This window comes from Rudanella paleaurantiibacter (assembly GCF_009184635.1).
Taxonomy (GTDB): domain Bacteria; phylum Bacteroidota; class Bacteroidia; order Cytophagales; family Spirosomataceae; genus Rudanella; species Rudanella paleaurantiibacter.
This window is the reverse complement of the sequence record NZ_WELI01000003.1, coordinates 173,015-288,357: the sequence shown is the minus strand read 5'-3', so window position 1 is coordinate 288,357 and position 115,343 is coordinate 173,015. Positions and strand designations below refer to the sequence as shown.

Annotated in this window: 102 protein-coding genes and 2 tRNA genes (2 of these 104 running past the window's edge); 39 read left to right on the top strand and 65 right to left on the bottom strand. The window is 53.5% G+C overall.

What is annotated here, in order from left to right; genetic code table 11:
• Positions 1 to 1,538 carry the 3' end of a right-handed parallel beta-helix repeat-containing protein gene (locus F5984_RS09915; RefSeq protein WP_185155474.1) on the top strand. 1,555 nt of this gene lie to the left of the window's left edge, so 1,538 of the gene's 3,093 nt are visible here — the last part of the coding sequence; the start codon falls outside the window, past its left edge; it ends in the stop codon at positions 1,536 to 1,538.
• 95 nt (positions 1,539 to 1,633) lie between these two features.
• Here F5984_RS09915 and F5984_RS09910 read toward each other — a convergent pair whose 3' ends face one another.
• From F5984_RS09910 to F5984_RS09870, 9 genes are all read right to left on the bottom strand, one after another.
• The gene (locus tag F5984_RS09910) at positions 1,634 to 3,340 is read right to left on the bottom strand and encodes an IlvD/Edd family dehydratase (protein ID WP_019990469.1); all 1,707 of its coding nucleotides are present in this window, start codon (positions 3,338 to 3,340) and stop codon (positions 1,634 to 1,636) included.
• Between the two features lie 55 nt (positions 3,341 to 3,395).
• Entirely contained in the window at positions 3,396 to 4,001 is a 606-nt protein-coding gene (locus F5984_RS09905; RefSeq protein WP_152124101.1) for an RNA polymerase sigma factor, read from the bottom strand.
• 195 nt (positions 4,002 to 4,196) lie between these two features.
• Positions 4,197 to 5,279 (bottom strand): DNA polymerase IV, encoded by a 1,083-nt coding sequence (gene dinB / locus F5984_RS09900; RefSeq protein WP_152124100.1) that lies wholly within the window; start codon positions 5,277 to 5,279, stop codon positions 4,197 to 4,199.
• A 129-nt stretch (positions 5,280 to 5,408) separates the two neighbouring features.
• Entirely contained in the window at positions 5,409 to 7,994 is a 2,586-nt protein-coding gene (locus F5984_RS09895; RefSeq protein WP_152124099.1) for a penicillin-binding protein 1A, read from the bottom strand.
• Between the two features lie 196 nt (positions 7,995 to 8,190).
• Complete coding sequence (gene msrB / locus F5984_RS09890; RefSeq protein WP_152124098.1) at positions 8,191 to 8,718, bottom strand: peptide-methionine (R)-S-oxide reductase MsrB; 528 nt, start codon at positions 8,716 to 8,718, stop codon at positions 8,191 to 8,193.
• 32 nt (positions 8,719 to 8,750) lie between these two features.
• The gene (locus F5984_RS09885; RefSeq protein ID WP_185155473.1) at positions 8,751 to 9,557 is read right to left on the bottom strand and encodes an anti-sigma factor; all 807 of its coding nucleotides are present in this window, start codon (positions 9,555 to 9,557) and stop codon (positions 8,751 to 8,753) included.
• 144 nt (positions 9,558 to 9,701) lie between these two features.
• The gene (locus tag F5984_RS09880) at positions 9,702 to 10,268 is read right to left on the bottom strand and encodes an RNA polymerase sigma factor (protein ID WP_152124097.1); all 567 of its coding nucleotides are present in this window, start codon (positions 10,266 to 10,268) and stop codon (positions 9,702 to 9,704) included.
• 197 nt (positions 10,269 to 10,465) lie between these two features.
• Complete coding sequence (locus tag F5984_RS09875) at positions 10,466 to 11,569, bottom strand: fasciclin domain-containing protein (RefSeq protein WP_152124096.1); 1,104 nt, start codon at positions 11,567 to 11,569, stop codon at positions 10,466 to 10,468.
• A gap of 81 nt (positions 11,570 to 11,650) precedes the next feature.
• Entirely contained in the window at positions 11,651 to 13,033 is a 1,383-nt protein-coding gene (locus tag F5984_RS09870) for an alkaline phosphatase D family protein (RefSeq protein ID WP_246168894.1), read from the bottom strand.
• Positions 13,034 to 13,085: 52 nt separating this feature from the next.
• Between F5984_RS09870 and lysA the strand changes: the two genes are divergently transcribed.
• Both lysA and F5984_RS09860 read left to right on the top strand, forming a co-directional pair.
• Positions 13,086 to 14,336 (top strand): diaminopimelate decarboxylase, encoded by a 1,251-nt coding sequence (gene lysA, locus F5984_RS09865; RefSeq protein ID WP_152124095.1) that lies wholly within the window; start codon positions 13,086 to 13,088, stop codon positions 14,334 to 14,336.
• Between the two features lie 109 nt (positions 14,337 to 14,445).
• On the top strand, positions 14,446 to 15,168 hold the full coding sequence (locus F5984_RS09860) for a YebC/PmpR family DNA-binding transcriptional regulator (RefSeq protein ID WP_152124094.1): 723 nt from the start codon (positions 14,446 to 14,448) through the stop codon (positions 15,166 to 15,168).
• Between the two features lie 171 nt (positions 15,169 to 15,339).
• Here the strand turns inward: F5984_RS09860 and F5984_RS09855 are convergent, their stop codons facing one another.
• From F5984_RS09855 to kduI, 4 genes are read right to left on the bottom strand one after another with little or no spacing between them, the layout of a single operon-like run.
• A complete protein-coding gene (locus F5984_RS09855) occupies positions 15,340 to 16,779 on the bottom strand; it encodes a RagB/SusD family nutrient uptake outer membrane protein (RefSeq protein ID WP_152124093.1) in 1,440 nt (479 codons plus the stop codon).
• Between the two features lie 19 nt (positions 16,780 to 16,798).
• Complete coding sequence (locus F5984_RS09850) at positions 16,799 to 19,954, bottom strand: SusC/RagA family TonB-linked outer membrane protein (RefSeq protein ID WP_152124092.1); 3,156 nt, start codon at positions 19,952 to 19,954, stop codon at positions 16,799 to 16,801.
• Between the two features lie 45 nt (positions 19,955 to 19,999).
• Positions 20,000 to 21,193, bottom strand: coding sequence for a glycoside hydrolase family 88 protein (locus F5984_RS09845; RefSeq protein ID WP_152124091.1), 1,194 nt, complete (start codon positions 21,191 to 21,193; stop codon positions 20,000 to 20,002).
• On the bottom strand, positions 21,190 to 22,041 hold the full coding sequence (kduI, locus tag F5984_RS09840) for a 5-dehydro-4-deoxy-D-glucuronate isomerase (RefSeq protein WP_152124090.1): 852 nt from the start codon (positions 22,039 to 22,041) through the stop codon (positions 21,190 to 21,192). The genes F5984_RS09845 and kduI overlap by 4 nt, the downstream gene beginning before the upstream one ends.
• 421 nt (positions 22,042 to 22,462) lie before the next feature.
• Between kduI and F5984_RS09835 the strand changes: the two genes are divergently transcribed.
• The 4 genes from F5984_RS09835 (at position 22,463) to F5984_RS09820 (ending at position 27,243) form a co-directional block, all read left to right on the top strand.
• Positions 22,463 to 23,500 (top strand): LacI family DNA-binding transcriptional regulator, encoded by a 1,038-nt coding sequence (locus F5984_RS09835; protein WP_152124089.1) that lies wholly within the window; start codon positions 22,463 to 22,465, stop codon positions 23,498 to 23,500.
• A gap of 664 nt (positions 23,501 to 24,164) precedes the next feature.
• Complete coding sequence (locus tag F5984_RS09830; RefSeq protein WP_152124088.1) at positions 24,165 to 24,635, top strand: Lrp/AsnC ligand binding domain-containing protein; 471 nt, start codon at positions 24,165 to 24,167, stop codon at positions 24,633 to 24,635.
• Positions 24,636 to 24,773: 138 nt separating this feature from the next.
• A complete protein-coding gene (gene sufB, locus F5984_RS09825) occupies positions 24,774 to 26,249 on the top strand; it encodes a Fe-S cluster assembly protein SufB (RefSeq protein WP_019990486.1) in 1,476 nt (491 codons plus the stop codon).
• A gap of 154 nt (positions 26,250 to 26,403) precedes the next feature.
• Complete coding sequence (locus F5984_RS09820; protein ID WP_152124087.1) at positions 26,404 to 27,243, top strand: SMP-30/gluconolactonase/LRE family protein; 840 nt, start codon at positions 26,404 to 26,406, stop codon at positions 27,241 to 27,243.
• A gap of 246 nt (positions 27,244 to 27,489) precedes the next feature.
• On the opposite strand, the gene F5984_RS09815 is transcribed toward F5984_RS09820, so the two are convergent.
• From F5984_RS09815 to F5984_RS09805, 3 genes are all read right to left on the bottom strand, one after another.
• Positions 27,490 to 29,220: a tetratricopeptide repeat protein gene (locus tag F5984_RS09815; RefSeq protein ID WP_152124086.1), complete on the bottom strand. Its 1,731-nt coding sequence runs from the start codon at positions 29,218 to 29,220 to the stop codon at positions 27,490 to 27,492.
• 98 nt (positions 29,221 to 29,318) lie between these two features.
• On the bottom strand, positions 29,319 to 29,513 hold the full coding sequence (locus F5984_RS09810) for a hypothetical protein (RefSeq protein ID WP_152124085.1): 195 nt from the start codon (positions 29,511 to 29,513) through the stop codon (positions 29,319 to 29,321).
• Positions 29,514 to 29,644: 131 nt separating this feature from the next.
• Positions 29,645 to 30,322 carry a response regulator gene (locus F5984_RS09805; RefSeq protein WP_152124084.1) on the bottom strand — a complete coding sequence of 226 codons (678 nt, stop codon included), beginning with the start codon at positions 30,320 to 30,322 and terminating at the stop codon, positions 29,645 to 29,647.
• 252 nt (positions 30,323 to 30,574) lie between these two features.
• On the opposite strand from F5984_RS09805, the gene ileS reads away from it, so the two are divergent.
• Positions 30,575 to 34,036, top strand: a complete 3,462-nt coding sequence (gene ileS, locus F5984_RS09800; RefSeq protein WP_152124083.1) for an isoleucine--tRNA ligase — start codon at positions 30,575 to 30,577, stop codon at positions 34,034 to 34,036.
• An 84-nt stretch (positions 34,037 to 34,120) separates the two neighbouring features.
• On the opposite strand, the gene F5984_RS09795 is transcribed toward ileS, so the two are convergent.
• Complete coding sequence (locus F5984_RS09795; protein WP_152124082.1) at positions 34,121 to 35,035, bottom strand: metallophosphoesterase family protein; 915 nt, start codon at positions 35,033 to 35,035, stop codon at positions 34,121 to 34,123.
• A 347-nt stretch (positions 35,036 to 35,382) separates the two neighbouring features.
• The gene (locus F5984_RS09790) at positions 35,383 to 36,645 is read right to left on the bottom strand and encodes an asparagine synthetase B (protein WP_152124081.1); all 1,263 of its coding nucleotides are present in this window, start codon (positions 36,643 to 36,645) and stop codon (positions 35,383 to 35,385) included.
• A 159-nt stretch (positions 36,646 to 36,804) separates the two neighbouring features.
• Between F5984_RS09790 and F5984_RS09785 the strand changes: the two genes are divergently transcribed.
• The 3 genes from F5984_RS09785 to F5984_RS09775 all read left to right on the top strand — a co-directional run bounded on the left by F5984_RS09785 (position 36,805) and on the right by F5984_RS09775 (position 39,776).
• Complete coding sequence (locus F5984_RS09785; protein ID WP_152124080.1) at positions 36,805 to 38,043, top strand: ABC transporter permease; 1,239 nt, start codon at positions 36,805 to 36,807, stop codon at positions 38,041 to 38,043.
• Between the two features lie 166 nt (positions 38,044 to 38,209).
• Positions 38,210 to 38,293, top strand: a tRNA-Leu gene (locus F5984_RS09780).
• Positions 38,294 to 38,567: 274 nt separating this feature from the next.
• Entirely contained in the window at positions 38,568 to 39,776 is a 1,209-nt protein-coding gene (locus F5984_RS09775) for an AlbA family DNA-binding domain-containing protein (protein WP_152124079.1), read from the top strand.
• 123 nt (positions 39,777 to 39,899) lie between these two features.
• Here F5984_RS09775 and F5984_RS09770 read toward each other — a convergent pair whose 3' ends face one another.
• From F5984_RS09770 to F5984_RS09760, 3 genes are all read right to left on the bottom strand, one after another.
• Positions 39,900 to 40,478, bottom strand: coding sequence for a hypothetical protein (locus F5984_RS09770; protein ID WP_152124078.1), 579 nt, complete (start codon positions 40,476 to 40,478; stop codon positions 39,900 to 39,902).
• A gap of 22 nt (positions 40,479 to 40,500) precedes the next feature.
• Positions 40,501 to 40,827: a hypothetical protein gene (locus F5984_RS09765; RefSeq protein WP_152124077.1), complete on the bottom strand. Its 327-nt coding sequence runs from the start codon at positions 40,825 to 40,827 to the stop codon at positions 40,501 to 40,503.
• Positions 40,828 to 40,890: 63 nt separating this feature from the next.
• Entirely contained in the window at positions 40,891 to 41,091 is a 201-nt protein-coding gene (locus F5984_RS09760; protein WP_152124076.1) for a hypothetical protein, read from the bottom strand.
• A gap of 102 nt (positions 41,092 to 41,193) precedes the next feature.
• Here F5984_RS09760 and F5984_RS09755 point away from each other — a divergent pair, with 102 nt between their 5' ends.
• Positions 41,194 to 41,490, top strand: a complete 297-nt coding sequence (locus F5984_RS09755; RefSeq protein WP_152124075.1) for a hypothetical protein — start codon at positions 41,194 to 41,196, stop codon at positions 41,488 to 41,490.
• Positions 41,491 to 41,524: 34 nt separating this feature from the next.
• Here the strand turns inward: F5984_RS09755 and F5984_RS09750 are convergent, their stop codons facing one another.
• The 10 genes from F5984_RS09750 to F5984_RS09705 form a co-directional block, all read right to left on the bottom strand.
• A complete protein-coding gene (locus F5984_RS09750) occupies positions 41,525 to 43,552 on the bottom strand; it encodes a hypothetical protein (RefSeq protein ID WP_152124074.1) in 2,028 nt (675 codons plus the stop codon).
• Between the two features lie 20 nt (positions 43,553 to 43,572).
• Complete coding sequence (locus F5984_RS09745; RefSeq protein WP_152124073.1) at positions 43,573 to 46,641, bottom strand: hypothetical protein; 3,069 nt, start codon at positions 46,639 to 46,641, stop codon at positions 43,573 to 43,575.
• Between the two features lie 23 nt (positions 46,642 to 46,664).
• Positions 46,665 to 46,952 carry a hypothetical protein gene (locus tag F5984_RS09740; protein WP_185155472.1) on the bottom strand — a complete coding sequence of 96 codons (288 nt, stop codon included), beginning with the start codon at positions 46,950 to 46,952 and terminating at the stop codon, positions 46,665 to 46,667.
• A 3-nt stretch (positions 46,953 to 46,955) separates the two neighbouring features.
• Entirely contained in the window at positions 46,956 to 47,459 is a 504-nt protein-coding gene (locus F5984_RS09735; RefSeq protein WP_152124072.1) for a helix-turn-helix domain-containing protein, read from the bottom strand.
• Between the two features lie 208 nt (positions 47,460 to 47,667).
• A complete protein-coding gene (locus F5984_RS09730) occupies positions 47,668 to 49,041 on the bottom strand; it encodes a DUF6371 domain-containing protein (protein ID WP_185155471.1) in 1,374 nt (457 codons plus the stop codon).
• 116 nt (positions 49,042 to 49,157) lie between these two features.
• Positions 49,158 to 50,636, bottom strand: a complete 1,479-nt coding sequence (locus F5984_RS09725) for a DNA primase family protein (protein ID WP_152124071.1) — start codon at positions 50,634 to 50,636, stop codon at positions 49,158 to 49,160.
• Positions 50,637 to 50,669: 33 nt separating this feature from the next.
• On the bottom strand, positions 50,670 to 50,906 hold the full coding sequence (locus F5984_RS09720) for a hypothetical protein (protein WP_152124070.1): 237 nt from the start codon (positions 50,904 to 50,906) through the stop codon (positions 50,670 to 50,672).
• Positions 50,903 to 51,193, bottom strand: a complete 291-nt coding sequence (locus F5984_RS09715) for a helix-turn-helix domain-containing protein (protein WP_152124069.1) — start codon at positions 51,191 to 51,193, stop codon at positions 50,903 to 50,905. The genes F5984_RS09720 and F5984_RS09715 overlap by 4 nt, the downstream gene beginning before the upstream one ends.
• 73 nt (positions 51,194 to 51,266) lie before the next feature.
• Positions 51,267 to 52,100, bottom strand: a complete 834-nt coding sequence (locus F5984_RS09710) for a hypothetical protein (RefSeq protein WP_152124068.1) — start codon at positions 52,098 to 52,100, stop codon at positions 51,267 to 51,269.
• A gap of 15 nt (positions 52,101 to 52,115) precedes the next feature.
• Complete coding sequence (locus F5984_RS09705) at positions 52,116 to 53,426, bottom strand: site-specific integrase (protein WP_152124067.1); 1,311 nt, start codon at positions 53,424 to 53,426, stop codon at positions 52,116 to 52,118.
• Between the two features lie 419 nt (positions 53,427 to 53,845).
• On the opposite strand from F5984_RS09705, the gene F5984_RS09700 reads away from it, so the two are divergent.
• Complete coding sequence (locus tag F5984_RS09700) at positions 53,846 to 54,610, top strand: SDR family NAD(P)-dependent oxidoreductase (RefSeq protein ID WP_152124066.1); 765 nt, start codon at positions 53,846 to 53,848, stop codon at positions 54,608 to 54,610.
• A 140-nt stretch (positions 54,611 to 54,750) separates the two neighbouring features.
• Here F5984_RS09700 and F5984_RS09695 read toward each other — a convergent pair whose 3' ends face one another.
• On the bottom strand, positions 54,751 to 55,764 hold the full coding sequence (locus F5984_RS09695; RefSeq protein ID WP_152124065.1) for a nucleoside hydrolase: 1,014 nt from the start codon (positions 55,762 to 55,764) through the stop codon (positions 54,751 to 54,753).
• 211 nt (positions 55,765 to 55,975) lie between these two features.
• Between F5984_RS09695 and F5984_RS09690 the strand changes: the two genes are divergently transcribed.
• The gene (locus F5984_RS09690; RefSeq protein ID WP_152124064.1) at positions 55,976 to 59,812 is read left to right on the top strand and encodes a PVC-type heme-binding CxxCH protein; all 3,837 of its coding nucleotides are present in this window, start codon (positions 55,976 to 55,978) and stop codon (positions 59,810 to 59,812) included.
• Positions 59,813 to 59,946: 134 nt separating this feature from the next.
• On the opposite strand, the gene F5984_RS09685 is transcribed toward F5984_RS09690, so the two are convergent.
• Positions 59,947 to 60,900: a polysaccharide deacetylase family protein gene (locus F5984_RS09685; RefSeq protein WP_246168893.1), complete on the bottom strand. Its 954-nt coding sequence runs from the start codon at positions 60,898 to 60,900 to the stop codon at positions 59,947 to 59,949.
• A gap of 218 nt (positions 60,901 to 61,118) precedes the next feature.
• Here F5984_RS09685 and F5984_RS09680 point away from each other — a divergent pair, with 218 nt between their 5' ends.
• Together F5984_RS09680 and F5984_RS09675 are read left to right on the top strand one after the other, a co-directional pair.
• Complete coding sequence (locus tag F5984_RS09680; protein WP_152124063.1) at positions 61,119 to 62,171, top strand: PepSY-associated TM helix domain-containing protein; 1,053 nt, start codon at positions 61,119 to 61,121, stop codon at positions 62,169 to 62,171.
• A gap of 104 nt (positions 62,172 to 62,275) precedes the next feature.
• Complete coding sequence (locus tag F5984_RS09675; protein WP_152124062.1) at positions 62,276 to 62,509, top strand: DUF1090 family protein; 234 nt, start codon at positions 62,276 to 62,278, stop codon at positions 62,507 to 62,509.
• Between the two features lie 270 nt (positions 62,510 to 62,779).
• On the opposite strand, the gene mog is transcribed toward F5984_RS09675, so the two are convergent.
• The 3 genes from mog to F5984_RS09660 all read right to left on the bottom strand — a co-directional run bounded on the left by mog (position 62,780) and on the right by F5984_RS09660 (position 64,664).
• Complete coding sequence (gene mog, locus F5984_RS09670) at positions 62,780 to 63,313, bottom strand: molybdopterin adenylyltransferase (RefSeq protein ID WP_152124061.1); 534 nt, start codon at positions 63,311 to 63,313, stop codon at positions 62,780 to 62,782.
• Positions 63,314 to 63,322: 9 nt separating this feature from the next.
• A complete protein-coding gene (locus F5984_RS09665) occupies positions 63,323 to 64,090 on the bottom strand; it encodes a phosphatidylinositol-specific phospholipase C/glycerophosphodiester phosphodiesterase family protein (RefSeq protein ID WP_152124060.1) in 768 nt (255 codons plus the stop codon).
• 157 nt (positions 64,091 to 64,247) lie between these two features.
• Complete coding sequence (locus tag F5984_RS09660; protein WP_185155470.1) at positions 64,248 to 64,664, bottom strand: acyl-CoA thioesterase; 417 nt, start codon at positions 64,662 to 64,664, stop codon at positions 64,248 to 64,250.
• A gap of 57 nt (positions 64,665 to 64,721) precedes the next feature.
• On the opposite strand from F5984_RS09660, the gene F5984_RS09655 reads away from it, so the two are divergent.
• The 6 genes from F5984_RS09655 to F5984_RS09630 all read left to right on the top strand — a co-directional run bounded on the left by F5984_RS09655 (position 64,722) and on the right by F5984_RS09630 (position 71,261).
• Positions 64,722 to 66,680 (top strand): alpha-amylase family protein, encoded by a 1,959-nt coding sequence (locus F5984_RS09655; protein ID WP_152124058.1) that lies wholly within the window; start codon positions 64,722 to 64,724, stop codon positions 66,678 to 66,680.
• 129 nt (positions 66,681 to 66,809) lie between these two features.
• Entirely contained in the window at positions 66,810 to 67,313 is a 504-nt protein-coding gene (locus tag F5984_RS09650; protein ID WP_152124057.1) for an LURP-one-related/scramblase family protein, read from the top strand.
• A gap of 39 nt (positions 67,314 to 67,352) precedes the next feature.
• Positions 67,353 to 68,258: a class A beta-lactamase, subclass A2 gene (gene bla, locus F5984_RS09645; protein ID WP_152124056.1), complete on the top strand. Its 906-nt coding sequence runs from the start codon at positions 67,353 to 67,355 to the stop codon at positions 68,256 to 68,258.
• A 326-nt stretch (positions 68,259 to 68,584) separates the two neighbouring features.
• On the top strand, positions 68,585 to 68,803 hold the full coding sequence (locus F5984_RS09640) for a hypothetical protein (protein ID WP_152124055.1): 219 nt from the start codon (positions 68,585 to 68,587) through the stop codon (positions 68,801 to 68,803).
• A gap of 318 nt (positions 68,804 to 69,121) precedes the next feature.
• Entirely contained in the window at positions 69,122 to 70,156 is a 1,035-nt protein-coding gene (locus tag F5984_RS09635; protein ID WP_152124469.1) for an SPASM domain-containing protein, read from the top strand.
• Positions 70,157 to 70,301: 145 nt separating this feature from the next.
• Positions 70,302 to 71,261, top strand: a complete 960-nt coding sequence (locus tag F5984_RS09630) for an alpha-E domain-containing protein (RefSeq protein ID WP_152124054.1) — start codon at positions 70,302 to 70,304, stop codon at positions 71,259 to 71,261.
• A gap of 254 nt (positions 71,262 to 71,515) precedes the next feature.
• Here F5984_RS09630 and F5984_RS09625 read toward each other — a convergent pair whose 3' ends face one another.
• On the bottom strand, positions 71,516 to 72,289 hold the full coding sequence (locus F5984_RS09625; RefSeq protein ID WP_152124053.1) for a hypothetical protein: 774 nt from the start codon (positions 72,287 to 72,289) through the stop codon (positions 71,516 to 71,518).
• Positions 72,290 to 72,539: 250 nt separating this feature from the next.
• Between F5984_RS09625 and F5984_RS09620 the strand changes: the two genes are divergently transcribed.
• The 3 genes from F5984_RS09620 to F5984_RS09610 all read left to right on the top strand — a co-directional run bounded on the left by F5984_RS09620 (position 72,540) and on the right by F5984_RS09610 (position 74,714).
• Positions 72,540 to 73,574 (top strand): SDR family NAD(P)-dependent oxidoreductase, encoded by a 1,035-nt coding sequence (locus F5984_RS09620; protein ID WP_152124052.1) that lies wholly within the window; start codon positions 72,540 to 72,542, stop codon positions 73,572 to 73,574.
• Between the two features lie 368 nt (positions 73,575 to 73,942).
• On the top strand, positions 73,943 to 74,449 hold the full coding sequence (locus F5984_RS09615) for a DinB family protein (RefSeq protein ID WP_152124051.1): 507 nt from the start codon (positions 73,943 to 73,945) through the stop codon (positions 74,447 to 74,449).
• A 19-nt stretch (positions 74,450 to 74,468) separates the two neighbouring features.
• Positions 74,469 to 74,714 carry a hypothetical protein gene (locus F5984_RS09610; RefSeq protein WP_152124050.1) on the top strand — a complete coding sequence of 82 codons (246 nt, stop codon included), beginning with the start codon at positions 74,469 to 74,471 and terminating at the stop codon, positions 74,712 to 74,714.
• Here F5984_RS09610 and F5984_RS09605 read toward each other — a convergent pair whose 3' ends face one another.
• Positions 74,715 to 75,455, bottom strand: a complete 741-nt coding sequence (locus tag F5984_RS09605) for an EcsC family protein (protein ID WP_152124049.1) — start codon at positions 75,453 to 75,455, stop codon at positions 74,715 to 74,717.
• 297 nt (positions 75,456 to 75,752) lie between these two features.
• Here F5984_RS09605 and F5984_RS09600 point away from each other — a divergent pair, with 297 nt between their 5' ends.
• Positions 75,753 to 76,361: a cysteine hydrolase family protein gene (locus tag F5984_RS09600; protein WP_152124048.1), complete on the top strand. Its 609-nt coding sequence runs from the start codon at positions 75,753 to 75,755 to the stop codon at positions 76,359 to 76,361.
• Between the two features lie 84 nt (positions 76,362 to 76,445).
• Positions 76,446 to 77,840, top strand: a complete 1,395-nt coding sequence (locus tag F5984_RS09595; RefSeq protein WP_152124047.1) for a GH1 family beta-glucosidase — start codon at positions 76,446 to 76,448, stop codon at positions 77,838 to 77,840.
• Between the two features lie 43 nt (positions 77,841 to 77,883).
• Here F5984_RS09595 and F5984_RS09590 read toward each other — a convergent pair whose 3' ends face one another.
• The 3 genes from F5984_RS09590 to F5984_RS09580 form a co-directional block, all read right to left on the bottom strand.
• Entirely contained in the window at positions 77,884 to 78,624 is a 741-nt protein-coding gene (locus F5984_RS09590) for a GLPGLI family protein (RefSeq protein WP_152124046.1), read from the bottom strand.
• 96 nt (positions 78,625 to 78,720) lie between these two features.
• A complete protein-coding gene (locus F5984_RS09585; protein WP_152124045.1) occupies positions 78,721 to 81,570 on the bottom strand; it encodes an outer membrane beta-barrel protein in 2,850 nt (949 codons plus the stop codon).
• Between the two features lie 261 nt (positions 81,571 to 81,831).
• Complete coding sequence (locus tag F5984_RS09580) at positions 81,832 to 83,073, bottom strand: sensor histidine kinase (RefSeq protein ID WP_152124044.1); 1,242 nt, start codon at positions 83,071 to 83,073, stop codon at positions 81,832 to 81,834.
• 276 nt (positions 83,074 to 83,349) lie between these two features.
• Between F5984_RS09580 and F5984_RS09575 the strand changes: the two genes are divergently transcribed.
• Positions 83,350 to 83,784, top strand: a complete 435-nt coding sequence (locus tag F5984_RS09575) for a response regulator (protein WP_152124043.1) — start codon at positions 83,350 to 83,352, stop codon at positions 83,782 to 83,784.
• A 2-nt stretch (positions 83,785 to 83,786) separates the two neighbouring features.
• On the opposite strand, the gene F5984_RS09570 is transcribed toward F5984_RS09575, so the two are convergent.
• Both F5984_RS09570 and F5984_RS09565 read right to left on the bottom strand, forming a co-directional pair.
• Entirely contained in the window at positions 83,787 to 84,683 is an 897-nt protein-coding gene (locus tag F5984_RS09570) for a PhzF family phenazine biosynthesis protein (protein WP_152124042.1), read from the bottom strand.
• 112 nt (positions 84,684 to 84,795) lie between these two features.
• Positions 84,796 to 85,203, bottom strand: coding sequence for a hypothetical protein (locus F5984_RS09565; protein WP_152124041.1), 408 nt, complete (start codon positions 85,201 to 85,203; stop codon positions 84,796 to 84,798).
• Positions 85,204 to 85,380: 177 nt separating this feature from the next.
• Between F5984_RS09565 and uvsE the strand changes: the two genes are divergently transcribed.
• Positions 85,381 to 86,328, top strand: a complete 948-nt coding sequence (gene uvsE / locus F5984_RS09560) for a UV DNA damage repair endonuclease UvsE (protein ID WP_152124040.1) — start codon at positions 85,381 to 85,383, stop codon at positions 86,326 to 86,328.
• A gap of 60 nt (positions 86,329 to 86,388) precedes the next feature.
• On the opposite strand, the gene F5984_RS09555 is transcribed toward uvsE, so the two are convergent.
• Positions 86,389 to 87,093 (bottom strand): TetR/AcrR family transcriptional regulator, encoded by a 705-nt coding sequence (locus F5984_RS09555; RefSeq protein WP_152124039.1) that lies wholly within the window; start codon positions 87,091 to 87,093, stop codon positions 86,389 to 86,391.
• Positions 87,094 to 87,264: 171 nt separating this feature from the next.
• Here F5984_RS09555 and F5984_RS09550 point away from each other — a divergent pair, with 171 nt between their 5' ends.
• From F5984_RS09550 to F5984_RS09535, 4 genes are all read left to right on the top strand, one after another.
• Entirely contained in the window at positions 87,265 to 88,281 is a 1,017-nt protein-coding gene (locus tag F5984_RS09550) for an ABC transporter transmembrane domain-containing protein (protein WP_317163097.1), read from the top strand.
• On the top strand, positions 88,274 to 89,626 hold the full coding sequence (locus tag F5984_RS09545; RefSeq protein ID WP_152124038.1) for an HlyD family secretion protein: 1,353 nt from the start codon (positions 88,274 to 88,276) through the stop codon (positions 89,624 to 89,626). Before F5984_RS09550 ends, F5984_RS09545 begins: the two co-directional genes overlap by 8 nt.
• A gap of 11 nt (positions 89,627 to 89,637) precedes the next feature.
• On the top strand, positions 89,638 to 91,092 hold the full coding sequence (locus tag F5984_RS09540) for a TolC family protein (protein WP_246168892.1): 1,455 nt from the start codon (positions 89,638 to 89,640) through the stop codon (positions 91,090 to 91,092).
• A 94-nt stretch (positions 91,093 to 91,186) separates the two neighbouring features.
• Positions 91,187 to 91,915: a hypothetical protein gene (locus F5984_RS09535; RefSeq protein ID WP_152124036.1), complete on the top strand. Its 729-nt coding sequence runs from the start codon at positions 91,187 to 91,189 to the stop codon at positions 91,913 to 91,915.
• A 10-nt stretch (positions 91,916 to 91,925) separates the two neighbouring features.
• Here the strand turns inward: F5984_RS09535 and F5984_RS09530 are convergent, their stop codons facing one another.
• The 4 genes from F5984_RS09530 to F5984_RS09515 all read right to left on the bottom strand — a co-directional run bounded on the left by F5984_RS09530 (position 91,926) and on the right by F5984_RS09515 (position 97,460).
• Positions 91,926 to 92,921, bottom strand: a complete 996-nt coding sequence (locus tag F5984_RS09530) for a glycosyltransferase family 9 protein (protein ID WP_152124035.1) — start codon at positions 92,919 to 92,921, stop codon at positions 91,926 to 91,928.
• Positions 92,922 to 92,939: 18 nt separating this feature from the next.
• On the bottom strand, positions 92,940 to 94,004 hold the full coding sequence (locus F5984_RS09525; protein ID WP_152124034.1) for a DUF4249 domain-containing protein: 1,065 nt from the start codon (positions 94,002 to 94,004) through the stop codon (positions 92,940 to 92,942).
• Positions 94,005 to 94,037: 33 nt separating this feature from the next.
• Positions 94,038 to 96,461: a TonB-dependent receptor gene (locus F5984_RS09520; protein WP_152124033.1), complete on the bottom strand. Its 2,424-nt coding sequence runs from the start codon at positions 96,459 to 96,461 to the stop codon at positions 94,038 to 94,040.
• A 108-nt stretch (positions 96,462 to 96,569) separates the two neighbouring features.
• Positions 96,570 to 97,460 (bottom strand): diacylglycerol/lipid kinase family protein, encoded by an 891-nt coding sequence (locus F5984_RS09515; RefSeq protein ID WP_152124032.1) that lies wholly within the window; start codon positions 97,458 to 97,460, stop codon positions 96,570 to 96,572.
• Positions 97,461 to 97,475: 15 nt separating this feature from the next.
• On the opposite strand from F5984_RS09515, the gene F5984_RS09510 reads away from it, so the two are divergent.
• Positions 97,476 to 98,540 (top strand): App1 family protein, encoded by a 1,065-nt coding sequence (locus F5984_RS09510; RefSeq protein WP_246168891.1) that lies wholly within the window; start codon positions 97,476 to 97,478, stop codon positions 98,538 to 98,540.
• A 41-nt stretch (positions 98,541 to 98,581) separates the two neighbouring features.
• On the opposite strand, the gene F5984_RS09505 is transcribed toward F5984_RS09510, so the two are convergent.
• Together F5984_RS09505 and F5984_RS09500 are read right to left on the bottom strand one after the other, a co-directional pair.
• Positions 98,582 to 100,285: a helix-hairpin-helix domain-containing protein gene (locus tag F5984_RS09505; RefSeq protein WP_152124031.1), complete on the bottom strand. Its 1,704-nt coding sequence runs from the start codon at positions 100,283 to 100,285 to the stop codon at positions 98,582 to 98,584.
• Positions 100,286 to 100,348: 63 nt separating this feature from the next.
• Positions 100,349 to 100,585 carry a DUF2905 domain-containing protein gene (locus F5984_RS09500; protein WP_152124030.1) on the bottom strand — a complete coding sequence of 79 codons (237 nt, stop codon included), beginning with the start codon at positions 100,583 to 100,585 and terminating at the stop codon, positions 100,349 to 100,351.
• Between the two features lie 163 nt (positions 100,586 to 100,748).
• Between F5984_RS09500 and F5984_RS09495 the strand changes: the two genes are divergently transcribed.
• Positions 100,749 to 101,048 (top strand): 2TM domain-containing protein, encoded by a 300-nt coding sequence (locus F5984_RS09495; protein WP_152124029.1) that lies wholly within the window; start codon positions 100,749 to 100,751, stop codon positions 101,046 to 101,048.
• Positions 101,049 to 101,205: 157 nt separating this feature from the next.
• On the opposite strand, the gene F5984_RS09490 is transcribed toward F5984_RS09495, so the two are convergent.
• From F5984_RS09490 to F5984_RS09480, 4 genes are all read right to left on the bottom strand, one after another.
• On the bottom strand, positions 101,206 to 101,994 hold the full coding sequence (locus F5984_RS09490) for a class I SAM-dependent methyltransferase (RefSeq protein WP_152124028.1): 789 nt from the start codon (positions 101,992 to 101,994) through the stop codon (positions 101,206 to 101,208).
• 128 nt (positions 101,995 to 102,122) lie between these two features.
• Positions 102,123 to 102,917, bottom strand: a complete 795-nt coding sequence (locus F5984_RS09485) for a thymidylate synthase (RefSeq protein ID WP_152124027.1) — start codon at positions 102,915 to 102,917, stop codon at positions 102,123 to 102,125.
• Positions 102,918 to 103,038: 121 nt separating this feature from the next.
• Positions 103,039 to 103,209, bottom strand: coding sequence for a hypothetical protein (locus tag F5984_RS26525; RefSeq protein ID WP_185155469.1), 171 nt, complete (start codon positions 103,207 to 103,209; stop codon positions 103,039 to 103,041).
• Between the two features lie 87 nt (positions 103,210 to 103,296).
• Entirely contained in the window at positions 103,297 to 103,755 is a 459-nt protein-coding gene (locus F5984_RS09480) for an OsmC family protein (RefSeq protein WP_185155468.1), read from the bottom strand.
• A gap of 56 nt (positions 103,756 to 103,811) precedes the next feature.
• Here F5984_RS09480 and F5984_RS09475 point away from each other — a divergent pair, with 56 nt between their 5' ends.
• Positions 103,812 to 104,156 carry a hypothetical protein gene (locus tag F5984_RS09475; RefSeq protein ID WP_152124026.1) on the top strand — a complete coding sequence of 115 codons (345 nt, stop codon included), beginning with the start codon at positions 103,812 to 103,814 and terminating at the stop codon, positions 104,154 to 104,156.
• Between the two features lie 2 nt (positions 104,157 to 104,158).
• Here F5984_RS09475 and F5984_RS09470 read toward each other — a convergent pair whose 3' ends face one another.
• The 9 genes from F5984_RS09470 to F5984_RS09430 form a co-directional block, all read right to left on the bottom strand.
• Positions 104,159 to 104,755, bottom strand: a complete 597-nt coding sequence (locus F5984_RS09470) for a precorrin-2 dehydrogenase/sirohydrochlorin ferrochelatase family protein (protein ID WP_152124025.1) — start codon at positions 104,753 to 104,755, stop codon at positions 104,159 to 104,161.
• Positions 104,756 to 104,930: 175 nt separating this feature from the next.
• Positions 104,931 to 105,860 carry a porin family protein gene (locus tag F5984_RS09465; protein WP_152124024.1) on the bottom strand — a complete coding sequence of 310 codons (930 nt, stop codon included), beginning with the start codon at positions 105,858 to 105,860 and terminating at the stop codon, positions 104,931 to 104,933.
• Positions 105,861 to 106,005: 145 nt separating this feature from the next.
• Positions 106,006 to 106,905 carry a PorT family protein gene (locus F5984_RS09460; RefSeq protein ID WP_246168890.1) on the bottom strand — a complete coding sequence of 300 codons (900 nt, stop codon included), beginning with the start codon at positions 106,903 to 106,905 and terminating at the stop codon, positions 106,006 to 106,008.
• Positions 106,906 to 106,993: 88 nt separating this feature from the next.
• Positions 106,994 to 108,649, bottom strand: a complete 1,656-nt coding sequence (gene pgi, locus F5984_RS09455) for a glucose-6-phosphate isomerase (protein WP_152124023.1) — start codon at positions 108,647 to 108,649, stop codon at positions 106,994 to 106,996.
• A gap of 101 nt (positions 108,650 to 108,750) precedes the next feature.
• Positions 108,751 to 109,527, bottom strand: coding sequence for a glycoside hydrolase family 25 protein (locus F5984_RS09450; RefSeq protein ID WP_185155467.1), 777 nt, complete (start codon positions 109,525 to 109,527; stop codon positions 108,751 to 108,753).
• A gap of 112 nt (positions 109,528 to 109,639) precedes the next feature.
• Positions 109,640 to 109,879, bottom strand: coding sequence for a hypothetical protein (locus tag F5984_RS09445; RefSeq protein ID WP_019990552.1), 240 nt, complete (start codon positions 109,877 to 109,879; stop codon positions 109,640 to 109,642).
• 193 nt (positions 109,880 to 110,072) lie between these two features.
• On the bottom strand, positions 110,073 to 110,708 hold the full coding sequence (locus tag F5984_RS09440) for a peroxiredoxin (RefSeq protein WP_152124022.1): 636 nt from the start codon (positions 110,706 to 110,708) through the stop codon (positions 110,073 to 110,075).
• Between the two features lie 174 nt (positions 110,709 to 110,882).
• Positions 110,883 to 111,539, bottom strand: coding sequence for a response regulator transcription factor (locus F5984_RS09435; RefSeq protein ID WP_152124463.1), 657 nt, complete (start codon positions 111,537 to 111,539; stop codon positions 110,883 to 110,885).
• The gene (locus F5984_RS09430; protein WP_152124021.1) at positions 111,529 to 112,971 is read right to left on the bottom strand and encodes an ATP-binding protein; all 1,443 of its coding nucleotides are present in this window, start codon (positions 112,969 to 112,971) and stop codon (positions 111,529 to 111,531) included. The genes F5984_RS09435 and F5984_RS09430 overlap by 11 nt, the downstream gene beginning before the upstream one ends.
• A gap of 180 nt (positions 112,972 to 113,151) precedes the next feature.
• On the opposite strand from F5984_RS09430, the gene F5984_RS09425 reads away from it, so the two are divergent.
• The 3 genes from F5984_RS09425 (at position 113,152) to F5984_RS09415 (ending at position 114,098) form a co-directional block, all read left to right on the top strand.
• Positions 113,152 to 113,601, top strand: a complete 450-nt coding sequence (locus tag F5984_RS09425) for a hypothetical protein (RefSeq protein ID WP_019990557.1) — start codon at positions 113,152 to 113,154, stop codon at positions 113,599 to 113,601.
• 89 nt (positions 113,602 to 113,690) lie between these two features.
• A tRNA-Ala gene (locus tag F5984_RS09420) sits at positions 113,691 to 113,767 on the top strand.
• Between the two features lie 76 nt (positions 113,768 to 113,843).
• Positions 113,844 to 114,098, top strand: coding sequence for a GIY-YIG nuclease family protein (locus tag F5984_RS09415; RefSeq protein ID WP_152124020.1), 255 nt, complete (start codon positions 113,844 to 113,846; stop codon positions 114,096 to 114,098).
• A 130-nt stretch (positions 114,099 to 114,228) separates the two neighbouring features.
• Here F5984_RS09415 and F5984_RS09410 read toward each other — a convergent pair whose 3' ends face one another.
• Both F5984_RS09410 and F5984_RS09405 read right to left on the bottom strand, forming a co-directional pair.
• A complete protein-coding gene (locus F5984_RS09410; RefSeq protein WP_185155466.1) occupies positions 114,229 to 114,858 on the bottom strand; it encodes a hypothetical protein in 630 nt (209 codons plus the stop codon).
• 217 nt (positions 114,859 to 115,075) lie between these two features.
• A protein-coding gene (locus tag F5984_RS09405; protein WP_246168889.1) for a C40 family peptidase crosses the window boundary here: on the bottom strand, positions 115,076 to 115,343 show its 3' end. Its footprint extends 314 nt past the window's final position; 268 of the gene's 582 nt are visible here — the last part of the coding sequence; its start codon lies beyond the right edge, outside the window; the stop codon is at positions 115,076 to 115,078.

The window sequence follows — 115,343 nt, the reverse complement described above, 5'->3', positions numbered from 1 at the left end:
CCGTGTTGGCACAGCCTATCCGGTACGTGCGAGCGGTAGCAGTTGGTCGGGGCGACGGCAGTAGTTGGGCCAATGCCTCGGCCGATTTGCAGCAAATGATCGATGCCGTCGGGACGCAGCAGGTCTGGGTAGCTGCTGGTACGTATAAGCCAACTAGCACAACGGCCCGAACGGTTAGTTTTAGCATGAAAAACGGGGTGGCCATTTACGGCGGTTTTTCGGCTTCGGGTGATCCCCTTTTCGCCAGTCGTAACCCCGGCAGCTTTACAACTACCCTGAGCGGGGATATTGGTCAGGAGGGTAGTAACACCGATAATAGCTTCCACGTTATCAATAATCCTGCGAGCTTGAGTCTGAATAATACAGCGGTATTGGATGGGTTTGTAGTTACGGGTGGTAATGCAAATGGAAGTGGAGAGTTTACGTATGGCGGTGGTATGTATAATGTGAATGTGGCACCTACTATCACAAACTGTGTGTTTCAAAGTAACTCGGCGTCTATCGGGGGTGGTATTTATAATTTAAATAGTAACATAAACTATGCAAACTGCTCCTTCATAAGAAACTCAGGGCGCGGAGCAGGGATGTACAATACCAATTGCCGATTGACCCTATCCAATTGTGTTTTCTCAGGTAATCTCGCTATTAACTTTATATCCAGTTTAGGAGGAGGGATGTTTAGCCAGAATACTAACCTCGCTCTAATTAATTGTAAATTCCTCGAAAACAGAGCTAACGCTGGTGGTAGCGGAGTTGCGCATATTGGTGAAAATAGTCTGACAATAAATCAATGTGTGTTTAAGGATAACGGATCTGCTACTGTTTCATTTGGTGGTGGACTATACCTAGACAAAAGTCCCTCTACAATAATTAATAGTACATTTCAGTCTAATACAGCTATTTACGGTGGAGGTATATATACGGCTTCTACAAGTGTATCTGTATCGAACTGCACTTTTTATGGAAACGTGAGTAGTTATGCTGGGTGGGCAGTATATCGTTTCAGTGGTCTATCCTATCTCATCAATTGTGTCCTTTTTGCAAATGGCGGAGATAGGGCATTGGGAAGTGAAGATGGTAGTTCAATGACCGCACGTTACTGCCTCTTCGAAACAGGTGTTACTAATTTTACAGGTACTAATAATTTGACTACCAGCTCATCGCCCTTCGTGTCAACAACTGATCTTAGGCTTGATGGAGTATCAGCGGCTATCAATGCGGGTGACCCGGCAACAACTTCTGCTACCGTTGGCACTACCGATCTGGCCGGTAACCCCCGGTTTGCGAACGGCCGTATTGATATGGGTGCTTATGAATTTCAGGAGCCAATACCGTTGTATACGGTCAAGAGCGGGGCGTGGGACGACGCGAGCGTGTGGTCGCTGAACCGGGTGCCTACAAGTACAGACGTGGTAGAGATCCGGCATCTGGTAGAGCTGTCGGCCAGCTATCAGGGGCGTGCCTTACGGGTGCGCTATGGTCTGAGTGGGCAGGTGAAATTTAACCCCGCTAGCAAGCTCTTGCTGGGGCAACTCTAGACAGTGATCAACGAACAATGAACAGTGAACAATGAACAGCTGACAAATATCTATTTACTGTTGGCTGTTCACTGTTCGTTGATCACTGTTCGTTATTAATGACTATCGCGTTTGACCACACTGCCCGATGAGCCGCGCAGAAAGTCGAGGTCGGCACCCTCGTGGGCTTGCGTTACGTGCCGGATGTACAGGTTGACATAACCCCGGTTGTATCCCAGATCAATCGGTTTGAAACGAGCCAGCCGACCAGCCAGCTCTTCGTCCGATACGTGCAGGTGCAACCGGCGGTTTTCAACGTCCAGCGTGATGAGGTCGCCATCCTGTACAAAGGCGAGGTTTCCGCCCACGGCGGCTTCGGGCGACACGTGCAGTACCACCGTGCCGAAGCCAGTACCACTCATGCGGCCGTCTGAAATACGCACCATGTCGTGAACACCCTGCGCCAGAATTTTGGCGGGCAGCTGCATATTCCCAACTTCGGGCATACCCGGATACCCGCGTGGCCCTACGTTTTTGAGTACCAGTACGCACGAGGGGTCGACATCAAGGTCGGGGTCGTCGATGCGGGCCTTGTAATCGTCGATGTTTTCAAACACCACCGCCCGGCCTGTGTGCTGCATGAGTTCGGGGCTTGCTGCCGATGGTTTCAGGACGGCCCCGTTGGGGCAGAGGTTCCCCCGAAGCACCGCCACACCCGACTCCGGTTTAAACGGTTCATCGATACTGGCAATCACCGAACGGTCGTGGCACTGTGCCTCGGCGCAGTTTTCGCCAAGCGAATACCCGTTGATGGTCATGGCGTCGTTGTTGAGAACTGATCGTAACTCCCGGATAATGGCAGGTAGGCCTCCGGCGTAAAACAGGTCTTCTACAAAGTGTTCACCCGACGGCTGTAGGTTAGCCAATAGCGGTATTTTAGCCGACAGAGTATCGAAATCATCCAGCGACAAGTCCACCCCGATACGGCCGGCAATAGCCATCAGGTGAATAATAAAGTTGGTAGAACCACCGAGCGCGGCATTGACCATAATGGCATTTTCGAACGCCTGCCGCGTCAGAATATCCGATGGCTTAATGTTTTGTTTCGCCAGCTCAACGGCCCGCATCCCGGTCAGGTGCGCCAGCACTTTCCGGCGCGAGTCGGAAGCCGGAATCGTTGCATTATCGGGAAGTGCTAAGCCCAGCGACTCAACCATGGCTGCCATCGTGCTGGCAGTGCCCATAACGGCGCAGTGACCCTGACTGCGGGCCATACAGGCTTCCGCTTCCACAAACTCCTTCTGCGACATTTTGCCCGTTTTGAAATCTTCCGCAAAACGCCACAGGTCTGACGTGCCGATTTTGCGGCCCTGATACCGGCCGGCCAGCATGGGACCACCCGACAGCACAATCGTGGGTAGGTCGACGCTACAGGCACCCATCACAAGCGAGGGCGTTGTTTTGTCGCAACCGCAGAGCAGAATTACCCCGTCGATCGAGTTTCCCCGAATGCTCTCCTCCACATCCATACTGGCCAGGTTGCGGAAAAGCATCGCTGTGGGTTTGATCTGACACTCGCCGAGCGACATAACCGGGAATTCGAGTGGAAAGCCGCCTGCTTCCCACACGCCCCGCTTCACGGCTTCGGCCAGTTCGCGGAAGTGCGCATTACAAGGGGTAAATTCCGAAAATGTATTGCAGATACCAATGACGGGCTTGCCTTCGAAGAGGTGATGCGGGAAGCCCTGATTTTTCATCCAGGCACGGTAGATGAAGCCGTCTTTACCGGTGCGGCCAAACCAATCATGGGAGCGGAGGGGCATACGTTAAACCGAGTTCCATTAGGGGAACTCTCTGCCTGCATAAAGGGCATTTGGGTCAAGGCATACCCATGTTTACGCGTTCGTAAAGTGCTTTAAGGCGGGTGCGGGCACGGTTGAGCCGCATCTTGGCGGCACTCACCGTGATACCGAGATGTTTAGCCAGATCTTCCGTTTTAATGTCGTCTTCGTATTTCAGGTGAAGTATTTGCCGGTCGTCGGGTTTAAGGTAACGAAGGTAAAACCAGAGGTCTTCACTTGTATCGGCTGGCGCTATCCAGTGGCCCGGTTCGGTTTCCAGAAAAGCCTCATTTAAACTAGAGTGACCCGGTTGCCGCTGCTGACGGCGTAGGATATCGGTGCAATGATTGCGCGTTACGGCATTAATCCAGGTCGAGAAACTGCTCTGATGTTCAAACGAGCTAAGGTTTTGGAACACTTTTATCAGAACCTCCTGCGTGCAGTCGGCTGCGGAGTCCGGGTCCTTCAGCCAGTATAAGCACGTGTTGTAAACTGGCCTGTACTGCCGGGTGTATAGCGTATTCAGGTATCGGGTATCGGCCGTAGCCAGGGCCAGTCGGATTAAATCACCGTCAGGGAGTTGTTTGTAGGAGCGCTCTGCTGAACGTATTCGAATACTGGATGAGGGGGTTGTTGGGGTCATGCTTCTCAGCAGATTGGCGTATAGAGTAATTCGATAGATACAATGGATGCAAAAGTAAGTGAGGAATTATAACAATAAATGAAAATTATTTAATATTATAGTTTGGATTGCCTGCTTGGTGAAAAATAGGTGTGCAGGAAGGAGCTAAGGCAAGCTAACCGGCCAAATCGGTTCTGCGTATTTGGAGTAATACCCTCAAAATAGGGTGAGCTGTCGGTTTGGGGTACTGGTTTCGTCGGAAAGGGTGGATAAGGATACACCCAATAGCCGAACGCCCTGTGTGACGGGCAGAATAGATTGGAGTAGTTCCTGGCAAATCCGTTCGAGCGTGGTGCGGTCGGGTAGAACAGTGGATATCGTTCGGCTGCGGGTAATCTGCTGGAAATCGGCGTATTTCACCTTTAGCGTAACCGTGCGAGCGCCAATTTGCCGATGTTGGCAGTACGCCCACACATCGTCGATCAACGGTTGAAGCCCCTCGACGAGAGCCTGCTCGGTTGAGAGGTCGGTTTCAAACGTGTTTTCGGAGCCAACCGATTTTCGAACCCGGTCGGGGTTGACGGCCCGCTCGTCGATACCGCGTGCGATATGGTAATAATGGTGGCCTGCCTTGCCGAAGTGCCGGGTCAGAAACTCCTCCGATTGTTGCCGCAGATCGAGACCGGTAAAAATGCCGAGTGCGTTCATCTTACCGGCTGTTACACGCCCAATCCCGTGAAACGTTCCCACAGGTAAGGATTCAACAAAGCGGGGGCCATCGGCGGGCTTAATCACAAACAATCCATCGGGCTTGCGGTGGTCAGATGCGAGCTTCGCCAGAAATTTGTTGTACGAAACCCCGGCGGAAGCCGTTAGTTGGGTGGTTTCCCGAATTTTAGCTTTGATCTGCCGGGCAATCTCCGTGGCTGACGCCAGCCCGGCCCGGTTTTCAGTTACGTCGAGATAGGCCTCATCGAGCGAAAGCGGCTCAATCAGGTGGGTGTATTCAGCAAAAACCGCCCGGATTTGGGCCGAAACGGCCTTGTAAACCTCAAAACGTGGTTTTACAAAAATGAGGTCGGGGCATTTGCGGATGGCCGTAACCGATGCCATCGCCGACCGCACGCCGAAGGTACGCGCTTCATAACTGGCAGCGGCTACCACTCCGCGTGCCCGCGAACCGCCCACCGCAACAGGTTTGCCCCGGAGTTCGGGGTTGTCGCGTTGCTCCACCGACGCGTAAAAGGCGTCCATATCGATATGGATAATCTTGCGAATCGGTGACGAAGGGGCAGGCATTACACAAATTTACCATATCGACGCCGTATCTGTCGGGTCTCCCCCGATGCTTTTTAGGGCAAAGCAGGTAAAGAAAAAGGGATTTGGCTCGTGGCCAAATCCCTTTTTGATGGATGCGTTTGTTTACGGCTAGCGCCCTCCCGTACTCCCTGTGGTATCGGGTGGTGCGACGGGTTCGGGGGTAGGTGCCGGAGTGGGTGTAAATGTCGAATCGAGCAGGCTTGGGTCTACGTCTGTCGAATCCGCATCTGTCGACTCACTCTCGTCGTAGTCATAGCTACAGTTGAGGTACTCTTTGGTAATTGGTACCGACGGCTTCGGGAAAGGGCCCTGTAGGTCTTTAAACGCTTTGTCGGCGTATACCTTTTCCAGGAACCGCCCGACAATCGGCAACGCTGTTTTAGCACCCTCACCCAGATCCGTGGATCGGAAGTGAATACTCCGGTCGTCGCCCCCAACCCAGGCCCCAATAACGAGTTTGTCGGAAACGCCCACAAACCAGCCGTCGGAGTTATTGGAGGTGGTTCCGGTTTTGCCACCCATCTGATGGTTGTTCTTAAAGATATTGAATGACCAGAGGTTTTGCGATGTGCCACCCGGCTCCTGCAAGCCACCCTGTAGCATAAACATCATCAGAAACGCCGACTCTTCGCTGATAACCCGCTCCTGATTGGCCGTAAATTTGGCAATCGGATTCCCGTTGCGGTCTTCGATACTATCAACAATGAGCGGGTCTACGTGCTGCCCGCCGTTGGGGAAGGTACAATAGGCGTTAACCAATTCATACAACGACACATCCGACGAACCCAGTCCGATAGATGGCACTGCGGCCAACCGACTTTTAATCCCCAGTTTGTGCGCGTAAGCGGCCACTTTTTCGGGACCAATGTCATCGGTAAGTTGGGCCGTAATCGAGTTGATCGACCGGGCCATAGCCCGGCGCAGGGTCATGTTGGAATACGAAAACGAGCCGGTCGAGTTTTTGGGCTCCCATACCTTGTCTTCGCCGTTTTCGCGATACTCTTTTTGGAATGGCTTGTCGCGGATACGGTCGCAGGGGCTCAGGTTTGAATTGGCATCGTCGATAGCCGCGCAGTACACAAACGGTTTGAAGGTTGAACCCGGCTGACGGCGGCCCTGCTTCACATGGTCGTACTTGAAATAGTCGTAATCGAGGCCACCAACCCACGCCCGAATGTGCCCGTTGTGAGGGTCCATAGCCACCATGCCTGCCTGCAAAAAGCGTTTATAGTAGGCAATGGAATCATAGGGGGTCATTTCTGTCTCGCGCTCGCCTTTCTCTCCCCAGTCGAAGACCTTCATCTTGAATTTCTTCTCCTTCATGTAGTAGTTGATGGAGTCGGGCTGATCGCGAAAACGGCGAGCCAATGAGCGATACCGATCTGTTCGTTTGGCCACCGAATCAATGAAGCCCGGAATCTCGTTGCCTTCTTCGTCAATCCACGGGTTGCGGCCACGCCAATGGTTGTCAAATGTGCGCTGGAGCGTCTTCATTTTCTCGGCGGTTGCCTCCTCGGCATAGGTTTGCATCCGCGAGTCGATAGTCGTTACAATCCGAAGCCCATCCGTGTAGAGGTCATAACCGTTCTCATCGCCCCATTTCTTCACAAAGTCCATAACGGCGTTTTTGAGATAACTCGCCGGGCCGGCATAGGGGTTTTCGGGGGTGTAGTCGGTGCGGAGCGGCAACTGCATAATTGAGTCGGCCTCAGCTTTGGTCAGGTACTTATACTTTGCCATCTGACCCAGAACCACATTCCGGCGCTCGCGCGAGCGGTCGGGGTTCCGCAACGGGTTATACGAAGTCGTTGCTTTCTGAAGCCCAACCAATACGGCTCCTTCCTGCACATTAAGGCTGTCGGGCGCTTTGTTGAAGAAAATCCGGGCGGCTGTTTTCAGGCCGAAGGCGTTGCTGCCAAAATCAACCGTATTGAAATAATAGGTAATGATTTCGTCTTTCGAAAAGTTACGCTCCAGCTTAATGGCCATGAGCCACTCTTTCGATTTATAAATGATTTTCCGGATAAACGGGATTTTGTTCAGCAGCCCGCTATTGTTTTTCCGGCGGGTCTTAAACAGGTTTTTAGCCAACTGCTGCGTAATAGTCGACCCACCGCCGTCGCGTCCAAAACTGGCCGCGGCCCGCCCCAATGCCCGAACATCAATACCCATGTGATCGTAAAAACGAGCATCTTCGGTAGCAACCAGGGCGTTGATAAGGGGTTTCGGAATATTCTCGTACTTGATTGGCGTACGATTTTCGGTGTAGAACTTGCCGATTAGCTTCCGGTCGAGGGTATAAATCTCCGACGATTGGTTCAGTTTCGGATTCTTTAGCTCTTCAATGCTAGGCATCTCCCCTGTGAGCCATAAGAAATTGGTTTCCAGAACGAAAATATACAGGGCGGTTGCCAGCAGACCGTACGTAAACACGTGCCACGCCCGCCGGAGGTAGGGGTAATAAGCGGCTTCGCGATCAATGTACCGCCCAACGACTTCCCGCCGACGCTCGCGTAAGGCCTCCCGACGTTCTTTTAGCCGATTATATCGCTCGTAAACTTGCTCTGTTCGTTCCTCGCCCAACGTAGCCGAGGCTCCCCGGCGCACAAGACGGGCCAACTTGCGCTTGGTCCGGCGATAAAATAGGCCGATAGCCTCCCAGACGGCGCGAAGCTGATCCAGTAATTCCCTCATTTCGATGAAATATAAATGCTACGATCACCCGGCCGACTGGCCCGACGGTGGATGCAAATATAACGTAAAATGGCCCTTCAGCTATGTAAAAAGCCGGGCATTCGCCCGGCTTCATCTGAAACATTTGTCGTGAGAGAGTGGTACCGACTAGCTAATTGGTCAATTGTACGCTCTGCCAGAGGGTACTTTGGGCAGGCTATTGTTTTTTGACAAACTGCATGGCGGTTCCGTTCATGCAGTAGCGCAGACCGGTAGGTTTGGGGCCGTCGTCGAAAACATGACCCAGGTGACCGTCGCACACACTGCACATGATCTCGATGCGGGTCATACCAAAGGCATAATCTTTGGCTTCTTTCACCGCGTTTTTGGCAATGGGCTGGAAAAAACTGGGCCAACCCGTACCCGAGTCAAACTTGGCATCGGCTGAGAACAGAGGGTTCTTGCAGGCGGCACATACAAACGTACCTTTCTCGTGAATATCATTCAACGAGCTGCTCCCTGCCCGCTCAGTGCCTTTCTCCCGAAGCACGTAGAATTGGTCGGGCTTCAGAATTTTTTTCCACTCGGCATCGGTCTTTACCACCCGCCGGCCGCCTGGTGGGTCTGCCTTGGGTGCCTGTTTGCTCAGGTCGGTAGCCTGAGCCGTGTTCGAGCGGCACGAAAGGTGAGCCAATGAGCTCACTACCAGCGCGCCATATGTCAGAAAGAGGGCTATGCGATTCATACTATATATACGAAAAAGGCCCTTGATTAGTTTTAGCCAACCTGCCCAACTGCTACCAGTGCTGTGAGGGTAGGTGTGGGGCTTCCACCCCGGCGTTCGATGGTTACCGCAAAGGCATCAGCTGCCCCAATAGAGCGGTTGGTGCGTTGAAGCTGCCCGTTGGTCGGTAGGTTTTCAAAGACACCGGCATCTACAGGTTTTCCATCCACCAGCGACCAAAGCTGATACTGCTGATTTTCGGCCAGCTTGGGTAGCGAGCTAACTTCTACGGCTACCTGTTTGAGCTGAGCGTTCCAATACACTGCCAACCGACCGTTGGGGGCTTTATCGTTGCCCAGAACCTGAATAACACGGGTACCGGGTTGCTTAAGCAGAGCAATAGCTGCATCGGCGCTCTGCTGTCGATCGCGCAACTGCCGAATTTCATCCTGTAGGCTGTTGTTGGTTGACCGCAGACTGGTCTGAACCTGCTGACTTTCACGGAGCTGGTTTACCAGAAACAGCGCAAACGAGAGCAGAATAAGCCCGACCGATGCGGCCGCCACCCAGGTAAACTGGAAGGTAGGCCTTGATACAGGCATAGGTTTCACAATGGGTTCCTGGACCGGAGCGGGCTCAAACGAGAGCTTGCTCATAATGGCTTCTTTCAGATCGGCGGGAGGGTCGACGCTATGAACCAGGGCATAGCGTTCCATAGCTTCGGTCAGCTGATCCAGCTCTTGCCGAATTTCAGGATAAATCGACGCCAGACATTCTACCTCCCGGCGCTCCTGATCCGAAGCCGCGCCCAAAGCGTATAATTCCAGGGTTCCTGATGCTATATATTCGGAGACATCCATATCACAAAAAGTCAGCAATGGGTGGGCGGGTATTAGGTTTGGGCCCGCTTGCCCCAAGGCATCATATTAATCTTTTAGATTTGGTACGTTCATTACGGTTTGCTGGGTGCACGGTCGTGTCCCCGTGAGACAGGGACGCTGTGCTCATCGGGAAAAAAACTGTTTCAGCTCCTGAAGTGCCGACCGGACCCGGGTTTTCACCGTACCCAGAGGCAAATTCAGGACTTCGGCGGCTTCTTCATGCGTGTAGCCATTGAAGTACACCAGATCGATCAGCATCTTTCGTTCGGGCCTTAATTTGTCGACCACTTCGCGCATTCCGATGTGATCAATATTTTCAGGTTCCGTCTGGTGCTGCCGGTCAACTATATATACGTTCTCCGCGTCAGTATGGATTGCATTGGCTGGATTAGGCCGGCTACTGGCTTTGGCAGAACGTAAATTATCGATGGCAGTATTGCGGGCTACATTGAGCAGCCACGTGAAGAGCCTACCTTTAGACGCATCATACGAATCCAGGTTATTCCAGATTTTAATAAAAGCGTCCTGCAACAGGTCACGAGCCTGTTCATCGTCGTGTACAATCTTGCGAATTACCCCGAAAAGCGCGGGGGAATATTGATCGTACAGCCAGTGGAAGGCCTGCTCGTCTCGTCGATTCAGTTTTTCGATCAGGACGGCCTCGGAGACAAAGGGCGATGTACGTTTCAACGACTTAGTGGTATAGAAGGAAGTACGCAACGGTTTTGACAACTGGAAGTAAAGAAAATTCATGCATAGTTGTGCAGGGGGAATACATGTTATTAATCTTTATTTAATCAAGTTGTTCGGCCAAATATAAAAGTTTGTCCACAAACACACCATCAACGAATCGATAATGATGTAACTGTGGACAAACTCTCTAAAAATCAGCGAAACATTACTGAACTTTCTTTGGGCATCAGTACGGTGTCGATACCGTGAACCACGCCGTTGGTCTGCACCTGATTGGGCGTATCGATCCGGCTCGTGTGCCCCTGTTCGTCGGTCAAAACCACCTTGCCATCGCTCCCCAGTTTAGCCGTCAGGGTTGCTCCGCTCAGGGTTTTGAGTTGTGCACTGCCGTTGCCCGCTCCGATTTGCCGGGTCAGGGCCGCCACATCGAGTACACCCGGCACTACGTGGTAGGAGAGAAGGGTACTCAGGGCATCCCGGTTTTGCCCTTCGAGCAATACGTTCTGAATTTTTGCGGGTAATTTTTTGAAGGCAGCGTTAGACGGAGCAAACACCGTATAAGACTGCCCCTCCCGGAGATTCTTGTCGATCTGAGCCGACTGGAACGCGTTCTGGAGCGTAGTGTAGTCGGGCTGGGCGGCTATAAAATCGCCCACGCTGGTTCGGCCCACGCTCGCCGTTGTGTTTACGATTGGCGCATTTTCGGCTTTCGATACGGCCGTGCCTGTACCCGTAGCGGCTGGCCGGTTCAGGTTGGGGTCGCCTGCTGTGGCTTTCTCCGTTGTGGTGCTGCGGCCCGCCCCGGCGCTCCCCGCCGAGACTGTGCCCGGCCGTACATCGCCGGCGGCTCCGGTAGCACTCGGGTTAGAGCCCACTCCCGTAGGAGCCGTGGTAACCTGGTTACTGTTGTAATTGGTGGTGTTGCTGTTGTTGTTCACCGTACCATTGCTCGTCGAACTCTCGCGGTAGGTCGCGTCTTGCCGCCCCGAGTTGCCGGTGGCTCCCTCGGGTGTTGTGCTACCCTGCCGATTCTGTCGGGAGTTGACATCTGAACGGTTGTTTCGGCGCATGTTTCTCCGGCGTTCCCGCCGGTTTTTCCGGTCGGCATCGTCCTGACCGGCGGTGTTGTCATTCAGCATCTGCTCGCGTGAGGGCCGAAGGGTATCGGGCTGGAACGTAGGCGTACTGACCGTATTGGGAACGGCCGTGGGGTTGGTGGTCACGCGTTGCGCGCTGGCGGTTGTGGTAAGCCAAACCAGACTGACGGTGGCCAAACCGAGGGTTTTTGGGAGATTCATTGTCTTAACATTGAGTAGAATAACAAAAAAAGTGGCAACCAATTGGCTGCCACTAGGTAAACCCTGTAGGGTTACAATGGTTTACTTTAGCTCCGAGGCCTTGAGGGTCCGGCTCCACTTTTCGGTGCCTTTGGTATCAAACACCTGAATGGTCAGCGACCGATCGCGGAGGGGGCCGCTAACGCTCAAAACGCCAAAATTACGCTCCGAGAGGTAGGTGCCTGCCTGAGCCGTTGGGAGCTTCAGTTCGTCGTCGGTGGCTTTGGCGGGGCCCGAGGTCAGGGGCGAAATGGTGAGGTCGTACAGTGGGTAGGTGCCGGGCCGGTCGAGCTTGTGCAGGATGGTATGGTGCCGGTCGCCGGTCAGAAACAAAACCCCCGGCACCTTGGCCTTGGCAATGGCCTTGAACAGCCGGTCGCGCTCGTGACCGTAGTTGCTGTAATTCTCGGCCACTTTGGCGGGATTAACCACCTGATTCCCAATCACCACAAATTTAAACGTAGCCTGACTGCTGCTGAGGGCGTCGATCAGCCAATCGAACTGCTGCTTGCCAAGGTAATCTTTGGCAGGACCGTCGGGCATCTCGTTGGGAGCCCGGAAGGTGCGGTCGTCCATCAGAAAAAACTGGCAGTCGTTCCACATAAAAGTACCCGTACACCCTTCGTTGAACACAAAGTTGGGGTTGGCCCAGAACAGTTTGAAGGCCTCGAGCGTGACGGGCTTGAGCCAGTAGCTGCGGTCGGCATCGTTGGGGCCGTAGTCGTGGTCATCCCAGGTAGCGTAGTGATGGGTGCCGGCCAGCAGGGGCTGGAGTTCGGGTACCGAGCGAGTATGGGTGTACCGGCGCAGCACGCCCGTACGGCTGTTCCAGTCGACTTCGCGGAGGTACGTATTATCACCAGTCCAGAGCATGAAGTCGGGTTTTTGTCCGGCAATAGCCCCAAAAATTTCGTAGTTGGCTCCGTACGGCCGTCCTGGCCGGTCAACGTCCGGTTCGTTGACGTAGGTGCAGCTTCCGACGCCGAACCGGAAAGCCGGTGGGTCCGTTCTGAATTGCCACAGGGGTTGGCTTTGGAACGTTGTCGGGTAGGGCAGGCTCACCTTCTGGCCCTCGATCAACAGTTCGTACGTGTACTTTTTTCCGGGTTCCACCCTGTCGGCGAGCAGGTGGGCTGTAAAAGCCGTTTCTTTTCCGGTTTTCACCTCGTCGGTGAGCTGACTGCTGCCGGGGTTGCCCGCTTCGGTGTACCGAATCTGCACGCGGGCGGGGCTTTTGGTTTGCACCCACAGTTTCACCTCGCGCATGTCCGATGCCCCCACCATAGGGCCTGCCTGTAACAGGGTAGCGGGGTTGGTACGGGCGGCTGGTGCGGGCGGGGTGGTGCGTCGGGTCTGGGCCGGGTTCTGAGCCAGCAGCGGGAGGGTCATCAACCCACTAAAAGCCAGTAATAATGCGTGTTTCATGGAGAAGGTCTAAACTACTTAAGTCGTATATTTGCGGGAATTTTAGGCCAGTATGTACTTAGAAAACCGCTCGTATCAGATTCAGGGTGTCCGCGTGCTCGACATAGCCGACCAGTTTGGCTTGCCGACATACGTGTATGATGCCGACAAAATTATTCAAAAAATCGACTTGCTTCGGTCGTCATTCACTGGCGTGGATCTTAAGATAAAATACGCCCTGAAAGCCCTGTCGAATCTGTCGATTCTGAAGCTGATGCGGAGTCAGGGTGTGGAGGTCGACGTGGTGTCGGTCAACGAAGCCCGGCTGGCGATGCGGGCGGGTTACGAGCCGTCGCAGATTATGTACACGCCGAGTGGCAACCGGTTCGCTGAGATTCAGGAGGCCATTGCGCTGGGCCTGACGATCAACGCCGATAGCCTGCCGCTGATTGAGCAAATTGGCCAAACCTACGGGTCGACGGTGCCGATTTGTATCCGAATCAATCCGAGCATTATCGACGGGGGGAACCTCAAAATCCAGACCGGCCATGCTGATTCTAAGTTCGGAATTCCGAATCAGTACCGGCCGCAGATTAAGGCACTGGTTGAGCAGTACGGTATTCCGGTAATCGGTCTGCATATCCATACGGGCTCCGATTTTAAGGACGGCAACACCTTCCTGAAAATTGCCGATGTCCTGTTCGACCTTGCTTCCGACTTTCCTGACCTGCGGTTTATGGACTTTGGCAGTGGCTTTAAGGTGGCCTATCGCGAGGGCGACCATGCCACCGATCTGGCCGAGCTAGGGCAGAAAGTATCAGCGGCTTTCAAGGAATTTTGTGCCCGGTACGGTCGCAATATCGAGCTGTGGTTTGAGCCCGGTAAGCTGCTCGTGAGTGAGTCAGGGCATTTGCTGGCCAACGTAAACGTGGTGAAAGAAAACCCGACCCGGACGTTTGTGCAGGTCGATACGGGCCTGAATCACCTCATCCGGCCTATGATGTACGATGCCTGGCACGACATCATCAACGTGTCAAATCCCGAAGGCCCCGAAACCCTGTACACAGTGGTTGGCTATATCTGCGAGACTGACACGTTTGCCACTGACCGACTGCTGCCCCAGGTGCGTACCAACGATGTCCTGTCGTTTGAAAATGCCGGGGCGTATGGCTTCATGATGGCCTCTACGTACAACATGCGCGGACGCCCGGCCGAGGTGATGGTGTACGACGGCCAGGCCTACCTGATTCGGGAGCGCGAAACGTTTGAAGACCTCCTGCGCGGGCAGATCGAGATTGAATTTACTGAATTGACAACTATATAACTCTAAATAGTTTACCGTTCACAGTTGTCGGTTTTCAGTTGCGCGAAGCGGCCCTGGTGCGCACGCCAAACTGAAAACTGACAACCGAAAACTGTAAACTTCACAAATAATGGGACGCGCGTTTGAATACCGGAAAGCCCGGAAAATGAAACGGTGGGGGCAAATGGCTAAGACCTTCACCCGCATTGGTAAAGACATCGTGATGGCGGTGAAAAGCGGTGGCCCCGACCCCGACACCAACGGCCGACTACGGGCAATCATTCAGAATGCCAAGGCCGCCAACATGCCCAAAGAAAATGTGGAGCGGGCCATCAAAAAGGCTTCTTCGAAAGAACAGGAGGATTACAAAGAAATCACCTACGAAGGATACGCCCCCCACGGCATTGCCATTGTGATCGAGACGGCGACCGATAACCATAACCGGACAGTAGCCAACATTCGGAGCTATTTCAGCAAGTGCGGAGGTAGCCTCGGTACCAGCGGGATGACCGATTTCATGTTCGACCGGAAAAGCGTGTTTCGGATTACCGCCGACGATAGCGTGGACACTGAAGAACTCGAATTGGAGTTAATCGACGTGGGTGGCGACGAAATTGAATTCGACGAAGAAAATGGCCAACTCGTGATCTACGGTGAGTTTACGGCGTTTGGCAGCATCCAGAAATTCCTCGAAGGTAAAGGCTACGAAATCAAAGGGGCCGAGTTTCAGCGCATCCCGAACGATGTGAAAGAGCTGACCGAAGAACAGGTGGCCGATGTGGAAAAACTGCTCGAAAAAATCGAAGAGGATGACGACGTGCAGAACGTGTACCACAACATGAAGGAAGAATAGCTCCTGAAGGGTTTATAGTTTTTGGCTATAGAAGGCTTACTATCTGCTCACTGTTTTTTGTACAGATAACACCAGAAACTAAAAACCATAAACTACATACAACAACGCCCCCGCCGAGAAATCGGCGGGGGCGTTCTGCTTTTGGTCAATCCCGGACTGGCGAGTCCCGGTTTAGTAGTTCGGGTTTTGCGTCAGGTTTGGGTTCAGGTCGATTTCGCGCTGCGGAATCGGGAACAGGTTATGCTTTTCCTGAACGTTCTCTTTCCCCTTTGCCTTCAACACACTCACCAGGCGGCCCGTGCGTACCAGATCGAACCAGCGTTGTCCTTCGGCGTTGAACTCCCACCGACGTTCGTCGTAGATACGCTGCCGGAAACCTTCTTTACCCAGCGCAGCCGTGAAGTCGACCGGCGAGGTAGCGTTGAGTCCGAATCCAAAGGCCCGCCGACGAATCGGATTGGCTGCGTTTAGAGCTAATGCCGTGGGGCCGTTCAGCTCGTTTTCGGCTTCGGCAAACATCAGCAAGACATCGGCGTACCGGATAATCGGGAAGTTGTTGTTGGCGTCGCCAAATGCCCGCGCCGAGGGGTCCTGGTACTTATTGAAGTGCTGGAACGTGTTGACCGTGCGGCCCCCGCCATCCACATACGAGTTGATAAACAGTTCGCGCCGTTTGTCCGTCGGGTCGAAGCTGTTGTAGAACTCCGTCGTCGGGAAAAATGACCCGAAGCCCCGGCCCGTAACGGGTGAGTTTTCGGGCGCGAAGTACGTAACCATACCGCTACCCTGTCCGGTGCCCTGTCCTACAAACTGAATCTCGAAGACCGACTCCCGGCCATTCTTGTTCGAAATGGCAAAGGCATCGGCGTACCGGTCGAACAGGCCATAGCCGTACTTGGCTGCGTTGTCGATTACCTCTTTCGATTTGGCCCGGGCGTTGGTAAAGTCTTTCCGTTGCAGGTACACCTTAGCCAGCATCCCCTTGGCCGAGCCAGCCGTTGCGCGACCGAGGTCGGCCCCGGTAAACCGGTCGGGGAGCGCCGTTTCAGCGTCGGTCAGATCTTTGATGATCTGCGCGTACACCTCATCGGCAGTGGCCCGTTTCACATCACGGCCATCGGCCAATGATTTGGTTTCGGTCAGCATCAGCGGCACGCCACCCCACCAGCGAACGAGGTAGAAGTAGTAGAACGCCCGCATGAATTTGGCCTCGCCAATAAGCCGTTTTTTCAGGTTTTCGTCCATCTGAATCCCCGGAATCCGCTCAATGGCCGTGTTGGCGCGGTTCACACCCTGATACAGAATTTGCCACGACTGAGACACGACGCCGTTGGTCGGGATGGTCTGGAAGCTCCAGATCTGAATCCGGTCGGCGTTGTTGAGCAGCAGGTTCATATCGTCCGACGGGATGTCGCCCATGATAATGAAGTTGCGGCTCTGATCGCCAATTTGGTTAGCTACGTCGTACACGGCATTGACGGCCGCTACGGCATCACCGGCGCTGGTGTAAAAGTTAACGGGCGCCAGGGCCGAGGGGGGCGTTTCTTCCAGTGAGCAGGCCGACAAGCCCAGCACCAGCAGAGACGAGTATAAAATATGGTTGATTTTCATGGTTTTCGCAGATGAAAGGTTAGAAGCCAAGTACTAAGCCGCCGAGGAAAATCCGGCTGCCGGGGTAGCTACCGTAGTCGGTGCCCTGGCTCAGGGTGTTCTGCCCAAACCGGTTCACCTCCGGATCGAAGCCCGTGTAGTTGGTAAACGTCAGCAGGTTCTGCGCGCTCACGTACACTTTTACGTTGTTCATTTTCACCTTCCGGCTGATGGTCTGGGGCAGGGTGTACGAGAAGTTCACGTTCTTCACCCGCAGGTACGAACCGTCTTCAATCTGCCGGTCCGAAATCACGTAGGCGTTACCCACCGCATTGGCGCGTGGCATGGTGGTGCTGGGGTTGGTGGGCGTCCAGCGGTCGAGTACCCGGCGCGACTGGTTGCTCACACCCGTCAACGACTCCAGCTCAAACCGGTTGATGTTGAAGATGCTGTTGCCGTAGGTGCCCTGCATGAAAATGCTCAGCTCAAATCCTTTGTACGAGAACGTGTTGGTCAGACCGCCGAAAAACTTCGGTTGCGCATACCCCAAAATCACGCGGTCGCTCTGGTTGATAACGCCGTTGCCATCCTGATCCACATAGCGAATGTCGCCGGGGCGGGCCGTTTTCTGCGCTGATGCATCCACCTCGGCCTGGTTCTGAAAAATACCGTTTGAACGCAGACCGAAGAACAAGCCTACTTGCTCACCTACCCGAACCAGACCCGAGTTGGGCAGCTGAAGGTGTCCGCTCGACTCACCCGCCGGAAACTCGCGTTGGCTACCCAGGTCAAGTACTTTGTTGCGGTTGCCGGCAATGTTAAACGAGGTAGTCCAACGGAAAGCGCCCGTTGTGTTGACCGAGTTGATACCCAGTTCGACACCCCGGTTCCGAATACTGCCGAGGTTTTGCAGAGCCGATGCGTAGCCCGACACAAACGGCAGGGGCACTGACAGCAGCAGGTCGGTAGTTTTCTTGTCGTACACGTCGGCGGTCAGGGTCAGACGGTTGTTCCAGAGACCCAAATCCACCCCGATGTTGGCTTGTGCCGTGGTTTCCCAGCGCAGGTCGGGGTTGGCTACCCGCGTAGGCCCAATACCGATGGCTACCGCGTTGTTGAAGTTGGCGTTCTGGGTACCGAGCGTTGCCAGCGACTGGTACTGACCAATTTCCTGGTTACCGCTCAACCCGTAGCTCACACGCAGTTTCAGGTCGTTCAGTACGGGGTTGCCTTTCAGGAAGTCCTCTTCCGACAAACGCCAGGCTACTGAACCGGATGGGAATACGGCCCACTTGTTGCCCGCCCCGAACCGCGACGAACCGTCGGCCCGTACGGTAGCCGTTACCAGATACTTACCGGCATAGTCGTAGTTGACCCGGCCAATGTACGAGTTCAACTGCCAGAGGGCCGCCGACGAGGCCGGAATGAGCGGGGTAGAAGCTCCACCGAGGTTATAGAACGTGAGGTTATCGTTAGCGAAACCCTGCGACACCGCCCGTACGCTCTCGAACCGGTTGCCCTGCATGGTGTAACCCGCCAGCAACGTCACGTTATGAATCGAGTTGAACGTTTTGCTGTAGGTCAACGTGTTTTCGTTCAGCCAGTTACTGGTCTGGTTGTTCTGAATGGCCCCTTGTCCGCCCAACTGCGCCCCCGCTGCCGTAAGCCGCGAGATGTAGAAGCTGTTTTTGCTGTAGTTGATGTCGGTACCGAAGCTCGTACGGAACGTCAGACCCGGAATAATCCGGTAATCAACAAACACGTTACCCAGCAAACGGGTACCTACTGTCTGGTTTGAGGTGCCGAGGGCCTGCGCCACCGGGGAGCCAATCTGAATCCGGCCCGGCGTGTTGAACACCACGAGCGTACCGTCGGGGTTATATACGGGTTGCGTGGGCGAGAAGTTCAGCGCTGAGTACACCACCGATGCACTGTTGCCACCATCGGCGTCGGTAGGTACGGCAAACGTCCGGGTCCGTACCAGATTGAGGTTGGTACCGAGGCTGAATTTGTCGTTCAGCTTGTGGTCAAAGTTGAACCGCAGCGAGCCCCGGTCGAACTTCGAGTTGATGATAACACCCTGCTGGTTAAAGTAGTTACCCGATACAGCGTAGCGGGTTTTGTCGTTACCGCCCGAAGCCGTCAGCTGATAATTCTGCATGGGCGCGGCCTGGAAAATCTCGTTTTGCCAGTTGGTACCTTCGCCAAAGCCGGCAATCTGCTCGTTGGTAAATACAGGTTGCCGACCGGCATTGGTCTGCGCTTCGTTGACCAATTGAGCATACTCGGTTGCGTTGAGCATCGGAATCTGCCGACGCACGTTTTGCACGCCGTAGTACGAGTCGAACTCAATGCGGTTCTGGCCGGCTTTGCCGCGTTTGGTGGTGATGAGTACCACCCCGTTGGCACCCCGTGAGCCGTAAATGGCTGTGGCCGAGGCATCTTTCAGAATCTCCATCGACTCAATGTCGTTGGGGTTCAGGTTGGGGCCGTTTTCGTTGTACACCGGAAACCCGTCGATAACGTACAGCGGCTCGTTGCCCGCGTTGATGGAGTTACCACCCCGTACGCGAATGCTCACACCGCCCCCCGGCGCGTTCGACGCCTGGGTTACGAATACACCCGGTGCACGGCCCTGCAAGGCCTGACCAACGCCCGTTACCGGTACTGCCCGAATCTCTTTGGCCGTCACCGAAGCCACCGAGCCCGTAATGTCGCTCTTGCGCTGGGTACCGTAACCCACCACGACTACTTCGCTCAGGTTCTGCTCGTCGGACACCAGCTGCACGTCAAACGATTGGCGGTTGCCGACTGTAATCTCCTGGCGGGCATAGCCAACAAAGCTGAATACCAGTACGGCGTCGGGGCCGGGTACCGAAATCTGAAATTTACCGGTATTATCGGTAGTGGTACCACGGTTTGTACCGCGCAGGGTCACGCTGACCCCCGGCAGGCCTTCGCCTTTCTCGTCGGTTACGCGGCCCGAAACGCCCTGATCGGCCACGGCGACCAGAACAGGCCGTTCGGGGCGGGCCAGAGTAAGGCCGGGGATCATCAGGGCAACCAGCAGGGCAGAGCCGCACACCAGCCGCTTTACGCCCGGACTGGCGAGTCCCGGACTGGCGAGTCCCGGACTGGATAGCCCGGTTGGCGGGGTCTCCAGTGTCGGAAGGGTAGAATGTTTTGGGGTTCTCATAGAAGTTAGTAGCAAAATAGGTTGTGTGAATTCAAAGGGGTTGAGTTACGATTTCTGGCCGCCTTTTTTACGGAGGGTATCGTACCGAAGCAGTGCTTCCAGGTAGTAATAATCGGCGTACACCAGTGGGGTATTGATTTCGCTGTTGCCGGGTTTGTGGCCCACGCTGTGTTTCAGAATAAAGTGGTTGTTTTCACCCAGAGCCGCCCGGTAAGCAGGTGTTGAAAGGCTTTGCAGCATTTGCTCGGCGTTTTTAAAGTAGGTTTTGGCCGATGGGCCGCCGTATGTGCTCAGCTCAAGCAGGGCCGCTGCCGTGATGGCGCCAGCCGAGGCATCGCGCTCTTCGCCCGGCCGGTCAAAGTCCCAATACGGAATCTTATCAGCGGGCATATTCTTGTGGTTGAGCATGAAGTCGGCAATGCGCCGGGCGTGGTCGAGGTACTTCTTGTCTTTGGTTTCGCGGTACATCACCGTGTAGCCGTACAGACCCCATGCCTGCCCCCGCGACCAGGCCGATTCGTCTTCGGCACCCTGATGGGTTTTCTTGGCTTCTACTTTGCCGCCATCGCCGTACAGAATCACGTGGTAGCTGCTGGCATCAGGGCGGTAGTGATTCTTGAGCGTATTGTCGGCATGAGTGACCGAGAGGTTGTACAGGTCTTTGTTTCCTGACTCACGGGCCGCCCAGAACAAAAACTCCAGGTTCATCATGTTGTCGATAATAACCGGATACTCGTACCGCTTCCCGGCGCGGTCTTTGAAACCTTCCCACGACTTAATAACGCCGTAGTCGGGCCGGAACCGGGTTGCCAGCGACTTGGCTCCGGTGAGCATAATTGGCTTATACGCCGGGTTTTTGGTGAGCCGATACCCGTTGCCGAACGGGCAGTAGAGCATAAAGCCGAGGTCGTGCGTGCGGGTGTTGTACTGCTCCTTAGCAACGGCCATTGTCCATTTGTGGGCAGCCTCTTTCCACTTGGGGTCGCCGGTTTGCTCAAACAGGTACCAGAGCGAGCCGCCAAAGAAACCGCTGCACCACCAGTCAGACTTCATATCGCGGGGCGTACCGTCGGGGTTAGTCGATTGGGGGAACCGCGTAGTGTCGGGGTGGCTACGGAGCATTCCTTCGTATTGTTTGGCGGCAAAGGCAAACGCGCCTTTCACATCTACCGGGGCCTGCGCAAACGAGAGGTTAGCCAGCAACAAGCCGACCATCAGAAAACGGGAACGAAGCTTCATTTTAGTTCAGAAATAGGGGTAAAATCCATGTCAGTAAAATCCATATTCTCGCCCGCCATGCCCCAGATAAAGGAGTACGACGAGGTACCACAACCCGAATGAATCGACCAGGGCGGAGACAGTACCGCCTGGTGATTGGCCACCACAAGGTGCCGGGTTTGCTGGGGAGGCCCCATCAGATGAAACACCCGGTGGTCGGAGTGCAGGTCGAAATAGCAATACACTTCCATTCGGCGGTCGTGTGTGTGGGCGGGCATCGTGTTCCAGACAGACCCCGGCTCCAGCACCGTGAGGCCCATCACGAGTTGGCAACTCGTAAGCCCGCCCGCGTGAATGTATTTGTAAATAGTGCGCTCGTTGGCTGTTTCGCGAGCGCCCAGCCGGGTGGGGTTGGCGTCTTCTTTGGCCAGCTTAGCCGTTGGATAAGCGTGGTGAGCCGGGGCCGACATCAGAAAGTACCGGGCCGGGGTGGCCGGGTCGTCGCTCCGAAACTGTACGGATTGGCTGCCTTGCCCGACGTAAAGTCCGTCGAGTGTATTCAGTGTGTATGTTTCGCCATCCACCGTCACTGAGCCCGTTCCGCCTACGTTGATAACACCCAGCTCGCGCCGTTTCAGAAAAAAGTCGGTCTTGAGGTTTTCGTAGGGCGGCAGTTCAACAGCATCGAGGAGAGGCATGGCTCCGCCCGTAATAACGCGGTCATAATGCGTGTACACCAATTGAATCTCGTCGGCTTCAAACAGTGATTCGATCAGAAATTGCTCACGCAGATTCTCGGTACCCAGTTGGGCCATTTCGGTCACGGCAATTGCCTGGCGTATCGGTAACGAAAGCGTTTTGGTCAGCATAAAGTAAGCAAGGTTGCGGCTCGTTGCCCGTTGCAGCTAAACGGCCTGTTTGTGAGGTTAATACCGTCTCGGTATGCTGCTGATGGGCTACGCGTGGGCTGTGGCTTATTGGAAAAGTGAAAATCTGTTTGCCAGTTACCCATGCAAGCTCATCTTTTTTTGCATATCGGTTGGAAGCCTATTCCTTAGACGTTGCTTTGAAATTATAGACCTTTTTAAAGCCTGTCAAGTCCTGAAACAGAGAGTCAGGGCTATTTTTCCATGCAAACGTTGCCGCAAACGTTTGCGGGAAATAATTATTTTTTGATAACTTTAAACTTTAGCAATACGCAAACATTTTTGGCGGAAACGAGTATAGCGGTGAAAGAGATTAGTTTCTAGTTGGGTAATATTTGAAAAGTTATATTTTAACCTAATTTTTATGAAGGCTACCCCCGTTACCATCAAAGACATAGCCCGATCGCTGAATATTTCGATCTCAACCGTGTCGCGCGCGTTGCGGGGAATGCCCGAAATTCACCCCGATACCCGGAGTGCCGTCATGCGATTGGCCGAGGAACTCGACTATCAGCCCAATCAGTTGGCCAAGAGCCTACTGAAGAGCCGCACCCGGACCATCGGGGTTATTGTACCCAATCTGAGCTATCATTTTTTTGCGGCTGTACTCAACAGCATTGAGGATGCCGCCATGCGGGCGGGCTACAGTGTGCTTGTGGGGCAAACGCAGGAGTCGTACCTGCGCGAAAAAACAACCCTCGAAAACCTGCTCCGCAGTCAGGTTGAGGGCATTATTATGTCGCTTTCGCGCGATACCGACCATTACGAGCATGTAGAGCGGCTGATCCGCCGGAATATTCCGCTTGTGCTGTTCGACCGGCACGCTGAGGGGATTGATGTTTCGAAAGTGATTGTCGACAATTATCAGGCTGCCTTTGGCGCAACTGAGCACCTGATTGGGCAAGGGTGTAGCCGGATTGGGTTTCTGGCCGGGCCTCCGCACCTGCTATTGAGCAATCAGCGCATTGCGGGGTATCGCGATGCGCTACGCAAACATCAGTTACCCGTGTCTGATCGGCACGTTTTTCATTGTGATTATACGCAGGAGAGTACCGTCATGCAGACCTTGTCGATTACGAACCTCTCCGAACCGCTCGATGGGTTGGTGGTTATCAGCGACCGGGTGGCTTACCCTGCCTTGTATATTATGAAGCAACGAGGAGTGCGGGTGCCCGAAGATTTAGCCGTAGTGAGTTTCAATAATGAGCCGGTGTCAGCTTTTTTCTCACCCGGTTTGTCGAGCGTGAATCAGCCCATCAACGAGATCGGGCTCGAATCGGTACGGTTACTGTTGGCGCAGATTGAGGCCCCCGATGGCGAGGTACCCCGCCAAACACAGGTTATGCCTACGCAGCTTATTGTGCGGGAGTCGTCGCAGCGAAGAGAGATGCCGGGGAGTTAAGTAGTCAGACGGAATTAAATGTAAAATGAAGAGTGTAAAATGTACAATGAGATGGCTGATTATCAGTAGGTAAAACAATTATTCATTATACATTTTACATGGTTCATTCGCTTGATAGGTAGGGGCTTAGAGATAGAAAGGTGGTGGTCGGTAACGAACTCTTAACTTTTAACTTTTTAAGGTTGGTACAAAAAAACAACACCGACCTCAAGTATGGGTCGGTGTGTCGAATTACACTTCATCAACAAACTAAAAACCAATCGAATCGTTTGGAGCGATTGAAGAGCCACATCGGCGGTCTCATTCGCCATTACGATCATGCTGTAGGAGGGGGACTCGAACCACCCACGGTGCGGTTAGCCATAGTACAACTCTGGTGGTCAACCCCAGTCGCTCCGAAGAGCGGCATTATGCTACGTTTATCCCGTTATCACCACCCCCGAGACAGGAGGGCACGTCTGCCAATTTCGACATCCTACAGTGTTAAAGAGCAATTTGTCAAATTCTACCCCGTTGACCCGGCGTTGTTTGATTAACTTGACATTGCAAAGGTAAGGCAGCTTTCTTATTCATTGCAAATATTTTATCAAAATTTCTTAAAATTTACATTTCATTCAAAAAAAACATACTTTTGTTTAAATCCATTAAATATCACATTTCTGAAATGGACAAAAATTTAGAAATTGATAACACCGATCTAAAAATACTTTCCCTGCTCATGCAGGATGCCAATATGCCGTACACCGAAATCGGTAAGCGGATCTACGTGTCGGGCGGTACTGTACACGTACGCATGAAGAAAATGGAGCAGATGGGCATTGTGCGCGGCTCACAGCTGGTGATCGACTACACCAAGCTGGGCTGGGACATCAGCGCCTTTCTGGGTATTTACTTAGACAAAAGTTCACTGTATGCTGAAGTGGCCGAGCAGCTCATGAACATTCCAGAAGTAGTGAATATTCACTACACAACCGGAATCTACAGCATTTTTGCCCGGATCGTTTGCCGCGACACCACCCACCTGCGTGAAGTGCTGCACGACAAGATTCAGAAAGTACAGGGCATTCAGCGCACCGAAACATTTATATCGCTCGAAGAAAGCGTAAACCGGTCGATTCCGCTGGATGAAGAGTAACCTATTGGTTACAAATATCGCGCTGGGGTCGACAAAGCACAAAGTTTCTGTGATTTGCGAACTATACCGGAACGGGGCCGTTTAGTAAATTGTTACTTTTGTGCATTGGTTCGGCAGTAACCGCATCACAAACACCTTATGAGCAAAGAAGTTGAACTCTTAGAGAGCATCACCAATTCGGAATACAAGTACGGGTTTGAGACCCTGATCGAAGCGGATGAGGCTCCTCAAGGCTTAGACGAAGATATTGTACGGTTTATTTCTGCGAAGAAAAACGAACCCGAGTGGCTCCTTGAGTGGCGTCTGAAGGCGTTTCGGCAGTGGCAGGAAATGACCGAGCCCCATTGGCCTAATGTCAAATATCCCAAAATTGACTATCAGGCCATCAAGTACTACTCGGCCCCGAAGCAAAAGAAAACTGTTAACTCCCTCGATGAGATCGATCCTGAACTGCTCGACACGTTCAAGCGGCTTGGTATCTCGCTCAACGAGCAGAAGCGGCTGGCGGGTGTAGTTGAACAGGAAGGCGACCGGCCTCCGGTAGCGGTTGATGCCGTGATGGACTCGGTATCGGTAGCCACCACGTTCAAGAAAGACCTGGCCGAACGGGGTATTATCTTCTCGTCTATTTCCGAAGCCGTTCAGGAACATCCCGAACTGGTGAAAAAATATTTGGGCTCGGTAGTACCGCCCAAAGACAACTATTTCGCAGCCCTGAATGCGGCTGTCTTCTCCGATGGCTCGTTCTGCTACATTCCCAAAGGAGTGCGGTGCCCCATGGAACTGTCTACCTACTTCCGCATCAATGCGGCCGGTACGGGTCAGTTTGAGCGGACACTGATTGTAGCCGACGAGGGCTCGTATGTAAGCTATCTGGAAGGTTGTACGGCTCCCATGCGCGACGAGAATCAGCTGCACGCTGCCGTGGTTGAACTGGTGGCTCATGCCGATGCTGAGATCAAATACTCGACCGTACAAAACTGGTATCCTGGCGACAAAGAAGGTCGTGGGGGTATCTATAACTTCGTAACCAAGCGGGGTATCTGCGACGGTGCCAACTCGAAAATTTCGTGGACGCAGGTCGAAACCGGCTCGGCTATCACCTGGAAATACCCATCCGTTATTCTGAAAGGCGACAACTCAATTGGCGAGTTCTATTCGGTAGCGGTTACGAATAATATGCAGCAGGCCGATACGGGTACCAAAATGGTGCACATCGGTAAGAACACCAAGAGCCGGATCGTGTCGAAAGGAATTTCGGCAGGGAAGAGCCAAAACTCGTACCGGGGGCTGGTTGAGGTGATGAAGCGGGCCGAAAACGCCCGGAACTTCTCGCAGTGCGACTCGCTGCTGCTGGGCGATAAGTGCGGGGCGCATACGTTCCCGTATATTGAGGTGAAGAACCCATCGGCCACGGTAGAACATGAGGCCACTACCTCGAAGATTGGTGAAGATCAGCTGTTCTACTGCAACCAACGGGGTATTCCGACCGAGCAGGCTGTAGCCCTTATTATCAATGGCTATGCGAAGGAAGTGTTGAATCAACTACCGATGGAGTTTGCCGTTGAAGCCCAGAAACTGTTAGAAATTAGTCTGGAAGGCTCAGTTGGGTAAGTCCCTGAGCTCTAGTGCCATAGAAGCCCTCTACGTCTTGCTGATGCAGAGGGCTTTTTGTTGTAGCCAGCAAGAGAACAGCGGCAACGTCACGAATACAGCCGTGTAAACACTCGTTGCCCAACCGACGTTGTCTTATTAACCTGTATACACTATGCCTAAACCAACCATAACGGCCCTTTACCCTCATCAACATACCCTCGGCGAGGGGGCTTTCTGGCATCAACCTTCCGAACAACTCTGGTGGGTGGATATTCTTCAAAAACGAATTTATGCGTCCGACGCGGCTGGTGTGCACCTCCGTACCTGGAACATGCCCGAACTGGTAGGTTTTGCGCTGCCCCGGCCCGACGGTCGTTTCTGGGTAGGCCTGCAATCGGGCCTGCACATCGCCGACTTGCTCGATGGGGGCGAGTCGTGGCTCGAACGGGTCGATACGCTGGCGCACCCCGACGGCGAGGTTCGGTTTAACGATGCCTGTCTGGGGCCTGATGGGTCGCTGTATGCCAGTACGATGGCGATGGATGCCGAGTCAGTGCTGGGCAAAATTGTGCATTACGGTCTCGACGGCACCCACACATTTATTGCTGATAGCTTTGTGATTGGCAACGGCCCGCTTTGGCACCCACAACTGGGGTTGCTGATGGTCGAAACCGTTGGGCACGAAGGTCGGCCCAAAGGGATTTACCAGGCCCAAACTGATAGCCCCGAAACGAATTGGCTGGCCTGGCCCTGGGACTCCTCGCCGGATGGTATCTCAACCGACGGCGCGGGGCATATATGGGTAGGTGGCTACGGAGGGCATATCATTCGACAGTTTTCGACTGCGGGCGATTTGCTGCGTGCCGTTGACCTCCCCGCCCTGAACCCGACTAAGGTGGCTGTGCACCCCGACGGGCGGTTGTTTGTAACAACAGCGGGCGAACATGTGACGGACGAACAGCGGGCGCAATACCCGCTTACCGGTCAGTTGCTTGTCGTTGAAGGAATTTAAGCCATTTTAGCCTGATAGTGTACAAAAAGGGGGAGAATGTCTGGTTCCAGACATTCTCCCCCTTTTTTTGATCTCGTTAGACTTACCATGCGCCTATGCAAAACGCACGAGAACCTACATACAAATCTTCTTCAGTGAGTGAATAATGTAAAATGGATAATGAATTATTAGATTACCTGCTGGCAATCAGCCATTCCATTGTACATTTTACACTGTTCATTATACATTTAATTCTGCTCGACTACCTTACTGCGCATCGGCTTCGGTGGCCGGGCCGTCCGAAATCTTGGCTAAGTCCTTGTTTTCGGGAAGCATAGCCAGCCCCTTCTTCAACCATTCGGCGCGGGCACTGGCATCTTTAGTAACCAGCTCATGGTACGAAATCAGGTATTTGAAAGCCAGCGCCAGGTCATTTTTGTACCGTTTCTGGTCTTCTTCCTTGCCTTCGATCATGCTGATAAACTTCTCAAAATGCTCTTTTGCTTTCCCGTTCATAACGGCCTCCTGTGGCGTGTAGGCGTAGTAGTTGGCCTTAGCCCGGTAAAGCACCGTGGGGGCATAATCGGGAGAGCCTGCCTGCGCCAGTGCGAGGGCCGAGTCGGCTTTGGCAAACCGGACGGTATCACGCTGAAGTTTACCTAAGCTGTCGCGCCCGAAACCGAGCATGTAATTACTCATGCCATACCGAAACAAATCCTGCATATCGGCTTTGAAACCATGCACTATCGACGAGTCGAGGGCGGCTACGGCCTGTGCGTGCTTTTTGGTTCGGTAGTAGTACTTCGCAATGTCGCTGTACAGATTCTCGCTTGTATCGGCCGGGGCCGCCCGCTCCAGGAATGTAACCCCCAGCGAATCATCTTCGGCCGATTCGGTGGTCAGGTATGCCCGCCCTAAGTATTTGAAATCATCGGGCATCGACTTTTCGGGGGCTTTCTGCAAAAAAGTCTGCAAACTCTCAATGGCTTTTTCGGGCTGCTTCAGCGATGAGTAGGCCCAGCCCTCAATCCGGTGAATAATCGGATTTTGGCCCAGGGCAGCCCGATTCTGGTTAATCACGTCGACAGCTTTCTGGAAATCATTGGCCAGAAAATGAAATTGCGCCGACCGCAGTAGCATCTCGGGCCGGTTGTCGCCCGCTACCTGAATGTATTGATCGGTGTAGTTGGCGGCCTCTTTGTACTTGTTTACCAGGTAATAAAGTTCGGCCAGTTGCCGGTAGGCCGGGGCGTATTGCGGGTTGGCTTCAATCGCCTTCTTGTAATTTTCAACGGCCAGATTGAGGTTGCGGCCCTGCCAGTAAATGTCGCCCATCCGCTGATACACCCGCGAGGGGTTCATGCCCAGTTCGAGGGCGCTCTCGTACCGCGATACGGCGGTGCCGGCGTCTTTATTCAGGTAGTACGCATCGCCGAGGGTCAGTTGAATATCAGCGTTTTTCTTGTCGCGCTCGGCGGCCCGGTTCAGAAAATCAATCGCCTTGGCCGGGTTAGCGGTCCCATACCGAGGCTTAAATGAGCCCTCTTCGGTGGTCAGATAGCCCGTGTAGGCTTCGCCGATTCGGTGCAGGATACTTGCATTTTTGCCTTTGCTCCGGTCGACAACCTCTTTAATCTGGGCGTCGGCCTGGGCCGAATTATTCTGAACCAGATACGTAATCGCTACACCGGTTTGGTTGAGAGGTACGCGTTTTTCGTCCATGGGCACCCCTTTTTCAAACCAGATCCGGGCCGAGTCGGGCTGACCAGCCCGCAGGTATCCGTAACCCGCATCGAAGTAGGTTTGCATGGATGGATTAGCCTGTACTGCCTGCCGGAGCAGGTTTTTGGCTTCGGTATACCGACCCAGACTTAGTAACGTTGTGGCATCCGTAGCAGGCTTGGCCGCAGGTGTAGGAGTTGTCTGAGCAGATGCAACGGCCGGAAACACAATGCCTGCCATTGCCGTGTACACCACGGTTTTAAGATTCGTTTTCATAGGTATGTCGAGTAAAGTAGAGAATTTGCCTTCGTGGCAATCCTTTGCAAGTACATATTCAGCCCTGAGAAGAAACTTAAGGAGGGCTTAGAATTTGCTTAAAGCGGTGAGTTAATCCACCAAAGTATAAGCAGCGACAGCAGCACAAACCCGGTCATGAGTACCAGTAGCCAATCGGTCTGACGGGGTGGTTTGCTATTGGGCGGGTGTTCGGTTCCGCCGGATAGATGCTGAGAGGGCGGCTCGCCCGGCTTAACCAGACGAACCGCTCGAAGTGGTTTGTGTTGACTCATGAGAAAAATGCATGATTGAGCGAATTTTTCTACAAAGAGCGCGCACAGACCTTAGAAGGAAATGAATACGAACTTAGAATTTGCTTAGAGGGATTTGCCCTCCTACGTCAACGAACCCGCCCGGTGGGTGATTACTCTTCTTTAAACACGTACCCCATGCCAAACTGAGTATGGATGAGCTTGGTTGGGAAGTCACGGTCGATTTTCTTCCGCAGGTAATTGATGTACACCTCCACGATGTTGGTGCCCGAGTCAAAATTGATGTCCCAAACGTGTTCGGCAATTTGCGGTTTCGAGAGTACCCGCCCCTGATTGCGCATCAGAAACTCCAGCAGGGCAAACTCGCGGGCAGTCAGCTCAATGGGTTGCCCATCGCGCGAGACGGTTTTGGCATCGAGGTTCATTTCGAGGCCACCGTAGCGGAGCGTTTGGGCTGTCATGGCAACGGGCGAGCCGCGCCGGGTCATAGACCGAACCCGCGCCAGCAGCTCAGCAAACTGAAACGGCTTGGTCAGGTACTGATCGGCCCCGGCATCGAACCCCAGAATTTTGTCGTCGGTTTCACCCAGGGCCGTCAGGAGCATAATGGGTGTCCCGATGCCCTCGGCCCGCAGTTGCTGACACAACTGAAGGCCGTTCAGGCCGGGAATAATCACATCGACAATAATGGCTGCGTAGGTGTTTTTGAGCGCCAGCCGTTTGGCAATAACCCCGTCGTAGGCAATATCGACCTCAAACTGACTCTCTTCCAGCCCTTGCTGAATCGCCTGTGCGGTTTTGGGCTCGTCTTCGACCAAAAGGATTTTCATGGTTGTGCGTGGGGTAGCGTACCGCAATAACGCACAGAAGCCCCGGTTTGTGGGCAAAGGTTAGCGAAAGAGTGGGCGAGACAGGGTAAAGTACCCAACGTGTTAAGCCAAAAAAATGAGCGTAAATCCGCTTAATCCGTGTCATCAGCGTGCCATCAATCCTGCATCCTCCACTAAAAAAGCCGTATCTTTGCGGTTATTTTACCGAACGGCAACCGAGTTACGACCGACCGTGCGGTTAATTCCTCAAGCATGGCGCAGTATAAACAATACGAATCCCTCAATTACGCCCATATCGCGGCTGAGGTGTTGCAGCATTGGAAACAAACCAACGCATTTGAAGAGTCCGTGCGCGTCCGCGAAGGTCGACCCACGTTTACCTTTTATGAGGGGCCGCCCTCGGCGAACGGTGCGCCGGGGATTCACCACGTGATGGCCCGGACCATCAAGGATATATTTTGCCGCTACAAAACCTTGCAGGGCTTCCAGGTGAAGCGCAAGGGCGGTTGGGATACCCACGGCCTGCCCATTGAGCTGCAGGTTGAGAAAGAGCTGGGTATTACCAAAGAAGATATCGGCAAGTCGATTTCGGTAGAGGAGTACAACCAACGGTGCCGCGAAACGGTGATGCGGTTTACCGATCAGTGGAACAACCTTACCGAGAAAATGGGCTACTGGGTTGATTTGGAAAACCCGTATGTAACCTACGAAAACGACTACATCGAGTCGGTCTGGAACCTGCTCAAGCGGCTCTACGACAAAGACCTGCTGTACAAAGGCTACACGATTCAGCCGTTCTCGCCCAAGGCGGGTACGGGCCTTAGCTCGCACGAGCTGAACATGCCCGGCACCTACCGCGACGTGCGCGATACGACCATTGTGGCCATGTTCAAGGTGAAGCCCACCGGCAAATCGGGGTTCCTGTTTTTCGACTCCAACGATGCCGATGTGCATGTGCTGGCCTGGACCACTACCCCCTGGACATTGCCCGCCAACTCGGCGCTGACCGTCGGGGCCAATATTGATTATGTGCTCGTTAAAACCTTCAACCCGTACACGCATCAGTTGGTGCACGTGATTCTGGCGAAGGCGCTGGTAGGCCGTTGGCTCAACGAGAAAGGCCGCGTGGAAGACGCGGCCAATACGTCGGCATTCGATGCGTACCTGCCCAATGACAAGGTTATCCCCTGGGCGGTGATTTCGGAGTTCAAGGGCCAACACCTCGAAGGCATCGAGTACGAGCAACTGCTGCCCTATGTGCAGCCCGAAGCGCCTGCTTTCAAGGTTATTCTGGGCGATTTTGTCACGACCGAAGATGGTACCGGGGTAGTACATACCTCACCTACGTTCGGGGCCGACGACTTCCGGGTGGCGCAGGCCAACGGAATCCCGGCCATTATGGTGAAAGACGAGTTTGGTAAGGAGGTGCCCATTGTGGATCGGCAGGGCCGGTTTGTACCGGAGGTTACCGATTTCGCGGGCCGCTATGTTAAAGAGGAATACTACTCCGATGAGGAGCGCGCCGACCCTGAGTTCCGCCCGACGGATGTGCTCATTGCCATCAAGCTGAAGGAGGAGGGCAAGGCGTTCCGGGTCGAGAAATACGAACACCCGTACCCGCACTGCTGGCGGACCGATAAGCCGATTCTGTACTACCCGCTCGATAGCTGGTTTATTCGGACAACGGCGCTCAAAGACCGGCTCGTGGAGCTGAACAAGACCATCAACTGGAACCCCGAAAGCACTGGTACCGGCCGCTTTGGCAACTGGCTCGAAAACCTCGTTGACTGGAACCTGAGCCGCAGCCGCTACTGGGGCACCCCGCTGCCAATCTGGCGCAGCGAAAACGGGCAGGATGAAGTGTGCATCGGTTCGGTAGAAGAGCTGGTGGCCATGAGTGAACGTGCGAATGAGCGACTGAGCGAATGGGTTACCCAAGGCAAGGCTGATTATCAGGCGTACATTGATAAAAACAATGCATTTCTGGCGGCTAAGGCGGGCGGAACCTTCGACCTCCACCGGCCGTACTCCGACGAAATTTACCTCGTTTCAGAATCGGGTCAACTGATGCAGCGCGAGCCTGACCTGATCGACGTTTGGTTCGACTCGGGGGCGATGCCCTATGCGCAGTGGCATTGGCCGTTTGAAAATCAGGACGTATTCAGCGAGTCGTTCCCGGCCGATTTTATCTCGGAGGGTGTTGACCAAACACGCGGCTGGTTCTTTACGCTGCACGCCATTTCGGTGTTGTTGTTCGACTCGGTGGCGTTCAAAAACGTGGTTTCGACTGGTCTGGTGCTCGACAAAAACGGCAACAAAATGTCGAAGCGGCTGGGCAACGCGATTGATCCGTTCCAGACTCTCGACACGTACGGAGCCGATGCAACGCGCTGGTACATGATTACCAACGCTGAGCCCTGGGACAACCTCAAGTTTAACCTGGAAGGTATCGGTGAAGTACAACGGCGGTTCTTCGGAACGTTGTTCAACACGTACAACTTCTTTGCGCTGTACGCCAACATCGACGGCTACCAGATCAATCAATTCAATCGTATTCCACGCGAGCAGCTGCCCGAACTGGACCGCTGGATTCTGTCGAAGCTGAACACGATGGTGGCTGGCGTAACAGAAGCTTTCGAGAGCTACAACCCCACCAAAGCGGGCCGACTGGTGCAGGATTTCGTCTGCGATCAGTTGTCGAACTGGTACGTGCGGCTCTCGCGTCGGCGTTTCTGGCAAACAGCCGATGCAACCGACAAACAGGCAGCTTACGAAACTCTACAGCATTGCCTGGCGGTGGTGGCTCAGATGATGTCGCCCATTGCGCCGTTCTTTGCCGACTGGCTCTACCACAACCTGACGGATGGTGTGCGGGAGGAGTCGAAGGAGAAGGGTACGCCGTTCCAGTACGAGTCGGTGCATTTTACCAACTGGTGCCCGGTCGAAACGGATTGGATTGATTCGGATCTGGAAACGTCGATGGAGCTGGCGCAACAGGTGTCATCGCTGGTGCACTCGTTGCGAAAAGGGCATAAACTGAAAGTACGTCAGCCGTTGAGCCGGGTACTGATTCCGGTTCTGAACGCCCAAACCCGTCGGCAAATTGAGCACGTAGCCCCGCTTATTCAGTCGGAGGTTAACGTGAAAGCCGTTGAGTTTGTCGACGATGCATCGGGCATTCTGAAAAAGAAAGTGAAGCCTAACTTTAAGGCGCTCGGTCCGCGTTTTGGCAAGCAGATGAAAGACGTAGCGGCTACCATTACGGCCATGACCGAGGCCGAACTGAAGCAACTGGAAACGGCCGGTGCGCTTCACCTCAACGGGTTCGATCTGCAACTGACCGACGTGGAAATTCTGACCGAAGATATTCCCGGATGGCTGGTAGCAAGCGAAGGCGGCCTGACGGTGGCCCTCGACGTGACTGTGACCGATGAGCTCCGTCGGGAGGGTATCGCCCGCGACTTTGTGAACCGGATTCAGAACCTGCGCAAAGACCGCGACTTCGACGTGACCGACAAAATCAGCATCGTACTGGAGCGTAACAACGACGTATTGGCCGAGGCCATCGAAGCCAATCAGGAGTACATCCGGCAGGAGGTGCAGGCTTTGAAACTCGATCTGGTTGCGGGCCTCAACGGCGACGCGGCCCGCCCCGAGTTTGCCGAGATCGAAATGGATGAGTTTACACTCCGGCTCGTGGTTGAGAAGGAGTAAACAAGCGATTCAATTCAGAGTAGCGAATAATTGAACGGAGTTGCCTGGGAACAGTTGTCTTCCAAGCAACTCCGTTTTCACTTTTCAGTACGTAACATACGTTCGTTCGGTGGTGCCATCGTCGTATAAATCGAGCAGGGCGTAGCCGCGTCGGGTGCCGCGAAACGTTTTCGACTGCCACCAATTACCCGAAACCGCCCCATTGCACAGGTGATGTACGCCCGCATACCGCACGTCATCGAGTACGTGCCGGTGGCCGCTCAGGCAGGTTTTCAGGTTCGGGTACTGCCCGAAAAGCTTAATTAAGGTCGGGGCATCGGTATGCATGGCCCCATCTGGAATAACCCATTGGCTCGGGTCGGTGCCCGATAGTTCATTCCCGATGCGACCACTGATGATGGGTACGTGCGAGAGCACCAGAATTGGAGTTCGGGTACCCGTTTTTTTTAAATCGGTCTGCAGCCAGTCGAGCTGTTCATCGTCGAGGTGGGTCGAGTACCAGCCGCCGGTTTTTTTCGGCTGAATACTGTCGAGGATGATGAAATGCCAGCCGTCGCGGTCGAAACTCCGGTAACGGTGGCTAAACAACAGTTGCTCCTGCGCCCAGTTTTTGCCCGCGAGTGGGTCGTTTACCGATTCTTCGTGCGCCCATACATCGTGGTTCCCCAGGCAATGCTCTACCGGCAGTGAGCACTCGGCCCGGAGTACGGTCTGCCACGCTTCCCATTGCCGACGGGTATCACGTCGGTTCCGCGATACCGAATCCATAATCGAATCGCCCCCGTTCAGGATTAGGGTTGGCTTGTCGGTCTGGTTCTGAATATGGTGCAGGCATTGGGCTAAGCCTTTCATCGGCTTTCGGCGGGGCATCAGGTGCGTATCGCCGAGGTACGCAATGCGGGTGAGTCGCTTTCGTGGGGAGGGTAGGGAGTGGGTTACGTCCGTAAGAGACAGCCACGGTAGTAGGGCGGCTGTTTTGAGAAGTTCTCGTCGGTTCATGGTCAGATAGTAAGCTCACTACTAAAAACACACAAACCGTTCTGAAGGCTTTGAAATTTATCCTGTAATTCGGCTAATACCCACAAAAAAGCCGGGTAGTAAGCCCGGCTGGTTTTTGTACGTGATTGAATTACTTGTTGGCGACCTCTTACAGTTGACAAACGTTGCTTGAAACCGCAACCACTGCCAGGGTCTTCGACCACTAGCAGGGTTTCAACGCTCCAAACCCTGTCAGTGGTCGAAGACCCTGGCAGTGGTTGGTAAGCGTATTTCCAATCAAGAGTCACACAAAGTAGCTTATAGCCAATGTATCATCTACATAGTAAGCATCAAACCTTTAAAACCTTTTAGGTTTTCTGCTTCTTCTTTTTGGCTGCCGGAAACAGAATATTGTTCAAAATCAGGCGATAACCGGCCGAGTTAGGATGCAAATTAAGGTCAGTGGGCTCCTCGCCGATTTCGTGCCGATAATCTTCGGGGTCATGACCACCGTAAAACGTAAAGAAGCCCCGGCCGTACGGTGCGTGAATGTAGCGAGCCTCTCCGGCCGCCCGGTTCTCGGCCATTACCACCACTTCGGGCTTCAGGTACGCTTTCTTAAACGCCGTTGTCTGCCCCATAAACCCTTTGATTACGTTCATGTGATTTTGGGTCAGCATGGTCGGGATGGGGTCATACTTAGCTGAGAACTGAAACAACGAAAAATAATCATTGTGCTCGGCAAGGCCACGCTCTTCGGGCTGATTGTCGATGTTCGAGAACTCGATCATGTACGGATTGGTATAGACCTGAAAATTGCGGAAGGCCATCGTCTCCCGAAAATCGAGTTTGCTGTTCACGTTCGGGTCGAAACCGTCGCCGTCGTAAAACGCATCCACCATGTCGGTGTTCTGAGCGGCCAAGGCAATGTCGTAGGTATCAGTGGCGTTGCACATGGCAAACAGATAGCCGCCACCGAGGCTGAAATCGCGGATTTTTTTCACCACGCCGAGTTTCATCTGGGTAACCTTGTTGTAGCCATATTTCCGGGTAATTCCCTCGGCTTCCTGTTTCTGGGCAATGTACCAGGGTTGGTCCTTGAAATGGAAAAACTTGCCAAATTGCCCCGTGAAGTCCTCATGGTGCAGGTGGAGCCAGTCGTACTCGGGCAGCTTGCCATCGAGTACTTCCGCGTCGAACACCACATCGTACGGAATTTCAGCGTAGGTCATGACCATAGTTACAGCATCGTCCCAGGGCTGTTTGGTCTTGGGCGAATACACCGCTACTTTGGGTGGTTTCTGGAGTTTCACGGCATCCATATTGGCATCGGGCGACTGTACCTCGGCCATAATCTGGGCGGCCTGTGCCTCCGAGATAACTTCGTAACTCACGCCCCGGATCACCATTTCGTTGACAAATGCCTGGCTCTGCGACATCATGAAACTCCCACCCCGGTAGTTCAGCAGCCAGTCAATTTCAGTATCGTGGGTTTTCAGAACCCAGTACGCGATTCCGTACGCCTTCAGGTGATTTTTCTGGGCCTCATCCATCGGAATCAGCAGCCGATTCGCCATGGCAGGGGCAAGAAGTGCCAGAAAAAGGATGAGTGGCAAGAGCAGACGTTTCATCGGTTATATTGGTAATGAGGCCTATTGTAGCTTTGTATTAACGAAATTAAGCAAATTTTGTGCGAGAAATTTAAAGAGCGAACGGGCGAGCGAGTGGAAGGGCGAACAGAACGCTCCAATCTCTCTCGATCACTCTCTGGCTCTTTCACTCTATAGTTTATGAATCTGATTGAAAACGTCCGCGAAGGGCTCAACTCGATTGCCGGCAACCGGCTGCGGACCGTGCTTACGTCAGCGATCATTGCCATCGGTATCACGTCGCTCGTCGGTATCCTGACTGCTATCGACGGGATTCAGTCGTCGCTCAACAGCAGTTTTGAGGGGTTGGGGGCCAACACGTTCAGCATTCTGGTCGAACAGCAGCGGGGCCGGTTTGGAGGACGGATGCAGCGGGCCGATGAGCCCATCACCTTCCGGCAGGCGGTGTTGTTCAAGCGTCGGTTTCCGTACGGAGCTACCATTTCGGTGTCGTCGCTGGTGTCGGGGGCCACGCAGGTGAAATACGGCTCGCGCAAGACCAACCCCAACGTGCAGCTGTACGGTATCGATGATACGTTCCTGACCGTCAAAAACTACAAGCTGGCGAGTGGTCGTAACCTCAACGCCAACGACGTCGAAAATTCCCTCAACGTAACCATTATTGGTAGCGAATTAGCGGGGGCGTTGTTTGGAGCCAATGTAAATCCGCTCAACCAGATTATCCGGGCGCAGGGAGCACCGTTTAAAGTGATTGGCGTGCTGGAGAAGAAAGGAAGCCTCACGGGCGGGGGCGACGACCGGGTGATGCTCATTCCGATTGATAATGCCCGCGTGCTGGCGGGGGAGCGGGCGCTTACGTTTGATATTACGGCTTCGGTGCCCGACATCAGCGATCAGGAAACAGCCGTAGGTGAAGCCCGTGGCACCATGCGCCTAATCCGACGCGACGCTCTGGGTCAGCCCGACTCGTTCCGTATTGAGCGGGCCGACGAACTGGCCAAAGACCTCGACGAAACCACCGGTGTGTTGCGTATTGGCGGTTTTGTGGTCGGGTTTATCACGTTGTTGGGGGCAGCCATTGCCCTTATGAACATCATGCTGGTGTCGGTTACGGAGCGCACCCGCGAAATCGGGATTCGTAAATCGCTCGGAGCCACGCCCCAGCTCATTCGGATGCAGTTTCTGATCGAAGCCATCGTGATTTGTGTACTGGGTGGAATCGGTGGAGTGGTGCTGGGTTTAGGCATTGGTAACCTGATTTCGCTGGTGGTCAGCCAGGGCGAAGGGGCTTTTGTCGTGCCCTGGGGCTGGATGATGCTCGGAATCCTCATCTGCGTAGCCGTCGGTTTGTTTTCGGGAATATACCCGGCCATACGTGCCTCGCGGCTCGATCCTATCGAGGCATTGCGTTACGAGTAGCGTATCTTGCCAACGAAGCCCGGTTAAGCTTTTGGAGCTTGGGCTTGACAATCAGCTACTTCGCAGTTTGGTCTAAATTTTTTGCGTTTAATTGGCCGTCAGGGCTTGCAGATTGCCCGTTAAGGCTTAGTTTTGCACCCACGTTTGACACAACGACCGAATAGTTGCCGGGATGGCGGAATCGGTAGACGCGTTGGTCTCAAACACCAATGTCTGCAAGGACATGCCGGTTCGAGTCCGGCTCCCGGTACAAGCTTAACGCCTAATTGACTGATTGATAGTCGATTAGGCGTTTTTGTTTGTCGGACGTGTACGGATGTGTGTACGGATTGTAAGATTAACACTTAGTTCTAGGCATCTAAAGCAGGCTCTTTTCGTATATTAATTCTTTATCTTTAATAGTACGCTGATAGATACCAGAGCCATTTGTTACAAAATATAAAACGTCTGAGTTGAGGGGTGACTTAGTTTTCAATAAATTCGGACGCTCATACTGGCGTTTAAAGCATGAAAAATATTGGCTTATGGATAACTTAAACGACTTAATTGAATATGAAAATGAAAACACACGGCTTGACTTTAAATCCAGTCAATATACAAAGCCTCAGTACGCTTCACTCCTTAAAGATGTGATGGCAATGGCTAATGCATCTATTTCGGGAGACAGGCATATTATAATAGGTGTAAAACTCAATTCTGATGGTACAAGAACTATCACTGGCATTGCTGAACCATTAGTTGATTCAGCAACTTATCAACAACTTATACAAAGCAACATTGAACCCGAACTTGATATAGATTATACTCCTGTTCACTTTAGAGGGCTTACGTTAGGCGTTATCCGGATTTATAACTGCACTAACCAGCCTTATATGATGCTTAAGAATTTCGATTCAACGGAGAGTAAAGCTAGACTTAATGTAGGGGATTCTTGGATTCGTAAGGGGTCGACCCAGCGAAGAATGATGCGTCAAGACTTTGAGAAAATTTTTGATAGCCGTACCTCGGTGGGGCCGATTCATATAAAATTTGATTCGGACGATAAATCTGAAAAAATTGCTGTTCAGACTGCGGGGGAATACACACTACCTTCTCAAAAAGCAAAAGAAAGCATTCTAGATATTTTAAGGAAGCGAGAAGAGTTAGCTCGTCGATTAGAAGATGAGAAGGGTACGGATAATTTCACTCTCTTAAATGCACTTCAAAACTTTCCACGAATAAGTGTATCAAGAAGTTATGAAGATCGGGATACAGTTGAACTGTATGAAAACCTTCGTGACGTAGAAGATACATACGAAGAAGATGATCTTTTTACAATCTACGAGAAGCATGCTGTAAAGATTAATGTAGTCATTCACAACGAAGGTGATAGTTATATTGACGATGCCTCTATCCAATTATTTATTCCCAAAATAAATGGGTTACTTGTGGCCGATAAAGTATATGATGATCCCGAAAAAGCAGTGACCGGGCCATTTGGGATGAGGGTGCCTGAGATTAAAGTTAATATAATGTCTTATCCTGAGGTTTCTGAATTAAATGACTACATACTAGTTAATGAGCACATCGGAGTTCTACGGCATGGTATACCTGTTCGAGCCTTTGAGACACCATTAAGGATACATTTTCCTAATTCTTTGGCTGGCGAGATAATCAACATAGAGTGTAAGCTATTTGCCAAGCAACTCCGCACTCCTATCGTTACTAATCTTTACGTGAGTTTATTAAAGTAAGCGAAGGGGCATCTTGGCGAAAATACAGTACACAATACCACAGAGTAAAAATCAATTGTTGGGATGATATTATCAAAAAGCCCCGACGTATGCCGGGGCTTGTATGGGTCAGGTACTAAGTTACTACTGTGGATTGCGGGCAGGAATTGTCAAATGTGGTGTTATCAGTTGAACGTCGGCAAAGACAGGCAAAGCAAAAACTTTTTCCGCTAACTCAAAGAGCCCGTTGTCTCTGGTTATCTCTTTGCGCTTGAAAACCTCATTCGCTACCAATTCGATTGCTTGCCAAACCACGGGCGTTTTTAAAAACTCTATGGTTTCTTGGTAGGCATCTTCCAAAGCACTGCCAACAAAAACCCCGTCCACTGATCCATCGGCAATACTCTCAATAATCTTCCAGGCTATTCCAAAGTCGTGGGGTTCGTCTATGTCATGGCCCCAAAAATCGTAGACCTCTCCGGTCAGTACCTGCTCGGCTGCATGGCCCGCTAAATATTGGGCGACCCATCGCATTCTGTGCGCAGCAGAAAACATTTCCGGACAATGCTTAATCCTTATAAGCGCTGGGTCTCTGACGTATCCGCGTATCTTCTCTGACTGAATAATACTGATTATATGGGGGGTTGAGCCTATACCCCTCATGATAAGCGTTACAAAGTGTGCTGCTTCGTGTATGGCTGTTCTGTACTCTTGTGATTGCATGGTCTGAGTATGAGTTAGGCACTTACTTTGTTCTTACCTCTTCGGCAAGTTGGCGGTAAGCCTGATCTATGCCAGTGCGTAGAACGGTGGTATAAAAACTCAATCGTTCCAGCTTGCTTAACTCTGCCTTAAAATATTCGCGCTGTCTGGCATATTCAGCGGGGTTCTTAATCAGGCGGTCTAACTCGTTTTGCAACTCCTTTAGTTGAACTTCCCGGTGCGCATCCAATATGTCCAGTAGTAACTCGGCATCGGTGGAGGTGCGGCCCTCTTCCAGGCTCATACTGATTTCAATGTCGAACGAACGGCCTAACGTGGGCTGCAACTGAGGGGCTTTTGTGGTCTGCATGGTTGTAAGTGCTTTTTGTTGGAACAAAGATAAGAACAAAAAGCAATACTGTACATACAGTACTTACAAATCAGCGTGTTTTTTTAGTTTCGCTTTCATCTGCTCAATTCCTGCCGCTTTCCCGGTCGGGTGGTAGTGTTCTACTGACCGCTCGATTATGGCCGTAGCATCAACGCCTAACAGGTCGGTCAGTTCGTTTATCCGGCTCAGGGTTTCATCGGTCAGGCGGTAGGTTTTCGGGGTGCGTTTCGCTTTGGGCTGCATATCTGTTTTGTTTTAGTTGGCCCTACAAAGGTCGTACATACAGTATTGCAGAACAACAAAAGCCCGCGTATATTTGGGCATCACAAAAGGCGCAAAAACTCCATGAATGATAAACTTGAACAGGTCCGGGCATTGGTGCAAAGCGGTGTCGGCATCAAAGACGCTGCTAAAACTGTATTCGGAACGGTGAGCAAGTATTACGACGTGGTACCTGCGCCTGATCGGGCTCAAGTTCGACGGGAAAAGCTGAAACTCGATTCTAAACCTCTGCGTCAACTGGCCTTTTTTATCAGGGCGGATCGGCATGAGCGATTACTGAACTATGCCGAAAAGACGGGCAAAAGTGTAACGTACCTCATCAACCAATTTATCAACTCGCTCCCGGTGGAGGAGGAATAAAAAAGCCCCGACTCATTGGCCGGGGCGGTGCGTATTAGAAAAAACTAACCAGGCTCAATCTACATAAACCATCGGCCCGGTATCGCTCAACCTTATTCAGGTAGTAGTAGCACTGCGTAAAATCTAACCCATCAATCTTTGTTGACCTCAGCAAAACGGGGCGGGAAAAGTCAAGCTGTGCCACGTCGGCCGGTGTCAGCTTTGCCGATATACTGACTTCTCGGGGCCGACGTAACACCCTGCGCAAGCCAACAAAATACCGACTGATTAAGCCGTTGCTCGTTGCTGTGTCGGCAAAGTTCAGGCTCAGGTTATTCAGCAATGTTACTGCAAGCTGCGGCCTTCTATCGAACCAGCAAGCCATTAATGTAACGGGCTTTTTCTCAATGGTGCCGGTATCGGTCAGGATCGACGTATTGATAGTATAGTTGTGTGCAGGCTCCACAATGATAAGCCGGGGCTGTGTGCTCTTGAGGTTTACCGCTCGGTTTTCACCCGATCCGGTGACGGTACGGGTTTCGATTCGTAACGGCTTCCCGTAGCCGGATATTTCAACGGGGCTTTCCATGCTTGCGGCAAAGGGTAGGGTGAATAAATCCACTGAGTCCACGGCCGGGCTCTTGGCTTCAATCATACCGTCACCGTAGCCTTTATCTACCCCCTCGCATTCTTTCCAGCGTAAATAGTTTGTGGCCCCGTAGGGCTCCAGGGCGGGCGTTATTTCGGCTGGCTCGTTTGGTGTTACACATATCCGGTCAGTCCAGTCCAAAGCGTCGGCCGTGTTACTGATTACCTCGCTGATCCGAGTAAACTGCACCTGCTTTCGGGAGTCATCAACGGTAATAGTTGAGCAAGTCAGCAACGCAACGGCCTTCAACAAGTCCAAACAATCCATGTCAGGCAAGTTTCGACCAACGGGCCAAAGGTCGCCAAAGGTCAGGGCATTGTCGGGCTCGTAGCCCGCAATACTTTGCATGGCACCAAAGAAAATAATACCCTCCCATTGGGCAACCCGGGTGCGACGTTGCAGTACCAAACGTAGCCGCAAACGGTCGCCCGCTTGACAGCTTACAGAGGTCTTTAACTCTATGGTCTGCACTCGTAGTAACAGGTTGTTAAATGGCCCCGCTTCACTCCAATACTCTTCTGCGACCACCTTCCCATTCTTTTCAAGTTGCAGCTTTGCTTCAACGGCTCCAAAGTCAATCTTTATTTGGAACTGCTGAAAGCACGTTACTTTTACTCGCATCGCTGTATCAACTACATACGAAAAACTTACCGGATCGTACAGGTTTAGCCGACCCTGTCCAAATCCTTCCAACGGTTGATCCACCACGGAAAAAGGCAGAGTGATACTCTTCCCGGCAGAACGGGGAGGGGCAACAATTCCGGTAGGGCAAGTAACGCGCGCCCTACGCGCTTCCACAAAATCGGGGTCTACATTGGTCGGCTTATCCTCAACAAACGGCAGCGCAAGCCGCTTGTACAACTCATCAGCCGGTAGGCTACCTGTTAGCTTATAGCCTTCTTCGTGCAGCATACTGGCTACCAACGAATGAACGTAAACGGCCGGGTTCAGTGTGTCGCTCGGTTGCTCGGTGCTACTCAGGGTGCCGTAGTCAACGAACGGAAAACAAACACCCTGCTTTGCGGTAGCACGGCTATTGATATAGTCCAGGCTCCACGGAAAATCGTAGTCGCTGAGGTGTAGCGAACGAAGCGGGCGCTTTAACCGAGTCAATAGCTGTTGCTTGGCTTCGGATAATGTCCCGTTCCATCCCTGCTGAAAGTCGGTAAACCGAAAGTTACCCCGTAGCATAATCTCCCCATTACTGACCACGTGCGCCGGGGTCAGTTGGTAGGGCATCTCTGATCCGCTGTTGGGCTGCTCGGCCGACTGCGTAACGGCACGAACATTGACCGTATCGGGTAGTTTGATTGCACTCGAATAAGACGTCTGCTGAGACTCCGGTTTTGTCAGGTCGTTACCCTGAAACGTCAGAGCAAAGTTTTCAAATGGGCTTACCCATTGGTCATTTAAATAAAGTCCGTCCTGTATCATAGTTTCTTTGGGGCTACGGTTTACACGTCGTTACTGTCTCGAATAGCCGTCACCTTCTTCTGTCCCTTGTTTATGTCATCGACTGTTACCACGGGGTTCGGCATCCGTTCCAGGGCTCTGGCTACTCCCTGCTCAACCAGGGCGGCCAACTGCTCAGGGTTTGCACTCGGTGCCGGTGCCGGTGCAAGAAAGGTACTTGGATTGTAGGCCGGGGTATTTGGGTAGGCCTTACCTCCTCCGAGTTGATTCAGTAGGGAGTAGAGCGGGTAAAACATCTTTGTGCTTTCGGCATTGTTCACACTCTCCCCGTTACTGAGTCGGCTGTTGATGCTGTCCGAGGTGGCAGTGCCGGGGCCGCGTACATAGCCGCCCCGCCCGTCAGACAGATACACCCCGCCCCGTGCGAACTGCTGCGAGTCGATCAATACCTGCTGCGCCAAGCCCTGCGCCCCGGCAATGGCTGCGAGTATCGCACTGAACGGAGGGGGTGCGCCCGTGATCGCGACCGTCACGGCCTTCGCCGTATTGATGACGTTCTCAATACTGGCTATGCGTTGCCGCTTCTTGGCCGCATCCTTTTCGAGTTTCTCGCGTCGCTTCTGAAACGTTTCTTCGACCTTCGCCCGCAAGTCAGCGTTCAGACCAGCCGATTGCAGAGCCGCTTTCTGTTGTTTGTCGAGCACGGCCGTACGCCTTGCTATCGACGCTTCGATCAGAGTTGTAGCTACCTGTGTCGCACGGGCTGCTGACTCAATCGTGTTAGCAGCAACGCTTTCGTTGAAGGCATCGACCGCTTCCTCTTCCTGCTCACGGTACTTTGCCTTGATCGCTTCTTTTTGCTCTTCGGTGAGTTTCAGGTTGTCAAGTTCAGCCTTCATCTGCAAGGCAAGCTGTTCCTTCTTTAGCTTCAATTCCTCAACCGTACCTTTCTTGACCGACGCCAAGCGGATGTCGAGCAGCGCCTGCGTCTGCGTACGTTCGTCTTCGCGTAGCTGCTTGTACACCTCACGACGTTCTGCCAAGGCTTTCGCCTGAATTGCGTTCATGCGTACGAGTCGTTCTTCTTCGCTTATTTCCGCAATCTCAAGCAGTTCAAGTTGCGTCTTTTCTTCGAGGTCGATTCGACGTTCAGCTAAGATGCGGTCGTTGTCGATAGACGTTTTGTTCAGGTCGATTTCGGTCTGAATGCGAAGCTGCCCAAGTTCAGCAACGCGCTCGATCTCACCCCGAGCGAATGCCGCCCGTGCGTCGTCAATTTGACGCTGCGTCTGCAAGACAATAGCGGCCCGTGCCTGCTCGTATTCGGCATCTTTCCGGTACTGCTTACGGGCTTCTACCTCCCTTTGCTGGCCTTGTATGCGGAGGGATTGAACAATCAGTTCCAACTCCTCTTTACTGCCTCTACGGGCCAACGTTAACGACGCTGCAACCTCGGCCGCTTTCAATTCTAATTCCTGCTGTTGCATATCCACGGCATAGTCTAACCGTAGTTTCAGAATTTCCGCGTTCGTTTTGGCTTCAATCGCTTTGCGGAGGTCGCTGCTTTTCTTGAGTCCAAAGGCTTCCTGCTGGCCTTGCTTGAGAATTAGGGCTTCTTCCAGCTTTAGCGTCTCCTCGCCCAACATCTGCGCCCGTTCGAGTCGTAGCTGTGCGATTTGCACGGCCGTTGCCAGTTGGTTCTCTGCTTGCTCTTTCGACTTGTCGGCCCCTTCCTGCCGTAGGGCGTTATCTTCTTTAACCAGGTCCATCGACTTCAACCGTAGTTCGGTCTCTTTCTCGATAGCTTGCACGGCAGCGTCGCGGAACCGTTGCCGCTGATCCTCTGCAACGCCTAAGGTTTCAATTTCCCGGCTAAAGTCAGCGTTGGACTTTTTACGCAACCGTTCCCGTTCGGCTTCTGTAACGCGCAACGTGCCTATAATGGCCTCCCGTTCGACGTTGGCTTTGGCTCTGAGCAAGTCAATGTCGGCTTTTACCGCGTTGCTCTGAATCTTAAACGCTCGCTGCAAGGCTTCGCGTCGGGTGGCTATGCCCAGCGTGGTATCTTCGGCCCGTTTCAGTGCAAACTCAGCTTCTCGGTTTGCTTCGGCACTGGCTACCATTTGCGCCCGCTGCGCCTTTTCCAGTTCCTTTATACGCTTCTCGTAGATTGCGGCCGCTTTGGCAGCGGACAACATCGCTGATCCGACTCCGCTTAACTCTTTGCGGGCTCCACCTAAGCGGGTGGTAAAGTCTTTGATGCTGGTAATGTTCCCGGTAAACAAGTCGGTCAGCAATTCGCCAATGGGTGCCAGGGCGCGAACGAAAACATCAAAGGCAGCAGATAGCCCGCTTATTACCTGCTTCAACATCAGGGCTCCTTTCTCGGTCTTGGTGAAGAATGAAACCAATCCAGCCAGGGCGGTAATGAGTAAGCCAATGCCCAGAGCGTTCAATGACAATCCGAAAGCAATGCTTGATTTCTTCGCCCCTTCAAACCCTGCGGCCGTACCCTTCAACCCTGCAATCTGTTCGCGCAAACCTTCCCGGCTTGCTCTCAGCCCTTCAACGGTTTGCGTGAGCGTGTCTTTCACGTCTAAGAGCGTACTGATAAAGGGCGAATGGCTGCGGGCGGCTTCGCGCATCCCATCGGTATAGTTGCCGACGTTGCGTCGACTGTCACCATAGGCTTTTTCGAGGGCTTTCAGCTTTGCAATCTGCTCAGTAAGTTGCTTTTGCATCTCGGCCCCAGCGTCAGTTGCGTCACGCTCCTCAGCACTCAGTTCGGCATACTGCGCGGTCAGTAAAGAAAGGTTCGCCCGTAGCTGAGTAATAGACCCTGCTGCTGATTTTTGGGCCTTCTGTTGCAGGTCAAGGGTACGGGTATGGCCTTGCAGTTCCGTCTTGGCGGATTTGGTGCGCTTCTCAATCTCTTCGAGTTGGTCAGCATACGCTTTGCCCGTCACAACGCCCGATTTGTTGAGGGTATCAAGGTTTTTCTTTTGCTGTTTGAGGGCTTCTATCTGTTGCTTGAGCACCTTAACGCGCTCTTCCAGATTGTTCTCTTCCAGCTTCACTTCAAATATCAAGCTATCATCGTTCTCTTCCATTGCAGTATTGGTTTGGTTGTGGTTTACTCGGTAAAGGCTGGGTAATCCAACGTTGCAGTAAGCCAATGGGGCTTATCTCTGGCTTCTACATGCACATCCGTCTTTTGCTCCCGTTGCTTCGGTATTACGTATTCTAAGAATCGTTGGTAGGCCGCAACGCGGTCTTTGGGTTCCAGTTCGGCAAGGTCTGCCACGATGTTGTCAAACTGCCCTTCTACCAGTTCAGCAATACGCTCTTTCAGTTTCGCGTCAATCTTGTTTCCTATTCCGGCTTTGCGCCCTCCGGTTTTTGTTCTGCCTTTTTGAAACATGGTCTATTCTGTTTTAGAATTGTTAGAATGGTCGCCATCTAAGTTGAGGGTAACGCTGATTTCGCCCGATAGCTGCACGTCCTGCTTATCCCGCCAAAGCTTTGGCTGTCGATTCTTGAGCCAATTGAGGGCGGCACCGGGGTCAGGCAGCACGTGCACGGTAATCGGGTGCCGTTGAACCTCTGAAACCCCATCCCCTACGGAGACGGTCAGCAACTTCTCGGAGGGGTATTCGTAGCCTACGGCTCGTATGTACAATGCCGCTGCTACTTTGGCATCCGCTAAGATTTTACCCCCCTGTACTGCGTCCGAAAATTCAGGGTTGTTCTTCTTCCAAAGGCTGAATGTTGAACGGGCAACGCCTAAAACATCGGCCATCGCTTCATCTGTCAGGCCCAGCAAGGCCATTTTGTGAGCCCGCTCTGTAAACTCAGGCATAAACTTGGAGGGTCGGCCGGCATGGCCTTCGGTTGTGGTAGCCACTACGGCTTTGGTCTGCTTTTTCATTGGTTTTGATTGGTTTCTTTGTGTGCTTTGCTCTGTTGCTGGTTTAGGATTCGTCGGGCCTTTCGTATCAGTCGCTCTATCTCTCGGCCAACTTCTGACCCTTCCCCGTTCTCGAAGCCTACCCAGGTCCAACCGTCTGTTTTCGCTCGTTTGTCCAGCACTCGCACGACTTCGGCAGCCAGGCCAGTCAGTTGTTGCTCGGGTGGTTTCATGGCTGCGTGTGCGTATTGTGGTGCCATTGGTGGAACTCAGGTGAACCGTAGGCAATGGGCCGGATTATCGGGGCGGCATCGGCTGGGGCGGGGGCGTCCCATTCGGGCGGGTAGTCGCTGGTGAAGTCGACGGTAAGCCGCTCAATACGGCTTTGGTCAAACGTTACGAGTTGCCCGGGGCTCCAATCAGAAAGGGCGGTAATTGTGTTGGATTCGGATAGCAGGTAGTCCGCCATATCTAACCCCTTTTCCCTTTCTTCGTCGGTCGCTAACTGTTCCAGTATATCAGATACGCTCACGTCAAAACCTGCGGCTTGTAGCTGGTCTGCAATAGAAAGCCAACCTTTCACGGTTCGCCCTTGAGCATTCTTTGTATCGTGGTAAGCATTCAAGTCAGGGAAAAGCCGAATCTTGCGACCTCGTAAGGCTTCCAACCGTTCAGGTTTCAGGTACGACTTTCCGCCAACGGCCAACCAGATAAATTCCGGTAGGTAGTAGCTACAGATAATAGCTGTTTTCGGGCCCTCTACAATGGCTATTGGTGCATCAATTGGCGCTCTGTGCAGTTGAGGTAAGCCAAAAACAACAGGCCACGTCTCAGCATCTTCCGGGATTTTTGCCAACCATTCGGGCGGGGTCTCACCTTTATACTTTCTTGCCAGGGCGTGCCGAACGGATGTAATGCAGGCTCTTCGCTCTCCTTCCTTGTTGGTGTACTTAACCTTATGGCCCGTTTGGTCATAGAGTGCTATTTGTCCTCCTCTAACGCGGTTTTGCTCATCAACCAACCAGAATACACAAGCCCCTTTAAAGTACGTCGAGGTGCCAACTTTGAATCGCTGCAATAGGGTGGTAGCAATCTCAGTCCCGAAGTGACATACTAAGAAGCGGGCAAACTCATTGTGTTCATAACGGCCTAGTGACTGGTGTAAGACCTCATCCGGCAGCACATGAACCGGGGCGGGCTGTGTAGGTTGTGTAGGATATGCAGGCCGTAAAAAGATATAGTTTTTTACTCGCTCGGCCTGTTCCAGTGTTGCTCCCTCCATTTGGATAAGGGTAGTAACAACACCTTCGGGGGTAGTACCTGCCTTCTTCCATTTGGCAGCCATTTTAAACCATTCTTTCGGGATAGGCGGGCCTTTTTGCTCATCAACAAAGCTTAAACCGGATGACCCTTTGTGATAAGGACTAAGAAAGTAGCCGCAATTACTTTCCCGGTCGCATCGGCCGAACGGTAAGGGTAATACGTCACCTGTTGTCCGATCTACATATTGGCTGAGGGTCTTACGGTGTCGGGGGCTACACTGCGGGCAGTCGATTTTTATTGCCTTCTTGGGTAGCTGGTATCGGGGTTGGCATGTAGTCATAAAAAAAGGTTTGTTTGGGCCTACATATCCTACATTTCCTACATAGGCAGCACGAATCACTATAGGCGTTCATGTAGGCTATGTAGGATATGTAGGCGGGAAAACATCTTTTATTTTTAGGGCAAATCGGGCCTTCGTACATAGGCCACATAGCCTATAGTTTTCCGTTCGGTGGTAACACCGTTGGCATTTAGTCGCTTCTGAAAGTTTCGGTTATTGACGGCCTTATACCCATCTTCAATGCAATAGGCTCTGTAGTCTCGATACAGGTCTTTGAGGGGTGTAAAGCTGTCAGAGGATTGATAGCTGTTGTCATCCAAGAAAAGACGCACGGTGTCAGACTGCTTTTTGTAGCTCTCCAACTGCTCCCGAACGGCTTCGGAGTCGGTAAAACGGCCCTGCTCCAATAGTCGACGCAAGCCAGTTAAAACCCAATTGAATACGCCTGACAGTTCAGTATCAATGATCTTTCGGGCTAACTGCTTATCCTGATCCTGTTCGGGAATCGTCTGTTTGAACGGCACAATCAGAAAGCGCCTGAAGTACGCCGGGGTATGCTCCACATCGGCCGGTAATTCATTACAGTTGAAAATGAGTTTGGCGTAATTGGTCAGGATAAACGGTTGACCGTACGGTAACCGGGCCTCTACTGGTTCGCCGGAAACCAGCTGTTTGAACGTGTCCGCTTCCAGCTTGCCATTTATCTCGCTGGCATAGTTTACCAGTTTGGTAGCCAGGTGCGCCCGACAATATGCAGGCTCATTGGTGAGGGATTGCAACGAGTAGTGGCTGACGTTGTCATTCCCCAACAAGGCGGTTACTATTTCAAAAAAGACGCTCTTGCCGTTTGCACCGGTGCCATACAGGAGTAGCGTTTTCTCTAACTTAAGCTTGGCCGGATTGATGAACACATAGCCCAGGTATTCAGCCAATATGTGCTGACAATCTATGTCGGGTAGCACTCGGTTAAGGTACGCCTGAAACTTTGGTGCTGTGGCTTTGGGATCATACCCAAACGGTAATTGGTGGGTCAGAAAGTCAGCAGCACTAGGGGTGCGTAATTCCTGTTTGTCGGTACCAATGGCAAACGTGCCGTTGCTGAGGTTAACCATCACCGTAAAGCGGTCGGCTTCGGGTGAAGGCAAGTAGGCCGTTTCGTTGAACTGTTTGAAGAGTTGTTCGGCATACTCGAAGTGCCGGGCCTGAAACCGATCTACCCCCATTCGTTCGGCCGCTTGCTTGAGAAAGTTCTTTAGGTCGTCTTTGTCTAAGGGCTTCCAGTACGCTCCATTGAATGAATAAAAGAACCCATCACGGCGGCAAAGCCCCCACTTGTTGCGTTCAGCCAGGCTTAGAACTTCCTCTACGGCAATAACCAGATAGTGGGCTTTCTTAAGCTTTGCTTCCTCATCATCGGGGGCAAAACCAGCACGCTCTCTGAAATCAATCTTCCCGATCTGGTCGAGTAGGTTTTTGATCATTTGTGCGTGCGATAGGCAGACAAAGGCAGTTGCTTTCAGGTGTTTGGCATCGCCTGCAACGGCCTGTTTGATCTTCTGGGAAGAAGAACGTAAATTGCTTACGTTGTCAGTCATAACAAAAGAGTTTGGGGTGAGTAGCGGAGGGGGCTACTTGCCCCTTTTCTTTGTGTGCCGAATGGGAGATAGAGCGGGCCGGATCAGTGGTTTGACGTTGGCGTACTCAGGATAAAGTGAAGCAGAGCGTTCCAGTACAGAGCGGGCAAAGTCACGGTCTGAGTTGGTGGTTTGATCGTTGGCAACTCGGTAAAGTAGTTGCATCAGTTCGACCGTTTCGATTGCAGACAGTTGTAGGCCGTTGCCGTTGCGGAGGGGGATTTTGTTCATGCCGCTTGCCCTCCTTTCTTAGTGGCTGCAGCAATGACTTCTGATCGCAAGTAACGTACTTGGTTGCCGATTGTGTGTTTTTTGAGAATGCCCGGCTTGGGCTTACTCCACTGCCAGACCGTAACTTTACTAACCTTCAAAAGTTGGGCGGTCTCTTCGGGTGTAAGAAGTTCGTCGGAATCTGTCTGTGCCTGTACTTTATGTGCGGGCGTTGCTCGGCGTAACTCTTGTAATACTTGTTCAATAGCACCTAAACGGCGATCAATCAATTCAAACGGATTTGCCATTGCCTTCTTGCATTTGGTTCGTGCTGGCAATGTTCGGGCATGGCAAGTAGTGTAACTGGTTGCAACCAGTTGACTATTTTTTATTATTGATTAAGGCTTGTTGTAACTCCCTGTTATACTTGAGTTTAGACATCTCGGAAATAAGAGACTCTATCTTTCGGTAATTCTCTACTGTCTTCTTACCTTTCGCCGTTCTTGTTAGTTCAGAGGAAAGATCATCGTAATATTCTTGTAATTTTTGCCCACTAGTTTGGCCATACCTGCGGGCTATATCATCAGCATTATTTTTATTGATTGTTCGACCCTCTAGGTGATATAGAATTGCTATTTGTGCGTGAGTGAGCTTAGTGTCTTCTGTTTGGGCTTGTACAAATTCTTTGCTTTCTGTACCAACCGAAGTGTAGCAGCCGCTTGCAACTAATTTTTCTAATTGAGAAATGCCCTTACGGATGGTGGGTAAAATTATCTTTTCTACAAGTCGGTCAAACCTAATATCACGGGCAACATTTCTCAAGCTAATTGTGCCATCTGTTCGTTGTATAAAACCTCCTGAGATGATGGGCCTACCTGCTTCGCTTTCAAAGTATGCCAATAACTCTTGAAGGTAAGAAAGTGCCGTTTGGGGCTCTTGACTTTCCATCACGGCTTTGTACGTTTCATTCGTAATTTTGAAAATTTCCTCAAGCCTTTCCTGAATGTGTTGTTTTTTCTTTAATCGGTGATTAAGGGTTTGTTCTTGAAAGGCGTTGAAGGGAGCATTGTCATTATATTCATATTCTCCGGTAGAAACCTCTATCCACTCTTTTTGGAATTCTACAAATTGCTGAAAATCCGTAGAAGTATACCGAACCCCTTCAGCAAAAAGGCTCTTAATGTTCTCAAAAGTTTTGGTTTTCAACAGAGACATGAGTGAGGTATGGGTTTAGATGGCTTTCAATGATTCAACGGCTTTGCGCTGATTCTGCCAATGCAGAGCCATTACTTTAGCGTGTTGTTCCCGGTCAAGTTTTATATACTTCATGAAGGCCTTCTCGGTGCGGTGTCCGGTAATCTGCATAATGGTCAGAGCCGGAATGCCCAATAGATACATATTTGTAGCAAACGAACGTCGGGCAGTGTGCGTACTAACTAGTTGCCATTTTTCGACTGACTTAATTACGCGTTTGCCTCCTTTTGTTTGGGCCTTGCTTTCGATGGTATTAATGCCGGACAGTTGACACACTTCTTTCAGATAGTCATTCATCTTCTGGTTGGAGATGCTACGGGGCAAGATGCCATTATATTTTTCCAGCATCTGCGTAACAACCTCATGGCAAGGAATGACAACTTTGTCGGCTGTCTTTTGCTGCTCGATACGGATAAGCCCATCTTTGATGTACTCTGGCCGTAAGTTGGTTAGATCAGAAAACCGTAAGCCTGTGTAACAGCCTACAACGAAGAGGTCTCTGACTCGTTCTAAACGATCTTGCTTGGAAAGGTCGAGGGCAAGCAGTTGCTCAATTTCGGTTTCACTTAAAAAAACGGCGTCAGCATTCTCATTAACTACTTTAAAGCCTCTGCTTCGGTAGTCTTGCTTTACATTTATCCCCTTCGCAGATGCTTCGTTCAGGAACGTTTTCAACATCTGAATGTACTTGCCGACGTTGTTAACGGTGTAACCTTTGGTAAAGGTCAGCCAAGTAGTGAAGTCTTCGTAGAAATCAAGATCAATCGTGTCAAAGTCCACCTTGCGCCGGTACGATTTAGCAAACTCTTGAAGGCCGTTCAAAGCAGTTTTGTAACGCTGAATAGTCCGATATTCTACATTCTTACCTGTGTCTGGATTGATACGCTTGGGGGCACGGTTAATAAAATCAGCGATGAAAGTAAATAGTGCTGGCTCCGTTGACTGAGGTTGTACTGTTTCAACGATAGGGTTAAGGTAAGCGCTGATACGCGCCCTAACGTTCTCCTTCGTCAGTGCAGAAAGGTTCGCTTTTAGTTCTGTAATTATGCTTGATATAGCATCTTCTGTGTTCTCAAGGTATCGGTTAATTTGCTCTTTGTCGATAGCGTCGACAACATTCTTTACTCGGCTTTTTCTTATGTCCCAATGAGAGGGCAAAACCTTAAACCCAGTGCCAACATTTATGCGTTGGTTGTTGAAGCGGACAGCGCAAATGATAGGCGTAGGTTTCCTGGCCTTGGGATCTCGAAGAAGGTAAGTAACAGGGCTGTTTGAGGTGCGGGCCATAGGTCGTTTAGCAAATATTCCGTACACCAAATATAACCTTGTGTACGGTTTTGTGTACGGAATAGGTTAATTTATTTTATTCCTACTTAGCTTGCCCAAACAAGGCGAGAGACGAAAAAGTGCTAATAGGATTAACTATGGCTATTTATTGCCTTATTTGAATCTATGGTCAAAATGGAGAGATTAACAGGGTGTTAGTCCGGCTCCCGGTACAGAGAGTCCTCACAAAAAGCTTATAGCGAGCAATTTGTGAGGACTCTTGCTTTTAGGCCGAATCCCTCTGAAACGGCCCTTTTTCTCCGTCTATGTACCATTGGGTCAGAATTAGCCGAACGAATGATTAAAATCAGTCCGGGCATCCCCTTTTTACCTCTACTTTACGGTCGCTGAGTGGTTTTTGGTTTAAAAAAAACAAGCACATGAAAAAGCTCAAAGGAAAAGTAGCGGTCATCACCGGAGGGGCCGGGAGTATCGGTAAAATCACGGCAAAACTGTTTCTGGACGAGGGGGCCCGCGTTATGCTGGTCGATCTGAGTGAGGAAGCCCTCAAAAGTGCGGCCGACGAACTGGGTGGGTCAGAACAGGTAGCCTGGTGCGCGGCCGATGTGTCGCAGTCGGCCGATGTGCAGCAATATGTGAATCAGACGGTGGAGCGTTTCGGAAAAATAGACGTGTTTTTCAACAACGCAGGCATCGAGGGTGTAGTGAAACCGATTGAAGACTACCCCGAAGACGTGTTTGATAAAATAGTGGCTGTCAATATTAAGGGGGTTTGGTTGGGAGCCAAATACGTGTTGCCGCAAATGAACGACGGGGGCAGTATGATTATCACCTCGTCGGTGGCGGGTATCAACGGTAGCCCATTTGTAAGCGCCTACATCACCAGCAAGCACGCGAACGTGGGTATCATGCGGGCGGTGGCCGTGGAGGCTGCGCCCCGCAAGATCCGGGTCAACTCGGTGCACCCGTCGCCTGTAGACAACCGGATGATGCGTTCGCTGGAAGAAGGGTTTGCGCCCGGTCATGGAACCGAAGCCAAAAAGGGCCTCGAAGCCACTATCCCGCTGGGCCGTTACGCCCAACCCGAAGAAATCGGTCAGTTGGTGCTGTTTCTGGCGAGCGACGACAGCAAGTTTATCACCGGCACCATGCAGGTAATTGACGGGGGGCTGAGCGTGAAATAAGCCGTTTAGCGTTTATCGTTTTTGGTGTATAGTTGGGGCGCTCAATCGGGCTCGTCTCCAATTAGTGAAAGAGTGAATGAGCGATTGAGTAAAAGATTTTAAGCAAAAAATCACTCAATCGCTCATTCACTCTTTCGCAATTATTTCAGCAACGTCAGCTTTGCGAAGAAGTCGTTGAACATGAGTTGCGTATCAATACGGCTGTACACCCGAATGGTACGTCCTTTGGCGTTGTAGGCATATTCGCCCTGCGCGTTGATGAGCGGAGCTTGCCGAATCTCGTACTCGCTCGACGACGGGTCGGCCTCGAATGACGATTGCAGGGCCGTAAGCAACACCAGCGGACTGTCGCCCAGCACATACGTCTCCCCAATATTTACGTACCGCGTAATCCGAACCATCAGGGCTTCGAGCAGACCGCTCAGGTAAGCCCCGGTTTTGCCCTGCGGTTTCACCTGGAGCAGCAGTTGTGAATAGGGCAATAACGCTTGCCGGTATGTACTGCGGGGCACCTGCCAGATTGCCACCGACGAGCGATTGAATACCACCCGGGCCGCAGCAATATCAATATTCAGATTATACTCCGGGCTCGAATAATTAGGTGGTGGCAAAGCCATGCCAGCGTACTCCGGGCCGCCAATCCAGACAATCGTCAGCTTATCGGCAATCTGCGGGGCCGTTAGCAAGGCCGCAGCTGCTTCGGTAAGTCCGGCACCGCAAAGCAGGTACAAGGGTTGCTTCGTATCGGTACGGAGTGCTTCCCGAATAATCAGATTGACCGCTTCATTCCGAACGGGCGTACTGTCGTTGGGTAGGGCGGTGTCTGAGCCTGCCAACACCGGAATCGGCCGGGTCACGTTCATTACCTGCATCAGCTCGCGGGCTTTGGCAGCGGCATTTTGCGCCTGCCGGGTCGAGTTGTCGAACCCATCGCCCACACGCAGGTGCGAGCCAATAATGCCCCGAACATCCACTGAGGGCGAAGCCAGCAGATGCGCCAGGGCAAATAGCCCGTCGGGGTCTCCGCTGAAATCATTGTCCATGATAACCCGCATCCGGGGTGTCACGGCGGCTGGGTTGCCAATGGTTTGCCCCAAAACAGGCACAGACAGAAACAGGGCAAGTAAAAAGCGTAGGGGTTTAAGGAACGTCATAGTCAGATGGGGTAAACGACACCAAAGGTAACCGAAGTTTTGGCCTTCACCGGGGCGGATGCATAGGGAAAATATCTTTTCGGCTGGTGGATGGGTAAAGATGTCATCGCTTGCAGGCAGGTAAACGCGGGTGTGGGTTTAGACAGCACTGGCAAAACGTGGTAAAAAGAGAGATATGGTTCCTTTTGAAACCATACTGTCCTAAACCATCATGAAGTATTTCCTGCTGTTAACCAGCCTCGTTTGCTTAGGTCTGACGTACACTTGGCAAGCCCCGCCCGAGGGTCGGTCGGTGGCCCAAAAAGAACTGCTGATTCGGGAAGATAAAGCGGCTCAAACCTTTGCCGTGTACCGGGCGGGCGAGAAAACGCCCCTTGTTACCCAGCACGCCAAAGCCGATTTTCGGCCGTACCTACACCCTATTGCCGCCCCCGACGGTCAGGGTGTACTTACCGAATACAGCCCCGGTCATCACAAGCACCAAACGGGCTTGTATTGGGGCTTTACCCGCGTCAACGGGCGCGATTATTTCCACCATCCACAGGGCGATTACTGGCGTCGCGTATCGGCCCGAATTGTCGAAAGTCGGGGAACTACGGTGCGCTGGCAAACCGTCTACGACCTGCTCGATTCAACCGGCCGGGCGGTACTCACCGAAACCCAAAACTGGGCCATGCGTGAGCAGGATGGCAAGTTCTTTCTCGATCTGGAGTGGAACGGGGAGGCCCAAACCGACGTCACCATTGGCAAATACGACTATGGCGGGCTGTTTCTGCGAATGCCCTGGAAAGAGGGTATCCGGGGTGAGGTAATCAATGCCGCCCGGCAACGCAACGATAAAGCCGAGGGCCAGGCCGCGCCCTGGGTGGATGTGGGTATGCAGGTGGCCGGCCGCTCCGACCTGGCCCATATCGCTATTTTCGACCACCCGCAAAACAGGGGTTATCCCACGGTCTGGCGGGTCGATGGGCAGTTGGGCGTAGGGCCGGCGCGGGCGCGTAAGGCCGACTGGCATATCAAAAAAGGAAGCGTCGAGATTCTCAAGCATCAATTGGTTGTGTACACCGGTACGCTGAATGATGTGGAGCTGACCAAAACCTTCGGGCAGTTTACGGGCAATCAGTCTGATTACACCACGGCCGCTTTGTGGGGAATTGCGCAGAAAGAAGGCCGCGAAGCGAAATTTCTGAATGCTACCGAAGCTGTGGCGGCCATGACCGTGGCTCCCGGTTTTACGGTGAATGCCTGGGCGTCGGAACCGCTCATGACTCAACCAATGGCCTTTTGCTGGGACGACCGGGGGCGGCTCTGGATTGCCGAAAACCGTGATTACGAATCACGGGGGAAAGGATTTTCCAATGCGGGTGATAGCCGGATTCTGATTCTGGAAGATACCGACCGCGACGGCGTGGCCGATAGCCGCAAGGTATTCATGGAGGGTATTGCGTTTCCGGCGGCTATTGCGGTAGGCTTTGGTACCAAGGGTACGCCCGGTGTGTTTGTGGGTGCCCCGCCCAACCTGCTGTTTGTGCCTGATAAGAACGGCGACGACAAGGCCGATATGGACGATATTGAGGTGCGACTCACGGGCTGGGGTATCCGCGACCGGCACGAAACCCTCAATAGTTTGCACTGGGGGCCCGATGGCTGGCTGTACGGCTGTCAGGGCTTTGCAACGCCCTCAAAAGTGCGTAAACCATCGCGGGCCGAGGGGCGTCTGTATAAGCATAAAGACCCGTTCCCGGAGAATATTCTGCAAGGTGAGGGTGTCGACATTAACGGGGGCGTGTGGCGCTACCATCCCATCAAAGACCGGTTTGAGGTGGTGGCGCATGGCTTCAGCAACCCGTGGGGCATCGACTACGATGCCAAAGGACAGTTTTTTATCTCGGCCTGCGTGATTCCGCACCTCTGGCACGTGATTCCGGGCGGAATTTACCACCGGCAGGGGGGGCAGCACTTCAACCCGTATGTGTATAATGACATCAAAACCATTGCCGACCATAGCCACCGCTCGGCGCACGGTGGGGCACGGGTGTACCTGTCCGATGCCTTCCCGCCCGAGCACCGGGGGCGTATCTTTATGGCAAACATCCACGAACACGCGGTGCTTTCCGACGTGCTCGAACCCAAAGGATCGGGCTTTGCCGGGCATCATGGCGAGGATTTTCTGACGGCCAACAACGCCCAATGGGTGGGGTTTAGCATGGAAATTGGCCCCGAAGGCGGGTTGTATGTGCTCGACTGGCACGATGCCGACATTTGCGGGTCCGACGTGCTGAACACCGAAACCGGCCGTATTTTCCGAATCATGCCGACTCGCTCGCGGGCGCAGAACTGGCCCGGCCGGTACAGCGATTTGGGGCAGATGCCCGACGATCAGCTTGTGAACCTGCAAACCAGTCCGAGTGAGTGGCATGCCCGACGGGCGCGGGTGGTTCTGCAAGGCCGGGCGGCTGCGGGTCGGCTGGCTGCGGGTACGCATCGGGCTCTGCAAACGCTGTACACAGCGGCTACTACGCACCCCGACCATCGGCTACGGGCCATGTGGGCGCTGCACGTCACGGGGGGCCTGTCGACCGCTCAACTTACAACGGCTTTGGCCGATAAAGACCCGCACGTGCGGGCGTGGGCTATCCAATTGCTCTGCGAAGATGCCAGTCCGTCGGCCGAAGTGCTGAATCAGTTTGGCCGAATGGCCCGGCAAGACCCCTCGCCCGTGGTGCGGCTCTACCTGGCGTCGGCCCTGCAACGGCTGACCGGCGAGGCCCGTTGGACCATTGCCGAGGGGCTGCTGACCCACCGTGAAGATGCCACCGACCATAACCTGCCCAAAATGATTTGGTTCGGGCTCGAACCTCTGGTGAAAGAAAATACCCGTCGGGCACTGGAGTTGGCCACCCGGAGTCAGATTCCGATGGTGACCGGGTTTATTGCCCGCCGGGCCGTGGACGCCGACGCGACCGAGGCTCTGGTTGCTACACTGGGTAAACTGCCCAAAAACCGGATAAACCTGCTCGAAGGAATGCGCGATGCCGTGGAAGGACGCTCAGACCTGACGGCCCCGGCCAACTGGGAATCGGTGTACGCCCGTCTGAAAACCGACCCCGTGGCGGGTAAGCTGGCCACGCAAATTGCGGGTCAGTTTGGGGGTATCGAGATGGCCCGGAAGTCGATAGCGACGCTCAACAATGTCAAATTGCCCGTAGAAACGCGTCAGAAAGCCCTGCGGGCGCTGGCCCTTCAGCAACGCCCCGAATTACCTAAGCTCTTGCCGGGTTTACTGGCCGAACCGGGATTACGGATGGAGGCTATTCGGGCGGTGGCTGGGTACGACAACGAGAGCCTGGGCAAACTCCTGCTGGAGCGGTACGCGGGCTGGCCGGCGGCCGAAAAGGCTGAGGCTATCCAGACGTTGGCCTCGCGGCCGCGCTACGGCTGGATGCTCACGCAGGCCTTAGCCAAAAAGCAGATTGACAAGCGCGAGGTGCCCACGTACGTAGCTCGGCAGTTGCGCCGGGTGGTGGGTAGCGGATTTGTGGAGGTCTGGGGGCCAATTGACCATGTGACGCTCGACGAAAAAGCCTACGCCCGCTATCGGAGCCTACTCACCGACAAAGCCGTGTCGGCGGCCGATGCGGGCAAGGGGCGGCTTGTTTTTCAAAGTACCTGTGGCCCCTGCCATAAAATGTACGGCGAAGGGGGCGTCATTGGTCCCGAATTAACCGGCTCGAACCGGGCCAACGTCGATTATTTGCTCAGTAATATTCTGGACCCCAGCGCCGAAATTCAGGATGATTACAAAATGGTGGTTGTTACCACGCGCGATGGGCGTACCTATGTGGGTAATGTAGCCCGCGAAAACGAGCGTCAGTTGACGCTGCGTGTGGTTGGGCAGGAGGCTGTGGTGATCAACAAATCAGAGATTCAGGCGCGGGAGGTGAACCCGGTTTCGATGATGCCGACCGGCCTGTTGGAGCCTCTTTCTGAAGCCGAGGTGAAAAACTTAGTGGCGTTTCTGCGGACAAGTACGCCCGTGAAGAAGTAAGCGCATCGGGTGGTTTCGTCTCTTAGATATGTCATCTTTCTAAACAAGATGACATATCTAAAAAGCGAGACAGGCATCCAAAAACAAGCGATGACATCTTTCTAAACAAGATGTCATCGCTGTTTTGGGCATTCTTATCTAAAACTTGCCCGTATGTTGCCGTTGAGGGTTTTGGCTGACCAATAGCCGCCCGCAATAATCCGGCGGATGGTCATGAGCGGGTCAGTTGGGTTCATTTTCTTCTCCGCCAGTTGGTATGCCGTCAGGTAGCCACGTTTTTCAACTTCGGGCAGGGCTGCCTCGTTCCACAGTCCAAACGGATAGGCAAAGTGCCGAACGGGCTTGCCTGTGATTTCTTCGAGCTTCGCCTTGGGTTCTTCCAGCTGCGTTTTCCAGTCCTCGGCCGTGGTTAGCTTTTTCACGTTCTGGTGGTCCCAGGTGTGGGCACCAATGGTGTGGCCTTTGTCGGAGAGGTCCTTGAGCTGGCTTTTGTCCATATAATGCTGCTTGCCCCGCCGACCAATAGCCACGGTCATGATGTAGAATGACCCTTTGAAACCGTATTTGTTCAGAACTGGCAGAGCGTTGGTGTACTGTGTCAGGTCGCCATCGTCGAAGGTGAGCATCACTGGTTTTTCGGGCAGTTTGGCCCCTGTGGTCAGGTAAGCATACAGTTGGTCGGGCAGAATGGTATGATACCCGCTGTCGGCAAGCATTTTCATGTGCTGTTCAAACGTAGCCAGAGGTACAATGTAATCTTTGGCTGTTTTCGAGTCGGTGCCTTTCCAATCGCGAATCTGGTGATAGCACAGTACCGGCACCTGTTTGCGGCCAATAATGGTTGCGGCATCGGCTATTTTGCCTGCCGGAATCGCCGTTGGGTCGCCTGCACCGGCCGCGGCTGTGGTGTCTATCGCGGTGCCGTCGGTAGCAACGGTGTTGGCCGTAGCAGTGCCCGCTTCAGCTGGGCTTGTGGTGGTTTCGGTGGCGGTCGCATCGGCTGGCTTACCCGTCGAATTGCAGCTCATGAGTCCGCCGGAGAGTAAGGCAGCGGTCAGGGCCGACCAGAAAAGGGGAGAACGTTTCATTGTACAGGGGCAATACCGGGTTGGGCGAACGTGGTTGTTTCTAAACAGTGTATCAGTTGTTTCGCAAACAAGACGCCCGACGCCCGGTGGGTCGCGTCTAAAATTTGGTCGGAAAATACTAAAAGGCGTCTTAGTTTACAGGGTAACAGGAATTAAAATTCGCTAATGCCTCGTCAGGGTCTTTCGCTTATATTGGCCTTCCAATTCCTTACATCCTCATGCTCACTGATAAACTTGTTTTCCGTATTCACCGGGTTCTGGGACTTACCGCCGGTTTATTTATTCTGATGCTTACCCTCACGGGCTCAATACTGGTGCTCGACAGTCAGGTAGATGCGTGGCTTAACCCCGGTGTCGTCACGGTGGAACCTGCTGCGTCTCGTCAACCGGCCGATGCCCTGCTGGCTTCGGCCCGGCGTCAATTCCCTACGGCTACATTACTCAACATGCGCCTGTACGCAGGCGAATCCGACCGCGCTACCCGCGTCGAGCTGAAAGAAAAAGGGGAGCGAATCTGGGTGTACGTGAACCCGTACACAGGTGCGGTGACGGGCACCCGTGAGCGCGAAAAAGCGTTTGTGCGCCAGATGCGCGAACTCCATGAAAGCCTGCTGTGGGAGCCTTACGGCGGCTACATTATGGGTTTGGTGGGCCTGTGTCTGCTTGGTTCGGTGCTGACGGGCGCCTGGTACTACCGCAAATCGTTGCTGAGTGTATTTTCGATGGGGGTGCGCTGGAAGAAATCGCGCCGGATCGTGTACGCCGACCTGCACAAGTACCTCGGCGTGGTGGCTATGTTGTTTATGACCTGGATGGGAGCTACGGGGGTGTTTTTTCACTGGGAACATCTGGAGCGGTCATTTGGCAACGGGCCGCAGCGTCCCAAAACCGAAGTTACCCCCCCAACCATCACTGCAGTAGATACGTACCTGACGCGCAGCCAACAGGCCATCCCGCAACTAACTCCCGACCTCATCGCGTTCCCCGAAGCGCCCGACCGCCCGCTTGTGGTGCGTGGCAATACGCCCGAGAGCAACCGGATGCTGGGTCGGTTTACGGCCGCCGTGGAGTTTGATGCCCTCACTGGCGTTCAGCACAAGGTGTTTCGGGCCGAGGAAGCCGATGCCGAATACAAACTGGAACACGTTTTCGAAGAACTGCACTTCGGCCGGTTTGGTGGTCCGGTAACGCAGATTTTGTGGATTGTGATGGCATTGGCGACGGCCGTGGTAAGTGTAACGGGCCTACTAATCTGGTGGGTCAAGCGTTGACGTATAGGGCCGTTCGCTCAGCTTTTCGGCCCTTACAGCCGGGAAAGTAGTTCGACTAATCGTACAAACAGCGGATTGTCCGCTTTTACGAAACGAACTGAAAGATGAAAACTAAACAGTGGATGAGCGCACTGGCTCTTGCAGCATTGATGGTGACTACGCAGGTGGCCTGTGATTCGAAAACAGAAAACAAAGCCGAGGAGGTTCGGGACGAGCAGGAAGACCTGAACGAAGCCAGAGCTGAAGGTGATACCAGCGACATCAGAGAAGAACGGCAGGAGCTGGACTCGGCCAAAGCAGAGTACGACTCGGCCGCGAAAGACGCCCGGAACAATTAATAGTCACCCCTGAATAGAGAAGGGCCGCCCGAAGAGGACGGCCCTTTTTTTTTACCGCCCCCTGACTCCCTCCTTGAACTAAGTAGGGGGCGATTTACCAGACATTCAAAGAGATTGTAGGTAACTTTTAACGTGAGTTATGGATAATGTGGAGCGCAATTCATCTGCCCAAGCGTCAGCAACTATTTCATAAGCCCTTCTTGCTTCTGGGTAAGCCTAGTAGGCGTTTTTGTTCCCCCTCCTGTTTTCAGGAGGGGGCTAGGGGGTGGTTTAACTCTTCGGCCGGAAAACAGGCATCACCGTTTCGTCGGTGGTGAGGTAGGGGCCGCCAATCAGGTCGATGCAGTAAGGGATAGCCGGAAATACCACCGACAGGCACTGCTCGATGGCTCGGGGCCGACCGGGCAGGTTGAGTAACAGGGTTTTGCCCCGAATGCCCGCCGTTTGGCGCGACAAAATGGCCGTCGGGACGTATTTGAGGCTTTCCTGGCGCATCAGCTCACCGAATCCGGGTAACATTTTCTGGCAAACGGCTTCGGTGGCTTCGGGCGTTACGTCACGGGGGGCCGGGCCGGTACCACCGGTAGTTACAATCAGGCAGCACGCCTGCACATCGGCCATCTCGATAAACGCGGCCGAAAGCTGATCCTGCTCGTCGGGGATAACCCGGTAAACCGGTTCCCAGGCGCAGGTGAGGTATTTGTTGAGCAAGTCGACCACGGCTTTGCCTGGAATGTCTTCGTAGACACCGGCGCTGGCGCGGTCCGATACATTAATAATGCCAATTCGAATGGGAGCAGTCATAGCGTCTGGTTACAGCGATTTGCGGCACTCGGCCACTTTGTCGGTATTGAGAACGTTAACGCCCAGTTTGCGGAGTTGTTTCCAGGCGTTGGGGTTATCGGGCGTGGCCCAGAACCGGATCATTTTGTTTTGGTCGTGCGCCCGCCGAATTATGCGTTTCAGCTTTTCACGGTCTGCATCGGGCAGGTCGCCGTTACCGTCCCAGCGCGAGTAATTATAGAAACTATCGCTGATAAGCGCCACCCGCCGGACGGTTTCATCGTCGTAAATCTCGGTTGGTCGGCCGTCGAACTGCACAAATAGGGGATAATCGACCATGCGCTCCACCTTGGGGCGGCTACCGCTGATAATCACCTGAATCCCGTTGGGGTTTGAGAAGGGGTTGAAAATGTCGATGTTTTGCGCCAGCCGCGCCTGTAGCACCGGCCAAATATCATCGAACTTGTCTTTCAGGTCAATCACCAGCGCGGGCCGGTACGTTCGGTCGGTGCTGATACGACCCCCGTTCTGGGCAAACAGCCGCACAATCGGGTTGAGGTAGAGCGAGTCGAGCGTGCGGGCTGGGTTTATATCTTTTCGGTCGTGGGCCACCATCAGCTTTCCATCCATGAGCCAGATGTCAGCCTCAATAAAGTCGGCCCGGTTTTCGAGGGCCGTCATGAGCGGAACAGGTTTTTCGTAGTCGTTATGGGCGTGGATTTTAACGGAACCCGACCGCTGGGCCCATACCGTGGGCGAAATGCACAACAGCAGACACCAGAAAAGGAGAGTCTTCATGAACGGATTAGGGTTTAAAGTTTTCAGTTGACGGTTTTCAGTTTATAGTTGACGGTTTTTAGTTTTTAGTGGATTGGTCAGTACGGAGTGACTCCGTATTCAATCACTCATTCACTCAATCGCTCATTCACTCATTATATGTAGAGTCAACTCGGTCCTAAAACTCCTCAAATTGCCCAATAGCCTGCCGAACGGTTTCGGGAACGGGTGCGGGCTGGCGCGTAGCCGGGTCGGTGTTTACGTAGACAAGCTCGCCCGTGACCAGCGTTTGCCCCGCCCGGCTGATGGTCAGGGTAAACGGAAGGCTGCTGTTGCCGATCCGGCTCACCCGGACGCCTATGCGCAGCTCATCATCGAAAAAAGCCGGTGCGTGGTATTCCAGCGTAGCCTTACGAACGTAAAAGGCCCCGCCAATGGTAGCCGGGTCGGTGAAACGCATCCCCAGGTTACGGAAATACTCGGTGATGGCCACGTCGAAATAATTGAGGTAATGCCCATTGAAAACAACCTGATAGGGGTCAACCTCAGACCAGCGCACCCGAATCGGGTGGTGAAAGCGAAATTCGTCAGGCATGGTAAATTCGGTCAGCGGTGCCGTCAAAGATACGCCTTGCTGTTTATCTTTGTCTCTATGCCAACCTCTGTAGCCGATTTTCAAGCCGACTGGCAACAACATTTTGCCACCTATCTCGACCGGTTCCAGGCCGGGCAGCAGTCGTTTGTGCCCAAACTGCTGCCGCAAACGGCGGTTCGTTTCTCGGTGTATCAAACACTGGATGTTCTGCACAAACGTTTAGGCAACGACGTTCTGCGCCGGGCGCTCGATCCGGGCGAAACCATCCCGAGCCCCGCCATTAGCGAGCCCGATGGAACCTGGCTCAAAAAAGCCAATATGGTGGGCGTAAACGTGCGGACGGTGGGTTCGTTCTGGAACGTGATCAACTACGTGCTTACTCTGCCGGCCTGCCACGACAGTATTCACCTCTTGCCTATTTGGGAGCCGGGCGTGGTGGGCAGTTTGTACGGCATGGTAAGCTGGCAAATCAACCCTGAGTTTTTTAGCGTCGATCTGGCCCGGTTTGTGCCCGCCCTCGATACCGTCGAGAAACAGCTCAAAGTGACTGTCAACCTGATTCATGCTCTGGGCCGAACCGTTGGCATGGATGTAATTCCGCACACCGACCGCTTCTCCGAAATGGCTCTGGTGCACCCCAACCTGTTTGAATGGGTACACCGCGAAGGCTACCGGCTCATTAACCATACCGAGGGCGTGTACCGGCAGGTTGAAGAGGTAATCTGGCAGTTTCTGAAACTTAAAGGAGCCGCCGACGGCACCCCGCTTTCGTTTACCAAAGAGGTTTTCTTCGCCCATAATATCCCGCTGCTCACCGACGAGCAACGCCATTCGATTCTGTTTGGCCCGCCCGGCGACTACACGGGGCGGCTTATCCGGCGGCTCAAACTCATCAGCCACCTCACGGCACAGGGCTACGAAACGCTGCCCATGACTATGGCTCCGCCGTACCGGGGGCTGCATATTGTGCCCAACGATTTTGTGACCGATGAGTACGGCCAAATCTGGTATCAGTACGCGTTTAACCGGCCTGAGCCCATGTCGCGGGTGTTTGGTCCGTTGGCCCGTTACAAGTTTCACTACAGCAAAGACGACAACCGCGACTGGGAACTCGACTTTGAACGGCCCAACCTACCCGCCTGGAATTACCTCTGCGACCGATACCTGAGCTGTCAGCGGGCGTACAATTTCGATTTTATGCGGGGCGACATGGCCCATGTGCAACTCCGCCCGACGGGCGTGCCCGCCGACCCCGATGCCTACTACGATCCTTTGCGTGCCGTGAAGCACCATGTTCAGAAGCAGGGTGTGCCGCATTTCGGTTTTTTTGCCGAGACGTTTCTGGCTCCGCCCAATACGATGGCTTACGGCAGCGAACCCGACCACCTCGAAGCTATCGACGCCGACTCGACCCTGGGCGACCTGCAATCGTGCGTGGTGGGCTCGGTGCTGTTCCAGAAACGGTTCAGTGATTACGACGAGTGGCTCCGTACCCGGCGGTTTGCGCCCAACTTTACGGTCATGACGGCCGACAAAGACGACCCCCGTTTCGATGAGTTTTACCGCACGGGCAACCTGTTTCGGTACTTTGTGGCCTTGTTTCTGACCGATATGCCCAGTTACGTATCGCTCGGGTTTGAGGTGCGTAACCTGCATCAGGAGCGCGGAGCCAATGAGGAATACACCAAGTTGTATGTGTTCCAGATCAACGACGATGGCGAGGTAGACAAGGTGACGCACGGCCCGTATCAGTGGGGCGATAATATAGAGCAGTTTGAGGCCATCAGCCGGATTCGTTTGTTTGCCGAGCAAATCTGGAGCGAGATTGGCGGCAAGGCCGTGCGCTGGATTCTGGAGCCGGGCCGCGCCGATTACATCGCCTGGACCCATGCCGACGCACCTGCCTACGCCTTTGTGGCCGGTATGACAGCCCCCCCGCCCGAATCAATCCCCGGTATGCCGGCGGGTTACCTCACCTTTGAAGAAGAAAACTGCCGCGTGTATCGGCTACGGTGAGGGGCCTGAAACCCAATCAAGAAATATTCGCCCTTTTTGTGCAACTTACCGGCAATCGGTCGGCTTCCTTAACCGGGGCCTGACCGATTGGACAAGCAGTTGAAAACAGATTTTCAAAACACCTTACGTATGAACTTTCAGCTTACTTCAAACTCAGGCCGGGGCGACTTTACAGTGACCGACGCGGAAGGAAAAATCGTGTCGACGGTAGCTTACGAAAGCTGGTTTTCCAGCACGGCTTCGGCTACGGTAGATAGCCGGTCGGTGGTCATCAAATCGCGGAATATCTGGAGCTCGAACTTCGATGTATTCGTCGATGGGGTAGATCGGGGCGACATCACCTTCAACTGGAAAGGGCATATCATTATCAAACTGACCGGAGAAACGGGCGCTACCCAAACGGTCCGACTCCGCATGAAGGGCTTTTGGAATTCCCATTTCGTACTTGAAAATGAGCAGGAAACCCCGATCCTGGAACTCCGCCCGACGTTTAAATGGCAAAAGATGAACTACAATTACGACGTTCACTTTGCGCAGGACGCCGTTTCGTCGTTTGATCGGGCATTGTTGCTAATCATCTGCGGCTACGGGGCCAATCTGTACATGACCATGATGGCGGGTGGTGCAGCTTAAAGCGCCACGCGTTTCAACCCTGCATCCTCCAGCCATTTCATGAAACAGGTACTCATCGTTGCCTTTTTTCTTTGGGCGGTGTTCGGTTGCCAGACATCTGGCCGGAATACAGACCTGTTGCGGGCCGAAATTCAGCAGATTGTCGCGGATAAAAAGGCCGTGGTGGGGGTTTCCATCATCGCCAACGACGGGAAAGACACCCTGTCGCTGAACGGCGACCGGCGTTGCCCTTTGCAGAGCGTGTTTAAGCTACATATTGGATTGGCCGTGCTGTCGCAAGTTGACAAGGGGCGGTTTACGCTGGACCAAACCGTGGAGGTGCGGAAAGCCGACCTGGTGCCCGATTTATGGAGTCCACTCCGCGACGAGAACCCGAACGGGGGCCTGTTTACCATTGCCAGGCTCATTCAGTACGCGGTTTCTCAGAGCGATAACGTGGCTTGCGATGTGTTGATTCGGCTGCTGGGTTCCCCAAAAGCGGTAGAGACGTACATCAAAGAAAATGGCGTTGAAGAGATTGCTATCCGGTTTGCCGAGAAAGAAATGCAGGCCGAGTGGGACAATATGTTTCAGAACTGGACCACCCCCAAAGCCGCCAGCAAAACACTACAAATCTTTTATGACCCCGCCGGTAAACGGCTTTCTAAGCGTAGTTACGACTTTATTTGGCAAACTCTGCGCGAAACGGGCACGGGTGTCAACCGGTTGAAAGGCCGTTTGCCTGCCGGTACGGTGGTGGCGCACAAAACGGGTTCGTCGGGTACGAACAAAGAGGGGTTAACGGCCGCTACCAACGACATCGGTCTCCTATTTCTGCCCAACGGAGAGTTCGTAATCATCAGCGTTTTTGTGACCGATTCCAAAGAGAACGAGGCCACCAACGAGAAACTGATTGCCGACATCGCGAAGGCTACCTACGACTTTTACACAAACCCGGCGAAGTAAAAGATGGGGAAGTGTATTAGCAAATTGTGCTGTACTCTTCGCTAACTTGTAAAACGTTTCGACCTTCTTAACAGTGAGTAGATATGAGATTAACGAACTGTCTCTTCTTGCTGCTTCTTGCTTTTTCGGGCCGTTTGTATGGCCAGAATTCGTTTCCAGATTTAGATCAGCGCGCCCTTGTCAAACCCCATGCTGATTGGCTCGAAACCCGAAAAAAATACACCGTTGTTCTGTACGGTGGGCTCGGGTGTGGCTACTCAAAGTATCTGATTGACCGATTGGATAGCCTGCACGAGTGTCGGGTAAAAGCGGACATAATTCTGATCATGGATCAACCCCGCGACAGTCTGGCGAAATACATGGGGCAAACCGCTGAAAAGTATCCTACTTTTTCGAATGTCACGCTTGGGTACAGGCTGAAGAAAAAAAACGATGTTTTTCCACAAATACTGGTTTTCAAAGACAACGTGCAGGTTGATCACATTATCGGGTTACAAAAAGGAATGCTGCGAAAATTAAAAAACCGTATCCTGACCGATGGGTAGATATTGGCCAGGGGCGTTGGCGAGGTAGTTTTAAACCAAATGCTCCGATTATTGATTAGATTTGGTATATGTACACGATGGGAATAGAGATATTGAATCCTAAAGCGGCCGGGCTGTTAAAAGACTTGGCGACCATGGAGCTTATTGCCATTCGGGATACGTCGACAATCGGTGTGAACTATTCAATCGTTTGGGATGTGCTTATGAATGAAATTCCCGAATTGAGTTCGCAAATTCAAACTACACTTCGTGCACAATAAATCGAAGCCAATTGCCCTTGCTGAACGTGTGACTAAGCTTTTTTCGAGAAGTGATTTTCTGGGCGGGAACCTGCGTGATGGCCTAAACTTCCTGTCGAAGCTGACACCCCGGCGGGTGGGCAACGCGCTCAACGTGCTGGCCAGTTACTACCGGTCGCGCCAGACGGGCCGTGCCGAAGCGTGGGGGTTACCCATGTCGATTTCGTTTGAGCCCACAACCTCCTGCAACCTGCGCTGCCCGGAGTGCCCCAGCGGCCTACGCTCCTTTACCAGACCCACGGGTATGCTCGGCGAGGAGCTGTACAAACGCACCATCGACGAGCTGCACGAAACCCTGCTTTACCTCATTTTTTACTTCCAGGGTGAGCCCTACCTGCACCCGCAGTTTCTGGAACTGGTGCGTTACGCGGCCGACCGCAACATTTACACGGCTACCAGTACTAATGCCCATTACCTGACCGAAGCCAACGCCCGCAAAACGGTGGAGTCGGGACTTGATCGGCTCATTATCAGCATCGACGGAACCACGCAGGAGGTGTATCAGCAGTATCGGGTAGGGGGTAAGCTTGAGAAAGTAATCGAAGGCACGCGGCAGATTGTTCGCTGGAAAAAAGAACTCAAATCGCGTACGCCCCATATCGTGTTTCAGTTTCTGGTGGTGCGGCCCAACGAGCATCAGATTGCCGAGGTACGGCAGCTGGCCCGTGAATTGGGTGTGGACGAGGTAGCCTTAAAAACGGCCCAAATCTACGATTACGAGCAGGGCAATGACCTCATTCCGACCCTCGACCAGTACAGCCGCTATGCCCCGCAACCCGACGGCACCTACCGGATTAAGAGCGGTATGGACAACCACTGCTGGAAAATGTGGCATTCGTGCGTGATTACCTGGGACGGGCTGGTGGTGCCATGCTGTTTCGACAAAGACGCCCACCATCGGCTGGGCGATTTACAGCAGCAATCGTTCCGGGAACTTTGGCAAAGCCCGGCCTACACCAACTTCCGGCAAACACTCCTCCGCTCTCGCTCTGAGATCGAGATGTGTAAAAACTGCACCGAAGGCACCAAGGTGTGGGCCCAATTTAATGAGTGAATTGGTGAATGAGCAATTGAGTGAATGCTTGAAAAGCCGCTTTTTATGCTTTATTTGCTCAAATTAGAGGAAACGTTTGTCGGAAAGATGAGTTTACTGACGCCATTCGCTCATTCACTCAATCGCTCATTCACTCATTAAAATTATGCTTAGCCGCGTTGCCAACTCTATCTACTGGATGAACCGCTACATGGAGCGGGCCGAAAATTACGCCCGGTTTATGAGCGTTAATTTCAATCTGGCTCTCGATTTGCCCCCCAACGTAGCGCAGCAGTGGGAGCCTTTGTTGATCGCTACGGCCGACAACTACCTGTTTTACCAGTACTTCACGGAGCCTTCGCGCGAGAACGTAATCGAGTTCCTGACGTTTGACAAGCGCAACCCCAACTCGATTGTATCGTCGTTGAGCAACGCCCGCGAAAACGCCCGCACCGTGCGCGAAACCATCTCGAAAGAGATGTGGGAAAACCTGAATCAGTTGTACCTGATGGTGCGCGATGCCGGTAGCCAGCATACCGATTGGCCGCAAAACCGGATGCAGGATTTTCTGGCCGATGTCCGCAACGGCACGCAGTTATTTTATGGGGTGATCGACGCTACCGTGACCCGCAACGAAGCCTGGCATTTCGGGCGGCTGGGCCGGTTTCTGGAGCGGGCCGACAAAACGTCGCGGTTTCTGGATGTGAAGTACTTTACGCTCTTCCCCGAAGACGAAGACGGCTCAACGCTCGACCTGATGATCTGGTCGTCGGTGCTCAAGTCGGTGTCGGCCTACAATATGTACCGGCAGCAGCACCGGCATCTGACCCCCGAAAACATTATTAATTTCCTGATTCTCGATAAGCTCTTTCCGCGGGCGGTGGCGCACTGCATCCGGCAGGCCGAGCTGTCGCTCTACGAAATCTCATCGAACAACGCGGCCAACGGCTACACCAATCCGGCCGAGCGTATGATGAGTAAGCTCCGGGCCGAAATTGAATTCACCGAGACTACGGATATTCTTAAAACCGGACTCCACCAATATCTCGACCGTTTCCAGACTCGCTGCAACGAAGTCGGCAACGCGATCTACGAAACGTACTTCGACCTGAAGCCGGTGGAATAGTTGAGAAAGGAGTAGAGGGAGAAAAGGAGGAAAGGAGTAAGGGGAGGTGAAGGTTATTAGCACTTTCCTCCCCTTACTCCTTTTCTCTTTAATTAACGTGAATTATACATAATGGCTAACGCCAGGGCCTTCGACAGGCTCAGGCTGACCGCAAACTTGTGAGCTGCCCGTCAGCCTGAGCCTGTCGAAGGTACAAACGTCAGTAACTACTTGTAGAACAGAGATTTAGAGGTGCGTATTATCTATAACTCACGTTAATTAAAAAACGGAAACGTTACTGCGACGAAGGGCATACCGGTGCGATGGCGGAAACGGCGGTTGCCGTCGATGGGGCGGATGTCGCGGAGGCTCATCTCGGCCGTTTGCCACTGGTAGCCGCCTTTGATACTGAGCCGTTGTCCTACCCGAACGCGGGCGTACAGTTCAGCGGCCAGGTTGCCAATATCATTGTCGCCCAGCAGGCGTACACTACCCCGCGTTGGTTTAAACGACTGCAAGCGGTTATCGCCTGTAAAGTACACGAGCGAGTCGACGCCGGCGCGGCTACTCTCCACCTTATACGCACCGGCCGAGGCAATCATGCGCCCTACGCGGGTTTTACCGAACGTCAGGCCGAAAAGGTCGGCGCTGCCGCCCAGTTCAACAGGGCCAAGCTGCACCTGTACCCGGATTCCGAAATTGAGCGAGGTGTTGGTGATGAAATCGAACCGGGCCGTATCGATAGTAGCCGGGGTAAGTGGTGCGCCCAGCGCTTCGAAACCCGTTTTGCCGCGGGTAAGGCTGGCCGGGGCCGTGTACAGGTTCAGATTGTCGCCGTAAAACTTGGCCAGCCGGGAAGTCCAGCCGACCGAAATTACTTTGTTTCGGCCGATGTTCATCAGCTGAAAATACGTGAGCGATGGGGCGTAATTATCTTTTTTAAACGCAAACCCGACATCGAGGCCGCTCCGGATACGGGTCGAGACGGGGCCTTGCGCGTAAGCCTGTATGCTCAGTAAAGCGCACAGGGCTAACATGATTTTTTTCATTCAGACGTACAGAATAGTTGGTCAATTCATCGCTCGTAGTCCATAACCGGGTGGGTTTCATCAGGATGGATGATACCTCGACAGGCGGGATTGATCGGGATGAATCGAGCGTGTTGGTGGCAAATATAACCGTACTGTTAACATCATGGGCCATAATTTTACTGTATAGCCTGCCCGGTTCCGTACGTACGGAAAAGCAAACAATAGCCTGATGCCGGGGTTGGAGTCGTACACTAACTCCTCTATTCGTATGGCATTATCCTCCAACAAGACAGCCCTGCTTTGGGGCCTGGCGGGCCTCGGGGCCGTACTGGCCAGTCGGGCCGTGATGCGTCAGAGCCGTAAGATCGACTTTGCCGGTAAGCACGTCATCATCACGGGTGGGTCGAGGGGGCTGGGCCTGGTTCTGGCCCGTCAGCTGGTAGCCGAGGGCGCGCACCTGTCGATCTGTGCCCGTGACCCCTACGAACTCGACCGCGCCCGAACCGAGCTGGAGCAACAGGGTGGCCGGGTGTTTACCTACGAATGTGACCTGACCGACAAAGCGGATATTACGGCTTTCGTATCGGCAGCCCGCGCCGATGGGGGGGCGGTCGATGTGCTGATTAACAATGCCGGGGTTATTATGGTCACGCCGTTTGCCAATGCGGCCGAAGAAGACTACCAAGATGCGCTGGCGACTAATTTTTGGGCGGCTTACCACATGATTCAGGCCGTACTGCCCGATATGCGCCAACGTCGGGCGGGCCGTATTGTCAATGTAGCCTCGTTTGGGGGGAAGGTGGCGGCTCCGCACCTTTCGCCGTATGTAACAAGCAAATTTGCGTTGGTGGGCTTTTCGGAGAGTATCCGGGCCGAACTCAAACGCGACGGTATATTCGTAACGACCATCTGCCCCGGTCTGATTCGGACGGGGAGCCCGCGCAACGCCATTGTGAAAGGGCAGCACGAAAAAGAGTACGCCTGGTTTAAAATCGGGGACTCATTGCCGGGCCTGACCACCAGCGCCGAAGACTGCGCGAGCCAGATTATTGATGCCTGCCGACATGGCGAGGCCGAGCGGGTGGTGACCGTGATGGCCAAAGTGGGTACGGCCTTGCAGGGGTTGTCGCCCAGTCTCATGGCCGAAACCCTGACGCTCATCAACGACTTACTGCCCGACCCGGCTCCGAGCCTGGAGGGTAACCAACGGGCATTTGGTGCGGGTAAGGAAACACCCATCAGCCAGTCGGTGCTGACAACTTTGACGGATCAGGCAGCCCAGAAAAATAATCAGACGGTCTGACGAATGCTGGGACGGAGACGACCGTCTGGAGGGTAACTTGTTCTATGTTTTTGTAGTAAGCAGTATCTTGCAAGCCTAAATCTAAACTGGACATTAGATGTTGGACATTAGACGTTAGACCTACTACCATTCTGTAGTCAGGTCTAATGTCTAACTGTATTGGGTGATAAGGTTGTTCTCGCAAGGAACCACTGCCAGGGTCTTCGACCACTGGCATGGAGTGAGCAACCTAAACCCTGCCAGTGGTCGAAGACCCTGGCAGTGGTTGTACAGGATAGCCAAAAGGAGAACAACCTTATCACTCAACACATCTAACATCTAATGGCCAGTACTGAACCCGCATTCACATTGCTCTAAAACTGAACATCATGCCCGAAGTATGGCTCCGGGGGGCATTACCCCATGTGTCGGCCTTTCTCCAGCCGGTTGCCCACGCGCTCTTGCAAGCCCGGGAAGAATTGAACGAGTTGATGGCCGATTTTCCGGATAGTTTGTTGTGGGAGCGCCCGGCGGGGTTGGCCTCCGCTGGGTTTCACCTGCAACACCTGACTGGCGTTCTCGACCGGTTGCTCACCTACGCCCGTGCCGAGGGGCTCACGCCCGACCAACTGGCTTACTTAGCCGCTGAGGGGAAACCAGACGAAACGGTTCGGGTGGGTGAATTGGTCGAGGCATTCAATACGCAGGTCGACCGGGCGCTGGTGCAGTTGCGGGCCACCGACGAAGGTACACTCACCGAGTTTCGGGGGGTAGGTCGGGCGGGTTTACCCTCCACCGTGCTGGGCTTGCTGGTGCATTCGGCTGAGCACACTATGCGCCATTTAGGGCAGTTGCTCGTTACGGTTCGGGTGCTGACCGAACGGAAGCGGGCCTGACCGTGTTTTCTCTGTACCCATGGAAACCGAACCCAACACCCGGCACAGCGCCCAGTTGCCGCCCCTGCGTTTTTCGCTCAATCTGCTCTATGTAGGCCGGATGTTGTTGGGTATGTCTGCCGACAAACCCCTGCTGGCCGATGAAGCCGTGGAGGCTATCGATGAGTACATCGAAGCCGTTACGGATGAGCTGGTTGCAACCGAGCTGGTGCACGAAGCGGCCCTGCTCGTGGGCGATACCCTGCCCGATGCCCCTCAGCCTTAACTACTCAATAGCCCGCTTGCTCGCCCAACGCATACGGTAGGCCATCATGGCGGTTTCGCCCAGTTGGTCGAGCAGACGCCAATTGGCCACCACGCCCACCACGGCCCCAATGCCCGGTACAAGCTGAAGCAGTTTGGCGAGGTCAATATAGTCGCGGTATTCCTGCTGAAACGTTTGCCAGTCGAACTGATGGATATCATCGGGAAGGGTGGCGGCAAACTCATGCCATTGCTCCATATGGGCAAAAACGGCCTGTCGGCGCTCTTGGCTCGAAAACGCGAGCTGGAAAATATGGAGTACAAAGAGCCGTTCGCGGTAATCGCTCACGTCGTACCCGTACAGGGCCGCAATGTCGTAGAGCATCTTCATTTTAAGGCTCAGAAGCAGCGGAAAGTCGGCCAGGCCGAGCAAGATTCCTCCCGCGCCGGTTACGCCCCCTTCGGCCGCGCCCACCCGTTTGTACCATACGATCCGGTTCCGAACAGCCTCTTCTTTTCGTTCGAGTCGTATTTCGGCCGAGGGCGATGGGGCCGTAAACTCCGACCCGGCCAAAACGGCTCGTGTCATGTGTTTGATGGCCCCCGTAATCAGGTCGTGCACCCGTTGGGGAATAAGTCGGTTAACCCGGTTTTGCAGCCCTTTGGAGAGCCGGTTAGCCAGCGAAGGCGGCTGACGCATCTGGTGTTGCCAGACCGACAGTTCGCCCAGCGCATGTGTATCGTAGAGTGGGGTAGCAGGCATGTGGTTTTCGGATAGTGACTACAAAATTCTCACCCAAAAGTAAGGGCGATGTGCTCAATTGTATAAACGGATTCGAGACCCGGATAGGCGGACGAAATTGGGTTTGTGGCAGGGTATGACTTGCCGCCTGCGTCAGACCAGCTAAAGGTGAGGCTGTTTCAAACTATAAACGCTAAACTATAAACAACTTTAAAGTAGCCCGTAAACTCTTTTTTGGGCGGGTGGCTGGGGAAATTATGGGGTGAAATTGTTGAAGAGGGACTACTCAACAACCTCAGTTAACCGCACGACAACCGTATGGCAACCTTAAATGACGATCTGCACGGCAACGCGCCCGACAATTCGCCGGTGGCATTGCTCATCATCGATATGCTCAACGACCTGGAGTTTCCCGAAGGCCCGCAGTTTCTGGAACCCACGCTGGCCGCAGCCCGGCAGATAAAACAACTGAAGAAACAGGCCAAGGCGCTGAAGATCCCGGTGGTGTATGTCAATGATAATTTTGGCCGGTGGCAGTCTGATATAAATGACGTAGTGAACCACTGCCTGCACGATGGTGTGCGCGGAGAGCCGGTGGTGCGGCTCCTCAAACCCGAAGCCGACGATTACGTGGTGCTCAAACCCAAGCATTCGGCGTTTTACGCCACCACCCTCGATGCCCTGCTCGAATACCTCAACGCTGAGCGGCTCATTCTGACCGGTATCAGCGCCGATCTCTGCGTGTTGTTTGCGGCCAACGATGCTTACATGCGTGATTTTCGGTTGAACGTGCCGACCGATTGTGTCGCGGCTGGTTCGCCCGACGATACACGGGCGGCCCTCGCGTATATGCAGCGGGTTCTCAAAGCCGATACCACCCCAGCAGCCGAGCTGGATCTGGCTGCCCTGCTCCCAACCGAGGCTTAATGGGGAAGGTAGCCTTCATTACCATTTTGTTACGTGCAATCGATTTGGGTACAGGATGCGTTAGACAGAAAACCCTTACCTATTTTGTCGACACTTACGCACGCACAGCCGATACTGCAAAAAGCCGACTTTGGCCCCGACTTTATTTGGGGTACGGCCACCGCTGCTTTTCAGATCGAAGGGGCGGTAGACCGGGATGGGCGCGCCCCCTCGATCTGGGATACATTTTCGCGCCAGCCCGGTAAAATCAAAACAGGTGATACGGCCGACCTCGCCTGTTTGTTTTACGACCAGTACGAGGCCGATCTGCACCTCCACAAGGCTCTGGGGTTTTCGCATTTTCGGTTTTCGCTGTCGTGGTCGCGGATACTGCCGATGGGGATAGGACCGGGGCAGGGTGGTGTCGTCAACGAGGCTGGTCTGGCCTTTTACGACCGCCTGATCGACCATTGTCTGGCGCTGGGCATTACGCCCTGGATTACGTTGTACCATTGGGATTTGCCGCAGGCCCTCGAAGATCGGGGTGGTTGGCGCAATCGGCAGATTGTCGAGTGGTTCGGGGCGTTTGCCGACGTTTGTACCCGCGCATTTGGTCATAAGGTAAAGCACTGGATCATTCTGAACGAGCCCCTGGCTTTTTCGGTGCTGGGGTACTGCACGGGCCAGCACGCACCCGGTCGGCGGGGTATCTGGAGCCTCCTGCCGGTAATTCACCATGTGGCTCTGGCGCAGGCTGAAGGAGGCCGGGTGGTGCGGCAGAATGTGCCCGGTGCCGAGGTGGGTACTACGTTTTCCTGTTCGCCGGTAGAGCCGTTCACGGCCTCAGTGCGCGACGCCGGGGCCGCCCGCCGGGTCGATGCCCTCATGAACCGGTTGTTTATCGAGCCCGCGCTCGGCCTTGGCTACCCTGTAGCCGATCTGCCTTTTCTGAAAGGAATCGCCCAGAAGTACACCCTGCCCGGCGATGCCGAACGGCTGGCGTTCGACTTCGATTTTATTGGGTTGCAACACTACTTCCGGGCTGTAGTGGAGCATACGTATTTCATGCCGTATCTGTGGGCGCGAGAGGTGACTCCGCTCCGGCGGCAGGTGCCCCAACTCACCGAAATGGGCTGGGAGGTGTACCCCGAGAGTATGTACCGAATTCTGAAACAATTTGCGCAGTACGAAGGGGTACGGAAACTGTATATTTCGGAAAGTGGAGCGGCCTTTTACGATGGGCTCGTAAAGGGCGTCGTCGATGATCCAGCCCGCATTCAATACCATCAGGATTACCTGTTGCAAACCCGGCGGGCCCGGTCGGAGGGGGTGCCGATAGAGGGGTACTTCGTCTGGACGTTTCTCGACAATTTTGAATGGGCCGAAGGGTTCAGGCCGCGTTTTGGGCTGGTTTATGTCGATTTTCGGACACAGGCGCGCACTGTGAAAGCATCCGGGCACTGGTTTAGCCGGTTGCTGAACAGCACGGGGCCGCTCTGATTAGCAGAGCGGCCCCGTGGCACGTGGTTTTAGTCAGCCGGGCTTAGTACCGGATGGCCCAGTACGGGTTTCGGTTGGCCTTGATACTGTCATTGATGTGTTTTGTGAGCAACGACTCGTACTCGGTTTCCTTTATTTTCTTACCCTTCGCTTTAGGCAAAGCCAGTTCCTTCCCCACAGGCTTAAACTCTACTTTCACTGCTTCCAGAATCACGTCGCCCTCGTTGATGTCCAGCTCCATAATGAGGCCGGGCAGGCCAAAGTACCGCTCTGGCCCCGCCGGCACGGGAATGTCCTGCGAAAACCAGGCGGCAATTTTCTGGCCCCGGATCGGGTCTGTGGTTTCGGCTTTCATGCACACATAGCCGTTTACGTCTTTGATCTGATTCATCACTTTCCAGACCGGCGTGCGCAGGGAGTCTTCAATGATGTACGTTTTGCCGAGCGTCTCGATAATGTCCGTCATGGTCTCTTTTTCGAAGTTGCGGCTGATAAAATAATCGTCTTGCCGCCACGACCAACGACCGTCGTCGCTTTGGGCCTGCTCGCTCTCGTAGGTGAATAAGCTGCCTTTCTCGCTGAACAGCAGCTTCATTTTTACCTTGTCTTCATCGTCGTTTTTCCAGGTCATGGCGGCCCGGTCTTTTTCTTCCCGGCTCAGAAAGGGGAGCCGCGCAATGATTTTTGTCCAGTGTGATTTGCGCTCGTAGGTCACGATGCCCTCGGTCTTCTGCGCGAAGGCAAGCGAGGTAGTCAGCAGAAGGAGAAGAATGGGTTTAAGCATAGTTTGGTTGGTTGACCACCCCCAACCCCCTCCTGAATTCAGGAGGGGGCACTGACGGGCAGATTGATGTTCGTATTGTGACGCTCATTCACTCAATTAAAAGCCTTGCCGTTTCATCTGGGCTTTTACCCCCCGCATGTTGTACGTGAGCGTGAGCATACCGTAGCGCGAGATGGTTTGTACCCGCTCGTTGGTCACGAAGTTCTGGAACGCCGACAGGTTTACGCCGAGGTTGCGGTTAAGCGCATCGTACAACGTCCCCCGAATTTCCCAACGTTTTTCTTTGCCCAGAATTTTGTAAACCGACGCGTTCAGGATCGGAACGTGCTGGTTGAACCCGAAGCGCTCGTTGATAAACACCCGGTAGTTGAGGTTGCTGTTGATGTAAAAATCGCCCAGTAGCCGGATGTTCATTTCGCCCCCGTAGGTGTAGTTGTAAATGGTTTGGTTCTGGCGCGTATCGACCGAGAAGTTTACCTTCTGGATACCCCACTCCCCGTTGGCGTACAGCGTAAACCAGTCGACCGGGGTGAGGTCGAGACGGGCGCGGAATGTGTAATTCTGGTTCTTGCTTGTGTTTAGTACCTGGTTGATATACAGCAGGTTTTCGCCGTAGCTGGTGTTGGTACCAAAGCCCAGATTCGACTTTGTTTTCTTCAACGGGAAGCTAAAGTTGGTGTACGCGCCCACGTTGAAACCGCCCGAAATATTCTCAGGTCGGGTGGTAGTCACGAGCGTGGTTGGGTCGATAACCTGGTTATACACAACCTGATTGGTGAAATAGTTGTAGTTGATATTACCCCAGAAATTGGTGAAGCTGCCGGGGTTGAAATAGCTGAACCCACCCCAAAGATTATGGGCCTGCGACGGCAGCAGATTGGGGTTTCCCTGACGGATAAACAACGGGTTTGAGTTGTCGACGATAGGCTGCAAATCGCGCGCGGAGGGCATCTGCGTGTTAACGCTATAATTGAAATTGAGGTAGCGGTTGTTTTTGAGATCGTAGTTAAGCCCCACCGACGGAATGATATTCATAAACGTCCGGTTGATTTTTGACCGCAGGAACAAAGACTGATCGTTGGCGTACTCCCCGTCGAGATCGAACCGCTGCGCAGCCGCTCCCACTGTCAGGTTAATGCCCTTGTGCGAATACCGGACACTCGTACCGAGCCGGTTATACAGGTAGTTGTTCTCGTAGTACAGGCTGAGCGAATCGAGCCGGGGCATCTGACCCGTGCTGCCTTCGCGCATACGGTCGTACACATCGCGGTCGGCTACGTCGCGCCGGAGGCTGAAATTGTAAAAGCTCTCCCAGAAGAATTTCTTTTTGAACGGCTCCGTAAACAGCAGGCTGGCTTTGTATTCGTTGCTGACGCTGTTGGTACGCTGGTCTTGCCGTTGGGCGAGGGTTGCCCGAGAGCTCTCGAAAAACTGGGTAGAGGTGTTCAAATCCAGCTGGCTTTCTGAGGTGTTGGTCAGAATTGACGCCGACGCGGCAAAGTTGCGGCCTTTGGTTTTAAACTTCCGCCGGAACAGCAAGGTGTTGGCCATGCCGAGCGACTGCCCTGAGCTGGTGTTGTTACGAACGTTGCGGGTTGTGAGCGTCTCACCGTTTCGGAACAGACTCTGTTCGGCCTGCAACAAGCCGCTATTGGTGCCAAATCGGCTGTTGTTCAGGAAAATAAGGGTGCTCATCGAATCGAGCGATTTCTCGAACCGGATGCTACCCCGGTGGTTCGAGTTGGCGTTGATTTGGCCGCTGGTGTCGGCGGTCAGAATCGAGAGGTCACCCGGCAGGAAGTTCTCGCGCGAGCGAAGGGCATCGAGCGATAAACGGGTGCGGCTGTAGTAGTAGTTGCTGCTGAGTTTGGTTTTCTTGGTGTCGTAATTGTAGTTGGCACCCCCGGCCTGATTATCCGAGAAACCTCGACCCCGGCCGCCCGTCACCGGAATCGAGAGGCTTTCCTGGTCGTCGCCAAACATGATAAACCGCCCTCCGTTGAACCCAAAATCGGCTTCGTCGTTCCAGTTAAACGAGTTGCTGCCCCGGAAATCCTGATAGTCGTTCCACGATAGTCCGGTTTGGTTGGTGTTGTTGGCGAGGCCAATCACCGAAAACTGCTGTTTCGTGTCGAACTTGTTGTAGTTACCCTTTATTTCGCCCCGGGCCCGGTTATCGCGGTCCGGTACTAAGTCGCTGCCGCCCCCAGCTACCAGTTTGCCAAAGCCCCCTTTCTTAAAGTTGTCTTTTAGTTCGAGGTTTACGGTCTTCTCTTTTTTGCCGTCGTCCACACCGGTGATTTTAGCCTGTTCGCTTTTGTCGGTGAACACCTGCACTTTCGAGATTGCATCGGCGGGCAGGTTTTTGGTGGCCATTTTGGGGTCGCTGCCAAAAAAGCTCTTGCCGTCTACGGTCACGCGTTTTACTTCCTGCCCCTGCGCCCGGATGTTTCCTTCCTGATCGACCTGTACGCCGGGAAGCTTGCGTAGCAGTTCTTCCACCGTGGAGCCGGGGGGCACCTTGAAGGTAGCCGCGTTGTACTCGATGGTGTCGCCCTTGATGGTCAGCGGAGCGCGGGCCGTTTTCACCACAACCTCAAACAGCTCTTTCGTGATGGGCTTCAGTTTCAGCTCGCCCAGGTCCAGCTCATTGCCGTCGGGTGGGGCAATGGTGCGGTTAAACGGAATCGAGCCGACGTACGAAATCTTGAGCAGATAGGTGCCGCGTTTCAGGTTTTTGAACTGAAAGGCGCCGGTTTCGGAGGTGCGGGTGAAATTGACAAGTGCCGAGTCTTTGGGCGTAAGAAGCATTACTGTTGCCCCGTTGAGCGCCACCGCACTCGTGTCGACGGCTTTGCCCAATAGGTTGAAGCGGGCCGGAGCCGACTGGGCAAACACGCCCGTCATCAACAGGCATAGTAAGCCCGTGAGTATAAAGTATTTCATAAACGAAAAGGTAAAGGTGTGCTAAACGAGCAGGGCAAAAGTAAGTACTCGATGTGTAACTGATTGTTAAATAACGAAAAAAATAGTTAAAAAAACTAAAAAGATAGTTAAGCAGTCTGTTTGCTCACAGAAAGACGATGCAACCAGGCGCGGAGTTGCATAAAACGTGTTAAAAAAATTAGGAAATGGTAAATGCCCCCTATTCCGGGGCCCAATCGAATTTGGCCCCGGTTCTGTTACATACCCTCTGACTGTTCACACCTAACTTTTTACCTCTCGGTTTATGTCGTCGGTGGGGGAGTATTGGGTGGGCAGCATAATTCGGAATGATGTACCTACTCCAGCCTGACTGTCCACGGCCATTTTTCCTTTGAGCAAGCTACAGAGCAGCTTCACAATATGGAGGCCCAGCCCTTCGCCCCGGCCGGGTTTGTGCGGGGTGTTCAGGGCCTGGCCCAGGCCGGGACCGGTGTCGGTGACGGTGAAATGCCACCAGGCATCATTTTCGATGCCCCAGCTCAGTGTTACACCACCCGTGGCTGTGTATTTGAGGGCGTTTAGAAGCAGGTTTTGGGCGATGCGTTGCACCTTCACACTATCGCTTCGGACGGGTAGCTTTTCGGGGCCGAGCAGGCTCAGATACAGGTTACGCTCCCCTGCATACGTTTGTACACTTTCGGCAACCCGGTGCAGCAGTTGAGCCGCGTCGAATTCTTCGAGGTACAGCACCTCATGGCCCGCTTCGAGCCGGGCGAGGTCCATCAATTGCGTTAAGAGACCCGTTACTTTCGACAGGTTTCGTTGAAGCATCTGGAGCATCTGCGTACGCACCTGTTCCGAGTTGTCGGGTTGGTCGAGGAGGTAAGCTGCCCCGCTCATAATACCAAAACTGCCTTTCAGGTCGTGCGAGGCCATCCGCAGCAGGTTGCTACGCTGACGGATCAGGTCGTTCAGGCCGTTGAGGCTCTGTTGTAGTTTGGAGGCCCGGTCGGCGGCCATCTGCTTTTGCAGCGTATGGTATTGACCGACGCTGCCGCTAATGAGCTCGTGGATCAGCCGGGCGGTAATCTGGCCGGCTTCGAGCAACAGGGCGGGCTCTGTAAGGGGGTAATTAGCCCAGAAATCCTTTTCCTGATGCGTAATGCACTGATGTAGGTGCGCAATCTCGCCCATTAACTCCTGAAGAGTGTACCCTTTTTGCCAGCGGTGAAGGCCGTGTTCCTCGGCAAGTCCATCGGGTTCGGCCTGTGTTTGGCTTAGTAACTCGGAAATCAACTGGTTGGGCAGGTTGAGAGCGGCCTGTGCCTCCATGCGTTGGGCCAGGGTGGCCAGTAGGTCGGGGATGCGGCCCCATTGCTCATCCGGTGAGAGCATCAGGCCCGCCCGCAGGTTTGTGTCGCGGAGGCAGGCGTCCCACCAGTTGTGCAGAATTGTGTCTTTATGGGTAAGCAGATAGGCGCCCAAGTCGGCCAAAGAAGGGCTACCCGCCAATGGTGCTGACATAGTTAATAAATGGTGACAAAAAGCTGACTAACTCTTAAACAACGGGTTGGTTGCGAAGGTTAGCAAACATTTGGGTAATAACATGTGTATTGATGGAACGGTTGCTGTCTACGATACGGGTAGTACCCCGGTAATTGCCGAAAACCGAAGGGTCTGAATAGCGATATTTTTATCGTAAATTTGACCTCAGCCGTTTTTAGCACCCACCGCCCTGACGGCCCTATGTGTCATAAAACCTTTAAACGATTTATTGTGCCTTCCACCAGTCGAGACCGAATGCCCACCGTTTTGGTTATTGAAGATAACCTCGATCAGCAAGTCCTTATTCGGTATGCTCTTCAGCAGGCCATGCCTACTGTTGAGCCCGTCTGCGTATCAGGGGCTGATGATGCCATGGCTTATCTCAACGATTGTGTCGAAAATGGCCGTGATCTGCCCCGTCTGATTCTGCTGGACCTCTACCTACCCACCGCCGAAGACGGATGGCAGTTGTTGCAGCGAATAAAAGAGTATCCCATTCGGCGTCGGTTGCCGGTGGTGGTATTAAGCGTTTCGAATGTCGATGAAGACATCGAGCGGTCGTATGCCCTTGGTGCCAACTCGTACATTGCCAAGCCGCTCGACTTCGAACAGTGGTTGCAGTACTTTCGGACACTTCGTACCTACTGGCTCGAAACCGTAACCCTGCCCCGGCAGGTCTATAACTACTAAGCTCAGGCATCCCACTGCCCACGGGCCACAGGCTGCACTTTGCCACCAATCCGAAGCAGATAATCACCATTCGGCCGTAACTCCCCGTGGTGATACAGGAGCGAGGGCCTCGGAATCGCGTAACCCTGCTCTACACGGAGCCGCAGCGTCGGGTTGTTCAGCACCCGGTGCTTCAGCAAATAAGCTAGTAAACACCCATTGGCACTCCCCGTCGCCGAATCTTCAATCACGGAGGCATTCATGGGGTAAAACATCCGGCACGATACGTCGTGTTGCGGCTCGTACGTCTCGGTGGTAAACACCAGACACCCCATCCGAACAGCCCCCAAATGGCGGCTATGTTGCTGTAAAAAGGCCAGAAAAGCGGCCGTATCGGGGACCATATCATGCAGCACCTGCCGCGACCGGACCGGTACAATCAGAAACAGAATCCCGGTCGATACCTCTTCCAGTGCAAAGTCAGATAAAATATCGGTGGGAGGGATGCCCAGAAAACCGGCTACCTCAGCGGCTTCGTACCGGTTGCCAAAGGTGGGCTGTTTCTGTTCCATCCACAGCACATCTTCCTCGGCGGTGACCGGAATGGGCCCCACGCCCAGATTCAGCACCAGTTGACGGGGCTTGCCCGCAAGGAGGTGCTTACGCAGTACGTAGGCGGTACCCAGCGTAGGGTGCCCCGCAAAAGGCAACTCCTGGTCGGGCGTAAAAATGCGCACATTGGCCCCGTTTTCGCTCAGGCTGCGGGTATCAATAAAGGTTGTTTCGGCGAAGTTGATTTCGCGGGCTATGGCGAGCATGTGCTCGGTGTTCAGGTCACCCGTGTGCTCAAAAACGGCTAACTGGTTTCCCTGGTACTTTTTCTCGGCGAATACATCGACGATGTGAAAGGTATGCGGCATACAAATAGGAAGGCTCTCCGGGCAGCTGACGGTTCGTCTCTGCCGGGCCCGTCGGCAAACTACAACGCCAAATTCCAATCGCCAAAAATGGCCGGTTGAATTGGGCTGCTTTTTATCGTCGTACCGAAACGGGTCGGGTCAGGTTGGTGAGTTCGGAGAGAGCAAGCTGCACACTCGATACATTGTTGCGGTACAGGCCAGCGGCCAGGGCCACGGTCAATGCACCCATGTTGAGGGCTTTGGCCTGTTCGTCGGTAGTGTGTAGGGCGTGGGCTGCCTGATCGACGAGTTGAATCGACCGGTTTAGTATGGTTTCGAGTGATTCATTCAGGAGCAGGTACGTCCGCTCGTCGATTTCCTGCGCCCGGGTGAGCAGGCTGTTTTGGTAGGCGTTCAGGTCATAATGCTGAACGGTACTCAGTTCGGTCCAGTGGCTTGCCTGGTACACACTCAGGTTGCGCGCCATTTCGCGCCATACCTGAGCCATCTCGCTCAATTGTGTACGGGTCAGTTCGCCCATGGGTTGTCTTAGTTAAAATTCGCGGGCTGCCAGCAAGCAGGCGGGCGAATGGTAAAGACCGTGAAAAGAAGGAAAGCAAGTTAACGAACCGGCCCGGATGTGTCAATTCAGGGTAAAAACTTTCGAACGAACGGTCAACTCTTCAAACCACCGGTATTTGTTCCTTGTTTTCTGAATATGATAACTGCCCCACTTAACGTTGGCTATGCCTGTATTAACCTGAGTTTGCAGGCCGAGAAGATCACCACAACCCGGGGGATGATCAAGAAAACATTCACCGAAAAAGGCATTCAGTACGCGTCGCAGCTAGCTCTGCAAAACGTACAGGATTTGCTGAAAGTGGTCGACTGGAACCTGACGCACGGTTTCCGGCTGTTCCGCGTCACCTCCGACCTGTTTCCGTGGGCTTCGGAGTACCGAATCGGTCAGTTGCCCGACTATGTCGAGATTCGGGCCGTGCTGGAAGAAATTGGCAGCCGCCCAATCCGCCTGACGGTTCATCCCGGTCCGTTCAATCATTTGGCGGGTCAGGGCAAGGTGCTTGCCAATACCATCACCGATCTGGAATACCATTCGGAACTGTTTGATCTGATGGGCCTGACGCCCTCGCACTGGAACAAGATCAATATTCATGCGGGCGGAACCTACGGCGATAAAGCCGCTACGCTCAGCCGGTTTGCCGATAATTTCCGGAAGCTATCGGAAAACCTGCGGGCCCGGCTGACGGTTGAGAACGACGACCGGACATCGCTCTATTCGGTACGGGATTTGCTCGGCTTGCATGAGGATATTGGTATCCCGATTGTGTTCGATTATTTCCATCACTCGCTCCACCCCGACGGCCAAACCCAAGAGGAAGCGTTTCTGATGGCCTACAACACCTGGGATGTGCGGCCCGTATTTCACTACTCCGACTCGCGGCAGGAGCGCGAAGACCCCAAGGCCCGGCGCGAAGCCCATGCCGATTGGCTGTATGCCCCGGCCAATACGTACGGGAAAGAGGTTGATATTGTGTTTGAGTCGAAAATGAAAGAACTGGCCATTATGCGATTGCGGGGCGAGGACTTCGAGATGACCCCAAAACTGACCAAGCTGCTGAGTCAGCTGGGCGCTTCGGTAGACTAAGTAGGCACAAAAAAACCGGGGAGTGACTGCTCCCCGGTTCGGGTTATTTTAGACAACGGCTCAGGCTTGTTCGAGAACGGGTTTTTCCAAAGATGCAAACAACAGGTGGCGTAGGAATTCGAGTAGCTGATCGTCGTTTGTCGCGGCTTTGAAGTCGGTAAGAGAGGGCAGGTGCTGCATGAAGAATGTCTGGTAATGAGCCATTTCAACGAGTGTACTGGCCAACGACCGGGCAAACGGGTAATCGGGTTGCTGTTCAAGGATGATATCGGCAATACGGCCGCACAAATCCTTGTAAGGCTTGAAGAGTTGCTGCCGATTGTCTTCGGTGACGTGATGCGTGAGGTAAGCCTTGCTGGCCTCCCGAATCACAATGCTGTGCAGCATTTTTAGGTCGATTCCGTCGGCACCATTGCTTTCGGGAGCATCGCTCAGGTCTTTCAGGAGCAATAGGCGTAAGATCCGCTCCAGTTTTTCGTGCGGTTCTTTAAGGTTGTTGGTCTGAAAAATAAGCTGATACTCGGCCCAGCGCCAGTACCAGGCAACCAGATACACGAGCAAACGGTGTTTGTTTTCAAAATAGCGGTAAATGCTGGCTTCTTTGGTGCCAATCCTGTCGGCCAATTTCCGGAAGGTAGCATCTTCGAAACCAAGTTCACCAAATAGCGCAATGCCTTGCCGCACAATTTTGCGGCCGAGTTCTGAACTCTCCGGGTCGCGCAAAAACAAATGCTCGTTCATGCGCACGTGTACTGTATATTCCATGAATCGTTGAAATGAGCCGCTCAGCCGTAATTCGTGTAAGTAATGAACAAAAAAGGGGAAATAAAAGTTTTAATGATACGTTTGATAGTAATACTATCGAGTGCATTGTTGGACTTCTACCCTCAATTCAATTGCAAATAGGGTGTCAACCTACCTAATGAAACAATAACTATGGCATATTCCAGTAACCGGAGAGACGCAACCTTTGAAAGTCCACCCTCGCCTTTCCAGCGGTTAATGCGCTTACTCGGCAATGAAAAGCGTGATATTTGGTTTGTATATCTGTACGCAATCATTGCGGGTCTGATCAGTTTATCGCTCCCGTTAGGCATTCAGGCCGTTTTTAACTTTGTATCCAGTGGCACTGTTTTCAATTCAATTTACCTGCTTATCGGGCTTGTTATAGTTGGGGTAGTCTTGGTTGGGTTGTTGCAGATCGGGCAGATGACGCTGGTAGAAGTGCTGCAACAACGGATTTTTGCCAAGGCCGCGTTTGAGTTTACGTACCGGCTTCCCCGCATTCAACCCGAAGCGTTGAGCCCCTATTACCCGCCCGAGTTGATGAACCGGTTTTTCGATATCATCACCGTACAGAAATCACTCCCCAAGCTGCTCATCGACATCACGGCTGCGGCCATTCAGGTGGTGTTGGGGCTTATTCTGCTGTCGTTTTACCACCCGGTGTTCATTGTTTTTGGGGCTCTTACAGCTTCCATGATCGCCTTTGTGGTGTGGATCTATGGTAATCGGGGCATCGAGACCAGCCTCAACGAATCGAAGTATAAGTATAAGGTCGCGGCCTGGCTCGAAGAACTGGCCCGCGACCTGACCGCCTACCGGCGCGAAGCTGACTCGCTCGAAGCCATCGACAAAATGGACGACCTGGTGTCGAACTACCTCAAGTACCGTAATGAACACTACGGTGTATTGAAGCGTTTTTTCTATAATGCCGTGGCTTTCAAAACCATTATCACGGGTGGCCTGCTCGTTTTGGGTACCGCGTTGGTGGTTGAGCGCCAGATGACCCTCGGTCAGTTTGTAGCCGCCGAGCTGGTGATCGTCTTGATTACAGGCTCGGTAGAAAAGCTGATTATGAGCATTGAAACGTATTTTGACTTACTCACCGGTTTGGAAAAATTGGGTAGTGTAACCGACCTGCCCCTTGAAACGGATACCACACATGCTTAACCTATCAAAACAACGTGTCGACGAACAGCTCTGGAAGCATTATCCGCTTCGGACGCTCCGGTCGTTGCCCGAATTGAATACGTCCCGCCGACTCGGACGCGTCATGATTGGCATTCTGATCGGCGTTGTGATTCTCTTGTTTTTACCCTGGCAGCAAAATATCACGGGCGACGGTAGCCTGACCGCCCTGACCCCGCAAGACCGCCCACAAACTGTACAAAACGCCATTGCCGGCCGGATTGAGCGCTGGGCTGTGGCCGAAGGTGACAAGGTTCGGCGGGGCGATACGCTGCTCGTAATCTCCGAAATTAAAGACGAGTACTTTGACCCAAACCTACCCCTGCGGCTCTCAGAGCAGCTCGATGCCAAGCGGGGAAGTATGGATGCTACCGACGCCAAAATTCAGGCTCTCGACGGACAAATGGCGGCTCTGAAAGCCGGGCTTGAGGTCAAACTGGCGTCGGCAAAAAATAAGGTAAAACAGGCTCGTTTTAAAGTCGTTAGCGATAGTACCGATCTGATTGCCGTTCGGAATTTTTACCAGACAGCCCGCGTGCGGCTCGACCGCTACGAGGAGGCTCACCGCAACGGGCTTATCTCGTTGACTGATCTGGAAACCCGGCGGCTCAAATTTGCCGAAGATCAGGCCAAAGTAGTGGCTCAGGAAAATAAGCTGAACGTGGCGCGGCAGGAACTGGCCAATGCCCGGCTCGACCTGACCGAAATTCAGGCCGATTATTCGGAAAAAATGGCTAAGTCGCTCTCCGACCGGAGTTCGGCTGTTTCGTACCGGGCCGATGCCATGGGTGAGGTTTCCAAGCTGCGAAACAAAATCAGCAGTGTGGATGTCCGGCGGGGGCTGTACATTATCCGGGCTCCGCAGGATGGCTACGTAGTGAAGGCGCTCAAAGCGGGTATTGGCGAAACCATCAAGGAAGGCGAATCTATTGCGACGCTGCAACCCGATAAGCCTTCGCTGGCGGTAGAGTTGTATGTACGCGCTATGGACGTGCCCCTTATCACGCCGGGCCGTAAAGTGCGGCTTCAGTTTGATGGCTGGCCGGCCGTGCAGTTTTCGGGCTGGCCTACCGTGGCTGTAGGTACGTTTGGTGGTCAGGTGGCCGTGGTCGATGCTGTGAGCAGTACCAACGGTAAGTACCGGCTGCTCGTACGCCCCGACAATGGAGATCAAGCCTGGCCTCCGCAACTTCGGCAGGGGTCGGGTGTGTACGGGTGGGTGATGCTCGACGATGTGCCCATCTGGTACGAAATCTGGCGGCAGCTCAACGGATTCCCACCGAGCCTGAAAGCTGAACCTGAGCCTACGGAGGGGGCCAAAAAATGACCGGCTGGTGTATGTGCCGACTTCAAAAGTCGGCCTGGATGTACGGGTTGGGTTGGCTGGTTCTTAGTTTCCTGCTGACTCTGCCGCTGCAAGCGCAGGATACCACGCGCGCACGGGTGTTTGCGTTCAGTGATCTGGCCGATTTTATCATGGCCAACCACCCTTTGGTGCGGCAGGCTAACCTCTTACCCGAATCGGCCCGGCAGGAGCTCTTGCAGGCTCGGGGCTTTTTCGACCCGAAACTTAGCTCGGGTTTTGGCCGGAAGGAGTTTGGTGAGCCGGGTAAGCCGGGGTCACTGTATTATAACAATTGGGCCAACGAACTGAAAGTGCCCGTGTGGCTGGGTGGGGCAGATTTTAAGCTGACCTACGACCGTTTTACGGGGGCGCGCGTCAACCCGGAGCTCCGAACGCCCGAATCGGGGTTGCTGGGTGTGGGAGTGAGTATCCCGATCGGGCAGGGCTTGCTGATCGATTCCCGGCGGGCCACCCTCCGGCAGGCACAACTGTTGCCCTCGCTCGCCGAGGCCGACCGCGTGAAAGAGATCAACAAAATCTGGCTCAATGCCGCTAAGGAGTACTGGAACTGGTATTTGGCTCAGCGACAGGTTGATTTGTTGCGCGAGGGTTTTCAACTGGCCGACACCCGGGCGCGGGCCGTTAAGCAGCGCGTGGTGATTGGCGATGCAGCCGCCATCGACTCGGTCGAGGCAACCATAACGGTGCAGGATCGGCAGGTGCAACTGGAGCAGTCGCTGGTGAATTTGCAGAATGCCCGCCTGATTTTGTCGACCTTTCTCTGGAACGAAGCCGGTCAGCCGGTAGAGTTGCCCGATTTGGCCGTGCCGCAGGTAGCGCAGGATGGCCTCGTTGATGAGTCGCTGTTCCAGTTGCTGGGACAACGGGCCGCCGAGTCGCACCCCGAACTACTATCGCTCGACCTGAAAATCCGGCAACAGCGCATTGAAGAGCAATTCCGTCGGTCGCTGCTACAGCCGCAGTTCAGCGTATCGGGGCAGTTGTTAAGTCAGGCCAATATGGCTACGCCCGAAATGCGTGACATGTACGGATTTGGGCTGAATAACTACAAAGTGGGCGTCGACTTTGCCCTGCCGCTGTTTCTGCGGAAAGAGCGGGGTAAACTGCGGCAGGTGCAGATCAAAACCCAGCAGTTGCAATGGGACCGTACCCAAACCGGCCGTGATGTGCAAAATGGGGTAAACACGGCGTACAACGAAATCAAGGCCCTGAACCGGCAGTTGACCCTGCAACAACAGGCGGTGCAAAATCAACTCCGGTTGTTGCAGGCTGAGCAGCAGCGATTTGATCTGGGCGAGAGCTCCTTGTTCCTGGTCAACACCCGTGAAACCAAGCTCATCGACATGCAAATCAAGCTGGAAGAGCTGAAAAGTAAATACCAGAAAGCGGTGGCTCAGCTGTACTACGCAGCCGGTGTTCGCAGCTAAATCATATCCTTGACGGATTCCGAACGAAGCCGCAGTGTATTTGGCTTCGTTCGGAACCAACTCCCATTTAATTCACGCTTCATCAATCTGCCGTATGAACTTTATTCTATGGGGGGCTCTGCTGTGCCTGGTGGTCTCGGCTCCCGTACCGAATCCAGAAGTAAACCCGCTGTTCGAACGGCGCGACCACGGGACTTACATTGAGGAAATTACTTTTCTGAACAAACGGCGAGAGGTAGCCGTAGTACGCACGTTTACACCGTCGGGCTTCCGAATTGCCGAAGAGCACTATGTCAATTATGATCAGGGCATCAAGCACGGCATTACCCGGTCGTGGTATCTGAACGGGCAGACCTATTGGTCGTGCGATTACAAAAACGGCGAGATGCACGGCCCCCTGTTGGTGTACTACCCAGACGGCTCAACCAAGCGCCGGGCTTACTACAAATGGGGGGCACAGCGCGAGAGCAAATGTTTTGACCGGGATGGGCAACCACTTCTGTGCGACGACTTTACCAAACCAGCAGGTATTGCCATGACCGAGGCCGAATTTCTGGCAACGCTCAAGGCCGAACTCCGAAAAGGGGCTTTCGAGTCGACCAATCTGGATCGGTACGTGTCGGTCCTGGGTATCATCGAAGCCGATGGCCGACTGACCAACCTGAGTGTCAGCGCCCCTGACGATGACCTGGGCGAGGTGCTAAAAACGGCCGTGAAGCAGATTCCGTATTGGAAACCTGCTACGGTTGATGGTAATCCCGTGCCGGGGCACTACTACGTGTCGTTGCTGATACGCAGCCGGGAGGTGTACCTGAGCAAATAGATAGTTCAGGTCAGACGTTCTTCCGGCGGAGTTCTTTCACCTCAAATTCAAACGATAGGTCGTTCATGCACTTAAAATGCCCTAGTGGGCATTTAGCGTAACCAATTTTGGAGCACGGCCGGCACGAGAGGTCGTTGTTTTCGAGTATGGCGTAAGGGGTCTTGTACGGAAACATGCCAAACAAGGGCGTGGTGTTGCCCCAGATCGAGTACACCTTTTTTTTCAGGGCCGACGCAATGTGCATCAGCCCAGTATCGTGGCTAAACACCACCCGCGCCTGTTGCAGCAGCGAGGCCGACTGGTTGAGGTTGTATTTGCCGCAGGCGTTGTAAATCAGTTTGGAGCCCAGCGCCTGTTCAATTTCAGTCCCGGCGGCTGCGTCCTCTTTACCGCCCAGCAGCACAATCGGGTAATCAATTTTGCGGCATAACTCAATCATGCGCGGCACCGGCAGCTTCTTGGTATTGTGCTGCCCGCCGATGGCGTAGGCCACGTAATGTGGGCGGTGCGTAGCCGGGAGCCAGTCGGGCTCAACCTGATCGCGGTAGGGAATAAAGTAATCGAGACCCTGTTCGTCGTTAATCACGCCGAAGGTGTGTAGGGTAGCCATGTACCGATCCACAATGTGCACGGGTGGCATGGTGTTTACCTTCCAGCGGGTCAGGAGCCACTTTCGGGTGTTGAGTTTATCGAAGCTGAACGACCGGATGGATGGGCGGGCCAGCTTGAGTCGCAGTTTGATAATCGACGTGCGCAGGTTGTGGTGCAGGTCGATGATGTAGTCGAACTGCTCGGCGTTGAGCTGCCCAATGAGCGTATTCAACGACCCCTCGAGGAGGTGTGTCTGATCAATGTACGGATTATGCTCAAGCAGTCCTGCAAACGACTTTTTGGTGCAGAAATGCACCTCTGCATTGGGCACTTGCTGTTTGAGGCAGCGCACAACGGGGGTGGTCAACACAATGTCGCCGATCGACGAAAATCGGAGTATCAGAAACTTGGGCATATTGGCACAAAGATACGGCTAATACTTCCAGAATCGCGGGGTAATCTGCGTCCGGAAAGGGCTTTCTACGCAACGGGAGCAGGGCGTGAGCGGTCCCGGAGGCACAATGGGTACAATGCGGGTGTCGGGGGTATCGGGGGCCTTACTGCGGTCCACAAACGTCGCTTTGAGCGAAACGCTCGACGCGCCAAAAAAGCCGAACGCCAGCTCCCCGGTGCGGTTGGTGCAGGTTATGTTGCCTTTCAGCGGTACGGGCGTCGCGTCGAAAATACCGCCGTTATTCTGCGTTAGTTGCGATACCGTGTTCCAGTACTGGTAGGCATCGGGCGTGAGCGATTCCTGCTCAACCTCCACATAATACCGGCTTGTGCTGTTGTACGGAATCCGCATAATGGGTTGCCGGGCTATTTTGTTGCCGTTGATTCGGGTGTCGGCACCGGTATTATTGCAACCGTAGCACTGTTCAATATCCCAGCAGGTTTCGCAGCAGTAAAAGCCATAAATCACGGTGCTGGGGCCTTGCTGTACCTCATTGGTTCGGCAATAGTTAATCAGCTCGTAATGCTTCCAGCGCCAGCGGTAATAGTCGCCGGGGGTAGCCGGGTCTTTGGTATCAATGTACAGGTCGAATCCTTTATTGACAGTTTGGCTACTCACACCCGGTTTACGCGAGTACTCGTAGTACAGCGTGTCGATGGGCGGCACGGCCCGCATCAGCTGAGGGGTCGACTGGTACTGTCGGCCGTCGGTGGTCTGGACAAAAAGCGTGTACGTCCGGCCGACCTGCCCTTTCCAGTTCGCATCAACGGGCTGGTAGTTGCCCCCCGTGCTCTCGCGATAGCTGATGCGCTGCCCCCGGTCGTCGGTCACGTAGACGGTGGCTTTGGTCACCAGAAAATTAAGCCCCGTTACGGTATAATCAGTGGTGAGCGTGAGGTTGATACCGCTGCGTCCCGGCTGGTCGGTCACGTTGCCGTCGACCACCAGTTTGCTATCGAGCGACTGGGTGTCGGGGTTGTAAGGCGTCACGCATGAAAACGCCAGCCAGAGTAGCACAAACGATAGATAGTGTAAAACCTTCATGGGTAAACGGAGTGTCTGGACCCGATTGGCCGGTTAAAATTTGAAATTGTACGTGAGCGACGGAATCGGCGACGCAAAAATCGACAGCTTGTAGGCGTCGCTCATGGAGCTGGACCGGAGCTTGTAAAACACCGAGTACGCGTTTTTGCGGCCGTACAGGTTGTACACCGAAAATACCCAACTGTACCAGAATCGGCCCGGCTTGTCGGGGTCTTTCTCCCAGGTCAACGAGAGGTCGAGCCGGTGGTAATCGGGAATCCGCTGCTGATTTCGGTCGAGGTAAATCGGAATGGCAATGCCGTTGATCCGGGCTTTACCGTAGGGGGCCGTTACGGGGCGACCGGTGCTGTAAGTGAAGTTAAACGAGGCATTGAACTTGCGCGAAGGTCGGTAAATAGCCACCAGGTTGACGGAGTGAGGCTTGTCGAAATTCGCCGGGAACCAGTTGCCATTGTTTACCTGCTCGCCCGCGTACGGCCCGTTGATGAGCAGCAAGCTACGCGAATAGGCGTAACTGGCCCAGCCGGTCAGAAACCCGTTGTTTTTACGGAGCATCAGCTCGGCCCCGTAGGCTTTGCCCTCGCCCTGCAACAGCTCGGTTTCGGGAGTTGGGTTGAGTAATAGCCGGGCCCCGTCGCGGTAGTCGATGGCGTCCCGAATACGCCGGTAGTACACCTCGCCCGATAGTTCGTAGGTGTTGGCCTGGAGGTTCAGAAAGTACCCGGCCGAGAGCTGATCGGCAATCTGGGGCCGAATGTTGGCGTCGCTCAGTTTCCAGCGAGAGGTGGGCAGAGCCGCCTGGGTGTTGGTGATCAGGTGCAGAAACTGCTGCATCCGCGTGTACGACACCTTAACCGATTGCTCCGGTTTAGGTGCCCACCGCAGGGCCAGGCGGGGTTCAAGCCCGCCGTAGGTCTGGGCCACGGTACCCCGCCCAAATACCGTTTGTCCAATCACGTTGTCGGGCAGGCGTGGCCCCTCGGGGTTATACGTTTGCACGGTGCCCGGCCCCAGATTGAAAAATCGGGTGTACCGCAAGCCAGCCAGGATAGAGAACTTGTCGGTGGGTCGAAATTCGTCTTCCACAAACAGGGCTGCTTCAAGGGCCTGCTCGGTAGGTAGCGTAAGCGGCAACTGACTCGATAGGGGCCCCGGCGTGAGTGTGTTGGGCGAAAGCCCGTAGTGTGTGGCAACAAGCCCCCCCGAGAGCCGGTGCTGCCCCTGCTGGTAGTCGGCTTCGACCTTGCCAATGCTGGTCAGAAGCGTTGACTGGAGCCGGAACGCGCTCGCCGAATCAGGTACCGACAGGGCGGCCGCGTACCGGGCCACTACGCCCGTTGTGGTCAGATTGAACGCATCGGAAAAGGCGTGGTTCCACTTGAGCGAGGCATTGGTGATCTGGTAGTCGAAGTCGGTGCGCGATGAGCGGACACCGATTGAGATAAGGGAGTCGGACGGAAACCGAATTCGGTCGTTGCTGGCGTAGCCCGATAGCCAGATCGTGTTCTTTTCGTTGGGTAGAAACTTAACTTTGGTGGTCAGGTCGTAGAAGTTGGCGCGGGTGTCGCGGATGTTGGCGGGCCCGAGCTGAAACAGAAAATTATTGGCCGAAAGCCGCCCATCGGCCAGAAACGAAAGTTTACGTGAACCAATCGGCCCTTCTACCCCTAACCGACTCGATACCAGACCTAACCCACCACTGACGGTAAGCCGCTCGGTTTCGGGTTCTTTGGTCCGCACATCCAGCACCGACGAAATACGGCCACCGTACCGGGCCGGCAGCGAGCCTTTTTGCAAGGTTACGTCGCGTACGGCATCGGGGTTGAACACCGAGAAAAAGCCCATCAGGTGTGAGGAGTTATACACCGGTGCATCGTCCAGCAACACCAGATTCTGGTCCACACTTCCCCCGCGTACGTTGATGCCCGTAGCGCCTTCGCCCACGGTAGTTACGCCCGGCAGCAACAGCAGGCTCCGCACCACATCGACCTCACCCATGAGGGCAGGCATCCGTTTGATGTTGCGGATAGCTAACTGATTGACCCCCATTTCCACTTTTTTGACGTTTCGGTCGGCCGATTCTGTTTTGACCGTTACCTCGTTGAGCAGCTTGGTGTCTACATCGAGGTTCACGTCGTTGGCTAACTGGCTCGGGGGAATCTTGATGGTCTGCGTTTTCCGCAGATACCCGACCGACGAAAACGTGACCGTGTAAGTGCCCGCTGGCAACGAGACGAGGTAGTACCCATCACGGTCGGTAGAAACCCCCTTCCGGATCTCCTGCACAAACACGTTGACCCCTGAAATGGGGGTATTTGTGGCCGTTTCGCGCACGTAACCGGCAATGGCCAAGGTGGTTTGCTGCGCGTGGACCCCGGTCAGGCTGGTCAGCAAGAACCATAAGAAAGCCAGTTGCCAGACAAAGCGTTGGCAAAAAACAGGTAAACGGTGCGGCATAGGTTGGGGTAGGTTTAAGAAAACGCAAACATAAACAAATCCCGGTGGTGCACCACCGGGATTTGTTCAAAGAAATACAAAAGCCGTATTTGTTTACTCATTTGGCACTCAGGAGCCTGACTCACCCAGGGGGTGGGCGAGCAGAACCCGCAACGCCCCCGGCCTGATTCGGGCGTCGACCTGCGTGATGCGGCCCCGGTATTCGCCGTCGACCTGAAAATAGGCTTTCCGGCGGGTGCTGATCTGTACGGATTGAGCTTCGATAATTTCGGTTTTCTGGGGGTCGAACGGCCGGAATCGCCAGAACATTTTCATGAACTCGATCCACGAAAACTGCCGCAACAAAACCACCTCAAACTGTCCGTCGGCCATGTCGCCATCGGGATTGAGCACGGCACCGGTGCCGTACATACGTGCGTTAGCCAGCGCAATCATCTCGGCCGAACGGCTTATTTCTTTCTCAGGGGTGCAGATAGTGACGTGCAGTACCCGCTTGCGCAGCAGCACCCGAACCACGCCCCGGGCGTAGCCGAGCATACCGCGCCAGTTGTTTTGCTGGTAGTATTTGATGAGCTGAGCGTTGAGGCCAATGTCGCTCAGGTGCAGGCATAATTCGCCGTTTACCTCAATAACATCAATGGGCTGTTCGAGGCTACCCGTGGCCACTGCGAGGGCTTCGGTTAAGTCGGTAGGGAGGCCCAGTTCACGGGCGAGCCCATTGGCCGAGCCGGTGGGTAAGATTCCAAGCGGGAGGTTGTGCCGGAGGGCTACTTCGGCCACGAGTTTAATGGTACCGTCGCCCCCCATAGCTACCAACCGGTCAGGTTTGGTTTGGGCAACCCGTTCCTCTATGTGTTTGCCATCGGCCGTGCCGGTGAGCATCAGAATAGTAAGCTCGGTTTCGTGCGCCTGGCAAAAAGCCCGAATTTGTTCAATAGACTCGGTTTTGTCGGTTCCTCCCGACGCAGGATTAACGGCAACTAACAGTTTGAGGGGCATGGTGGTTGAGCAAGTATGGAACAGACAGCAAAACAAAACTCAACGGATAAACCCAAACGAGCCCAATCTGGCCATTGGAAAGATACTTTTTTATCGTGGATGCGGCTCACGCAGGGCCCCATTGTGCGGGTGTACCGGGGCTTTGGTAGCCAAACGCACCAGGTAGTGCAGGGTCATGTGTTTGCCAGAGGGCCCATGCCGCGCCGTTCGTACAGCCCCAATGTCTGGACCAATACGCTCGCACTGCTCCGGCTGTTTATGGTAAAACCCATGCCCGGCGTGACGGTTCGGCTGGCGGGTACCGATCAGGTCACGACAACCGACGCGGATGGCTTTTTCCGGTTCGATTACCCGGTTGAGCGAGCACCCGAATATGGCTGGAACCCGGTTGCCGTTGAATTGGTCGCCGACCAGACACCCCACGCGGCCGTTTTGGCTACCGGACGCGGCCGGGTGCTTATTCCGCACCCAACCCAGTATGGCTTTATTTCGGACATCGACGACACGTTTCTGATTTCACATTCGGCCACGATCTGGAAACGGCTGCAGGTTTTACTGACCGAAAACGCCCAAAGTCGCGACCCGTTTGAGGGGGTGGTCAATCACTATCAGTTTCTGGCTAACGTTTGTTCGGGCGAGGAGCGCCCCAATCCGTTCTTTTACGTATCGAGCAGCGAGTGGAATCTGTATGATTATATTCTGACATTTTCGGAAGAGCACCAACTACCTGAGGGGGTGTATCTGCTGGGCCAGCTAAAGCAGCTATCGCAGCTCTGGAAAACTGGTCAGGGCAAACATTTTACCAAGCTCGACCGGATAGCCCGGATTCTGACGGCGTTCCCCGACCAGCAGTTTGTGTTGCTCGGCGATGATACCCAGGCCGACCCAACTATTTACCGCGATGTGGTGAAGCACTACCCCGGCCAGATCCGGGCGGTTTATCTGCGGCAGGTGCATACCCCGCACCACGGCCGCACGCAGGCCATTGTCGACGAAATTCAGGCGGCTGGTGTGCCGTGTTGTTACTTCAAACACAGTTCCGACGCCCTCAGCCACTCGAAAGACGAACTGACGAAGTAAGTGGCCGGAAACGATACCCGACCACCTGCTTCGCAAACAGACTAAAATCCTTTTGCCTGCCGACGTTTGGCGAGGTAGTCGACTATTTCGTCGAGCGTCAGGGCGTTGAACGTCATGGTTTTCAGCAGTCCGCCTTTGCGCCCAACGGCCACGCCATAGTGCATGTCGAGGAGGCCCGCCGTGCTGTGGGCGTCGGGGTTGATACTGAGCATCACACCTTGTTGCTGCGCGTAGTCGATCCAGCGCCAGTCGATGTCGAGCCGGTAAGGGCTGGCGTTGATCTCAATCACCACCTGATGCTCGGCACAGGCGTCGATAATGGCCTTGTGATCAATCGGGTACCCTTCGCGGGCCAGCAGTAGCCGGCCGGTGGGGTGCCCCAGAATCGTTGTGTACGGGTTTTCGATAGCTTTGAGCAAACGTGCCGTGGCCTTCTCTTTGGTCATGGTAAGCGTTTGGTGCACCGATGCCACCACGTAATCGAACGAGGCCAGTACCTCGGGCGTATAATCGAGCGAACCGTCGCCCAGAATATCCGACTCAATGCCTTTCAGAATCCGAAACCCGGTCCCGAAACCCGCGTTGAGTGCTTCAATCTCACGGTGCTGTTCGGCCACCCGTTCGGGCCGCAGCCCCTGCGCGTACGAGGCCGTTTGCGAGTGGTCGGCAATGCCAAAGTAGCTCAGCCCCAATGATTGGGCATAGCCTGCCATCTCGGCCAGCGTGTGTTTTCCGTCCGACCAGGTACTGTGGTTGTGCAGCGTGCCGCGCAGATCGTCCCAGGTGACCAGTTCGTCGGGGTGGTGCCGCGAGGCCCATTGGTAGGCAAATTGGTCTTCGCGCATTTCGGGTACTACATACGGCAGACCGGCGCGTTCGTAGATGGCTTCGTCGGTAGGCGAGGGGGCCGTGAGGGCGGCCTGTAGGAGGGTCATACCAGTGGGCCCTATTTGCTCTAAATGAGCCTCGGCGGCTGTTTCGATAAAGAGCCGACGGGGTAACTGCCCTTCGGGTACGAGTTTGATTTCGATACCTACGTCGGTTCCGCTCAGTTGGCCCCGCCACACAAACGGCGACGATTGGCTATCGTTGCGGGTGAGCATCGGCAACTGATCAATCTGATTCATGGCCCCGATCACGTCGGCGGTTTCGATCAAAAGCTGAACGGTGTCTACTTCCTGTGCCTGCCGCCGTACCTGCCCGCTTATCTCGACCGACGGAAATACCGGCTTAAGTTCATCGTGCAACACCTGCGCGAACATCCGGGCCTTGTCCATTCGGACCTTGCCGGCCTGACTCTGCAAAAACTCCAGCGAGGCCAGGATTTTCTCCTGTGTAGCCGCCCCGAAGCCTTTTATTTTGGCAACTTGCCCGTTTTCGGCGGCCATTTGCAGGTCGCGGATGTTATCGATACCCAGTTCGGTCCAGAGAACCCGGATCTTTTTGGCCCCCAGCCCTTTGATCCGAAACATGGCCAGAACGCCCTCCGGCGTGCGGGCCAGCAGTTCGTTGAGGTCGGTGAGCTGCCCCGTATCAACAATCTCGCGAATACGCGAGGCAATCGATTTGCCAATACCCTGAATCTGGGTCAGCTCGGCAATGGGCAATTGGGTAATGTCGTCTTGGAGTTTGTCGATGTTAAAAGCCGCCGACGAGAACGTCCGAATCCGAAACGGGTCTTCGTTGTGGAGTTCCATCAGGCGGGCGGTCTGTTCAAACAGATCGACTATATCGGCATTTGTCATGGGAAAGCGTAAGAAATATCGTATTGCAAGTTAGGCAGTTCGGGGGGAATGAGAGTCCGGTTGTCAGAACAATCGACGGATGAGCGAAATAAGCAGGTTGAGCAAAATACTGGCCACAATGCAGGTGACAACCGGAAAGTAAAATCCCCCGCCGTTTTTGCCTTCGATCCGAATGTCGCCCGGCAACCGGCCGGGAATTAACCACGTAGGCCACCGGTCGCCTACAAAGTAGACCACCGCACCCACAACCAGGAGTGCGGCCCCGATGATAATAAGGTATTTACCAAGCCAGGTGTTCATGGGAGGTTCGTTGTGTTTCGAGCGTATGGGTTTGGATGCGGGAGTCTACTCCAGAAAAAAGGGGGTTTATCCCGCACAGGGGGGAGTTTGTCGGAAAGTAAAAGGCCCCGGCTGAGAGGTACTTTACCTTTGACTCATCAACCAACGCACTGCTAATCTCGTCATGCAACCGACTCCTAACACACCTGCCAACCGTAACCCGTACTTGTGGGAACAAGCAAAAAAACGAGTTGAGTTCAAACAACACCTCCGTACCTACGTATTGATCAATGCTGCTGTTTGGACTATTTATCTGGCCCTGACATTTTTTGTCGACCGCCGGATTGGCCGCTTTCCATGGCCGGTGTTTATGACATTTGGGTGGGGGATTGGTCTTGTGTCTCATTACCTGTCTGTATACTGGCAGGGCAACGGCTCAGACCCCATTGAGCGCGAGTACCAACGGCTTCAGCAGAGCCAATAGATCTCGGACCACCCCCCGGCCCCCTCCTGAGTTCAGGAGGGGGAGGTGTAACAGTCATGCTACGTCTCATTTCAATCCCATTAGTTAGTCAAGATTGACGTTTTCATCACCCCCTCCTGAGTTCAGGAGGGGGCCGGGGGGTGGTCCGGTAGTTACCTCACACCCTAGGTGTAATCAAGTAGTACACGCAGGTCGTGACAAAATCGCGCAGATACGGGATTTTGCTGATGATTGGGTACTGCTCGCGGGGCTTCAGCTTGAACTTGAACTCGTAAATCGGATTGATGAGGTAGTGCTTTTTGTTCGTAATCCGGTAGCCGGTCCGGCGGGTAATCCGCTCGAAACGCTCAATCGAAATGCCCGTTTCCTTGATTTCGATTAGCCCTTTTGGGCGTTCGCCAAAGGCCTTCAGAATGCCCACGTACAGGGGCATGGGTAACAGGTGAAAGTAGGGTAACTTCGACAGGAACTTGCTGTGCAGAATCTGCTGATGCCCGCCAAACGGCATTTGCCAGGGTGGAAACCCGAAATAAATGGAGCCGCCCGGTTTCAGAAACGTCTTGAGCAACGCCAGGCATTTCTCCTGATCGTAAATGTGCTCGATCACGTCTTTCAGCACAATGAGGTCGAAGGGGCCACCCAGTTCGCTCAGTACGTCGGTATCGTAAATATTCTTGACAAAGAACTGCGCCCGCCCGGCGGCAATATCGTCGGCCATCATGGCGCGGGCCACGTTTACCTTCGGTTCTTCCAGTTCGACACCCACACCGTAGCACCCCCGGTCGACAAATGCCTTGAGGACACCGCCTTCGCCTGAGCCCACTTCGAGCACCCGACAGCCGGGCTTGAGCGGGGTAGCGGCTTCGATAAACGGAATCACGTACCGGGTGGTGTTCAGGGTCTGATGCTGGAAATAAAGCGCCCGGTCTTTATGAAATTCAAACATGAGAAGTAGGGTGTAGTGGCAGTAGGTAGTGGCAGTCGGCACTGGAAGTAGCTTATGTGCTTTTTGGGCCTTCGTGTGTAAGTGACTGCCCACTGCCTACTGCCACTGCCCACTGCCCACTGCTTGTTTTAAATAGCTACCGGTGCTTTAATGGCGGGATGAGGGTTGTAGTTTTCGAGAGTGAAATCGGCGTACGTAAAATCAAAAATCGACGTTACGGCCGGGTTCAGGCGCATGGTAGGCAACGGCCGGAACTCGCGGGCAAGTTGGGTTTCTACCTGTTCTAGGTGGTTGAGGTACAGGTGGGTATCGCCCCCGGTCCAGATAAACTCATGAGCTTCGTAACCGCATTCCTGCGCTACCATCATGGTGAGTAGGGCGTATGAGGCAATGTTGAACGGCACACCCAGAAACACGTCGGCACTGCGCTGATACAACTGGCACGAGAGCTTACCATCGGCTACATAGAACTGAAACAGGGCATGACAGGGGGGGAGGGCCATGTTAGGCACATCGGCCGGATTCCAGGCCGAGACCATCATCCGGCGCGAATCGGGAGAACGTTTGAGTTGATTCAGCACGTCCTGTAACTGATCAATCACCCGCCCGTCGGTAGCGGCCCAGCTTCGCCACTGTTTGCCGTAAACGGGGCCAAGGTCGCCGTTTTCGTCGGCCCATTCATCCCAGATACTAACGCCATTATCTTTCAGGTACTTAATATTCGTCTCGCCCTTAATGAACCACAGCAATTCGTGAATAATCGACTTGGTATGCACTTTTTTGGTGGTCAGCAGGGGGAAACCCTCCCGTAGATCGAACCGCATCTGATACCCAAAAACGCTGATAGTACCGGTGCCCGTCCGGTCGGTTTTGCGGGTTCCGTTGGCCAGAATGTGCCGCAGTAAATCGTGATATTGTTGCATGAGGTAGAGCCGAGAAGCAAACGAATCGCCAAAATTCGCACGAATCTACCACAAAAAAAACCTGGCGCGCCAGGCAGAGATAACTCTACCCGGCGCGCCAGATTCATTCAAGACAGTGACATTAAACCTGTGCTTTTTTCTTCATGCAGCAGCTCGACGAGCCCATCTTTTCGCAGTGTTCGCTTTTCGCTTTGGCTCTTGCCTTCGCTTTTTTGCCTTTGAAGGCCGGTCCGGCCATCGCTACGGTCGATAGGGTAGTGAGCAGGGCGAGGCCCATCCATACTTTTTTCATGGCAGTTGTGTTTACTTTGTTTCTTAGCAATAACCTATTTTTTCGGAAATTATTGCAAACACAATGCCAACGGCGTATCCATGCGGCTTAAGCCAGTTCAATGGCGTATGTAATCTCGGCTGTGGGCCGCAGTTGGGCCGTAGCCGAGCAATATTTATCCATCGACAGGTCAACGGCGCGCTTCACACGGTCGGGGTCGAGGTTGCCTTTGAGCTTGTACGTAATATGAATTTTCTGGAACGGCGCGGGTGTGGCTCCTTTTTCGCGCAACCCCTCAACCGAAAGCCGGAAATCGTCGATTACCTGCCGCTGCTTGTTCAGAATCATAATCACATCAATGGCGCTACATGATGCCAGCCCCATCAGCAACATCTCCATAGGGCGGGCGCCAAGGTTGTGTCCACCAATGTCGGTGGCTCCGTCGATATGCAGGGCTACGCCCGACGTGCCGGTGGCTTCGAAATGGAATGCATCGTCGACGCGCACTAACTCAACCGTCATGGCGTTGTAAGCAGGTGTTGTCTCAACGGGTTGGGAATCAACCATAGTGCTAAATTGGTTTTGTGGGTATACGTGATTAACTTCACTTAAAATTAGCCGCCATGTCCGAGAAATTTTCAGAAGACCTCTTTGACATCAAAAACGACCGCCGACTGAGCGTGTACCTGTATCGTGCCGGGTTTGGTTGTTGGCTGCTGTATATTGTATCCGGGGCTCGGTTTCTGCACGAGCTGACCATGTACCGAACAGATTTCGGGATCTTCTCGTTCTTTCTGATGGTCATGGGCCTCTCGACCTCAATGGTGTACGATTACCACCATAACCCCACCGAGTTTGATACCAAAAAGAAGTGGCTCATTATCAGCTATATGGTTTTGGCCGGGCTGGTGTACATCTTCATCGTGCGCAATCAGCCTATCGATCTGCTGCGTACGTTTCACTTCTGAGCCTACTCTGGCGGATTGGTGTCGCTCTTGCTGCTCCGCATCACGCTTGTAATCTCGTTTAGCTTCTCCATTTTCTGCACAAAATCGCCCTTGAGCCGATTGCGTATAGCCGTCAGGTTATCGAGGGTTTCCTGCAAACTGTCGGGCAGAATATCTTCCAGTACCTCGCGGAATCGCTTGGCAAACGTAGGGGACTTTCCGTTGGTCGAAATGGCAATTTTCAAGTCGCCTTTGCGCACGACCGAACTGAGGTAAAAATCGCACAAGTCGGGTGTATCGGCCACGTTGACCAGAATTTTCCGGGCCTTGCAGTCTTGTTGTACCTGCCGGTTTACCCCTTTGTCGTTGGTGCCAACAATGACCAGATCTCGGCCGCCCAGGTGTTCTGGCTTGTACGCTTCCGCAATCAGGGTGATGTTCGGGTGCTGCCCGGCCAATGTCCGAATCTCGTCCCGAATTTCGGGGGCGACGAGCGTAATGGGCGCATCGGCATCGGCGTTGAGTAGAGCAGTGAGTTTTTCGAGCCCTACGTAACCCCCGCCCACAACGAGCGTTTGCAACTGGCTAATTTTGATAAAAACAGGGAAGAGGGTATTCATGACGCAAAGGTCGACAGTTTGCGACCAATGGCAAAGGGTGAATTAGGGTGAGTCGGCCTCCAAGAGTTCTTAATCAAGTGAAGATGAAATGTATAATGTACAATGAGTAATGATTTAATACGCTGATTGTCAGGGGTTGATTATTCATTCTGCACTGTACACTATACATTTTAACTTAAAACTTAAGCCCAACATTGAGTCCCACAATTCGGCGTTTGGTGTTGCTGACTTCTTTTAGCACATCCTCAAAACCGTGCTGATACACCAGATCCAGAAATAGTGGCCCTGCATCGAAGCCCAGATTGGCCAGCCCCATGATGGTGGATCGGCGGAAATCGCCCCGTTCAAAGTTGAAATCATTGTTGCGAACACCCGTTGGCGCGGCATACTGAGCCCCTACCTGAAGCCGCACGGCCGACACTCCGCGGGGCGATTGCGCCAGTTTGATCCCAACGTAAACGGGCACGTGGATGTACCGCTGATCAATATTGCCCGTAATATCTTCCAGATTCGCGCCGTCGCCTTTTTGGTAAAAATCATTGCTCGACGTCAGGTATTCAAAGCCGATCTGCCCAAACACACGGCCCCCGCCCCGAATAAAACCGCCAAGTTGCCAGCCGAGTCGGCCGGTCAGCGCATCGCCGTTCACATCTTCGCCCTCAAAGCGGGTGGAATTGCCTCCCGCGTACACGCCAAACGTAAAGTTCTTGTAGTTCAGTCGATCATTACGGTGCTCGTCGCGCTCGTTTTCATCGCGCTCATCACCGTTTCTACGCAACAGCCGCTCCGTATCCCGTTGCCCGTCACGGTATCCCTCGCGGTACGCGTCGAGCATCTCGCGCCCAGTACCCGATGGGCGCATTTCCCGTTCATCGCGCATTGGCCCCAAACGCTCGTTGCGATACGAACGGTCGTCCCAGTTTGGCCGGTCGTCGCGAAAATCACGCCCGTACGCCCGATCATCGCGTTCGAGTCGACGCTCGGGCCGGCCGTTACGATCGTCGGACCGAAACCGGTCGTAGTCGTTTGTGTTTCGTTGGGCGTATGCCAAACTGCTCCCCAGCACACCCAGTGTGCAGAGAGCTACCTGTACTGTATGGTTCATCACGTTGAGTTGTGGGTAATAATTGTTACCCTATTGGATAACAGGGTATATAAGGCTATGTTCGGAAATACTGCCTGAATCGAGATAATAAGGCATAAAAAAACCACCCCGTTGGGGGTGGTCAGATACTATTGTTTTGTTGAGCTTAGAAACGGAAGCCTACATTAAAGGCCCACATCCGGCGTTTGGTATCCGCGTCGTCGAATACGTTTTGCAGGCCGTGGTTGTACACCGCATCAAGGGTTACAGGCCCGAGGTTGATACCAGCACCCAACAGACCGTTCAGAATGGTACGGTTCAGGTCGGCCCGGTCGAGGTTGAAAGCGTTGTTACCAATAGATACCAGTGACGACAGTTCAAGACCGGCCTGCAAGCGCAGACCTGCCAGAGCACCAATACGGGCACCTACGTAAGCCGGAATGGCCAGGAAGTGCTGATCAATCTTGCCACGGGTTTCAGCACCGGATGCGGCCGTACCTGACGTTGGGTTACCAATGGCCGAACCGCTCCGAACCAGGTTTGAGGTCGAGTTCCGATACTCCAGACCAATCTGACCGAAGATCGTACCACCCGACCGGCCGTAAATACCGGCCTGCCAGCCTGTGCGGTAAGCATCGTCGGGGATAGGCTCATTCACAAACCGCGAGAAGTTCAAACCCGCGTATACCCCAAACTTGCCATCTTTACCCCAGGCCCGGTTGCCGTTGGCATCCCGAGTCCGTGTAGGCGTAGTGCCGTAGTCGGAAGTTGTAGTGGTTGTAGTGGTAGTAGCGTTGTACGTAGGAGCGCTGTTCATCGCACCTGTTCCGGTCGTGTTGCCGGTGCTGCCTGAGCTGTAGGTGCCATTGCTGGTGGTGCCGGTTCCCATCGACTCAGTACCGCTCATGGTGCCGGTCGTGTTGGCATTGTTCGTTGGCGACGACATGTTTGTATTGGTGGTTGTCGTCGTTGATGACATCGAGCCCGAAGTAGTCGACTCGGAGTTTGTTTGTGCGTAGACTGCACCCGTAGCCAGCAGGCAAAGTGCGAAAACTGATTTTTTCATGACTTTCATAACGTTTAGTGAATTGTACTAAAAAGGGGTGTGATCAAGCTGACCACACCCCCTTAACAGACGAGAGAAAAGCAATGTTTTAGTTTTTTCTCATGTGCTTGTAAAAATTAATTAAACCGTTGGTTGAATTATCGTGTGACCCAACCGGTTCGTCGTCGGCCAATTCGGGTACAATACGGTTGGCCAGCTGCTTGCCCAACTCTACCCCCCACTGGTCAAAACTAAAGATATTCCAGATCACGCCCTGCACAAAGATTTTGTGTTCGTACATCGCAATCAGGCTGCCGAGTGCACGGGGCGTAACTTGTTTAACCATAATCGAATTGGTGGGCCGGTTCCCCGAAAACACCTTAAATGGCGTCAGAAAAGCCACCTCTTCGTCGCTTTTTCCGGCCTTACGCAGCTCTTCGGCCGCTTCTTCGGCCGATTTGCCATTCATTAGGGCTTCGGTTTGGGCGAAGAAATTGGACAAAAGCAATTGATGGTGATTTCCGATGGGCCGTTGGCTGATGGCCGGTGCAATAAAATCGCACGGAATCAGTTTGGTACCCTGGTGAATGAGTTGGTAAAAAGCGTGCTGACCATTGGTGCCAGGCTCGCCCCAGATAATCGGCCCGGTTTGGTAGTCGGTGGGGTTACCGTTACGGTCGGTCGATTTGCCGTTGCTCTCCATATCGCCCTGCTGGAAGTAGGCGGCAAACCGGTGTAAATATTGATCGTACGGCAGGATGGCCTGCGTCTGCGCACCAAAGAAATTATTGTACCAAATCCCCAGCAAGGCCAGGGTTACGGGAATGTTTTCGGCGAAAGGGGTATCGCGGAAATGGTTGTCCATTTCGTGCGCACCGGCCAGTAGCTCTTCAAAATTATCGAACCCAATGTACAGGGCAATCGACAACCCAATGGCCGACCACAGCGAGTACCGGCCACCGACCCAGTCCCAGAAACCAAACATATTTTCGGGGTCGATGCCAAACGCTTCGACTGCCTTCCGGTTGGTTGAAAGGGCGGCAAAATGCCGGGCAATGTCGGTTTCTGTACCCCCATGTTGCAGGAACCAGTCGCGGGCAGTGCCGGCATTGGTCATGGTTTCCTGGGTGGTGAACGTCTTGGAGGCAATCAGAAACAGGGTTGTTTCGGGGTTTACCTGCTGAAGGGTCTCGTAGATATGCACCCCGTCGACGTTCGATACGAAATGTACCCGCAGGCTGTCCGACGCGTACGGCTTGAGGGCTTCGGTAACCATCACCGGGCCCAGGTCAGAGCCGCCGATACCAATGTTTACGACATCGGTAATGGCTTTGCCCGTGTAGCCTTTCCACTCTCCCGACCGAATCCGCTCGGTGAACCCTTTCATACGAGTCAGTACCTCGTTTACCTCGGGCATTACATCCTGCCCATCCACCAGAATCGGCGTGTTTGAGCGGTTCCGCAGGGCAATGTGTAGTACGGCCCGGTCTTCGGTCGCGTTGATCCGGTCGCCCGAAAAGAGTTTGTCAATCGCGTCTTTCAGGTCGGCTTGCTCAGCCAGTTGAACGAGCAGCGCGTGGGTTTCTTTGGTGATTCGGTTTTTCGAGAAGTCGACCAGCATATCGGCAAACCGGAGCGAGAACGTATCGAAGCGGGCCGGGTCGGCGGCAAACAGATCGCGCAGATGCAGGTGTTCAACCGTTTCAAAATGGGTTTGGAGTTGGGCGTACGCGGGCAGCGCCTTAAAAGAGTGAGCTTTCAGCATCGGATTGTCTCAGGTTGTTTTGCAAGGGCAAAGGTAAAAGAGAGTTTCAATGTTTTCGATGAAGTGGATAACCCCTTACGCGGTCGGCACCCGGCTCTAACTCACAGCCGGAGCTCGGCCAGCCGGATGGAGTCCACCACAAACGTATTGATGTCGACAGGCCCCCGGATTCCCTTCACCCAGCCGCTTTGGCTATGCTGCCAGATGTAGAGTTTGTCGGGGTTGTAATCGTTGAGGTGCGTGTTGGAGTAATCGGCAATCCAGAGCGGATACTTGTCGAAATTACCCTTGATGTAGCGTTTGTAGAGGCTCCCGTTCGTGTAAATAACGGGGCGGATGCCGTAATGCTCCTCGATTTCGTCGAGCCAGATTTGCATATCGGCAATGAGTTTCTGTTCGCCCACCCCGTTGACCACTTCAAAATCGAGAGCGGGGGCAAGGTCGCCGGGTTTCAGCGTGACCTGTTTGATGAAGTTCTGCACCTGCTTGTGCGGGTCGCGGGTGGGGTGGTAAAAATGGTAGGCGCCCCGTGGCAGACCTACCTTGCCAGCCCCTTTCCAGTTTTGGGCAAACTGTTTGTCGGCGAGGGTGGCCCCTTCGGTGGCTTTGATGTACACAAATCGCATCCGAACGCCTTCTGACTCCATGCGGGCGGCTCGTTTCCAGTCGATTCGGCCATTGTGCTTCGATACGTCGAAACCGTGCATGGTATAGTGCATGGGCAGCCGAATGCCGTACCCTTTCACAAAACGCCAATCCTTATCAGTTTCTGTTTTGCGGCACGACCGGATGAGGATAACGCCCAGTACCAGCGCCAGCACCGCTCCCCAAAACTCATACCGCTTGACCAGAAACCGAAGTAAAACCCCTAAAGACATGCACAAAAATAGAGTTTACAGTTTACGGTTTGCAGTTTTCAGTAGCCTGACGGGTTAAAAACCACTTGGCGCACCTGTAAACCCTAAACCGTAAACTGTAAACCGGTAATGGCTATTCCGACCCTTCGAGCTTCACGAGCTTATTGTAAAGGCCCAGAATCAGGAAGGGGGCGGCCCATTGACCTACAAAAAGTGCTTTATGATTTTCGCCCTGAAGTTTGAGCGCGAGCGATACGCCCATGGAGCCTAAAGCGGCCCACAAAAACAAGTCGGAGGGTAACTTGGCGGTTTGTTCCTCAATGGTTTTGGCCACTGGGCCTTCGTCGTGCTGCGGATTCAAGTTCTTTGACATAACGTTGTGTTGTTTGATTAACAGAAACCTAACCCGGTGTTTGCAAGCTTTGTTTGGAAGTACCGTTGCCACAGCCGGGCAATGGCCGCTGTTTACACCGGCCGCCCGTCAGAAACGCCAAAAGCGTGTGGCCAACAGACGGTATGTTACCGTTCCGTCAGCAACACGCTTTCAGATTGAAAACGAAGGCCGATTATTTGTTCGGCTGTGGTGTTTTGCGCAGATAAGGCTTCACAAACGTCACGCCTTTCGGGAATTTCTCCTCCAGCTGATCGTTCGGTACGGCGGGCGTTACAATCACGTCCTCGCCATCCTGCCAGTCGGCAGGGGTAGCCACTTGGTAATCAGCGGTCAGTTGCAGCGAGTCAATCACGCGGAGCAACTCGTTGAAGTTACGACCCGTCGAAGCGGGGTACGTCAGCGTGAGCTTGATTTTTTTATCGGGGCCAATCACAAACACCGACCGTACGGTCGCTTTCTCGCTTGCGTTGGGGTGAATCATATCGTAAAGCTCGGCCACCTTGCGGTCGGGGTCGGCAATGATCGGGAAATTCACTTCCGTACCCGTTACGTCTTTAATATCGGGAGTCCAGCGGTTGTGCGAATCCAGATCGTCGACACTCACGGCAATAACTTTAACGTTACGCTTGGCAAAGTCGTCTTTGAGGAGAGCCGTTTTGCCCAGTTCGGTGGTACAAACTGGTGTGAAATCGGCAGGGTGCGAAAACAGCATGCCCCACGAGCTGCCCAGCCACTCATGAAAACGAATAGGGCCCTGGGTGGTGTCGGCTTCAAAGTCCGGCGCAATGTCTCCTAAGCGAAGTGACATAACATATCAGGTTTAAAAGGTTGTGTACTCTATCAACTTTATGTACTACTATAAACGTACAAAACCGGCTTTTTCGGCCGGTTTTGCAAAGTTAACGCAAGTAAATCCATTCAAGTTTCAGCGAGAGGTCTATTGTCGGCCGATGTAGCTCAATTCATCGGCGACAGGCACCTGTCAGATCAGTTTTTCTTCCACAGCTGTTTTCACCAGCTCGGCCGCGTTGCGTACCTGCAATCGGCGCATCATGTTGGCGCGGTGATTGTCGACCGTCCGAACGCTCAGTTGGAGCTTCTCGGCGATCTCGCGGCTGCTCATCCCTTCAACCAGGAATTGCAGGATTTCCTTTTCCTTTTTGGAAAGTTTTGACCGGCGGGTTTTCAGGGCAGTCTTGTCGCTTTTCTTCAACTGCTGCATGTACCCGTTCAGGATGATGGTGGCTACGGGTGAGCTGTAATACTTCTCACCGGAGGCCACCGTCCGGATGGCTTTCACCATTTCGTCCGACGAGGTGTCTTTCAGAATGTACCCAGCGGCCCCGGCTTCAACCGACCGAAGAATGTAGTCTTCGTTGTTGTGCATCGAGAGCATGAGTACCCGAACCTGCTTGTGCTGCCGGGCAATGGACTGCGCCGTTTGAATCCCCGACATGCCGGGCAACGAAATGTCCATCAGGACCACATCAGGCCGGTTTTCGTCCGACGAATGGCCGGTTTTCAGTTTTTCCAGAGCTTCTTCACCATCAGTGGCTTCATCGATGATCTGAAAGTCGTCGACCTGTTCGAGCAACAGGCGGATGCCGTCCCGCACGATGGCGTGGTCATCAACGAGCATTAGTCGTATCTTGTTCATACGCTGAGAAATGTACTTGATAAGGGATGCTGACAAATAATTTGGTGCCTTTACCGGGGGTTGATCGAATGACGAACCTACCGTTTAGTAGTTTTGTTCGTTCCTGCATGTTGTGAATGCCCTGCGAGGGGCCGTGTGGTTCCTGTAAGCGTTGAACATAAAAGCCGCTGCCGTTGTCGGCAACAACCAAATGTAAGTAGTTTTCTCGTTCGATAAGCTCAATTGTGATTTGCGTTGGTTTTCCGTGACGGATTGCGTTGGTCACGGCCTCCTGCGTAATGCGGTACAGCGAAATCTCAACGTGCCGGTCGAGCCGCCCCGAGGGCAGGTTCGTCTCAAACCGAATGTCGGGTGCGGGGTTGTTGGTTTTTGCCTGATTGTCGAGAGCGGTTTCGGCCAGCATCTTCAGGGCTGGAATAATCCCAAAGTCACTCAGTACGCTGGGCATCAGATCGTTAGAGATGGATCGGGTTTCGCTGATCGTCTGCGCAATGAGGTCTTTTAAGGCTCTGATTCGCTTCGTGGCCACAGGGTCGTCGGCCGAGGTGACCCGGTTCAGGTGGGTTTCGAGCCCTTCTACCTGTAGCTTGATGGCGGTCATCATCTGCCCCAGGCCGTCGTGCAGTTCCCGCGACAGGCGTTTCCGTTCTTCTTCCTGACCGGCAATTAGAAGTGACGACCGTAACTTTTGGTCATTAATTTCTTGCTGATGTTGTTGTTTGGTCGCCTGAAACAAACGCTGTCGGGCTTCGTGCAGCGACCGGTTGAGCCGCACCAGTTTACGGTTCGTTTCGGCGGTGGTGTTTTCGGCCGCAATGAGCTGATCGATGGTTTGATTCAACTGCCGGATAGCGGGCCTGAATAGCTTGAGCCCGATGTACAGCACAACCGCCAGGGTCAGGATGTAAAAGGCAAACTCAATCCATTCCTGAAAGACTATCTTCTCCCGAATTTCGGCGTTGTATTGTCGCACAATCGCATCTACCTGACCCAGAAAAGGGTTTTGGTTCTGAAGGAGTTGCTGCATGGCCAGATCCGCAATGGGCGACTGCACCGCTTCCGGGGTCTGAAACGACAGAATCGTACGGGTTGAGCGGGCCAGTTGGGTATATATTGGCCTTAGACCGTCGAACATAGCCCGCACTTTGGGGCTGTTCTCAATCGTAATATCCCATTCATTGATCCGGCCCGAGCTACTTTGCGAATAACTGGACTCGAGTCCGTCAAAAATTTGTTTGAGTTCGCGGTGGTGCGTCCGAAAATCGTTCAGTTGGCTGGCGTCGCGGAGCTGAAGTGCCTTACTGATAAGCTGTTGGCTTTGGTGCCGTTGCAGCGACGCATATCGAATAAATTGAATGTTTTTTTGCAGGTTGTTCAGCCGATATTGCGTCAGGATCTGTCCGGCAGTGAGCAAAATCGTAAGAGCTACGAGTGCAGTCGTATAAAGACTGTGCAATCGGAACGGAGAAGCGTACGTTTTATGTTTAACTTCGTGTGGTTCTTCCAAGTTACAACTATTGAGCCTGCAAAAAAGTACCCTAAAAGTACAGAATTTGTAATTTTACAACATACTTCAAACCGATAATATTAGCTAATGAAGCGGCTATTGCTTTTTCCGGCCTTTCTGAGTTTGTTCTTACTGGCATTTACGTCAGCGGTGGAGCCCGTCAAACTGACGTGGGAGGCCCTGCGCGACGTCACGTTCAAGAAAAAGTGGTACGCCGAGGAGTCTGTGTACATGCTTTATCCGACCTTTGGTCCGAGCGTACAAAAGTTAAACGGTAAACCTGTCGAGCTGACGGGCTATGTATTACCGGTCGATCTGGAGTCGAATCTGTACGTACTTTCGGCGTTTCCGTATAGTGCCTGCTTTTTCTGCGGAGGGGCCGGCCCGGAGTCGGTGGTATCGCTGAAATTTAAGAAAGCTGGCCGTAAGTTTAAGACCGACGAGCGCCGTACGTTCCGTGGAACGCTCAAACTGAACGCCGACAATATCTACGAGTTGAATTACATACTCGCTGATGCTGAGATGGTTGACCAATAGGTCAAAAAAAACTAAGCAAAGCTCTTGACAAGCGACCGGTTTTTGTGCAGTTTTGCACCCGTTACGGCGAACAAAAAGCCGGTTGCTCTGGGGGATTAGCTCAGTTGGCTAGAGCGCTACAATGGCATTGTAGAGGCCATCGGTTCGAATCCGATATTCTCCACCATACAATAGAAAGCTACCATTGGTAGCTTTTTTTGTTGCTATTTATTCCATAGATTTGAATAGCATCTGAGAAAATTATGCATACCGTTTATATCATTTACAGCCCTTCTACCGAGCAGTACTACATTGGTCAGACTAAGGATCTGCGGATTACGCTCTGGCAACATAATGCAAAAGCGATTCCCGCAACGGCCGAAGGCAAGCCCTGGGAGGTGAAGTACCAACGATCGTTTGATACCCGTAAGGAATCGTCGTCGCTGGAAATGAAGCTAAAGTATAGGACACCCGAACAATGGGCTGAGTTTTTCTCTCCCGAAGTTGTCGAGAAATAAAGAGCAAGGCCGCCCCTCGGGGTGGCCTTTTTAGTGTTTTCGAAACCCAGCAAGTGGGGTTTATCCCCCTGGCAGTGGTTGAGCGGATTTTAGAGTGGGTTTACCCGTTTATCAGGCTGGGAGCAATGCCTCAATTATGGCAAACTGATGAGCGCTCGTTACTACTGGTAGGATACTCAGAAGCCGTTTCCATATCTGTGTGAAAAGCAATGAAAGACTGCTTACCACCAAACCAGTCTAGGATATACTGACGCCGTAGCAAAGTAGGTTTTTCAGAAAGAATACTCCCATAAGAGGAATAGGGATACGTTCGGAAATCGGCAGTGAACTGATGCTTGCCCGGATTGGCATGCACGTAATAGATCAATTGGGAGAGGTATCTATCTTCATCGACCAGTTCCCGATGAAATGGTTTTTCAAAAAGGCTACCTGTGCGATTGGTCAATTTGTTAAACCGTTGGCAATAGCTGTTGAAACAGTGCCCAAGCAGCGTCGATGCGTCGCTTACCTTCGACCAGCCTCGCTCTTTTTTCCATCGGTTTAAGTCCAACTCGCTTTCTTCTTTCACCCGGATCACCAGATGGAAATGGTTATTAAGTAGGCAATAGGCATACGTGTCGATGCCCGGCTCTGTGTAATAAGCGAATTGCTCCAGAAATAACTGATAGTGATGCGGCTCTGAAAATAAAGTTGTCCCGTTTATGCCCCGATTGTAAATATGGTAGGTGCAACCCGGTTCAAGCGGTAGTAGCTGTTGCATCGGCTCGGTAATACGTTATGTTCAGCGCCAAATATAAGTAAACAGATAGTAGACTAAACTGCCCGCGCCGATTTTAGAAGTATTCTGCCAACCCTGCCAGTGGGGTTTATCCCTCTGGCAGTGGTTGAGCGCTTCTATTATAAGGTCATCTTAAATTCGCTTGAGACCTCTACGCCGGTTCTGATTAGGGGGTGAACCCCACTGGCTGAGTAGCGAATCAGAACGGGCGCAAGGCTTTTACGAACCGCCCTTTGAAGTATGATGAGTACAGATTGTCTTCGCGAACACCCCGCGACGATGAAGCATGAATAAACCGAATGTCGGTTTCGTAGTTGCGAACCTCAGTTACAATAGCCGCATGCGACACATACCCGGCTTTACCCTGATCGGGTACGAAAAAGAGCAGGTCGCCCGGCCGAATGGCGTTAACATCGACCTCGTAACCCACTTCCGACTGTTGCCACGAGATACGCGGCATTCGGAGG

Bases quoted from the DNA above. Each gene is read 5' to 3' on its own strand.
- F5984_RS09695 (WP_152124065.1), bottom strand. From the start codon at position 55,764: ATGACGTTCCTTAAACCCCTACGCTTTTTACTTGCCCTGTTTCTGTCT.
- F5984_RS09630 (WP_152124054.1), top strand. From the start codon at position 70,302: ATGCTTAGCCGCGTTGCCAACTCTATCTACTGGATGAACCGCTACATG.
- F5984_RS09535 (WP_152124036.1), top strand. From the start codon at position 91,187: ATGAACTTTATTCTATGGGGGGCTCTGCTGTGCCTGGTGGTCTCGGCT.
- F5984_RS09415 (WP_152124020.1), top strand. From the start codon at position 113,844: ATGCATACCGTTTATATCATTTACAGCCCTTCTACCGAGCAGTACTAC.
- F5984_RS09765 (WP_152124077.1), bottom strand. From the start codon at position 40,827: ATGCAGACCACAAAAGCCCCTCAGTTGCAGCCCACGTTAGGCCGTTCG.
- F5984_RS09910 (WP_019990469.1), bottom strand. From the start codon at position 3,340: ATGCCCCTCCGCTCCCATGATTGGTTTGGCCGCACCGGTAAAGACGGC.
- F5984_RS09425 (WP_019990557.1), top strand. From the start codon at position 113,152: ATGAAGCGGCTATTGCTTTTTCCGGCCTTTCTGAGTTTGTTCTTACTG.
- F5984_RS09545 (WP_152124038.1), top strand. From the start codon at position 88,274: ATGCTTAACCTATCAAAACAACGTGTCGACGAACAGCTCTGGAAGCAT.
- F5984_RS09540 (WP_246168892.1), top strand. From the start codon at position 89,638: ATGTGCCGACTTCAAAAGTCGGCCTGGATGTACGGGTTGGGTTGGCTG.
- F5984_RS09570 (WP_152124042.1), bottom strand. From the start codon at position 84,683: ATGCCGCATACCTTTCACATCGTCGATGTATTCGCCGAGAAAAAGTAC.
- F5984_RS09640 (WP_152124055.1), top strand. From the start codon at position 68,585: ATGGATCAACCCCGCGACAGTCTGGCGAAATACATGGGGCAAACCGCT.
- F5984_RS09600 (WP_152124048.1), top strand. From the start codon at position 75,753: ATGGCAACCTTAAATGACGATCTGCACGGCAACGCGCCCGACAATTCG.
- F5984_RS09615 (WP_152124051.1), top strand. From the start codon at position 73,943: ATGCCCGAAGTATGGCTCCGGGGGGCATTACCCCATGTGTCGGCCTTT.
- F5984_RS09655 (WP_152124058.1), top strand. From the start codon at position 64,722: ATGCCAACCTCTGTAGCCGATTTTCAAGCCGACTGGCAACAACATTTT.
- F5984_RS09610 (WP_152124050.1), top strand. From the start codon at position 74,469: ATGGAAACCGAACCCAACACCCGGCACAGCGCCCAGTTGCCGCCCCTG.
- F5984_RS09485 (WP_152124027.1), bottom strand. From the start codon at position 102,917: ATGCAACAATATCACGATTTACTGCGGCACATTCTGGCCAACGGAACC.
- bla (WP_152124056.1), top strand. From the start codon at position 67,353: ATGAAACAGGTACTCATCGTTGCCTTTTTTCTTTGGGCGGTGTTCGGT.
- F5984_RS09520 (WP_152124033.1), bottom strand. From the start codon at position 96,461: ATGCCGCACCGTTTACCTGTTTTTTGCCAACGCTTTGTCTGGCAACTG.
- F5984_RS09580 (WP_152124044.1), bottom strand. From the start codon at position 83,073: ATGTCAGCACCATTGGCGGGTAGCCCTTCTTTGGCCGACTTGGGCGCC.
- F5984_RS09525 (WP_152124034.1), bottom strand. From the start codon at position 94,004: ATGAAGGTTTTACACTATCTATCGTTTGTGCTACTCTGGCTGGCGTTT.
- F5984_RS09480 (WP_185155468.1), bottom strand. From the start codon at position 103,755: ATGGTTGATTCCCAACCCGTTGAGACAACACCTGCTTACAACGCCATG.
- F5984_RS09700 (WP_152124066.1), top strand. From the start codon at position 53,846: ATGAAAAAGCTCAAAGGAAAAGTAGCGGTCATCACCGGAGGGGCCGGG.
- F5984_RS09510 (WP_246168891.1), top strand. From the start codon at position 97,476: ATGGAACAGACAGCAAAACAAAACTCAACGGATAAACCCAAACGAGCC.
- F5984_RS09755 (WP_152124075.1), top strand. From the start codon at position 41,194: ATGAATGATAAACTTGAACAGGTCCGGGCATTGGTGCAAAGCGGTGTC.
- F5984_RS09875 (WP_152124096.1), bottom strand. From the start codon at position 11,569: ATGAATCTCCCAAAAACCCTCGGTTTGGCCACCGTCAGTCTGGTTTGG.
- F5984_RS09770 (WP_152124078.1), bottom strand. From the start codon at position 40,478: ATGCAATCACAAGAGTACAGAACAGCCATACACGAAGCAGCACACTTT.
- F5984_RS09720 (WP_152124070.1), bottom strand. From the start codon at position 50,906: ATGAACAAAATCCCCCTCCGCAACGGCAACGGCCTACAACTGTCTGCA.
- dinB (WP_152124100.1), bottom strand. From the start codon at position 5,279: ATGCCTGCCCCTTCGTCACCGATTCGCAAGATTATCCATATCGATATG.
- F5984_RS09650 (WP_152124057.1), top strand. From the start codon at position 66,810: ATGAACTTTCAGCTTACTTCAAACTCAGGCCGGGGCGACTTTACAGTG.
- F5984_RS09785 (WP_152124080.1), top strand. From the start codon at position 36,805: ATGAATCTGATTGAAAACGTCCGCGAAGGGCTCAACTCGATTGCCGGC.
- F5984_RS09440 (WP_152124022.1), bottom strand. From the start codon at position 110,708: ATGTCACTTCGCTTAGGAGACATTGCGCCGGACTTTGAAGCCGACACC.
- uvsE (WP_152124040.1), top strand. From the start codon at position 85,381: ATGATAACTGCCCCACTTAACGTTGGCTATGCCTGTATTAACCTGAGT.
- F5984_RS09495 (WP_152124029.1), top strand. From the start codon at position 100,749: ATGCAACCGACTCCTAACACACCTGCCAACCGTAACCCGTACTTGTGG.
- F5984_RS09760 (WP_152124076.1), bottom strand. From the start codon at position 41,091: ATGCAGCCCAAAGCGAAACGCACCCCGAAAACCTACCGCCTGACCGAT.
- F5984_RS09410 (WP_185155466.1), bottom strand. From the start codon at position 114,858: ATGCAACAGCTACTACCGCTTGAACCGGGTTGCACCTACCATATTTAC.
- F5984_RS09565 (WP_152124041.1), bottom strand. From the start codon at position 85,203: ATGGGCGAACTGACCCGTACACAATTGAGCGAGATGGCTCAGGTATGG.
- F5984_RS09620 (WP_152124052.1), top strand. From the start codon at position 72,540: ATGGCATTATCCTCCAACAAGACAGCCCTGCTTTGGGGCCTGGCGGGC.
- F5984_RS09885 (WP_185155473.1), bottom strand. From the start codon at position 9,557: ATGGATGTCTCCGAATATATAGCATCAGGAACCCTGGAATTATACGCT.
- msrB (WP_152124098.1), bottom strand. From the start codon at position 8,718: ATGAATCGCATAGCCCTCTTTCTGACATATGGCGCGCTGGTAGTGAGC.
- F5984_RS09435 (WP_152124463.1), bottom strand. From the start codon at position 111,539: ATGCTCGTTGATGACCACGCCATCGTGCGGGACGGCATCCGCCTGTTG.
- F5984_RS09475 (WP_152124026.1), top strand. From the start codon at position 103,812: ATGTCCGAGAAATTTTCAGAAGACCTCTTTGACATCAAAAACGACCGC.
- F5984_RS09460 (WP_246168890.1), bottom strand. From the start codon at position 106,905: ATGAAAAAATCAGTTTTCGCACTTTGCCTGCTGGCTACGGGTGCAGTC.
- F5984_RS09450 (WP_185155467.1), bottom strand. From the start codon at position 109,527: ATGTCTTTAGGGGTTTTACTTCGGTTTCTGGTCAAGCGGTATGAGTTT.
- pgi (WP_152124023.1), bottom strand. From the start codon at position 108,649: ATGCTGAAAGCTCACTCTTTTAAGGCGCTGCCCGCGTACGCCCAACTC.
- mog (WP_152124061.1), bottom strand. From the start codon at position 63,313: ATGACTGCTCCCATTCGAATTGGCATTATTAATGTATCGGACCGCGCC.
- F5984_RS09515 (WP_152124032.1), bottom strand. From the start codon at position 97,460: ATGCCCCTCAAACTGTTAGTTGCCGTTAATCCTGCGTCGGGAGGAACC.
- F5984_RS09625 (WP_152124053.1), bottom strand. From the start codon at position 72,289: ATGAAAAAAATCATGTTAGCCCTGTGCGCTTTACTGAGCATACAGGCT.
- ileS (WP_152124083.1), top strand. From the start codon at position 30,575: ATGGCGCAGTATAAACAATACGAATCCCTCAATTACGCCCATATCGCG.
- F5984_RS09465 (WP_152124024.1), bottom strand. From the start codon at position 105,860: ATGAACCATACAGTACAGGTAGCTCTCTGCACACTGGGTGTGCTGGGG.
- F5984_RS26525 (WP_185155469.1), bottom strand. From the start codon at position 103,209: ATGAAAAAAGTATGGATGGGCCTCGCCCTGCTCACTACCCTATCGACC.
- F5984_RS09710 (WP_152124068.1), bottom strand. From the start codon at position 52,100: ATGTCTCTGTTGAAAACCAAAACTTTTGAGAACATTAAGAGCCTTTTT.
- F5984_RS09850 (WP_152124092.1), bottom strand. From the start codon at position 19,954: ATGAGAACCCCAAAACATTCTACCCTTCCGACACTGGAGACCCCGCCA.
- F5984_RS09550 (WP_317163097.1), top strand. From the start codon at position 87,265: ATGGCATATTCCAGTAACCGGAGAGACGCAACCTTTGAAAGTCCACCC.
- F5984_RS09745 (WP_152124073.1), bottom strand. From the start codon at position 46,641: ATGGAAGAGAACGATGATAGCTTGATATTTGAAGTGAAGCTGGAAGAG.
- F5984_RS09725 (WP_152124071.1), bottom strand. From the start codon at position 50,636: ATGACTGACAACGTAAGCAATTTACGTTCTTCTTCCCAGAAGATCAAA.
- F5984_RS09470 (WP_152124025.1), bottom strand. From the start codon at position 104,755: ATGAATACCCTCTTCCCTGTTTTTATCAAAATTAGCCAGTTGCAAACG.
- F5984_RS09895 (WP_152124099.1), bottom strand. From the start codon at position 7,994: ATGAGGGAATTACTGGATCAGCTTCGCGCCGTCTGGGAGGCTATCGGC.
- F5984_RS09905 (WP_152124101.1), bottom strand. From the start codon at position 4,001: ATGACCCCAACAACCCCCTCATCCAGTATTCGAATACGTTCAGCAGAG.
- F5984_RS09445 (WP_019990552.1), bottom strand. From the start codon at position 109,879: ATGTCAAAGAACTTGAATCCGCAGCACGACGAAGGCCCAGTGGCCAAA.
- F5984_RS09795 (WP_152124082.1), bottom strand. From the start codon at position 35,035: ATGAACCGACGAGAACTTCTCAAAACAGCCGCCCTACTACCGTGGCTG.
- F5984_RS09815 (WP_152124086.1), bottom strand. From the start codon at position 29,220: ATGAAAACGAATCTTAAAACCGTGGTGTACACGGCAATGGCAGGCATT.
- F5984_RS09830 (WP_152124088.1), top strand. From the start codon at position 24,165: ATGGACAAAAATTTAGAAATTGATAACACCGATCTAAAAATACTTTCC.
- F5984_RS09675 (WP_152124062.1), top strand. From the start codon at position 62,276: ATGAAAACTAAACAGTGGATGAGCGCACTGGCTCTTGCAGCATTGATG.
- F5984_RS09735 (WP_152124072.1), bottom strand. From the start codon at position 47,459: ATGAAAAAGCAGACCAAAGCCGTAGTGGCTACCACAACCGAAGGCCAT.
- lysA (WP_152124095.1), top strand. From the start codon at position 13,086: ATGTACTTAGAAAACCGCTCGTATCAGATTCAGGGTGTCCGCGTGCTC.
- F5984_RS09835 (WP_152124089.1), top strand. From the start codon at position 22,463: ATGAAGGCTACCCCCGTTACCATCAAAGACATAGCCCGATCGCTGAAT.
- F5984_RS09860 (WP_152124094.1), top strand. From the start codon at position 14,446: ATGGGACGCGCGTTTGAATACCGGAAAGCCCGGAAAATGAAACGGTGG.
- F5984_RS09775 (WP_152124079.1), top strand. From the start codon at position 38,568: ATGGATAACTTAAACGACTTAATTGAATATGAAAATGAAAACACACGG.
- kduI (WP_152124090.1), bottom strand. From the start codon at position 22,041: ATGCTGACCAAAACGCTTTCGTTACCGATACGCCAGGCAATTGCCGTG.
- F5984_RS09555 (WP_152124039.1), bottom strand. From the start codon at position 87,093: ATGGAATATACAGTACACGTGCGCATGAACGAGCATTTGTTTTTGCGC.
- F5984_RS09665 (WP_152124060.1), bottom strand. From the start codon at position 64,090: ATGAAGACTCTCCTTTTCTGGTGTCTGCTGTTGTGCATTTCGCCCACG.
- sufB (WP_019990486.1), top strand. From the start codon at position 24,774: ATGAGCAAAGAAGTTGAACTCTTAGAGAGCATCACCAATTCGGAATAC.
- F5984_RS09705 (WP_152124067.1), bottom strand. From the start codon at position 53,426: ATGGCCCGCACCTCAAACAGCCCTGTTACTTACCTTCTTCGAGATCCC.
- F5984_RS09585 (WP_152124045.1), bottom strand. From the start codon at position 81,570: ATGAAATACTTTATACTCACGGGCTTACTATGCCTGTTGATGACGGGC.
- F5984_RS09605 (WP_152124049.1), bottom strand. From the start codon at position 75,455: ATGCCTGCTACCCCACTCTACGATACACATGCGCTGGGCGAACTGTCG.
- F5984_RS09730 (WP_185155471.1), bottom strand. From the start codon at position 49,041: ATGACTACATGCCAACCCCGATACCAGCTACCCAAGAAGGCAATAAAA.
- F5984_RS09685 (WP_246168893.1), bottom strand. From the start codon at position 60,900: ATGAAACGTTCTCCCCTTTTCTGGTCGGCCCTGACCGCTGCCTTACTC.
- F5984_RS09505 (WP_152124031.1), bottom strand. From the start codon at position 100,285: ATGACAAATGCCGATATAGTCGATCTGTTTGAACAGACCGCCCGCCTG.
- F5984_RS09805 (WP_152124084.1), bottom strand. From the start codon at position 30,322: ATGAAAATCCTTTTGGTCGAAGACGAGCCCAAAACCGCACAGGCGATT.
- F5984_RS09715 (WP_152124069.1), bottom strand. From the start codon at position 51,193: ATGGCAAATCCGTTTGAATTGATTGATCGCCGTTTAGGTGCTATTGAA.
- F5984_RS09575 (WP_152124043.1), top strand. From the start codon at position 83,350: ATGCCCACCGTTTTGGTTATTGAAGATAACCTCGATCAGCAAGTCCTT.
- F5984_RS09845 (WP_152124091.1), bottom strand. From the start codon at position 21,193: ATGAAGCTTCGTTCCCGTTTTCTGATGGTCGGCTTGTTGCTGGCTAAC.
- F5984_RS09680 (WP_152124063.1), top strand. From the start codon at position 61,119: ATGCTCACTGATAAACTTGTTTTCCGTATTCACCGGGTTCTGGGACTT.
- F5984_RS09750 (WP_152124074.1), bottom strand. From the start codon at position 43,552: ATGATACAGGACGGACTTTATTTAAATGACCAATGGGTAAGCCCATTT.
- F5984_RS09790 (WP_152124081.1), bottom strand. From the start codon at position 36,645: ATGAAACGTCTGCTCTTGCCACTCATCCTTTTTCTGGCACTTCTTGCC.
- F5984_RS09820 (WP_152124087.1), top strand. From the start codon at position 26,404: ATGCCTAAACCAACCATAACGGCCCTTTACCCTCATCAACATACCCTC.
- F5984_RS09740 (WP_185155472.1), bottom strand. From the start codon at position 46,952: ATGTTTCAAAAAGGCAGAACAAAAACCGGAGGGCGCAAAGCCGGAATA.
- F5984_RS09500 (WP_152124030.1), bottom strand. From the start codon at position 100,585: ATGAACACCTGGCTTGGTAAATACCTTATTATCATCGGGGCCGCACTC.
- F5984_RS09690 (WP_152124064.1), top strand. From the start codon at position 55,976: ATGAAGTATTTCCTGCTGTTAACCAGCCTCGTTTGCTTAGGTCTGACG.
- F5984_RS09810 (WP_152124085.1), bottom strand. From the start codon at position 29,513: ATGAGTCAACACAAACCACTTCGAGCGGTTCGTCTGGTTAAGCCGGGC.
- F5984_RS09490 (WP_152124028.1), bottom strand. From the start codon at position 101,994: ATGTTTGAATTTCATAAAGACCGGGCGCTTTATTTCCAGCATCAGACC.
- F5984_RS09855 (WP_152124093.1), bottom strand. From the start codon at position 16,779: ATGAAAATCAACCATATTTTATACTCGTCTCTGCTGGTGCTGGGCTTG.
- F5984_RS09590 (WP_152124046.1), bottom strand. From the start codon at position 78,624: ATGCTTAAACCCATTCTTCTCCTTCTGCTGACTACCTCGCTTGCCTTC.
- F5984_RS09870 (WP_246168894.1), bottom strand. From the start codon at position 13,033: ATGAAACACGCATTATTACTGGCTTTTAGTGGGTTGATGACCCTCCCG.
- F5984_RS09660 (WP_185155470.1), bottom strand. From the start codon at position 64,664: ATGCCTGACGAATTTCGCTTTCACCACCCGATTCGGGTGCGCTGGTCT.
- F5984_RS09530 (WP_152124035.1), bottom strand. From the start codon at position 92,921: ATGCCCAAGTTTCTGATACTCCGATTTTCGTCGATCGGCGACATTGTG.